This window comes from Aliiglaciecola sp., assembly GCF_039982535.1.
Taxonomy (GTDB): Bacteria; Pseudomonadota; Gammaproteobacteria; order Enterobacterales; family Alteromonadaceae; genus Aliiglaciecola.
In genome coordinates this window covers 230687-346029 of the sequence record NZ_JBDWYG010000039.1, presented here as the reverse complement: position 1 = coordinate 346029, position 115343 = coordinate 230687, and the positions used below count along the sequence as shown (strand labels likewise).

The window sequence follows — 115343 nt, the reverse complement described above, 5'->3', positions numbered from 1 at the left end:
GCAAAACAAAAACATGAAATTTTGTATTGCCGTTTTACGGCTATCCTAAAGTGCCTTTAGTACACTTAACCTAAATTATCTTAGTTCTCATAATGCAAATGCTTATAACTGATTGACAATATGCATCGCAATTTGCAAAACATTTTGAGTAAACTATCCAAGCAAAACAAATCGAATAATTTAACTCATATAAAACAATTGGTTACACGTATCTCTCAACACCCCCTTGTTGGCCTGTCATTTGCGTTAGTAACGTAAAATAAAATCAAACCCACTTTAACTGGAAACAAAAATGACTATCGATACCTGCGACAAAACTGTGGTAAATGCGCCCCAAGCCAGTTCTTCAACTAGGTTAGGAGATTTAACTCAGATCATTGACGATGCTATGAAAAATAGTTATTTTTCGATGGTTTACCAACCTTTACTTTCAATGCAAGGCTGCAAGTTAATTGGCTTTGAAGCTTTAATTCGCTGTCATTCTCCACAGTTTGGCTTTATTTCTCCAGACCAGTTCATTCCCCATGCCGAACAAAACGGGCAAATAATCGAACTAGGTAATTGGATCTTTAAAAGAGTATTACTGGATCTGAAAGGGTTTCTGCAGCATGGGTTAAAAGACATTGTTGTTTCTATCAATGTATCCGCGGTACAAATCGCAAATACCGATATATTTGAGGAAATTATGACATTAGTCGATCAATTAGAGATCCCTACTCGATGCATTAAACTCGAGCTAACTGAAACTGCCTTGATCAAAAACCCACAAACGATTGCCAAAGTGTTTAATGCGTTTCAACAAGAAGGCGTTCAGGTTTGGGTAGATGATTTTGGAACTGGGTTTGCTTCACTAAGCTTATTACGTGAATTCAAAATCAACGGCTTAAAAATAGATAGAAGCTTTGTAAACGGAATAGCAAGTTGTAATGAGGACTTTACTTTATGTAGTGCCATTATCGCCATGGCACAACGGCTTGGCATGCATATCGTTGCTGAGGGTATTGAAGATGAAACTCAGTTACAAATTCTAAGTCAATTAGGCTGTGACACCGCTCAAGGTTATTTATTAGGCCGTCCCGTTTCGTTTGAGGAGAACTTGCATCGTTGGGGAAATAGTTAAATTAACTTACCTTTTTTTAATTTAAGTTTAATCACGTAATTTATTAAATTATATAATAGTATTACAAGGTCGCTTTTAAATAGTAAAATTGGATTCATTCATGGTGGGCTTAATAGATCAAAGCGTTATCGAGCAAATGGCTGCCGATTTAGGTAACGAAACATGTGGCACATTAATTAACTTGTTTATTGACGAAATGACGACTCTAAACAACAAACTGAAAGTGGCTTTTGACCCTATCGACGACAAAACAATTGGTGATATTACTCACATTGTTAAAAACTCAGCTGCATTGTATGGCGCAATGTCTCTGGCAGAAAAGGCCAATGAAATAAATCACAAAATCACCATATTGAATCAGCCCATCACAACCTCTGATCATTTTATTTTGACGTTGATGGAAAACACTTTGTTGCAATATAAAGAAAAATATAATTAAAAATAACAGGAGTGGCCATGTCACAAAACGCCAACAAAAATTTGGTTTATATTGTAGAAGACAGTCTTTCGAGCGGCGCTCTATATAGCTCACAATTAGAAAGTGTCGGTTACGAAACGCGTCACTTTGTCGATGGTTATTCAGCTTTGGTGGCTATAAAAGAAAGAATGCCCAGTGTTATAATTCAGGATGTGTGTTTACCTGATATCAGTGGTCTAGAAGTACTCCAGTTTGTAAACAAACAAGAAAACCCTGCTCGAGTTATCATTATTACTTCCAATAGCTCCATCGAAGTTGCAGTTGATGCCATGCGTTTAGGTGGTTTTGACTTTATCGAAAAGCCGTTTACACGGGAACGCATGCTAACTTCGGTTAAAAACGCCATCAGCCAGGTTAAGTTAGAAAGTAACGTTGAAGAAGTCAAAAAGTCGTCGACGCAAACCGATAAACTAAACTTTATTGGTGAGTCTTTGGCTATGCAAACCGTTTTTCGTTTATTAGAAAGTGCTTCACGTAGTAAAGCATGCGTATTTGTTACTGGCGAAAGTGGCACAGGTAAAGAAGTATGCGCCCAATATTTACATCAAAGCAGCGCTCGTCAAAACGGACCAATTATCGCCATAAACTGTGCAGCTATTCCAAAAGACCTATTTGAATCTGAATTCTTTGGTCATGAAAAAGGCTCGTTTAGTGGCGCTCTATCTGATCGCAAAGGGGCTGTGGAAGTGGCCAATGGCGGCACCTTATTTCTCGATGAAATATGTGAAATGGACTTAAACTTACAAGCCAAGCTGTTGCGCTTTTTGCAAACTGGAACCTTTAATCGAGTTGGCAGCAGTCAAGTATTACAAAGTGATGTGCGGGTAGTTTGCGCAACCAATCGAAATCCTGCAGAGGAAGTGGGAGAGGGACGTTTCCGGGAAGATTTGTACTATCGCTTAAATGTTATTCCTGTGCAGTTACCAGCCCTTCGAGAGCGGGGTAACGATATAATGTTATTAGCAAATGCTATTCTAGTTGAAAAAAATCAAGCGAATAAAAAAGACTTTAAGCAGTTTTCACCCGAAGTACAAAACTTGTTTTTAAAATACGACTGGCCGGGCAATATCCGTGAATTGCAAAATGTTATTGAAAACATGGTAGTGGTTCAAACCGGTGAAAGTATTACCACCGAAATGTTGCCAGCTAGTTTTGGCAAAGTGGACAAAGTGCCAACTTTTTCAGCACAGACTCAGAACAATCTGCCAACCAATAACATTCAGGGTGATGCGACTAGTATAGTGCCCATGTGGTTGGTGGAGAAAAATACCATTGAACAGGCAATCAATATTTGTAACGGTAATATTCCGTTGGCAGCAGCCCATTTAGGAGTGAGTGCTTCAACCATTTATCGAAAAATGAAAAATTGGGATGGCGACAACCAATAGCAGTCATTGATAAGCCCCAGCTAAAGAACACGGCTCCATAATCACAGGTTCTAGCCGAATGAATTGGAGCGTGTTTAATTTACCGCGCAGGGTGAGCACTTTTCACCCTCACCCCCACTTAAAACATCTAATAATATAATGCCCAGCCCAAATACCCATTAACATACCTGCTACTGCACCAAAGCCAGAGGGAGAAAGAGTGGGTAATGCGAGCAATAGCTGAACACTATTCCCTCCCATGGCTATCGATGCGCCTACCCCCATTAATGTGCCAGCGAACAAATGTTCAGCCCAATGCTTGAAAGTTGAAGAAACAAAAATAAACCTTTTGCTACGCCATGCGGCCAAAAACATCCCCAGAAGCAAAGCGACAAAAAACAGGTATTGCTCTATGGAAGGCCAACTGTGTTGTTTGTCATCTATCAAGGCAAGACTTACCTGATGTAATAAAGCGCTTGCTGGCCATCGAGGCTGATACAAGTAAATAAAGCCAGAAAGAAGCCCTATTCCCATCATACCAAACCACAATTTCATTCTCTTTTTGTCGCCGATTAATGCCCAGCAAGCAATAACGAGCGTGACGACGATAAGCGGTAAATAACTAATTTTTCCTGGTAAAGAAGATTTGACTGCATCAGTATTCGCAGGCCAGTAAGCAAGAATAACCCACCCCAGTAACCAACCTAAAATGGTCGCAAACATTCTTGAGTCACCACGAGCCAACCGACTTAATGTGGAAATGCCACAGCTTTTATTTAGTGCCGCGCCTAGTCCAAATATAAGCCCACCTAGAACAAACCAGGCACTCAAGGAGTGTGTCCAAAAGTTAAATTTAACCGCAAAAAGATCAGAAAAATAAGCAGCAACCCAAGCCAGTACTCCACTAAAAAGGATAGCGAGTAAGAACTCTTTATTACCGGCCTTCCACTCATTCACTCCTCTAACCATACACAAGCCAGTTGTTTGAGCTAAATACCCTAGAAAACAAACACATATAAAAACGCCAACAAACAACATATATTGACCTATAGCATTATGCTGAATAACATTTAGTACCTATAAAACGCATAAAATGAGTGTTGATTCACTCATTTTTATACATGAATAACGCAAGCCAATAAGCTTAAAAAGAGATGATTAAGCGCTTTTTACTTATCGGCTTCAGGTAATCTTTCACAACCTACCAAGATGCAGCATTTGCTTGTGCCATATCATAACGCCAGTCTTCAGGTATATTACCTCCATCTAACAAACTGTTGGCTGTAATTGTAGGATAGAGCTGCTCATAGCTTTTAATGTTTACGCCTTCAACTCTACGATTTAGATGCTTAGGTTGAAGTTCATCGACACCATTTAAACCAGCAGCGCCCACCAGCTCAACCAAGTTTTTAATCGTTTCTCGTTGGAAGTTGGCAACACGTTGTGACTTATCGGTTACGTTAACCGCTCTATTTCGAGATGGATTTTGAGTGGCTATCCCTGTTGGACAGTTATCAGTATTACAAGTACGTGCATGGATACAACCCAATGAAAGCATCATGCCACGAGCCGAATTAACCGTATCAGCACCTAACGCCATCGCTCTTAAGATATGAAATGCCGAAAACATTTTACCAGAAGCAATAATGCGTATTTTATCTCTTACGCCAAAACCAATGAGCGCATTGTTAACAAAAATCAAACTATCTTTAATTGGTGTTCCCACAGAGTTTGTCATTTCAATTGGTGCCGCACCCGTTCCCCCTTCACCACCATCAACAGTGATAAAATCAGGGGTAATCCCCGTCTCTATCATCGCTTTACAAATACCTAAAAACTCATCATGGCGACCAATACAAAGTTTGAATCCTATAGGTTTACCATCGGATAATTCTCTTAACTTTTTAACAAACAACAATAACTCTGTTGGTGTTGAAAAAGCACTATGTGCTGGAGGTGAAACAACATCAGCTCCCATAGGAACATGACGAATAGCAGCTATTTCTTGCGTTAACTTAGCGGCAGGTAAAATACCACCGTGTCCGGGTTTAGCACCTTGTGATAGTTTAATTTCTATCATTTTCACAACATCATTGGCTGCGTTTTTCTTGAATGTTTCAGGATTAAAATTTCCTTCATCATTACGACACCCAAAATATCCCGTCCCTATTTGCCAGACAATGTCACCGCCGTGCTCTAAATGATAAGGGCTCATACTGCCCTCACCTGTGTTATGTGAAAAGCCCCCAAGTTTGGCGCCTCGATTAAGTGACATGATAGCGTTCTTGCTTAATGCGCCGTAACTCATCGCTGAAATATTCAGTAAAGCTGACATATAAGGTTTTTTACAATCAGGGCCACCAAATTTCACACGGGGAGCAAAATCAGTAAGATGTTTAGGTTGCATTGAATGGTTAACCCACTCATAACCGTCACGATTTACATCAAAAATAGTACCAAAAGGTCGAGTATCTCTGTCACCTTTAGCACGTTGATAAACTAAGGATCTGAATTCTCTTGGGATAGGAGTTCCACTCGTATCTGATTCAACAAAATATTGTTGAATTTCCGGTCGAACTGATTCTAATAAGTATCGAAAACGGCCAAACACTGGGTATAAACGACGAACAGAGTGTTTGGTTTGCAATATGTCATATAAGCCAATTAAGTTTATAGGGCCCAAGATAACAAAGGCCAGCAACCAGTTGGGGGATATCATGGATAGACCGAGAATGAATATAATCGAGGTAAACATGAATATGATAAAAATCTGACGTATAGTCATAAGGTAAGACTCCAATTTTTTATTTTTTTTATTTATTTCACGGCAACAAGACATGCCGTTAGATAATTAAATTTCATAATACAAAGAGTCTTTTTAGTTTCTATTCAATATTTAGTCACAACAGAAAGCGAATTCCACATACAAATCAGTAACATATAATTATAAATATTTTAGTCATTTAATTAGGCACTTTTTATATTTATCACTGCATATCTCAGTTCGGTTTAAGAGCCTAATCATTTTGCTTTTTCAGCTTGTCTAACTTTCTCGATTTAACTTTTAATAACTTAATTTTAGAACCGTACCAACTGGCAATAGGCGCAGCGGCAATACCGTGTATTAAAGTGCTCATCCATACTGCATTAATCGCAACTATTAATATTGAATGACCGTATTCACCTAAAATATCTTTAGAAATAATTAACGCAAAAAGTGCGGTTGCAAGCCCTCTTGGACCAAAAAACCCCATGAATACCTTGGTAAGTGTTCTTGTTTTTGTACCAAGCAATGAAAAATAAATAGCAAGAGGGCGAACAATAAATATGCTAACTAAAATGTAACCCGCGACCGGCAAGGTTAAATGGGTTAGTGCGGAAGGAAGAAGCCCGAGACCGATGATAACAAACGAGCTCCATATTAATATTTGCCCTTCACTTTCGGTAAACTGATAGATAAATCGGCAGTGGCCTTTTACAATATTTCCAAATGTTAGGCCAGCAACAAAGGCTGAAATAAATCCATTTCCACCGAGTAAAGTCGCCATCAAATAGGCTGTACCGGTAAGGGCTAAAACACCGATCCCTTCAAATACACTGGATGATACATTTTTCGATTCTGAATATAGAAATAAGCGCCCGCTCGACCAGCCCATAGCTACACCAACCAATATACCCACAACAATTTGACTGAAACCAAACAGTAGCCAAGATATTTCACTTTCTTCAGATCCGTTTTTCATTGCAACTAAGCTGGCAAAAAATAAAATGATAGGTAATGCGAGTCCATCATTTAAGCCACTTTCCACGGATAAGCTTTGTCGCTCGTTTGCAGGCACACTTTTATTGGTAACAACGGCTTGACCTAATGCAGCATCAGTGGGGGCTAAAATAGCGGCAATCAAAGCTAACATTGCCCAAGGCCACTGTGGGAAAAACAAATAAGCAAAGCCAGTACCAATCAAAATACTCAATGGCAGGCCTATCAATAACATTCGCAGTGGCCAAGAATTTTGTTTTTTTAGCCTACGTAAGTTTATTTGAGAGGCATCTAAAAAGAGTAAAACAACAAGTGATATTTCGGCGATTAAGTAAACGGTTTCATGGGCATCCCCGATGTGAATCAATCCAGATTGATACATCAGAAAGCCCATCCCCAAGAATACCATTGGTGCAGTGATAATAGTTGTAGATAGCTTTTTGGCTAACATAGCGTAAGCGCTAACTGAAAAAAGAAGAATGAGTAAACCTATTTCCATTGGAGGATCCTATTGGGCATGACAAGTAGTTTTGTAATAAATATCTAGATTGGCGCAGTTATTAATGAACAACATGCCTGATCCACACATTCGCTTGAATGTTTGCAGTTGGAGTATCTTCTATAACTTTTAGTTGGTTTTTAGTAGCGACTTCACTTGCACTTAAAAATGCTGCTGATGCGCCTAAGAATAAAGCGATAGTTGTTAATAAACAGATGAAATGGCCTCTACATTAACAATGTACTACAAGCAAAATCAGCGTCATCATTTAGTCAATAGACCCACACTAGTTATCAAAACTTTCAGATAGTTGGTTTAATCCAAAATTGCGTATAGATGTAAAACACCTCTAGCCCTGTTTTATAATAAAGGGTGACGTCCCTAAGCTTGAGGTAAGCAAGTTGATGGTAGATGACAGGTTATATTGGCAGGTGCAATGTTTTTCAAAGCTTGTCTTCGAAGCAGTTAATCGCCTTTTGCTTATAGTGATTTGTAGATAACAGACTTATTTCTCAATTAAATAATCAGAACCCAGTGACCAAAAGTTATTTTCGAGTCTTTTCAATGGTCGTTCTTTTGAACCCGGTTCGGCGTTGTATAAAATCAGGTTGATAAGGTCGGAACTCACTGCAGGATTACTATGAAAATAATCATGCCCAATAAAGCTACCCGACTTTGGTACTTTGATTAAGCTCACATTTCCCACTGAATTAAAGATATTACGCTCATTTATATTCACATCTTTGGTATTTAATCGACCAAAACTCAAGCTGTTGGTTAACCATTGGGAGATACCCAAGGCGCTATCTTCTTGGGATGTATAAATAGTAATTTTCCCAAAGGCTGGCCCAAATTGTTCAGCCATTAAGCGTTGTTTAATAATCCCAAAATCCAGATCGGGCGCGGCTAGTATGAGGTTTTCAATACGTAAATCTTTCCTAGGATTGCCACCGCTGGCTCTGTTTTCGATGATCAATTCCCGCAGAGTTGTGGTGACCACATCGGTGCCTCTACTGTGGGCAATAATATGAATATTTTCGATGTCAGGGTTTTTAAACAGTAATCGTAAGGTTTCTTTTAAATGGAAAATAGTAAATTGACCCGACTCTTTATCTGCAAAATAGGCAGTTACGCCTTTTGCTGCCGCTGGCCAAGAATACACAATAGGTACACCTTGTCGTTTCAGAAAATGCCAAATACCTGCAAGGGTAAATACAGACTCGTTAAAGGTATTATTAAACCCGTGAACAAACAAAATAACGTCTTTATTTTTACTTTGTTTTAAACGCTGGTTGATGTGGTTGTTAAGTTGGTTTTCATGAAAAGACTTTTGCTCTAGGATTTCCTCATCAATTTGAAGTCGATCGCCTACTCGTCTAAATTTATACGGTGATAAAGGAAAGCGCCCCTGTTCATCTACGTTTTCTAGCACATAAGTTAAATCAGCCGACCGCTTTTGTAGGTTACTTTGGACTAGTAATTCATCCCAGGGCAATAACTTATCTGCAAAATTTACTTTGGCAACACCATAGGCAATGGATGGCGAGCGACTCGCATCGTAAATAACCTCTTTATTGACAGAAGTACCACGGTCCGTGACATATATCAGCTCCATACTGGTTTCACGCAGAGCTTCGGGGACGTCACTTTCTGAATAAGGCGTATTGATAAACACATTCGGTGTGGGCATTAATTTTGGAGCGGAAGCACAGGCAGATATCAGCAGAACGAAAAAGGAAATAAAAACTGAGCGTTGAGCCCTGTGGTAAAACATAGTTATTCCTTTTTACACTTATTTCGGGAGTTTAGGAGGCCAATACAAAAAGTAATAACCAAGTGAGCAAAATATAACAGATTTCAAATCTGTGCCCCAACAGGTTTGTCGGAAATTTTTTGTTTGAGATTCAGGTCTTATATATCACTAAAAGATAAAGAGGCAGCGTGAACAATATGGAAATTAGAATTGGTTTACCTTGCGTGTATGAACAACTATGTTTCTGGTCTGGCGTGGGCATCGCAGTTTTATTTATCAGCATAATAGCAGCAATCATTATCTCGGTATGGCGAGACAAAATAAAACAACAGAAAAAACGCGAATTGCGGAAAAAGCAAAGACAAAAACGTCGACAAAAGAGTTCATAAAAATGCCTGTCTATCTTACTTTTCCCGCCTTCTTATACTATAGACTCGAGTTGGCCTATTAGTAACAGGTAATACATTACTGAATTACGCTATTTGTAAGCCTTATTAAGTTCTTTTCAAATTGCAAAACTTCTTTGCTTTTGCAGTCCATGGTTTTAATTGACTGCTCAAGACCAGCTAGGATATGCCCGCTCTTTTCCAGTGTGAAGAAGCTATCTAAAAAGTCGGCAAACTCACCACTGGCAGGGCCGCAGAACCTTTCACATAGTTCAACAAATTCAGGGTTTACACGATACACCTTGCCTATATTAATGCCGCCAGCACTACCCGCGTAGTTGCCCATTTGGTCTTGATAGTCGATCACACGAGTTGTGGTGCGGGTATCGACTACTTTGGTTCCTTCACGAAAACAAGCATCCTGACGATTGCCTGTGAGTTTAGCCTTACTTACCGCGAAGCGACTAAAGTCATAAATGTATTTGCTGATCAAAAGTGTTGGGAACTTCATCTTTACATCAACATTTTGGGCACCATTGAGTCCTGCCTCAGCGGCTAGGTTAAAAAATCGTTGAAGATCGGCAGTTCTCGCCTGTTTGGCATACTCAGTTTCCAATTGTTGATTTATTTGAGCAATCTTTTGAGTGTCGTAGCGATAGATAGCATCTAGATACACACCACCGAGCATTAAACAGTAAGGAGAGGAATCACAGGTTCCAAATACTCGCTGATTAATCTTCATGCGTGCATATGATTTAGCTTTTTTGCTCATATTATGTGACGTGATGGATAACGAGCCAACATAATTAAGACTAAACAGCATGGACTCCCACCGGTCAATTGAACCTCGTTCATAAAAATGTAGTTCTACAGCCATAAAACGTTTGCAGTGCTCCCGTACTCTTGGCAGCACCTCTTCACTAACAAATCCTTCAAATCCGATTTTATCATTCCCTTTATAATTGGCTTTAACCCATTCATCACGCTCATCTATGGTGCTATCGAACTCTGCATCAACGTGAGCTATAGAGCCGTAACAAAACGGATCATTGCGAGGATAGAGCAAGAAAGGACCGATTTGGCCAATGACTTTATCTACGCGGTCTAGCTGTTTTGGGGGTGTTAATGCGTTTATACCGTCCTCCCCGAGCGCGTTACGAGCTGCACTTGACGGGTAATACTGAGTGCGAGTGACGATGCCATCACGATAGCGAAATACAAAGCTATCAAAGTCGTAATATCCATAAGAATCTGACCAATCTTGCATAGACAGGCGAATGTTATAGTTCGTCCGAAAACCTTCCGCTCCAGAGCAGGTTTTTTCGATAGCAGGGATAACCTGTTGAAGCACAAATTGTTCGAGATTCGGTTTGAACAACTGTGTTCGTTGTTGGGGGCTGAGTTTATGCTCTACCCGCACAGGGATCGTTTTGGGAAAACTTCCTTTATATTCCAACTTACACCAACCAGACAACGAACCATTATCGTAAGGCATAAGTTTTAATTTATCAGTCTGGAGCAGAATGTGTTCAATAGCTTTGCTCTGGGCGGCAACGAATGAAGGAGATGACAGCAAAAAAAGTGAAATGACCGAGGCCATAATGAACTTTAGACTCCTGACAACGCTATGTCTTCCCAGAGCATACTTTTGTAGACTTTTTTGTGACCATGGCATGGTTAGCCTCCTTGAAGAATAAAGACTTCAGTTGGTATATAAGGAATAGCAGAAAACCCCTGATTGGTCTAGCCGCGTACGGTTCAAGCTTCAAATGACAATGAGTAAAACGCGATGGCAAATAAATATTGGATGCAATTATGCTTTGAGCAAGAAGAACACTTTGGTGGACTATTAATTCATATATGTTTGTTCGAAATTGCGAACCGACTTGCATGGACAGCCACAAACTAGGGGCAGGATATGTTTTAACGTTTGAAGCTAATTTTAGTGTGGCTACTGGACAAACAGATACTTTAAACGCTACAAGCGAAAACTTCGAAAAAAGAGTTCTTTAGGCTAACACCTTCTCTTAAATCACTTTTTCATTTCAATTGTTTCTTTACACAAGAGGCAAGCCAGCCCTCGCGCTAAATAATTCTCAATGACGATAATTCATCACAAATAGATGATTATCAGATGTATTTACTAATAATAGAAGAGCACTAAAACCTTTGTTTAACCACCAATAGAAACTATAAGCCTCAATTTTCACTACCTTAAGGGATGCCTGTCCATGTTACTTTTGTGGCTTTCCATGTTATTCGATAAAATAGCCGCTTAGGAGATCACCTTAAGATAGTTTTTGCATATCATTGCTAAATGGTTAAAATCTAATCCTTATCAATGTCTAATAAAGCGATTTTAGAGTAAATCAAACTGGCTTTAGCTGAAGCACCTCGTAATCAGTATACGGCTGAGTTACACCTGCAAATGATCAAGTTTGCTGATGAGTTAAAGCACATAACAGCTAAAGAGTTTTGTGAAGAATTGGGGTTAAAGCAAAGTCTGGGCACAGAATTCAGTAAAATGCGAAATTTAACCGCAAGACTTAAGGGCGCAGGCCTAGATACTCGGCTTATTTAGGGATGAAAAATTCAGGGAGTGATAATGAGTAATAGCCTTCCAAAAAATGTAGCTTTAACAACTGCCTTAGCCTTTCATTACCAAGTACTGATTGGCTTAGATAAGTGCTTTGCTTTAGAAGAAGGTCAATCCGTGTGGTTCGAAAAAGATGGTGATGTGAGCCTCATGTCGCCTGATGCTTTAACTTCGACCCAAACGGAAGTGAAAGACTATTCCACGCCACTTACCGACCACCATGAAAACCTCTGGAAAACGATCAAGAACTGGTTAGCGCCAGAGTTTTGTCATGCTCAATATGGCGCTTTGGTGCTACATACAACCCAGACTTTTGGCACTACCACACGATTACACAACTGGAACTCACAAACTGCCGAGCAACGTTTGGCTGTGCTAAGAAGTATATTCGCCGAACGCACTGATAAGCAGCTTAACGCTAAAAAGCCATCTGAAATAATCAAGTTGCAAAAAGCTGTAATGGCTAATGATGATGATTTGTTAAAAAGTGTACTGAGTAAAGTGACTTTATTTACCAAGGCTGATAAAGCAAAAGATTTAGAAAAGAATATTACTGCTAAACCTGTTGGCATTCCCAAGAGTAACTTAAGTAGTTATCTTCATGGCTTAGTTGGCTTTGTATATGCACAGGCTTCTCAGCAATCATGGAGCATTACTCAACAGGATTTTTCAGCGAAATGTGAAGAATTAACAGCTCTTCTTTGTAAGAAGGAATTCACTTTTCCGTTATTTTCAGGATATGGAGCATCAGATGTTGAAATTGAAAAACATCAAGAACGACTATTCGTCCAAAAAATAACTGAAATAGAACATCATGAAGTGATCCCTGATGCCGTAGGTAACTGGCTGGAACTGCAAAATTCCCTTCTAGAACAGTTAGATGAATATCCTTTATATAAAGACAAAACGGTAACCTATCAGAACCAATTGGTGAAAAAATACAAGTTGGCACATTCAAGTGCTCAACTTGAAGCAACTGATGAAATTAAAAGCTCAAAGTTGCTGTACAACAAGATCATGCAAGAACAGCCACTAAATATGGGCAACGATATTCCACCGATTGAGTATAAAAATGGCCTTCTGCATGATGCTATGGATGATGAGGAGAGAGACTTGAAATGGAAGGTTGAGCCATGAGTAGCATTGTCGATGCCTTATACGAATTAAAGTACAACCCATTTGATTATGGTCCATTTATGGCCTCGTTTTACAAACATTTGGATGAGTCAGAAAATAATTTATTGCTTGCTCAGTTAGTGATCCCGTTGTGTAGTCATCCTGTTTTTAGTAAGAAAATTTCTGGAGCCGTGTTTGGCAATAAAAAGCGAAGTTCAATTTGGTCTGTGTTTGATGATCGGACAAAACTTTATGACCTTCAAGAACGAATTGATGGGTTTCAAACTTTAACAGAGCAATGTATTCAATATTGCTTAATAAACGACTGGCTATCAGTCGATGAAAATAATTTGTCTTTAAGTAAAATTGACAGTTCTGATTCAGTATTTACCCAACAAAAATGTGCAGAAAAACTAGGTCAATTATTTAGCGGTCACTCAGTGGTCGAGATTTATGCGTTTTTAGGAGTGAAACCGCGATGAAAACCCTTATTCATGAAATCGGCGTGATTGATAAGCAAGGAGTCAAACATCCTGTTAATTTTCAAGCAGGGCTAAATGTTGTTACCGGAAAGTCATCGACTGGTAAAAGTGCCTTGATTGAAATATTTGATTACTGCTTTGGCAGTGGTGAAAACACCATACCTAAAGGAGTGATCACTGATAGTGCTACCATTTATTACGTAGCACTTGCTGTTAATGACAAAAGCATGGTGATTGCGCGCGATCCTAAGACTCCAACTAAAGCTTTTTTTCGTAGAATAGAGCCATTCAATACAGAAGAAATTCAACTACACTATTTTAGCGCTAACTACTTTAGACCATTGGAAGACTTTAAACATTATATAAGAGACGAATTTTTCTTAGATATTGATGATGTCGATGAATCTTTAGCAGCTAGAGCAAATAGGCGATTTAATCAAAAAGCACCTCGACCATCTATTCGTAGCTTTTCATCATTCATGCTTCAGCATCAAAACTTGGTTGCCAATAAGCATGCGTTATTTTATCGGTTCGACGAGAAGAAAAAGCGAGATCAGGCGATTGAGCATACCAAAATATTTCTAGGGCTAGTCGATCAAAAGTTCTTTCATCTATCACAAGAGAAAGAGCGTTTAACGGCAGAAGTTAGACGTTTAGAGCGAAGTAAAGAAACAAACAAACGTGCAGTAGATAGCTACAAACAAAAAGTAGGCCCGGAGTTGAGTCAACTATATGCTTTGATGGGGTTTGAAGAAGAGCCGCTTTCATTGGAAAAAGTGCTTCGCCACCCGCAAAATGCTAAAGATGAACTTGATGAAATAATAGTGCCTGAGAAGATCAACCACAACTCCGATGCTATTACTCAACGGTATAATCAATTAAAACTAGAGCGCACCCAGAAGACGTCTGAGTTGAGAAGATTACAACGTCAAACAGCGTCAATTAACAAACATATCGGGGAAGAAGAACGTTTCACTAATAACGTAAAGCAGTTTAGTACACCTACACACGTTCATATTTCAGCATCTGTGTGTCCATTTTGCAAAACTGAAAAAGACACGCTACAACTAAGTGCTGAAAAGCTACAGCAAGCTATCACAAAGGTTTCTGGCAACCTTGCTCAAGCTCGCCCTATGAAAGCAAAGTTCGAATCCTCACTAGTGACTATTCAGCGCGATACCGAGCATTTAAACAACGAATTGATGGTCTTAAGTAAACAAATTGAAGATGTTGAAGCCACAGAAGAAAAAATAGCTAAAAACAAAAGCCTTTATGAAAATATCATTATGCATAAAGCGAAACTTTTCGCTCTTTTAGACTCGCTAAACATGGCTGACGATTCTAATATAGAAAAGAGCTTGAAAGAACTACGAAAACAATTAAAACAAATCAACGAAAGTCTTAAAGAATATGATGTAGAAAATGAATTAAAAAATGCTTCGATAAAGGTAAACAAATATATGACTGATATAGGCAGTCATTTTGAGTTTGAAACAAGCTACAAGCCAATTAACCTACATTTCTCATTTGAGACTTTTGACCTTTATCATTTAACGCCTGAAGGCGAAAAGATTTACCTGCGTTCAATGGGCAGTGGTGCAAACTGGCTTTACTGCCATGTAACGTTATTTTTAGCATTACATAAATATTTTGCTGAATTAGGAAGCAAGTGTGCGATCCCTTCTTTATTATTCCTAGATCAGCCAACCCAAGTTTATTTTCCTAATTTCACACGTGATAACGCTGATACCTTTGATGAGCAAAAAAGCACGGAAGCCAAGCAAAGAACAGAGAAGGAGCGTCCCGTTGATGAAGATATTAAGGCGGTTGAGAACCTTTTTAGTCAGCTATCTATCTATTGTAATGAACTTGAATCAAGCAATGGCTTTAGCCCGCAAATTATTGTTACCGATCATGCGGACAATTTAGAGCTATCAAATGGAGTTAAATTTGAATCCTTAGTCAATGGAAACCGTTGGCGTAAGAGAGGCTTAATTGATCCTGTCAGTTAACTGTTTCATTACTTTAGATCGGAAATATAGTTCATATGCTTGATAGAAAAAGTGAACACTCGTTCGATGTTCTTGATGAAGCTCAGCTAACTCGAATTGAGGCAGTACATAGAGGTTTCTTGTATCAACATTTATATACTGTTGGTTGTTTGTTATTAGCTCAAGAAGCAAACATAGAGTCAACAATAGTTGAATTAGATGAAGACATAGAGCTTTTAAGTAAAAAGAAACAAATATACATACAAGTGAAAACTCGTTCTAAACCGATAATTCCTAGCGATGTCTCTGGGGCTATAGAACGCTTTGACATACTAGGTAAGGAGCATACTGACGGAAATAGAAAAGGAGAAGCTTTATTTGTATTGATAGCTAATCAAGAGCCTAGTCCGCAACTTCAGAAAAACATCAATAACAAACTATTTCCTGGTGATATTAAATTTATCTCACCAAAAGCGTCTTCTGGTTGCGATCCTGCACTTCCCCCAGCGTGGAAGTCACTCTCTGAAGCTGCAAAGTGGTGCACTACGCAAGCCCAAAAATTGAAGTTTTCATTGTTGTCACCTGACTCACTTATCTGGAAATTGGCAGGACTTGTGCAGCTAGCAGCCACAGGCGATTCACAGGACATGTCACATGTATTTCAAACTAGGAACTTACCTAAGTTATTTGAGCAATTACTGATTCAATTACAAGACTTTCCTGAGCCACCAGAAAACTACGTGCCCCAAATGTGTGAGCCGGCTCTCATATCCAATGAAAGAATACGTATTATTTGTGGCTTATCCGGTTCCGGAAAAACTGCGTGGGCAGCACAAGCAGTTCTCCATAGCTCACAGCTTTGTGCTTACTATGACACTGGCGATATTCCTGCACCTGCACTCGCTAGTACTTTGGTACGTGAACTTGCTGCTAAATTCGCGGGCTCAGACAATGATGGATTTAGAAAAATACTTCTTCCTGGCGTGAGTGGCTATGATGCTTTAAGAACCTTTGACACATATATTACGCAGCAGGGAACCAATATCCTTCTCGTTTTAGATAACTCACACCGTATCCCAGCTGAAACTATCAGAAACTTATTAAACTCAACTAAATCGATTCAATTTGTACTCCTATGTCAGCCGAACGAGAGCGTTAGAGAATTAGAATCTCTTATAGGTATACATAGAGAAACACTTAAGGGCTGGGATATTGATTCTATCGCAGCTGTAGTTAATATGCTGGGAGGATACGGAACTCCTCAAGGTTTTGAAAATTTAAAAAACTATACTGGAGGCCTTCCACTTTATGTTCAAAGCGCTGCAAATTTAGCTTCTACAGAATACGAAAACAACATTGATACGCTGTGTGCAGACTTAGCACAACAAAAATGCAGCACAGAAACGGCACAAGAAATTATTCTCTCACGGATTTATCAAGGCTTAGATAAAGTCATTCAAGATTCATTTGCAATATTTAGCTTGGCTGACGTCGGATTAAGCACGGATGAAATAGTTACATTGCTCAGTCACTCGCTAAATATACCAACAAATAAAGCTGTCATATATCTTAAGAAAATGAAAGCCACAGGAGCTGTAGAGGCTTTTGGGAATAAAACGCTGAAAGTGCATGACTCTCTGAGAGCTCTGGGATTAATTCACTTAAACCTGTTAGATGAGGAGGTGATACAAACCAGTTTAATCACTTTAAAAGATCTGATTATCTCAAGTTTACATAAAGATCGTGATACTTCTAGATTTGCATTGCTGACCCAAGTTTTTATTAAACTAAATGACGTTATGGCACTTATCTCAATTTCAGGTGAAGAGTTGTTTTATGAGATGGGTATCAATACAGATATTCTGGCGAGTATAGAATCGGCTCTGAACTCCGATGTTTTAGAGGCAGAACATAAGTTTTGGGCTCTGGATGGATTAGTGTTCTCTGCTTTTAGGGAAGGTCACTTTCAAGACGCTCCACCAAGACTTGAAGCGATGGAACATCTGATTGCACAAAATGAGTTTAGTTATCGTGAGCACGTAGCTTTTGGCATGAAAAAAATATTACTTGCAGCCGAAAATGGTAAGGCTCAAGAGGTTGAGCGACTGAAAGAAGAGTATTCAACGAAACTTCCTGATGCGGAGCACAAACGAATATTCAACTATAACTATGCTATTGCGTTGTGGAAGCTCAAAAAATACAGAAAAGCCAAGCAGATATGCCAACAAGTCGTTGGAGAGTATTATGATATTTTGGGCATTACCCCTAAAGACGTTCTTGGCAAAAATTCAGATGTATTATGGACGATTATCAATCGACCTGAAAATGTACAAGAGCATATCAAACACCTAGCAGATGCATTGGAGCTATACGCTCGGATTTTAGATGAGCTTGATGAAAATACCTCATTTACGCGCATTCATGCTATGAAATTCTACAATATGACAATGGCTCCAGACTCTATGGTTCGAGTCGGGCAAGATTTGACTGATGAATTTGTTGCGAGGAAAGATTATGAAGGAGCAAAAGAGTTAGTTGAGCAACATATTTTACCTGTTATAAATCAAGCGGGTTTGATAAACAGGATGGTGCAGGTGAGAAGTCAATATGCTGTCATTCTCGCTTATTGCGGATTACATAATGATGCAGCTTCAGAAATTAGAAATCTGAATCCATATATCCAAGGATTAAGCCTCGAACAGCGCACCGAAATCGAAAACCAGACTGACTTGATTTCACATCTAGCCCAAATCGCACAACTGGAAGAAAGCAAAAAGTCATTTGGTAAAGTTGGAAGAAACGAACAATGCCCTTGTGGCTCTGGCTTAAAATATAAAAAGTGTCATGGTGTAATTTAATACGAATGTTTGTGTCAACAAACTACAAAGAACTCATTCTGACTACTGAAATATTTTTAACACCTAAGTTTTTTAACTTACTGAAGTGTGTATTTCGATCACCTTCATCGTGAAATGTCACCGTCCAGTTTGCCGAGTGTTTAACCGATTTAGCTAAATGTTTAAAGTAAGGCATGTCAACATCTGCTAATGAATGGCCAATTACTATTACTTCGTCTATGCTTTTTAGGTTTCGAAAAAACTTAGCATTACTCGATATTATTGATTCCGTGCACTTAAAAGTTTCATTGAAGTATCGATTGATAGTTTCTTTACCAAGCTCATATGAATAATCAAACTGATCCGACATTTGTTCATACCAAGCTTCTAAATGCTCAGAGGATAAACCTTCGGACGGAGACTCTGGCTTTTCTATAAAACTATCAGGATTAACGCCATGTCCAAGCACCAATTTATCTACACTTCCATCAACTTTTCCATGTATATGCAATACATTATCATCTGAAATCGAATAGTATCTTGATAGGGTGTCTGTATAGTTAAATGTTAGGTATCTTGCTTTTTTAACTAGTTTTATTTCTTTCAGTTGATCAAGATTAGAGAATTCAACAGAAAGGATGAACTCTTTAAACGCGCTGAATAAAGTCACAGTTAACTTCTCAAGAACAAACTCCATTTCAATTTGAAATGCTCCCCAGTCTCGATCTCTAAAATCGCCGGAACTTGGATTAGCAAGATAATCATTATGTGCATCTAAAACTGTTTGTGTATCCAATAATGACAGACTATGTTCGAAATCAGACCAAAGAAGACCTCTAATAACTGATTGATTCTCTGAATTAATGTCCTCGAATCCATAATGCTCTAAGAGTAATTCATATACATCGGAATAATGCTTTTTTAGAAACAACCCAAACGAGATATACGAAGTATCGAGCCCGTGATGTAAGTCAAAGCCATTCCCAATTACATATAACTTCATACTCTCTTTTCCATAAGATACAGATAATGCAGACCAAGCTAAGTGTTCAGCCTGCAAAATTCACATCCACTTTCCAACTTTGTTTGTCACTTTCCATCTTTGTTTATAACTTTCCAACTTAGTTTTAACGCTTCAAAAACAACAACAAAATCAATAACTTACTCAACTGTAACACTTTTTGCCAAGTTTCGAGGTTGGTCAACATCTGTGCCTTTAATTACGGCTACGTAGTAGGAAAGTAATTGTAGGGGCAGTGTGTACACGATGGGGGCGATGGCGGGTTCACAATGAGGCACATTAATAACCCGCATGGTGTCGTCACTTGTAAATTTAGCTTGTCTATCGGCGAACACATACATAATGCCGCCACGGGCGCGTACTTCTTCGACGTTGGATTTTAATTTTTCTAGTAGTTCGTTGTTTGGTGCAACCACTATTACTGGCATTTCATCATCGATCAGTGCCAAAGGACCGTGTTTGAGTTCACCAGAAGCGTAGGCTTCGGCGTGAATATAAGAAATCTCTTTCAGTTTTAGCGCCCCTTCCATAGCTATGGGGTACTGGTCGCCGCGTCCTAGGAATAAGCTATGTTGCTTGTCGGCAAACTCTTCGGCTAAGTCTTCAATGCCAGCGGTTAAACTTAAGGTTTCTTCCAATTTGGCGGGAAGACTATGCAGGCCACTGATAATCGAACTTTTGTCTAACTCAGACATGCCATTGTATTTACCTAGAGCGAGGGTTAGCATCAAGAAGCCGGTAAGCTGAGTCGTGAAGGCCTTGGTAGAGGCAACACCAATTTCAGCACCTGCTAAGGTCATAAATGCCATGTCAGATTCACGCACTAACGATGAACCTGGTACGTTGCATATGGCTAGGCTCGACATATATCCCACATCTTTAGCTAATCTGAGGGCTGCTAAGGTATCCGCGGTTTCGCCAGACTGGGAAATAGTGACCAACAAGCTGTTGGGCAACACCACTGATTTGCGATAACGAAACTCAGAGGCAATTTCCACATTACAAGACACATTGGCATATTGCTCTAACCAATAACGGGCAGTCATGCCAGCGTGATAACTTGTACCACAGGCAATAATTTGCACATGTTTAATGTCTTTTAGTATGGCTTCAGAGCCTGCACCAAAAATACCTTCGACTAAATCTTTTTCGCCCAAACGGTTTTGCAGTGTATTACGCACAACCGTAGGCTGCTCATGGATTTCCTTGAGCATATAGTGACGATATCCGCCTTTGTCTCCGGCATCATGCTCTATGTCAGAGTCAAACACATCACGTTCAACGGGTTCGCCGTTGCCATCGTATATTTTCACCGTTGTGCGGGTAATCTCGGCTACGTCACCTTCTTCTAGGAACATAAAACGACGGGTAACTGGCAATAACGCCATTTGGTCTGATGCAATGAAGTTTTCACCAATCCCTAAACCGATAACTAATGGGCTACCTGAACGAGCGACAATCACCCGATCTGCATCCATTTTGTCCATAATCACAGTACCGTAAGCACCGTGAAATTGGCCCACTGAATCTTGTACCGCTTGTAGTAAATCTTTACCTTTTTTAAGCTCTTCGTGCACTGTGTGGGCAATGGTTTCAGTGTCGGTATCTGAACCGAAGGTATAACCTTTGTTTTGCAAGTCCACGCGCAATTCTTCGTAGTTTTCGATGATACCGTTATGTACCACCGCGATACGTTCGTTAGAAAAATGTGGGTGAGCGTTCTTTTGGGTGACACCGCCGTGTGTAGCCCAGCGAGTGTGAGCAATACCGGTAGACCCTTTCACAGGATTAGCTTTAATGGCATCACTTAACGCTTTGACTTTACCTATTTGACGCTCGCGGGTTAAATTTCCATTGCCGTCTAATAGCGCAACTCCAGCAGAATCATATCCGCGATATTCGAGTCGTCTAAGTCCTTCTAATAATATTTCTACCACGTTACGTTCGGCGATTGCGCCTACTATCCCACACATAATCTTCTCCTAATGTGTTTCAAGAGTTGCAGCGCAAATCACTTTTACGCCGTGTTGTTCAATTTGATGTTTGGCTTGTTCATCAATGCCATCATCGGTAACCAATATTGAAATTTTTGACCAAGGCAATTCCACATTGGGAATTTTGCGTTGTAATTTCTCAGACTCAGCCATCACAATCACCTCTTTAGAGACTTCAGCCATGGTGCGGCTCAATGAAGTTAACTCGTTAAACGTTGTGGAACCGCGCTGGGTATCTAAGCCTGCCGCCCCTAAAAACGCCTGATCGAAATTGTAGGCTTTGAGCATTTGTTCAGCCATTTGACCTTGGAAAGAATGGGATTGTTGATCCCAAGTACCACCCGTCATTAAAACTTGTGGTTCATTTTCACGCTCTAATAAGTCATTCGCCACATGCAGTGAATTGGTCATAATGACTAAGCCGCGCTTGGCTGGTAAATGGGGTATTAATGCGGCGGTAGTACTGCCACTATCAATAATAATTCGATTATGATCTTTAATTAGCGTTGCCGCTGTAATGGCAATGGCTTTCTTTCGATTCGAAAGTTTTTCATTGGTTAATTCAGAAGACTCTGAGGGCAATAATACTGCTCCACCAAACTTTCTGAGTAATAAACCGTTACTTTCGAGTTCAGATAAATCCTTTCGAATAGTGACTTCAGAGGTGGAAAAAAGCTTAGATAGGGCATCTACAGCCACTTCTCCATGCTCATTTAGTCGTTCGATGATGGCTCGACGACGTTGTTGGGTATTGCGTTTTTGCACGATTAATCCACTCATGAAAGCACTTTAGTTTCAAAACGAAAGAAATAATAGTTAATAATTTACGTTTTGCAAGTATAAACTTTCATACGTGGGTATTTTTTGTTCGATTTTGTGGTTTTCTGGCTAAATCCCTAGTTTTGTCAGCTAACTCTCTTCAGCTGTATCAATACCAAGATTGTGTTTGAGTAACTCTTTAGCTTGCTCGCTCATAATTGCATCTTTGAGCATTTCCTCCAGCGCCGCTTCATCAAAATTGCCCGCTTGGAAAGTAAGACTTATCTCGCTCATTAAGTTTGCTTCAAACAATGTTGCCGATAGAGGTGAGAGTTCTGAGATATTCGAAATGGAAATCGTTTGGTCTTTTACCACATCAATAATTAGTGAAGGCATTTTCCATATTTTCATTAACTCAACGCTGAGTAACATGGAGCGTTGACTCAAAAACTTCTTGAACACCAATGAGTCCTGTTTAAAGTCAGGGTGACTCTTTTGAAATGCTTCCACCATAAATTGGAAAATAACGATTTTGCCGAGATCATGCATTAGCCCAATAATATAGGCGGCATCGGCATTTAAATTTCGAGCTTTGGCTAGAGACTTTGCAAGGGTTGCCACCTCTTGACTGTGCAGCCACACTTTCTCTCCAAAGGCTTTAAAATAAATGGGCTTTTGGTGACATAGTTTTTTCACAAAGCCATTTAAGACAAATTCTTTTATATCTTTAGCCCCCATCAACATAAAGGCTTTTTGCAGATCTGTGATTTCATTCTCGCCACGTTTGTAAGCTGGGCTATTCGCCACTTTCATTAGTTCACTGGCAATACTTGGCTCCTGCTCAATCACTTTAATGAATTCGGTTAAGTTAAAATCAGGATCGTTTAATAAATTAGTCAGGGTCAGCACCGACTGCGGCAGAACGGGGAAATGGGTTAACACATCTTGTGGATTTTTAAGGGCATGGTTAACCCGAGTTAATATATATTGTTCTAACGGGTTTAGGGTTGTGCTGGTTTCAGAGGGCCCTAATAAATAGTCGTAAAACAAAAACTCCAAAGGATTAAACGAGGCAACACTTATGGTGATGCTTTTCGATGGAACCGGAATATCAGGTAAGTTAGATTCTGCAGGGGCGGCCTGTTTCGGGGTTTCTGTTAATTCACGTTTTGTTGAAGAAATAACAGGCGAACTCTTGGCTTGAGGTGCATTACCTGAAGACGCACTAGTTGTAACTTTAGGTTTAGTGCGCTTAAACAAGCGAGAGATTAATTTTTCAAACATTTCCGAATTGCTATCCAATAATTTGATTTACAGGCCTTCTTTAAGGCCTGTAAATACTTTGCATTAACCTAAGCTAACCTCTTTGTATTTTTAATTAGCAATTGGATAATTTTAAACTGCTATTAAAAACTTGGTGTTGAGTCGTTTAGGTTTTTTTAGTTGGCCGCTTCCAGCCCTGAATATTTCGCTGTTTACTTCTTGCAACAGCAAGTTCATGGTCGTCTACATTACTACTTACTGTAGAGCCTGCGCCCACTGTTGCCATCTTACCGATTGTTACAGGCGCTACTAGCGCACTATTTGAACCAATAAATGCGCCATCGCCAATAGTGGTTTTGGATTTGTTCACACCGTCATAATTACAAGTAATAGTGCCGGCACCAATATTCGCGCCCTCACCCACAAAGGTATCGCCTAAATAAGTTAAGTGATTGGCTTTTGAACCTTTACCTAATACGGTTTTTTTCATTTCTACGAAATTGCCAACCTTAGACTTGTCGTGCATCACCGCACCAGGTCTTAGTCGACCGTAGGGACCAACATTACAGCCATTATGCAATTCGGCTTGTTCAATTATTGAGTTCGCTTCAATTACCGTATCGTCGCCTATTTGGCAGTCAATCAAAATACAATTAGGGCCAACTTTTACATTGTTTCCTAATACAACCTTGCCTTTGATAATCACATTCACGTCAATGCTGCAATCTAGACCAAATGATAATTCGCCGCGTAAGTCAAAACGATGAGGATCTAAAAGATACAGACCTTCCATTAGCAGATTTTCGGCAGTTTCTAGTTGGTAAGCCCGTTCAATCATAGCAAGCTGTTTACGGTTATTAATGCCTTCCACTTCAACGGAGTTAGTAGGGTGAGAAGCTTTAATCACCTTGCCTTCATTGGCTGCCATTTCAATCACGTCAGTTAAATAAAACTCACCTTGGGCGTTATCGCTATTTAATGCTGACAACCAACGTTTTAGGTCAGCGCCACCCATGATCATCATGCCAGTATTAATTTCTTTTATTTGTCGTTGTTGCGCTGTTGCATCTTTATGCTCAACAATGGCTTTAACGTTTTCGCCATCACGGACTATGCGCCCCATACCTGTAGGATCGTCTAACTCTACAGTCAGCAGTGCAAGATCCGATTGCTGTTTAACATCAATGAGTTGTTGTAATGTCTGAGCTTTTATTAAAGGTGCATCACCTACTAAAATAAGTACATCTTCATCATCTTTGATATGAGGAGCCGCTTGCTGAACAGCATGTCCCGTGCCCAATTGCTCTGCCTGTAGGCACCAATTGAGTTGGTTATGTGCTAATGCGGATTGTAATTGTTCACCACCATGACCATAAATTAAATGAATGTTTTCAGCGCCCAGCGTGTTCACCGTATCAATAATATGTTGCACCATAGGTTTATCGGCTATGGGATGAAGCACTTTGGGTAACTTTGACTTCATGCGAGTGCCTTTGCCTGCAGCAAGCACAACTACTGAAAACGTCATAGAGTGTCCTTAATTCTTAAAATTCTATTTATTCTAACTAAGCTCACAAAAAGGTCTAGTAATATCATTCAAAGCAGATATTATTTGTCTGACTAAAGCGTGTTCTATTTTTATTCGTAGAAGTATAAGCTGCTTATAGTTAAGATAGCTCCTTGAGATTATTAAATGGAAAGTGGATTTCGTTGAACGCCTTTAGAACTTTACATCGTAGTATATTAATTTTATTTGCCGTAGTGGTTATCTCAATCGTGACCCTTGTTCACTTCACTGCGTCTAAAATTGTTGCCGAACAAAGCAGAGCCCAGCAGCAATCCATTTCCCCCGCTATCACTCTGATAATCGATCACTTATTAGAACCTCTGCATGTTTCACAAACTCTAGGCAAAGCCAAAGAGTTGCAAGATTTAATGAAAAACAAAGATATTGACGAAAGTGCAATGTTTTCGATGCTTAAAAGAATAGAAAAAGAGTTCAACATGGAATTCTTTATCGCTAGCGAAGGCAGCCGAACTCAATATAATTCTGACGGTACTAAACTGGCCCTAGTAGAAGGGGAAGTTGATTGGTATTTTCGCTATAAAGAAGCCCCTAAAGATGCAATAGCAGATATTGGCCAATGGCAAGACCCACACTTTTATATCGATTTGAAAATATATGATGATGACGGAGCGTTTCTAGGGTTCTTCGGGATCAGTAAAAGTCTTGATAGTTTTGTAGACATTTTTGACCAATATAAACGCCAATATGGTTATGATTTCATATTTGTTGATCAAGATAACAATATCGCTTTGTCTTCCGACCCTGATTTAATTGTTGAAAACGCAACCTTTAAAACCTTAGAGAGTTTAGATTGGTATCAAGACATAGATTTAGACCGTCTGCCCGAGGGTTCACTCAATAATTTATTAGTAAAGACCTCAGGAATGGACGCTCTGATTGCTGAAGTTAAAGTCGATCCGTTTGGATGGACTATGTATTTATTAACGCCTTTACAAGAAAGACAAACTGAAATCAGTCGCAGCTTTATCATCAGTATCGTGACTTTGTTGGTGATCATATTCGCATTATTCATGATCATTTATCATTTGTTGTATTACTTCAAGCAAGACATGCAGAAGAACTTCCAAACAGATCCGTTAACACGCTTACCTAATCGTAATAAAGTTGAGTTACGTTACGCGGAAATGCTGGATAAAGGTCAGCAAGTTGGGCTGATTTTAATAGACATTGATCACTTTAAAGCGGTTAACGACACTCACGGTCACAATGCCGGTGACAATGTACTTAGACAAATTTCAAACATGTTGAGTAACCATTTACGCCATGGCGATGTAGTAGGACGATGGGGCGGCGAAGAATTTGTGCTTTTATTGCCTGATACTAGCCCTGACCAGGCTTTTGACGTTGCTCAAAAGCTTCGTGAAACTATGTCGAGTATGACAGCTTCAACCGGCTCAGCATCTTTACAGGTAACGGCTAGCTTTGGGGTATCACACACAGATACTCCTCGCCCCTTAACGGAAGTAGTTGGATATGCTGACGATGCCTTATATCAAGCTAAACGCGACGGGCGTAATATAGTTAGGATGCAATTATCTAAGTCAGAGTAGTAAGTGTAAGTACTTACTACTTTTGAATTCATCATCTAAGCTAATTTCAGTTTGAATTTTATAACACCAGTTGTCAGGCTCACACCAAGTAGAATTAACCCGGCTCCCAACAACATACCTAGAGTGACGGCTTCTTGTAAGAATACCGCTCCCCACAGTACCCCAAATACCGGCACTAAATAGGCTACGGTAATGGCTTTAGATGCGCCTATATTGGCGATTAATCTAAAATACAAAATATAAGCAAAGCCGGTACAAGCCACACCTAACACTATTACTTGCAACCACGCATGGGTTGAAGGCATCTGTTGTGGCCAAAGTGCCACGGCAAAGGGAATTAAGGCGAGGGTGGCAAACACTTGGCTGCCAGTCGCAATAGCGAGGGTATTTATGCCAGTAAGATGTTTTTTGGTGTAACAAGCAGCGATTCCGTAAGCGAATGTTGAGCCTAACGCAGCAAATATGGGCAAAATAGACAAATGCAAATCAACGCCTGTGCGCACCAAACTGATAACCACAACACCACCAAAACCGATAAACAACCCAAACACGGCCAATTCGTTCAAACGTTCCTTTAACCATAAAAATGCCACAATGGCACCAAACATAGGCGCAGTTGCATTTAGAATAGAGGCCATGCCAGCGCCTAACAGCACTGTGCTATAACTAAACATCACAAACGGAATGGCGGTATTTACCAAACCAACAAATAAAATGGGACGCCAGTATTGCTTAACCACCGAGACTTTTTTACGCATAAAGAGTATTGGTAACAAACACAGAGCCGCAATGCCTGTGCGCACCGCCACAAGTGCAAACGCACCAAATTCAGGGGTTGCAGAGCGCATGTATAAAAAAGAAGATCCCCAAAGCGCTCCCAAAATCACGAGTTCAAGCATATCTTTTAATCGCATTACATCATTTACCTTACGTCCTAATTGTTTATTGCGTACCCTAATTGCCAGGGTTTACGTTTTTTACTCAGCACCCTGTTCAAAGTCTAATAACCATGACTTGCGGCCTAACCCACCAGCATAACCCGTTAAAGTACCATTTTTACCAATGACTCGATGACAAGGGATTACAATAGACAGTGGATTTTTCCCATTAGCCGCCCCAACTGCGCGAACCGCCTTAGGGTTTTGTAGTTGATTAGCGATGTCAGCATAACTGCATGTTGAACCATAAGGAATAGTAGCTAGCGCCTGCCAAACTTGATGTTGAAACGCTGTTCCTTGTGCTGCTAACGGTAATTCAAATCGAGTTAACTTTCTTGCAAAATATGCTTTGAGTTGAGCTAGCGCCTCTTTAGTGATGGCATTGCTTGGATATGTACCTTGCTGGGGATCAGAAAAATATATGGAAACAACCTCGCGACTATTGGCGCATATTTCCAGTTGTCCAATGGGTGTGTCTAGGTAACTGTAATTTAAATCACTGGTTTCATTCATGCCATATTCCATAATTGAAAAGTAAGATAACTCCTCCACGGAGCCGCTTCATCGGGTACTAGAAGGTGGTTTTGAATTTGCTTTTTTATTATCAAATCGGAATCTAGCCAGATGTCAGGATTTGATTGCCCACGCATAGCTGCGTAAGCCACCGTCCAAGGGCCAATTCCTTTGATACTTTGCATCTCGTCAAACACACCATTTTGGCAGTAAAATTGAGCTAGATCTCGCAAACATTGTCGGCGCTTTTCGGGAATTTTTAGAAAACTTAAATCCGATTCAGCTACGGCTTCTGGTGTAGGAAAAAGACGTTGTTGTTGGTAACGTCCCCCCAATTCTTGGGCTAATTGTGAAACCAAGTTTACCGCGGCTTTCACTGAGATTTGTTGCCCTAACACGGCTCGACAACTAGCCTCAAAAACGCTCCAAACACCAGGGATCCGTATACCTGAAGCAATAACGTCTTGGGGTAAGCCGGTGGCCTGTAAACAAGCATCAATCACCTGTGGATCGCAATCTAAGTCTAACAAGCGACGAATTTGTAGAACAACTCCCTGAAAATAGCTTAAATCGTTGATACTAAGTTCAATATCAAAACAGTGTTTAGTCGGGTTTAAGCTGGCAACAAAGTACCCTTTTGCATTGCCGTAAACAAAGCTTCTGCCATAACTATTTTCAGTTACAGTCTCAATGTCAGCTATAGCCCGAAGCGTTAAAAAGTCTATAAAGTGTGCCCAATTGTAAGGGGCTCGATAAGCTAGTTGAATTTGCAAGGAAGCAGAATCTTCTTGATTAACTGAAAGGGGTTTATTTGGTCCATTCTTGCGGATCTGAGAGGGTGTGAGCTGTAAGTTGGAATGTAAGTTCGCTTGTAATCGACGGGCGCTGGAAAATCCACTCGCGATAGCTACATCTTCAATGCTCAAATGGCTGTTGTGCAATAAGTTCTTAGCAATTAACAGCTGATCAAATAATCGAAACTTTTTGGGTGATATGCCTAATTTTTGTTGAAATAGCTCCCGTAGATAACGGTCGCTTACCCCTAATTTCTTACAAATATCGGTCACCGTCAGTTCAGGGTGAGCGCGTAGCAATTTTACGCCTCGCTCAAGAGTCGTCGTCGTGCCCTTCCATGCATAGGAACCGGGGGCACTATCAGGTCGACAGCGCAAACAAGGTCGAAAACCTGCTTGCATAGCCAAAGGGGCTAATTGGTAATACTCAACATTTTCTTCTTTTGGTGTTGGTGCGGGACAAATTGGCCGACAGAATATGCCTGTACTTTTCACCGCAACATAAAACTGCCCATCGAAACGAGGATCCCGTGATTTGCGCGCTTGTTGATATATTTGCAGTGTATTCATAACCGTTACTTTTAGCTTAATTGGGTTCAGTTTACCTGCAAAAAATGAATAAAACGCGCTGAAAACGGAACTGATAGATAATAACTTCATTCAAGCCATGAACTCATTTGTCAGTTGTGTCGTTTTCTTTCACCTAGTATCCTTAGAGGGATGAGATGTTTAACGTTAATTTTCCTTTTTTGCTTAACCGTTATTAGCTGCCCATCGGCTTTCGCCGAGGAAGACAAGTGGCTGTACGATTTTGCCTCAAAAACCCAAGCACAAGCTATGAAGCACAATGTGCCTGGCTATATTCTTGTTTTCGTGCGAAAAGGTGAGCCTGCCAAAATAATTAGCTATGGTTTAACTGAAAATTTTGGTGAAAAGATTGATGGCGATACGGTTTTTAGATTAGCCTCAGTGTCGAAAACCTTCGCAGGTGTTTTGATGGCTAAAAAAGTCGCTGAAAAACAATTCACTTGGCAAACTCCCTTACTTGAAATCGTACCTGAATATGGTTTTAACCGTTTAGATCCCAATCCTATCACCCTAGGCCATTTACTTAGTCAATCCAGTGGTTATATTCCCAATGCCTACGACAATTTAATTGAAGCTAACTACTCCCTAAAACGCGTGTTAGGTCAGCTGGCAAAGTTAGAACCCTTATGTTCTCCTGGCAAATGTTACACCTACCAAAACGCCTTGTTTGGTGTCCTTGAAGACTATTACATTAACCATAAAAGTAGTTATGGCAAAGAGTTGAGTAAGAGCATATTTAAGCCATTAAAGATGCCCAACGCCAGCACAGGCAGACAAGGGCTACAGAGTTCACCTAAGTGGGCAAAACCCCATGTTGCAATCACTCGTTCAAAATGGCGTGAAACCAAAGTCCAAGATGATTATTACCGTTTCGGCCCTGCGGCTGGTGTAAATGCAAGTATTGAAGACATGGCTATTTGGGTTCGTGCAATGTTAGGGGAATATCCACAAATTATTCCCCCTGAGATAGTACAAACCGTGACTTCAGAAAGAATTAAAACGAAAAGAGAATTACGCAGACGAGATTGGCGTCGATTTTTAAAAGATGCCCATTATGGGTTGGGTTGGCGGATCTACGACTTTAACGGCCACAAACTAAATTATCATGGTGGTTGGGTGAAAGGGTATCGCGCGGATGTGTCTTTCGCACCCGATCAGGAAGTCGGCTACGCCATGTTGATGAATGCCGAATCAAATTTAATCAATAGCTTTACTGCCAAATTTTGGCAAGCTTACTTTGAAACCTACGAAGAGCATCAAAAGCAGCAACTAGCAAAACAGACTGGTAAATAATCATTAGGCAGCGTCGAAACACTGCCTAATGAACCTCAACTAAGATGTTTTTAAATAGGTATAACCTTTCAAGCAATTTTCGTAAAAGTCAGTCCATTTCACGCCTTCACGGGGCTTAATTTCACCTTCAGAGATTTTTGCATCAATCAATTTTTTAACCGATGCCGCCATAAAGGTCGGATTATATTGCATGATCGATAACACGTTATCGACAGAGGAGCCGCTAACAACTTCCTCGATATAAAAATCAAGGGGATCGTCATCATGACTGAAAATATGCACTTCATTTAAACGACCAAACAAGTTGTGCATATCACCCATTACATCTTGATAAGCACCGGTGAGAAACATGCCTAGGTAATAATCTTCATCTTTGTTTAATTTATGCATCGGCAAAACATCTGAAATACCTTTACCTAACACAAATTTATCGATTTTACCGTCACTGTCACAGGTAATATCCACCAATGAACAATTAACATTGGGTCGCTCATTCATTCTCGAAAGAGGCACTATCGGCAAAACTTGGTCGATAGCCCAGGTATCAGCCGCTGATTGGAACACTGAAAAATTACACAAATACTGCGATGATAAGTTGTAGTCCAACTCTTGCATTTCTTCCGGTACAAAATCTGCGGTTTGCATACGTTCTTGCAAACTGACCATAATTTGCCAATACAGGGTTTCAATTTTGGCCAGTTCTTCAAAGCTAATGACTCTGAGTTGAAAAGCAGATATGGCTTGCTCTTTATACTGGGATGCATCGTTAAAAATTTCTTGCAGGTTTTCTTGGGTTTCCAACAAACGTATTTGATCGCGCATATTGGTCACTAAGATATGCTCGTGTTCTTCAAAGTCGGTTTCCATTTCCGCACTATTGGAACGGATCTCACCAACGATTTCAGCCACAACACAGCTATGGTGAGCGGTAATCGCTCTGCCACTTTCAGTTACAAGAGTAGGATGAGGTACACCTTCAAGATCACATACTTCCTTCATGCCAAACACAACATCAGCAACGTATTCGGCAATGGTATAATTGCGTGAGGAATCATTAGTCGATTTACTGCCGTCATAGTCGATTCCAAGACCACCACCTACATCAACATAATCAAGTTTGAAGCCCATGTGGTGCAATTCAGAGTAAATCATTGCCCCTTCGCTTATGGCGTCTTTAACTGCTCGTATATCGGTTAATTGGCTACCGATATGGAAGTGCAGAAGTTTAAAACACTGGCCCATGTCTTCTGCTTCAAGATAACGGGCAGCTTGAATAATTTCTGTATTGGTTAACCCAAATTTAGCTCTATCACCACCAGAACCTTCCCACTTTCCTTGACCTTTTACGGTCATTTTAGAGCGCAGTCCTATAATAGGTTCAATATCCAGTTCTTTGGCTAATTTGACTAACAACAACAGCTCGGAGTACTTTTCAATTACCACAATGATTTTGCGACCAAGTTTACGGGCCATTAATGACAGGCGCATAAACTCTTCATCTTTATAACCATTCAAAATAGTGAGTGAATCTAAATTGGTGTTGTAAGCTAATACCGTGAGCAACTCGGCTTTAGAACCAGCTTCTAAGCCATAGGCATATTTACTTCCGGCATCGACGATTTCTTCAACCACTTCGCGCATCTGATTCACTTTTACCGGATAGACACCACGATACTGTCCTTGGTAATCGGCATTTTTAATGGTTTTAATGAAGGTTTCATTTAACAATGCTACTTGTGAGCGCAGAATGTCATGGAAGCGAAGAACCACAGGAAACTGAATGCCTTCTTCCTTAATTTCTTCAATTACATCTTTGAAATCTATGCGCATTTCAGCATTTGTTACATCAGGGGTAACATGCAAATTTCCGTTAGGACCAATTTCAAAATAATCGCCACTCCAGCGTTTAACGCCATACAACTTTTCTGCGTCTTCAATTGTCCAATTGTCGGGTTTGCTCATTTATCTACTCCGAAGTTTGCCAGTATTTGAAAAAATGGGGCAATTCAAAAGGAATTGCCCCATTTCTAATATTGTTCAAACAACTTAAATTCATTGTTAATTGCCAGCATTATACTTTGCTGGAGTTCTAAAAGGGTACTAATTTATTTGGGTTGATATTGAAAAATATCATCAAGGTGGCATTCAAACACTTCGGCCATTTTAAAGGCAACTTCCAAAGAAGGAGAATACTTACCTTTTTCGATTGCCATTATAGTTTGTCGGGTGACGCCGACTTTATCCGCCAGAGCTTGTTGTGTCATTTCATCGGCAAAAAAACGCTTTTCACGAATGCGATTAGTAATGGGTAAATCAGCCACTTCTAATACCCTCTACGGTAATTAAATAAGGTGACAGCAAAGCGAGCGACTTCAGATAAAATAAAACTAAACATCAATATATGCGCCGTTAACAAGGGGATTTGCATAGAGCTATAGTGGTCTACAAATTCGGGATTATATTCAATGGTAATAATTCGTCCGAGGGTAATGACCACACCAACGACCAAAATCGTATAGCCCACTTGATTGCCCCGATATTCAAACAGTTTATCTCTTTCGTCGGCACCCATTTCAGCGGCTTTATGGTTAGTGGCGGCCAACATGCCGTGCAGCACTGCCTCGACTAAAATACTCAACACAATTGCCTGTAACAGTAGGCTTTTTGCAACGTCTTTTGCTTCCTCCGCAGGAACACCTTCAAGCATGACGATATTGTAAAAATAATAGCCAAATATACAAACTGTACTGAGCAATGAGATCCAGTGACTTTTTTCTTTAAATGACATATCCATACATTTCTCTCCAATAGTAATTGGACAAAATGTATACTCAAACAAACTCAATGTCAAAAATTATTAACATAGAGTTAATTTCAAATAACTTTAAGTTAGTATTATCAACTACTCAGTACCTATATCTTCGTTCCATAATTCGGGAGATTCGGTAATAAATTGCTCCATAAGTTGAATACACTTTGGTTCCTGCAGCACCTCTAATTCTACCCCTCGGCTTTTAAGCAATTGCTCTTCGCCCATAAAGGTTTGATTTTCGCCTATGATAATTTTGGGGATTTCGTATAACAGAATCGCTCCAGAGCACATTGAGCAGGGTGATAGTGTTGTATACAGGGTACATTGCCGATAAACGCTGGCGCTTTGCCGCCCAGCATTTTCAAAAGCATCCATTTCGCCATGTAAAATAGGGCTGCCTGATTGCACTCTGCGGTTATGCCCACGTCCAATAATTTTGTTTTGATAAACGATAACAGAGCCAATTGGAATACCACCTTCTTGTTTGCCTTTGATTGCTTCATCAATGGCTGCAGCCATGAATTTATCCATTTAGATCTCCGTGACGGTTATGTTCGTATTGAAATAACTTATGAACAGGTTTAACGTTTTTTTTCGCTTTCAGCGGGTAGATATACTGTACTGTGATTCACCAATTTAGCATAAATTGATATACTGCTTGTGTATAGTTTTACAACCTATTCCGAGCATTGAATACAGAACCTAGCAAACATACCCTGTCATGGACGCGCAACATCAATAGGTTATAAACTTGCTCTAAGCTATTGGCCAACAGGCCACTTAAATTTCTTTCTTACACCGCGAATCGGTTTCATTTAAGCTGTAATATTTCTAAGGAAAATAACCCAAATGAAAATACTTGTAGACACCCACTCTCACACCATCGCCAGCACTCATGCTTACAGCACAGTGAACGAATACTTTGTTGAGGCGAAAAGAAAAGGGATGCAAATGTTTTCATTAACCGATCATGGTCCGCAAATGCCTGACTCGCCCCACCCTTGGCATTTTGGTAACCGTAACGTTATTCCCAGACTAATTGATGGTGTGGCCTGTTTGAAAGGAATTGAAGCCAATATTTTGCCGCCAGATGGGGGCTTAGATGTGCCAGCAGGAATGAAACCTTACTTAGATTTTGTGATTGCCAGCTTTCATGAACCTGTCTTCCCGCCTAGTACCCAAGCGGTCAACACTCAGGCGCTAATTAACACCATAGCGACGGGAGATTGTCAGATTATAGGACATCCAGGGAATCCAAATTTTCCCATCGACTATGAAGCGGTGATCATCGCAGCTAAAGAGCATAATGTGGTGCCGGAGATAAATAACAGCTCATTTATTCAATCTCGACAAGGTAGCGAACCTAACTGTATCCGTATTTTGGAATTAGTGAACAAGCACGACTGGAAAGTGGTGTTTTCAAGTGATGCTCATATAGCCTTCAATTTAGGCAACTACGAACAATGTATTACTCATGCAGAATCCATTGGCTTTCCCATAGAGCGTATCGTTAATCGTGATGCTAAAACCTACTTAGCTTTTTTAGCCGAGCATAATAAGCCGGTGAGCGAAGAACTAGCCCAATGGTGTGAGTCACTGTAACTAGGCAGACCGGGAATTAGTTAGCATTCACTTACTTTGGTGATATGCCAACCCAGCGCATCGCCACATCGCATCGTTGATAACTTTTTCCATACTTTTCCATAATTTCACGATCATGCTGGAATCCATTCTTTTCATACAAATGAATGGCAGCTTCACATTTGCCATTGGTTAATAAAAATAAACAGTCCAATGGCAAAAATTGCGCTTGAGCAATCACATGCTGTAAGAGTTTCTCTCCTACCTTCAAACCACGAGCATTCTCTAACACTCCCATTTTGGTGAGTTCGAATGCGCCTTCCCCCTTATTTAATAATGCACAGGCCCCAACAACGCCAAGTTGTGAATGTTTAGCAAAATAAATTTTGCCGCCTTTGTCGATAATGTTTTCCTTAGGAGAGCCTAACACTTGTTTGTCGACGTCTTCGAGGACAAACATACTATTGATCCACTGGCTGTTTATTTGCTCAAAAAATGGCGCTAATTCAGGTTCGAAATCTAGAAAGGTGAGGTTATTTGCTAACATGTCAGTATCCACAATATGGGCAGTTTTTAAGGAATCTAATTGTTCGAAATGATCTTTGCTACGCTCAAGTAACGAACGTTTTTTTAAGGCTTGTTCGAATGTTTTTAAGGAATCGTAAAAATGATTTTCAAACTCATGGGATAAGTCTTTAGCGGCTTTGTCTACAGCAGTCCATACAGGTCGCATTTCAGTGACTTTTTGCCGTCCTAAAGCAGACAAGCTTAGTACCCTTTTTCTCGAGTCTTCGCTGCCTAACGTAATATTAATGAGTTTTTTAGCGGCCAATTGTCGACTAAATTGACTCAGTGCAGGTTGGGTTAAGCCTAATAAATTAGCTGCCTCGACAACACTAACCTGTTCTTTTTTATCGAGTAACGCCAGCAAGGTAAACCATTTAGGCTGAATATTCATATCGAAATGCTGATAAACCGCCGCAGCATCAGCCATCATTCGTTCGCTTACTCTTTTTAGGCGACTGCCTAATGCCAGTTCACCCAGTTCATTTAAAAAATCTTTGTTCATACACACCTCAATATAAGCATTTATATAACTGCTTATATATAAATGCAAGTAAATAGATGAGCAAAAATAGAGGAATTTAAATTAACTGGGAATTAAGCCTTGGTTTTTTGGCTTATCAGATCAAATAAGGACTCATTCAAGGCAACAAATATTTTCTAAGGCAATTTGTAATCAAACACATAAAAGTGCTGACCATCTTCAATTTCGATATCCATAGTGCCAACAATTCCTGACAAATCACCGCTACCGGAATCAGGAACCACAGTAATCTCTAAGGACTGTTCTGATTTGTTCATAACACCTTTATGCAATAGAACAAAACCACCGACTTTTCCATCAAGGGTACCAGTAAAAATTTCCATTGCTACATAACCCGCAGACCCTTTCACCTCAGTCATATGACTTAGCATTTGGCCTTTTGACTTGCCTTCAAGCTTGCCATGATAGCTTTTATCCAAGGTCATTCTGCCCATAGAAAAATCTACGTCTGTTTGTGGCTGCATGTTAACTTCAAACTCGCCTTTTACCTTTTCCATGTTCAATTTGGGATCTCCTGAATAAACTACTTGCGCGTAAGGGACCACAATCAACCCTAAAATACAGAAACTCGCGATTACTAAAATGGTTTTAAGATTGTGCATGTCCATGTCTCTATTAAAATCCTGTGAAGATTATAACACCAATCTTAAAACTGTATATAAAAACAGGTTTAAGGCTTTGGAAAAACTTTTTCAAAAAAAATGTCAGGAAATTTTGATTTGTCTCGACTATCTAAGTAATTCACTAAAAAGAGAGACTTGATATGCACTCTGCAACATTAAAACTAAATGAAAAAACAACTTCTTTGCAAAGCCTTAGTTGGATAAAACAAGGACTGAATTTATGCTTAAGAGCCCCCTTTAAACTGTTTTTTTTGCTCTTAGCAAGCATCATTATTGAAGGTGTAATTCAATTAGCCCCAGCGCCTGTAGGAATGATCTTATCGAAGTTAGTAATGGTTATGCTTATTGCATCTTTATGGCCAGTGTTAGATCTGATTTCTCAACATAAATCATGTTCATTACAAAGTATCCGCAGCTATAATGGCTGGGCGAAACTGCCTCTATTAAGTCTACTGTTATTGCTTCCTACTGTAATGCAAGTGCTCACAGCCATAGCCATACTGGGAGACAGCGGAATTGATTTATTGGTATATGGGCAAATGGTCGATGTTACCCCTGTGCAGTTATCGATTATATTTGCCTCAGCAACCCCATTTAGCATATTGTTTATGTTTATACCCGCCTACCTTTTGTTAGAAAATGAAAGTATAGGGACGTCAGTAAAAAAGGGACTTAGCTTAGCCCTTCGAGCATGGCAACCCTTAACGGTTGTATTCATTATCAACTTATTAGCAATTATGGCTGTCCCCTTCACACTATTACTTAGTGCAATATTGCTAGGCCCTTGGCTGCTATGCATCAACTATGTGGCATTTAAAAATCTCACCGACAATCAATAGGACGAAGCGTGACGCAAGCAACAGGAATTGACGAGATATTACAACAATACGCGCCCTTGTTGGCGCGTATTGCTGCCACCTACGAAGCAGACTTAGGGTTAAGAGAAGACTTAATCCAAGATATTAGTTTGGCCGTATGGCGGGCTTTGGAGACATTCAGAGGGGACAGTAGTGTAAAAACCTTTATTGCGCGAGTGGCACACAATCGCGCGGTTGATCACGTATTACGGGAAAGCCGACACAATAAAAACCTTTCAAATGAAGATATTGATGATGTGCAAATTATCTCTCCAAATGTCTCTAATCAAGACAAACAACTGGACCTAATGTCAGCCTTACGTCACTTAAACCTGAAGTATCGGCAGATTATTACCATGCAATTAGAAGGTTTTACGCAATTAGAAATCGCCAGTGTTTTAGGTTTATCAGAAGCTGCCGTAGCTAAACGCGCCAGCAGAGCCAGACAGCAACTCGAACAATTGTTATAAGGAAAGAAAATGGATCCGCAATTTGAACAATGGCAACAATCGTTTCAACAAAGTACACCTCAAGTGGATGCACAAAAGCTGGTGTCTCAAGTATCCAAAATGCATAAACGGGAAACCTTAAAAGCACTAATCGATTTAGTTGCAGGGGTGATGGTCAGTGTATTTTGTGTGTACGTGATTATCTATCACATTGACACCACCATAGGACAGTTATTTGTAGCTATATTGGCTCCAATTCCTTTGGCTTTTAGTATTTGGGCATACAGGTTACGTAAATCTGCGTCAGTAGAGTATAGCCTCGACATTCATCAACTGCTGCAATTTAAACGGCAAAAACTTATCAAACAAGTTCAATATTGGCGAGTAAGTGCATGGGTGGTGATTGGCTTATGGTTAGGTTTATTCGTGGTTGCCAGTATTAATTATATGTTCAACGGTTATGAGGGATTTTGGTCAATTCAAGTAATTATTCAGACAGGAGTGGTCATGTTAACTTGGGCTCGCTATCGCTTTGTAAAACAACAACTCCCCAAGCAGTTGGCAAAAATAGAAATGCTGGATTAACTCAAATTCGAGGGAGTTGGTTAGGCTGATTGTTTTCTAACGACAATTAAACTAGCTGATTTCCCTCGTTGTTTTTTGCCCGACGAATGTTACCGCCTTGTTTTCCCCTCTCGCTGCTTTTTACTCTAGGTTAATTTTGCTTTTATTGTTATGCCGAAAGTTTCCGCTTTTTATAAATTAACATTGACTAAAATATGACCTCATGGTCAACTAATTTACCAAACGCCATTAATATACCCTTAGTGCACTGCATTGTTTTGCAGTCAAACAACACTGTTTTAGCTTACCAATCAGGCGAAGAGGCAGAACAATGAAAAAACTCAGTATTTTATTATTTAGTGCATGGCTAGTTCCACAGTTGGTTTACGCCAATGTAGACAATGGAGCTTTTGAGGATTGGTCCAATGGCTCTGCAGATAGTTGGACTACTGTTGATAGTGGTATTGCAGTAAGTGAATCTACCAGCGTGGTTAAAAGTGGTATTAGTTCCGCCGCAATTAACGTCACCACAGGCACTCAAGGATCTACCGATTTTCGTCAATCCATTGCTGTAACCTCGGGACAATCCATTGAATTTAGCACTTGGGTTTACCACACCGAAGGTGGAATGCGCGCGCGACTTTATGTGGATGGCTATCGCGGATATTCAGATGCTAGTGTCACCAACCAATGGCAACAAATTAGCTATAACTTTACCCCAAGCTCTAGCGGCAATATTGAAGTGGGTTTGAGATTCTACGATGTTTCCGGTTTTGATGGCTCTGAAGTTGTTTACGTAGATGATTTTGAACCCCATGACGGTGTTGGCAATGGCGGCGGTTCTGGTGGAGGCTCAGGAGGTGGAGAAGGATGTGTAACAACATCAGGTAGCTTTAACCTTACAACGGACAACTATGCCTCAGAAACCAGCTGGCAAATTGAAAACGCTCAGTCGGGAGTTGAGGCCTCGGGTTCTGGGTTATCGAACAACACCAGTTACTCTGAGGATTTATGTTTAGACGATGGTGACTATACATTTACCATTAATGATGCATATGGTGATGGCATTTGCTGTAGTTACGGCAGCGGTTCTTACGAGCTCGTTATCGACGGCACCAGCCTGACTAGCGGTGGTAACTTTGGTTCAATAGAGACCTTTAGTTTCAGCATCGGCAGTGGCGGTGGAACAGGTGGAGGTGGTACTCCTCCAGATTTAACTGGATATTACGCCAATGCCTCTGGACTTAGCGGCTATAACTTAAAGTCAGCGCTGTACGATATTATTAAAAATCATTCATCCCAGGGTTACAGTGGTTTGTGGACGTTCTACAGCAGCTATTCGTTAGATCAATATTATGAAAATGATGGCAGCATTTTAGATATATATGCGGAACGACCAACAAGTAACGACCCTTACACTTATTCTGCCGGTAGTGACCAATGTGGTAATTATTCAGGGGAAGGGAGTTGTTATAACAGAGAGCATTCATTCCCCCGTAGTTGGTTTGGTGGCGCCATAGAACCCATGAATTCAGACGTACATCATATTTTCGCCACCGATGGTTACGTCAATTCTAAGCGCGGTAGTTACCCCTATGGCGAAGTGGGTAGTGCGAGTTTTACCTCTCAAAATGGCTCACTGTTAGGCTCCGCACGCTCGGGGTTAGGCTATTCAGGAACGGTATTCGAACCCATTGACGAATTTAAAGGTGACTTAGCCCGAGCTTATTTCTATATGGCAACCCGTTATGAAAACGTGATTGCCGGTTGGGACTCTAACAGCAGTTCCGTTGACGCGGTGTTAAACGGTACCGCCAATCAAGTTTTTGAGTCGTGGTTTGTGGATTTAATGAAAACTTGGCATAACCAAGATCCAGTGAGTCAACTTGAAATAGATCGCAATGACGCAGCCCATTCTTATCAAGGCAACCGTAATCCATTTGTCGATCACCCAGAATTCGTTGCAGAGATTTGGGGAAACTGACAGCTAAGCATAGACTAAAACGATAACGGCTCCTTGTGAGCCGTTTTTTTGTTTGCAATACTGTCGTTAGATTCCACTTCACTTTAACCCTAACGTATCCATCATAAGGAATAAATTTTGGACAACCACACGCCAAGCGCCCTTCAGCAAGAATGGACAACATTACAATATCAGTACGATAGCTATGAGAAGTTTTCTTTGTTGATTAAGGTAGCGAGTGGGATCTTATGCAGTTTATTGCTCTTTCATGTTCAACTTGATTTTATCGTGCCGCTTCTTTGTATGGTGTTTTGGATGTTGGATGGCATTTGGAAAACTTTTCAGGGCAGAATAAGCGATCGTCTTTTAATTGTTGAAAAAGCATTGTTGAATCCAATGCAAGACAATGGCATGCAATACAATAGTCAGTGGGAATTTAGTCGTCCTAGCAGCATGAAGTTAGTGATTAGTTATCTAAAAAATGCGTTAACACCGACAGTTTTCGCTCCACATTTATTGATAATTGTTATCGCGCTAATAGGTGCTTATATATCTTAGTTTGAAAGCTGGATTCACTTACAGTAAGTGAATCCAGTCATATATAGAAACTTAAGCGGCTTTGCTTAAGTAGATTGAACGATAAGAAATGTACATGGATGTAAATAGTAAAGGAATAACAACCAACAATCCTAAAGCAAAAGGGATTGCTCCTAAAATGTAGAGAACTAACATCACAATGCCGTAAACTAAAAATGGCACCACATTCTTAAATGATCCGATAAAGCTTTGTTTCATCGCTTCAAAAACCGGCATGTCTTGTAAAACAATTAATGCTGGTGCAAACCACACCGCCATGACCATAGGTAACATTAACGCCATAGCCACTAGAAATGATAACCAAAATTGCGCGCCCATCATTTCCGGCGTACTTTCGCCTGCGAGTAGATCCATATAGACCGACCCCATCGCAATAAACATCACCACAATACTAATAAGCGCCCCAATAGCCGAAAGCCCAACTAACCTGCCTGCATGATTTGAGAAACCAGCAAACAGATATTTAATATCAAAGGGCTTGCCTTCTGCAGCGGCCTGACAACCTAACATTAGTCCACCAACCCAAATATAGGTTAAGAACATACTAATAAGGGAACCAACAAAAGGAATGATATTGATAACGATTGCGACAATGAAGCCAACAATCATAGTTACAATCCACATACCTATATCTTGTTTAAATAAACTAAAACCTTCAGATATCCATGTCATTCCATCGCCGACGGCTTTATTTGATGGCCCTGTATAAATCCACTCTCCAGAAGGTGCTTCCGTCGAAGTGAGATCCGACTCCGGTGCTTGATAAGGGCTATTTTCATTATTATCCATTTTTTTATTCCTATGTAGATTCCCAACACCACTAGAACAACCAATTTTCTAGTGATTTTTATAACAGCAACGAAATTAGCATTAGACCCCTTATAAACACAAGTTTTATGCAGGCAAAACACCCCATTTCACACATACAGACTTATGAAATTGCATCCCTATTGTAGGCGGGGGCTTTAGCCCCGCGAGGGTTTGGCTACCGTTTCCACGGGCTAAAGCCCGTGCTACAGAAAAAAGATTAACCTGTGCATCGCCTGTTGGCGGGTGCTTTAGCCCCGCGAGGGTTTGGCTATCGTTTTCACGGGCTGAAGCCCGTGCTACAGAAAAAAAGATTAACCTGTGCATCGCCTGTAGGCGGGTGCTTTAGCCCCGCGAAGAGTTTGGCCATCGTTTTCACGGGCTAAAGCCCGTGCTACAAACTTGTGGAGGTTTGATTTATTTCCATGGCCTAAAGGCCATGCTATAAAACGAAGGTTATGCTGGCGAACAAGGTTCTAGGTAAACCAACAAAATAGCGGTAGTTACCAAATGAAATATCAGCCCGTTCTGCATAATCGCGATTAGTTAAATTATTGAGTTTCAATGACAAGGTTAGGTTATCGTTCATTTGCCAACTTGAGTGCAGGTTAAATAAATCGTGTCCCGCGTAAGTGGCAGTATTTTCTGGATCTAAATAATATTCATCCATGTGAGTCCATTCAAGACGGAAGTTTAAAGCGTTAACGGGTTGCCAATGCAATCGAGCGCCAGCCAACACTTTAGGGGCCGTATCAATATAATTCCCTTCAATATTTATAGCCGACAAAGTTAAGTCAGATTTATACGTATGTCGCCCCCAACCAACGTTGGCATCAAGCTGTACATTGTCAGCCAGTGCTGCGCGGAAGTTAAACTCCAGTCCCGCATGCATGGTTTTGCCTTCACTGATATTTTGTTTTTCGGTGTCTTGGAAAATCACATTTTCTTTTTCCATCTGATAAGCAACGGCTTCTGCCTTAAACCCTTCCCACGATGCTTTCCACCCTAACTCAACTGAAAGCACTTCCTCCGCTTCTAAGTTCGCAATTTGCTGACCACTTTGTAATCGAAATAGTTCGCCGGCTTGCGGAGCTCTAAACCCACTGCTTAAATTAGAAAAAATGATTTGATTAGGTGTAATTGAATGTAAAACACCTACACGCCAAGACCACTGTTCAAAGTCTACATTTTGATCAGAGGGACGAGTAAAACGACAATTTTCGCCCCCCTCCTCACATACATCACCATCGCTTAGGTGATTATCGTAGTCATACTTCGTCATATCGAAGCGCGCACCAACACTTAATTGGGTATTTTCTGTAATACTCCACCTTGTATGCACAAAAGGCGAAATAAGTGTCGCGTCCACATCATAATCATAGTGAACACCTTTGGGAATTGTCGCCGAAAAGTCTTCTGCTTGAGACTCTGTTAACTCACCATTGGTAAGATCAATGTCAATTCCTGAAATGAATTCCACATCGTTAAAGTGTTTTTCATATTGCCCCTGAACACCAACACTTTGTTGACTGTTCTCTTCAAGTGCTTGCCAAGGTAAATAATGTTGTAAAAAACGCATATCAGTCCAACGAACGTAAGGGGTTAGTTTGAAAACGCCTTGTTCTAGTTCTGTTTGCCACTGACTATGAGCTCGAAAACTCTTAGACTCTCGAAAGGCTTCTGGATTTAGATTCATACGTCGCATAGCATCGTCTTTGTAACTCAACTCACCCTCAATGAAACCCGCCGTCTCTTGATTTAAGTTGGCATAACTAAGGACATTTTTAACCTCCCACCGACCTACAGATTGCTGATGAATCAGATCAATTTTTTGCTGATTGAAGCCACTGTCGTTTTGATAGCCATTATCGTCAGTGATATTCCCTAGCAAGGCAAAACCAGCCTCTTCAGTACCTTGACTAAAGGTGCCTTTGAGTCGATGAAAACCATATCCGCCTACGTCAGCAGAAACTGTATTTTGTACATCTTCAACATCAGCACTAATAACGTTAATCAACCCATGAACTGCATTCGAGCCGTAAAAAACACTGTTAGGGCCTCTAACCACTTCCACTCTGCTAGCTTGTTCAGAGTTCACATCGAACAATTGATTAGCGTTACAAAATCCGGGAGCCCTCAAGGAAATACCGTCTTGAGCAAATAAAAATGCTCCACAACCACCAGCACCGGTAAAAACAGGGGAACGAATAGCAGTTAAGTGCTCTTGACCATTTCCTCGGCTTATCCAGCCTCCAGGTACAGTATTAAATAACTGATTGATATGCTGATGACCAACTTCTTCAATCTCAATTGAATCAATAATACTTACGCTACTATCGGCTTGCATAATCGCAAGGGGTTGACGAGTTGAGGTTACCGTAATTCTTTCATCTATAGCTAATGAATCAGCTAAACTGACAGCAGATACTCCACTCCCAGCCATAGTGAAAATACTGCACCAAATAATCTTAAACTTCTGACAATTCATTTTTTCACCTTGTTTTGTTTGTGCATAAATGTCTTTAGTGGACCAAATTTCTAACCACTGTGGAAACCAAAACCCTATCTGAAACGCAGGTTATTGGTGCTCAAATGTTGAATGTTTTTACAGCCCATCAAACGCATATCTCTTTCAATTTCAGTGCGCATTAAACTAAGGGCTCGTTCAACACCAGGCTGTCCCGCTGCTGCCAACCCATACAGATACATCCGTCCGATACCAACGGCTTTAGCACCAAGAGAAAGGGCCTTCAATACATGGGTTCCTCTTTGAACTCCACTATCAAACAGCACATCAATTTTATCTCCCACTGCGTCAACAATTTCCGCTAGGTGATCAAAAGAACTTCTAGAACCGTCAAGCTGCCTACCACCATGATTCGATACCACTATGCCAGTACAACCAATATCTACTGCCTTGCGAGCATCTTCTACATTCATAATTCCTTTAAGGCAAAACTCGCCCCCCCAAAACGCCACCATTTGCTCGACATCTTGCCAATTCATTGAAGGATCAAGCATTTCAGTAAAGTAACCACCTATGGAACTGGCACCACCTTTCATATCGATATGCGCCTCTAATTGCGGTAACGAAAATTTTTCATGGGTAACATAGTTGATTCCCCACATAGGCTTGGATGCAAACTCCCAAAGTCCTTTTAAATTCAATCTAAAGGGAATGGAAAAGCCAGTACGCAAATCTCTTTCACGATTTCCACCAGTGATAGAATCAACCGTCAACATCATGATTTTGATATTGGCCTGTTTCGCACGCTCCATCATCGCCTGGTTTAAGCCTCGATCTCTGTGAAAGTAGAATTGATAAACTTGCGGTGCGCTGAATTTTTCAGCGATCTCTTCCATACTGACCGTACCAAGAGAAGAAACACCGAAAAGAGTTCCAAATTTATCAGCGGCGGCGGCAACGGCGCGTTCACCTTGATGATGAAACAGGCGTTGCAACGCCGTTGGCGAGCAATAGACAGGCATAGGTAATTTGGTGCCCATCACCTCAACAGACATGTCGATTTCTTGAACCCCTGATAAGACACTCGGAATAAGGTCACATTGATTAAACGCTTGAGTATTACGTTGCATAGTTACCTCATCATCAGCACCACCATCGATGTAATCAAAAATGGGGCTAGGTAAACGTTTTTTTGCAAGTTTTCTAAAGTCGTGAAAATTATGACACTGACTTAATCTCATTCACTTTTTTCCTATATTGAAGCTAAGGTTTAAATAACAAATTTTTGAGTTTTGTAATGATTTACTCACTGATGTCATCTACATTTTTTAACGATACTGTCATTGCTCTAAGAGCTGAGTCACTGATGTCACCTTCAGGCTCTTCGGTTTGCTTAATGGTATAAAACTGATTAATCGAAATATTACGATGAATACTTTCAAACTGCTCAGCCCCAGGCCAAACAATACGAATCTCATTAACAATATCAGCACCGGCTAAACCAAAATGTAATTCAGATGGGGAGCTAGAGATAAAGCTTCCGCCAGAACGAACTTCTTGTAGTTGGGTAATACCATTTGCAGTGACATAAACTTTTGCACCTATGGCTTGAGTATTTTTAGCCAACCCTTGCAGGGTCAAATGAATGAAACCTTTGTCTGCAGATGAAGATGCATTGTTTTTATATAACAGCAACCTGTCTTGATGATTGCTAACAAGAATATCCACATCACCATCTCGGTCATAATCGAAGCAAACAACACCTCTCCCAGAGAGCCTATCGGTAATGCCCAGCTCGGCACTTTGTTCGCTAAAACTACCGTCTTGGTTAGACATAAATAGACGGCTTGGGGTGTTTTCAAATTCCCGCATCGAGCGTTTTAACTTCATATAGGCATAGGGGCTACCCAAGTGTTTGCGTAACTCACTATCCAAATCGAAACCATTTACGTGAAAGATATCGAGCCATTGGTCATTGTTGAAATCGGCAAAGCAAGCTCCCCAAGCCCACAAGCCTTCGGCAACCCCAGCTTCGTCCGTCACATCAATAAATTGTCCATCAATATTGTTGTACAGACGGTTTCCTTCTACTCCCCAGTTTCCTTCAGCTTTACCGTTAGGATCAGATACACTGCTGACAAACCAATCCAGATCGCCATCATTATCATAATCAGCTACAGCACTACCCATACCGTTTTTATCGGTAATCTGTGATAAATGAGTGATATTTTCAAAGTGACCATTACCAGTATTTTTATACACCTGACTAGTTTCAAAATCAGCTGCCAACAACAGATCTGGATAACCATCTTCATCAATGTCAGAAAAGGTACCTGTAAAGGTAAAGTCAGTGCTGCCAATCATTTCCATTAAATGCGCTTTTTTATCCGCAGCAACAAATTCCAAAGTAGTGTCAGAGCTAACATTTTCCCACAAATGATTGGGCTGCTTACCCCCCACCCCAGGCCCTCGCCAGTGGGTCGTTAGTGCATCTAAATCACCATCCAAATCATAATCGGCAAACGCAAATGACCAACTGGTTAACTGCGCTGCAATACCTGAGTTTTTAATCGGTATAAATTTTTGGTTGTTATGATTAATGTATAACGTGGGATTCTGACTATGTTGATTACCTTTTAACTCACCTGATATAGAAGACAAATTAGGGTGAACCAAATTCGAGGTAATAATATCTAAATCGTTATCCCCATCAATATCGACCATGGCGACGCCATTCGATAATTCTTTAGAAGTAATTCCCCACTGTTTGGATATGTCAGTAAAACTGCCATCTCGGTTGTTTCGGTATAAAACGTCTGCCGAACCATCTCCGGTAGGTTGAAAAATATCTGGCCAACAATCCCCGTCAACATCGCCTGCGGCAACACCGCCGCTAAAAATTAGGCGTTGCGCAGATTGTAAATTATAAAGTGGCCAAGTAATGTGGTGTCGCTTGGTTAACCCTGATCTTAAAGCCACTTCTTGGAATTTATGTGGTTTATTTTTAATCTCGTCTACCTTTGCGATTTCGCAACCAAATAAATTGGATTTAAGCACGATGGCTTTTATGCGACCTGAAGCTTTGACCTTACTACGGGTATCAGTGATTAAGGTTTTGCTCAGACTAGCCAAAGGTTTAGGAGGAGGAGCAAACTCGCCAATTTTTGCATTTAAACGCAATGAGTCAGGTGCTACTTCATTTTCATTTGGCACCCAAACCGCTAGGCATTCTTGATTATTTAAACACGGGTCAGTCAACGCACTGAGGAAAGCAGCAATGGCATCCCTTTGATGGCCATTAATATTCACATCACTAGGCAGTTTACTCAGCCCTTGCTGTTGTTGTTCTAATAAAAATTGAAGGGGCTTTTGGGAATGCGCTTCGGCCTGCGGATTTAATTCACTGACATACTGCATTTGAGGATTATTGGCAAAACTAAAATCATAACTTTTTATGGATTTAACAGGATCGATATGATGAGCAATAACGTCCTGCAATTGGGTAAATGCCCCCGAGTGTGTATAAGGAGCAGTAGCTGTCACGTTCAGTAAAGTGGGTGTCCGAAACGCGAATCTATCCTGGTCTTTTTGAGTGACCCCTCTACGCCCAAAGTCTTCTCCATTGGGCTGCTTGCCCCTACCAAATTGCGGAACAGCGATATTATGGAATTGTTCATCAGAAAAAATTGGCGGAGTGTGACAAGCAACACAATCAGCACCGCCTTGTTGCGACTGGTTGAAGAATAGTAACGCACCTTCAACTTGCAAATCTGTTAGTGCATCTTCATCGCCTTTGATATAGGCATACCAATCATTATCAATTAACACTTGGGTCGATTGGTAATAAGAAATGGCTTTTTCAATATTGCTAAAATTTATCAATGTTTCAGCATTCGCATCAGGTTCACCAAATGCGGCACGAAACAATTTTAACCATGACTGATTTTTATCATGTTGTTTCATTCTTGCTACAAGTGCGTCACGTATGCCTTCATGAGTTTGTGCAGTGGCGAAACTATAGCCGCGCATTTCGTCATTTGAGACGACAGGAAAACGGGTCTGACTGGCCAGCAAATCATTGCCTGCAGCAATATCTCCTAACCATAAATTACTATCAGGTGTGCGATGGTTTTGGCCCTTACCGCCATTCTTAGAATCTTCATCTAAAACAAAAACACGACCATCGTAAAACATTGCACGATTGTATAATGAAGAATTAAAAGTGCTTTGTGCGTGACGCGGAACATTTGGTGCACCATCAGCATTAGGATCAGCAGAAGACTGCCAATCATGCCAACGACCGGGACCGAGCAACTCGGGTTCATAAGCTGATTCGCCAACTGGCAAGCTAAGTTTATCTCCGCCCGCTAAGTACGGATGATGACAACTAGCACAGGCAACATCTTTATTGCCACTTAACGAGCGACTAAAAAATAATTCTTTGCCCAACCTAAAAAGCGGGGATGATATTGGTTTTTCATCGACGCTGGGTAAAAGAGGATAAGTTTGTTCTAGCTTATCAAGCACTGCTCTGAGCATCACTCGGTCAGCGTCTATTGTTGCGTGAGTCGGACTTTTAGTGCCACTACAGCTGATTAAAAACAAAAAAGCAGTGGCAAAGCAGAATAACTGCTTAACCACTGCAACGTGCCCTAAAGCGCGTGCTAACACTTTATTTTCCTGCACTAACTGACGCACAGGTCTCACCGCGCAGGTAAGTGTTATTAACAAAACGAATTTCGAGTTTTCCGTCCTTTGCGTCAATCTTATTTATCTTTTCTTTACCTTGATAAATATGTGACGACAAACCTTTTTCACTGCCAATGTTCATGCAATTTGGACTATAGGTCGCATTATATTGTTGTTCACCATCAATTTGCTTTTCAAAAACCGTCACTACACCTGTACCACATTGTGCCATGGCATAAATGTCATCACTTTTATCGTAAACCTGAACATGTTCTTCGGTTTCTTCATCAATCCAATGAATGTGTTTGTCAGGTGTTCTTACGAAAAAACCACCATTACAATTCACTCCGGTGATGGGCTTCGCTGCGGCTGACACAGTTGTTGATGCAGTAAGTCCCAAAAGCATTTGCGAAATAACAATTAAACTAATACTGACTTTTTTCATAATTCACTCTCTTTGGTTATCGATTAAGTAGTATTTGACTCACTACCAATTAATTTGAATTAACGTGTTTACCGACGTGGCTTACCAAATCCAATCCAACTATTAAACTCTGCGGCAACTACGAGTTCATCGTTTTCAGCGGTTAATGCCAAGGCAGGTAATTTTCTTGGGGCAGGACCAGACACTACTCCACCGCCTTCTTTGGGATTAAAAACTGACTGATGGCAAGGGCACATATAGTTTTCTTCCTCTTTTACCCAACCAGTCACTGGGCAGCCTGCGTGAGTACATATGGCGGAGTAAGCAACTATGCCGTCGGCAGACATTTGCTGTGTTTCTGTGGATAGCGACTCTTTAGAAAGTTTTTGAATCAGAATTTGGTTGTAACGAGAGCCATCCCGAACTTCCCCGGTTTTTGGATCGACAGGCACCACTAGCACTTGCTTATCCGATTTGGCGAGATCTGATATTTTAATTAAAGGTCCCTGTAAACGCTTACTAAAATAAGTAAAACGATCACCCACTTGTGGCGGCAATTTACTTTCTGGCGATTTTTTCTTGATTGCAGCTAATGCTGTATTGCCAGTAAAACAGTTCACTGCCGGTATCGCTAAAGCAAGATATTTCAGCAAATTGCGTCTCTTGCTATCTGTAATGTTATTTTGATTGGTTTGGGCACAACCGCAGCATGCTTCTTGCTCGATATCATCATGCTTATTATTTATTTTTTGTTTCATTGCTACACCTCGAACTTCAGCAGGCTAAATAGACTTTTTATTTTATTGGTTTATGAAAGTCAGGGGAGACACTCGCCTCCCCTTATAGCTTTTTAAGCGTCAGGTAAAGCGAATACCCAAATAACGCCACCTTCAGGCACATCTGATATCCACTCACCACTTTCGTCTTTTGCTGCCAAAACACCATTGGTCCAATGAGGATCAACACCGTAGCCAGCGGTTATAGCTATGTATTGCTTACCGTCTACTTCATAAGCAACAGGCGGTGCAATAGCGGTTGAGTTCAGAGGGAATTCCCAAAGTACTTCGCCAGTTTTGGCATCGAATGCTCGCAATATGCGATCATTGGTACCGGCACTAAATACAATGTTGCCAGCTGTAGATAGAACAGGACCCCAGTTCATGGTTTTGCCGTAATCGTGCTGCCATACTTTTTCGCGCTTGTTCACGTCCCAAGCTTGCATCTGGCCAACACCTTTGTTTTGATCAGCTAAATACACATCTAAATCAGGAATATCGATACCAGCCCAGAATTGACCTGAAGCAGGTTCAACATCATCTTGGAATTTACCTTCGAAGGAATTACAAATGTTGTCGTTTGCGGGGACATACATCATCCCAGTATCTGGGTTGTATGATTCGTAAGGCCAGTTTTTTCCACCCCAAAGACTTGGGCAGTAAGAAACTCGTTTGCCAGTAACTGGCACGTGGTCGTAGTCATAGGTTGGACGACCCGTTTTAGGATCCAAAGATTTAAACGCATTGTTCGCTACGAAAGGTTTACCTTCGAGATATTCAATCTTGCCTTTACCATCTCTTTCTAACCAATACATGTAACCGTTACGTTGTGGAGAAACTAAACCTTTAACCTTTTTGCGACCGTCTTTAAGACCGTCAATTAGCATAGGTGCGTTCATCGCAGCCCAGTCCCAAGAGTCATTATAGTGGTACTGATAATGCCCTTTAATTTTGCCAGTATCGGGATCCATCGCGATAGAAGATGCAACATACAAGTTGTCACCTGGACGTTGGTCACCCAACCAAGGCGAACCGTTACCTACACCCCAATAAAGAATATCTTCATCAGAGTCATAGTTACCAGGCATCCACATACTGCCGCCACCATATTTCCATGCATCAGGGCGTTTACCTTCTTTCTTCCAGGTTTCATGACCAGCCTCACCGGGGCCAGGTACGCTATAAGTTTTCCAAGCAGTTTCGCAGGTTTCTGCATCCATAGCTTCAAGGAAGCCACGTACACCATATTCGCCGCCTGAAGGACCAACTAAAATTTTACCTTTCACTGGAGTAGGAGCTGACGTGATGTATGCACCTATGCTCCAATCGCCAATTTGGCTTTGACACAAACGCTCTCCAGTTGCTGCATCCAACGCGTTTAAAGTTCCATCTAAGCCAGCAACATAAACTTTGTCACCCCACAACGCTACACCACGGCTAGTATTGTGCATAACACTTAAATCATACGGATTATCATGCTTATAACGCCAATACAGTTGTCCTGTTTTGGCGTTTAACGCAAGTACGTTGTTGTAAGGCGTAGATACAAACATAACGCCATTGTTAACTTGTGCAGGTGCTTCATGACCAGAATCCAAGTTCGTAGAATAAGTCCAAACCGGTTTAAGCTTACTGACGTTTTTAGAGTTTATTTCTTTTAGCTTACTGTACATCCAGCCTTCGTAATTACCTTTAGGCAACAACCAGTCTTGGGGTGCTGCTTCAACTAATCGTTTGTGGGTAACCGTTTTGTAGTTTTCAATTTTTTTGTTAAGCGTTGTCAAATTCGCTGCTGATACTGAATAAGCGGATATCAGTCCGACAGCGCCAATGCAACAACTAAGATATTTCATTTTAAATACTAAAGATTTCATTATTATCCGTGCCCCTGTTTGATTTTTTGATTGGCGAACTTACAAATCAATTAACATGCCAATAACATATCGAACCGGTAACTTTCCTAAACTACTGAATAGTAATGATTTTTTATTTTTCACTTTTAACGTTTTAAAAACACTATTTTTAAATAGTACACAGGTGTTGCAGCACAAATGCGAAAATGAGACACCTAAACTCTGCATATAATAAACTTCTCAAACATTTGTCAAAAAGTTGTTAAAAATTTAAAAGTTCGGTGTTATGGTGAAAAGACTGGTGAAAAAACAGGCTCAAATAACTAGGGCAAAAAGAGTATCGTTTTACTTTTTATTCTGGGAATTTAATAGTGTTGGAGAATGGATAAAATGAGACAAACACCTCAGCTCAGAACAACTAATGATGTCATCGCTTTTATGACCGGAAATTTCCAAAACCGAGATATCAGTCCAAGCGAAAAAATCGTAAATTCCTGGCAGAGAAGTATCCTTAAATATGGCCTGGACCCATATAAACAAAAGGAAGTGGAGATTCTTTCTAGTACTGAAATGCAACAACAATTGCAACGACAAGAAGACTTTTTGGATATCGCAAAACATGGTGTTACGGGTCTCTCAAAACGGATTTCCAATGCGGGATTTTCTGTAGTTTTAACAGATGAAACAGGCCTCACTTTGGACGCGAAAATTCCCAGTAGTATGCGAGAGAAATGTCAGAAATCTGGACTGCGAATCGGAGCTGGATGGTCAGAAAAACAAGTGGGAACGAATGGAATTGGCACTTGTTTAGCCGAAAAAGAATCAATTATTGTTCATCAACACGAACATTTTTTCGCCGAACAAAGCCAATTAAGTTGCTCTGTGACACCTATTTTTGATCCAATGGGTGAATTGAGGGGGTGTTTAAATGCCTCTTGTTTAGGTGCCTCGAAAAACAAAGAAAACCAATTTCTTACCTTACAAATGGTAATGATGTACGGAAGAATGATTGAAAATAGTTATTTTCGACAGGCTTATCGAAATCAAATCACCATGAGTATAAGGCCAACAGAGAGCTTTGCAGATCTCATTCAGGAGCAGTTGTTAGCAGTTAATGAACGAGGGATTATTGTTGGCGCTAATCGCTCAGCTTTTACTGAATATGATGCTCTACTGCAAGCTGACCAACAACTGCCTGGTAGTCAAATAGAGGATATCGTTGGACAATCCATAGATGAACTCCTGAGCAAAAGTAAAGGTGGAGGAGTAGTCGTCCGCTCCTTTTCTCCTAAAATGCTCGAAGAAATAGAAATCGGCTTACGAGTTCCATCAAATAAATTGAACAGTGTACACGCTGTTGCAGAACGTAAACCTGCGGAAAGCATAGCCATGAACGCTCACCCTAGCTTGCAACAACTAGCAGGTGAAGATGCCGTGGCTCAGTCGCAAATCAAACAAATAATGCGGGTTATCAATAAAGATATTCCATTTCTAATTACCGGTGAAACAGGTACTGGTAAAGAAGCATTTGCACGGGCAATTCATCGAGCCAGCGACCGTGCTGACGGTCCTTTCATTGCGCTAAATTGTGCAGCCATTCCTGAATCTCTAATTGAAAGTGAATTGTTCGGTTATCGCAGTGGCACTTTTACCGGTGCGAACAAGAAAGGTATGAAAGGTAAATTGGAATTAGCCCACGGAGGTACAATTTTCTTAGACGAAATTGGGGATATGCCGATTCAACTGCAAACTCGCTTACTACGAGTTTTAGCTGAACGAGAAACTATCCCACTCGGTGCATCAGAACCCACTCACATTGATATTCAGGTCATATCGGCTACCCATCAAAATTTACAGGAACTAATTAGTCAAAAACTGTTTCGAGAAGATTTTTATTATCGATTGAATGGTATGTCTATCGAATTACCAAACTTAAGAGACAGAAAAGACAAGGATTTTATAATTAATTACCTGTTGAACAATCTAAACTCTGAGCAAGAAATCCAAGTTTCAGAGCAAGCACGGAATGTTTTGCACAGTTATCATTGGCCAGGAAATATCCGTCAATTAGTCAGCGCTCTAAAGTTCGCTGAAGCCTTATCTGAAGATAACAAAATCGATTTAGATTGCCTGCCAAAAGATATAGTAAGTACCAACGTACAAATTGAAAAGAAAGAGCCGGTTGAAGAGTCAGCGGAACAAAATAAAACGCTTTCAAATTATGTTGGAAATCAAGAAGGACTCCACTTATTGGAAACACTTAAAAAGTATCGCTGGAATATCACCCAAGTGTCTGAAGAACTGAATATTTGCCGCTCCACTGTATATCGAAAAATGCGCAAATATAACATCGTTCAACCTAACGAAATTTACTAGCAAACGAACTATAAAATACTGTCTTATTGCACGGCTTAATTGACCTAATTTAACCCCTTTCAAAAAAGCTAACGCGTCTTGCGTTGGCTTTTTTTTGCTCCCTCAAATCCGCTCTTAGTATGTTTATCACAGGTATCATTCAGTTGTCGCATCGCTAAAGCAACATTGCGACATAAGCATCACTTTTAATTTTTATAGAAAACACAACCCATTGTTTTAATTGTATTTATTTTGTTACTGAAATGTAAAAAGCATGGCATGCGAATTGCGAAATAGTCGATGGCTAACCATTCACAGGCCACAATACAATGGGAAAATAATCATGAAAATTAAATTTAAAAAATTAAAAGTCGCATCAGCGATTCTGACCTCTTTATTAGCTAGCCAAGCCTTCGCTGCTGATACAAGTAAAATTCAATTTAGCGGTGCCGTTATGCAGTCTTGGCAGACAGGAATGGAAGTTGATGGAGCCGCGGTAAATCCAGCAGATGCGGAATCTGACTCTGGCTTCCATCGTTTGCGCTTTGCATTGAACGTTAATGCGCAGGTTTCCGAAAAAGTGTCGATATTTGCCGAGCTTGCAGAAGAACCAAATGATTGGAATAACGGCAGTGCGGCTATCTCGCAAGATTTGGCTTGGATTCAATTTGATATGAGCGATACCATGGGCTTGCGTTTAGGTAATCTCATTTCCACAACTCAGACATTCTTACGATATTCAGATGGTGCCGCGGTACAAGCTAACCCATTTGTAGGAAATGGGTTAGTTGACATGATCACCGCTGAAGAAGGTGTTTGGATTTACGGTGTTCATGATGTCTCAAATGACACAAACGTGACTTGGGATGCAGTTGTTTCTACACCTGACTTCTTTGCTGACTTTAGTGACGGTCGTGGTTATAACTATGGTTTAAGAGGAACGTTGAATTTCAAGAGTGGACTTTCTTTCGGTGCGGGTACCTTCAAGACCAATCATGATATGGATGCGGTAACAGGTAAAGCATTTGGTTCCGCAATAGGTTTAGGTGATGGCGATAACTATCAGTTCGCCAACACGCCAGTAAGTGCTAGAGGTACTCACACATTAATAATACCCGGTGTCGATGCCTTTATCTGGCAAGCTGATATTCAATACAAAACGGATAACTTCATGATCCATGGGTTATACGGTAAAGCCACCGACGATTTCAGTTGGGCAAACGGTCAAGGCAGCTTGCAGACCAATTATATCGAACAAGAATCGGAAATGGCATTTTGGTCAATTGAAGGTAAATATGATCTAACCGCTAGTGCCTACTTAGCGGTGCGCTATCAAGAATCTACAAACGATAGTGAAGGAATTGAAACGGAAAATGATGCAACAAGGTTGCAGGTTGGTGCCGGTTGGTGGATGAATGACTCAACCTTATTTAAAATTGAATATGTGAAACAAGAAGAAGAGCAATTCTCTGGTGGTGGAGCTACCGAGTTTGGTGCTGCTGGCGGCGCTGAGTGGGACGGTATAATTGCTGAAGCTTCAGTAACATTCTAAATGGTGTTGGCTATAGCCGAAGAATAATTAAATAATCAATTGCAAGGGCATACTTAATATGCCCTTTTTATTAAGCAAAAAGCCAAATTCAAAGTTAATTTTTTATTATATAAACACGATACAAATTAGATAGTTCTGCGGGATTAATATTGCGTAGCGGTAACTGGTTTTTAGGAATGCTATTTTGTATAAAAAATGAAGCTATTTCGATACTTTCAAAAATATTATTTTCATAAATGGATATAGTCGTGGGATGTCCTTCTGATAATAAAGCTAAATCATTGAAGGTTTTTCTATCAAGGTAAAACATTGCACTTTCATCAACAGCTAAGATAGCACTAAAGCTCGCAAACTCATCGTTACTATTAAAGCCTGTTGTTCTTTCTAATGCTGCGCTCTTATTCTGGTAAGTTTCCTTGCTGCATTCAACAACATGAACACCTCGATTCTTAAGTTTTCGTTTTAGTCTTTCCATGAAATTCCATACCACTTTGACCTTAATTTAGTGAGCCTCGTCAAACGAGACCCACTTAATAAGATTAAGACTGAATATAGGCCACTTGAGTGCGCATATACTCATATAATCCATGTTTACCGTCGGCTCCTCCAACACCTGATTTACGTGCTCCAGCATGAAACCCTTGCATCGCTTCAAAGTTTTCACGGTTAATATAGGTTTCTCCGTAATCTAAACCTCTGACTGCATTCATAGCGAGACTTAGATTTTGTGTATATACAGAGGATGTTAGTCCATATTCAGAAGCATTTGCATAACCAATGGCCTCATCTAAATCGGCAACGATTTGAACCGGTAACACAGCACCAAAAATCTCTTTTTGCATGATTTCCATGTCACTATTACAGCCAGTTAAAACCGTCGGTTGATAATGAAAACCTTGACCTAAATCAGCAACTTGGCCTCCAGTCACCACTTCAGCTCCTTGCTTCTTGGCAAACTCAACCATTTTTGCAACCTTATCCAAACCTACTTTATTTACCAATGGTCCCATATCAATATCAGATTGGGCCATAGGGTCACCGTATCGTGTGGCGGACATAGCTTGGCTTAGTTTTGCGATAAACTCTTCAGCCACAGAAGCCTGAACATAGACGCGTTCAGCGCAATTACAAACTTGTCCTGAGTTAATCACTCTGGAGTCTTTAATCGCTTGCGCTGCAAGGTCTAAATCAGCATCAGCCAAAACAATTGCTGGAGCTTTTCCACCTAACTCCAAATTAAGCTTGGTTACATTAGGCGCTGCGGCTGACATAATTCTAGAGCCCGTTTCGACACTCCCAGTAAAGCTGATCATATCAATTTTAGGGCTTGTAGAAAGAGCATTCCCCACTTCATGTCCTGTGCCACAAACAACATTAAATACACCTGGAGGTAAATCTGTTTCGGCAACAAGCTTAGCGAATTCAAAGCAATTGTTAGGTGTCTCTTCACTAGGTTTAACGACAATTGTATTACCGGTTATTAGTGCTGGCGCCATTTTTCGAGCAATTAGGAAAAAAGGAAAATTCCAAGGTAGAATACCGGCCACAACACCCAATGGTTTTCTAAAAACAAAGATGTTTTCTCCGGGTCTATCACTAGTGACCACCTCACCTTCAATTCGACGTGCCCACTCAGCCATATAATCAATATAGTCAGCAGTAAAATTAACTTCTACGTTTGCTAACTCTTTTGTTTTTCCCTGCTCTTTTACGATGACAGTAGCCAGCCTTTCAGCATTCTGCCTTACCTTATCGGCGATTTTCTTTAAAAAACCTGCGCGTTCTATAGCCGGCTTTTGAGCCCATGAAGACTGGGCTTTTCGCGCAGCATGAATAGCTTGTTCAACTTCCTCAGCTGAAGAATTAGGAACCTTAGACAACAAACGGCCATTTGCAGGGTTGAACACCTCAATGGTGGATGTTGGCTCAGCGCTAAACTCACCATTAATATAATTACGATAAACTGGTATATCAGACATGCTTGAATTACTCCCACGTTTTAATTTCAAGTCGTTTATAAATCATTGCGCCGTGTCTTCATGAGACTCCTTTCAAGGACTGTATCGGCTCGGAATACTCTAATCCGTTTAAACAGAATGATTGTTGATTACCAGGCAACCTTTTAGCTTTGTAATATAACCAGGTAAAAAAACATCACTTAAGACTTAGTGCAAGCGTCACACCAGCTGTTATAACTATCGCCACTTTATTGTTAAGCCAATGTTATAAAAGTGTTTTTTTATTTTAATGGGATAAAAATGACAAAAGCTATGCAGATTTGAGCGAACTTAATAAAGGAGAAAAAGCATCAAGTGTTGCATGTCCAAGTGTCGCAGATGATACAGTTTGGTGATTTTTAAGACAGTTGTAACATGGCTGATCTTATTAAGATGACCACACGCTCAAGCATGGTTAGACTCAATACTATCAACACATCCAGATTAACCTTAATTCTTCTAAGGAATATAAAGCTCTGTAATTAGGGCTATGGTATGTATATTGCTGTATCTAAGGCTACTAATAAAACAACTAAACATGACTGGCAGCTAATGATTATGAGCAACTTACAATGTTTTACAGCAATTCTAATGTTATTCGGATACACATCCAGTCTGCATGGCTTCGAAAAAACAATTTGGCAGCATAAGCTCGATTATATCGCCATTCAAGAAGTTGAAAATTTACCAACAAAAAAACAACCTGCAGCACAGATTTCACAATCCCAATTAGCCTCTGCTTTATCTGAAATTAACATCGAGCCTAAATCTTCAGACAGCCTGTTATCTTCTTGGGTAAGCAGTGATGAGGTCAAATCAGTTTTTACAGAACGAGAGGTAAAGGTTTTATCTGAGGGTTTATTTAACACCTTACAATCCCTTTCTAGTAATCAACTATTGATATTTTCAGTGTCTGATAGGCACACTTCGTTTCTTGGTATAGGCGCAGATACATTGTATTCCAGTGGTTCTGTGTATGTTAGCGGAAATGATCTGTATTTGCTGTTGGCAGAAGCTCAGGTCGATATTCAAAAAAAGTACATTAGAGCTGGAAATAGTGTCAATAATTCACGCTTTGCCACCAATTCAGAATTAAAGGGGTTTAAATTATCAAATGGCGACTACAGCTCAGAAACTGTTCACTCATGGCAACTCCAGTTGTCCGATGGTGTGACTCAGGTTAACCAACGAAAAGACTGGATAAAAATTGCATTAGATACGCCTTTACAGCAAACAAATTCTATCGCAAACACATCCCAACAAACTCCTACAACAACAAATCAAACTAATGTTAATCAAAGTAACTTAACCTTCAAAGCTGCAGAAAAAAAAGCAAGTTCAAGTCAACCTGACCAAGAAAGGCAAACAGACATCGAAGTACGTTTAGAAAAGCTCAAACAGTTGTATCTAAATGGAAAGATTCCTGAACAAATTTATTTGCAGAAAGTGAGCGCTATAATTGATGAAATTTAACGTACCAACCTGTAGGCAGGGCTTTAGCCCCGCGGAGGGTTTGGCAACCGTTTCCACGGGCTGAAGCCCGCGCTACAGAAAAAAAAGATTAACCTGTGCACAGCCTGTAGGCGGGTGCTTTAGCCCCGCGAGGGTTTGGCTATCGTTTTCACGGGCTGAAGCCCGTGCTACAGAAAAAAAGATTAACCTGTGCATCGCCTGTAGGCGGGTGCTTTAGCCCCGCGAAGAATTTGGCAACCGTTTTCACGGGCTGAAGCCCGTGCTACGACCTTTTGGGGGTTTGTTTTATTTCCATGGCCTAAAGGCCATGCTACAAGAGATGGCGGGTGGTCTTAAATGTAGGCGGGAGCTTTAGCCCCGTGGAGGATTTGGCAACCGTTTCCACGGGCTGAAGCCCGTGCTACAACCATGTGGGTTTGGTTTATTTTCATGGCCTAAAGGCCATGCTACAAGAGATGACGGCACGCCTTAATTGTAGGCGGGTGCTTTAGCCCCGCGAGGGTTTGGTTATCGTTTTCACGGGCTGAAGCCCGTGCTACAGCGGGGAATTTACCGGTTTTCTAACCTGTTGTAGTCTAACCAACCGGCTTCGATGGGATTATCTTGCATGAATATTTGGTTGAGCTTGTCACTAAATTGCCAAAAGTCTTTGGAGGTGCGGCGCACAGCAAAAGCGTCAAGAAAACTAGCGTAATCTTGTTCTGTTTTGATTTGTTGAGCCAAAGCAACCATGCGTGCTAACTCAGTTTCTTTGACCTGCCAAAATGCGTCTGGATAACTTCCCAACAACCCATGCACTAACGTCACGTTGTCATTTTTTGGATCACGGTTGGCATTTTCGGAAAATAAACTATTCACGTTAAAATGCGCACTGTTGCGTACTAGGGTGAATATTTCCTCTTTCTTACCATCTTTAGGTTCAACCATAATCATGGTTAACTCAGGTAAGATAGAAGCGCTAGTCCCTTTAATCTTGCCTAGTTGAGCCAGCAACGCCTTAGAATTAGTCGTTAATTGACTATCCTTAACCTGGTAGCGCTCGGGCAAAACCTTATCAACGTGTTGAGTGAAGATATCAAATAGCTCTTGTTTGTGATTTTTGGTTTTAAATTCCATGCCACTTGGTTGATCAAAAATACTCACTTTGCCTTCGAAAAAAGAGGTGAGCTCAGGACTAGATTTTTGGTACCAAGAAGCTAGTTCTTTACGGCGGCTATCTGGCGGTAGGAATGCCAAGAAGTTGCTTTCACCTTCCATACGCAAAAAGTCCATATACAAGCGGGTCATCAACTGATGGCCATAGTTACCATAAACATCAAAGCCTGCCACCAACAAGTAGTGAATACGTTCTAACAACGCATAATCAATGACCCAAGCGGTTTTCGGCTGTTCACCCACTAACCCTTTAATCACAGTGGCATTATCAAAATGGCGAAACACCGTTAAGGTGGCGTTTTGATTTTCGCCATCACCATCCCAAATATCGTCAGGGCTGAAGTGATGTTCTTTGTCTATTTCAGCACTCATGAAGTTGTGCCTAGCCCGCATGTAATCGCCTTGGCGTGAGGCATACTCAATCCAAGTTACCGCAAAGGCAGTGCTTTCTTTTTCTGCGGGTAGACGCAGATTGTTTTTTTGGGTTTCATAAAATGTATTGATCTCAGTTGAGGCAGCCACTTCGGGTTTAACAAAAAACACCCAGAACCTATCATTGATCACATTCAGCGCCACTTGGCCACGACACACTGGCCCTTTGATATATCCCATAATGGTATTTTGCGCTCGCTCCAACATAAATCGATAGCGCGCATTCACCGGAAGTTGAGTAAAAGCTGTTAACGGGTTTGCAGCCACTTCAGGCTGGTAACTAGGCATTTCTGTCACTTGGTAATCCGCATCCACAAACCACTGCTGCCATTTGTCGGTCAATTCTTTGTTAATGGCATAGGGCTGATGGGTTTTATTCACAATGGTTGAGGTAACGGGGTATAAACGGTAATAGACCCTAGACACCTTTGGATCGTCAAATGGGCGACGACTGGCTATTATTTCGATGGGCTGGCCTGTGGGTGTGCGAGAACGCACTAGATTATAAAATTGCGGTTGTACGTCAGCTTCATTTAGCTCACTAAAAAATAGGTGAGAGCTAAATAGATGTTCGTAGATATAGCGGGCACTCAATTGCACTTTTAAACTGTCGGCATTCAAAAACTGTTCTAACTGATCAACGGCCTTTTGTTGTGCTGCAGAAATCGGTGCCGGAGATGGCATATAAGCACCGCCCTGAATCCAGTTGATCAAGGTATTATGCTCATCATCACTTAATTCCGGTAACGCATAAGGCATTCCCCCAAATGCTTGGCTTTGGGCATAACCTTCAAATTCTTCGATTGTGGGACATTGTTGGCTGCGGTCAATACTCACATCAAAGCGCTCATCCAAAATTTTGTCATCGGGTAAAGGATTGGCCTTTTTTAAGGCTAGCATTTTAGCTAGAACCGACGCCTGGGTGTTAGCCGTTGCGGTTTGTTCACGCTCGTTTAATACTGGGTAAAAGCCCCTTTCTCGCCATTCGCTTGAGCTTTGTGCATCAATCATCAAACGATTAGGTGTCGCGGCAATAATTCGCGAACCGTGATACACCTTTTCTTTGTTTGCGCCGCGCTCAATGCCATCTGGATGAGTCATTTTCAACTGGCAAGGGGCATCATAACAGGCATGACAAACGACACAGCGGGCATTGATAACTGGGGCAACTTCATTCTCATAGAAAAGAGTCGCTGTGCTTTCTGGAGTGGCAAGAGCAGCTATTGCATGGGCCCGGTTATTGGTGTCTTCTTCACCGTAAAGTCGATTTAAATCTAAGCTTGCTATAGTTGCGCAGCCTGAACATATAAGGATGACGCCGATGAACAACTTGATCCATCTTTTCTGTTTGTATTGCATATTAGTCCAACCGGGCTAATAGACACGCCCTAGATAAAGGTGAAAAAGAAGTGAAATTTTAAACTAACTTAGTTTTGTTAGCTAAGGATAATTACTTGTTACCACTGAAATCTACTGTAACTTGATAAAAGCCTGTTGTGCTGGTTTTTTCATAAAGCCATTCATGATGGCTGACAATCTTCTCACTTAACTGCAAGCCTAATCCATAGCCGTATCCAAAGGCGACTTTGTCATCTTGTGAGTCAACCACTGAAGCATTGCTATCCGTTGCGGTATTACTATTAATAATAATTACCCGACTCCCTTGTTGTTTAATATGCACTTCACCTTGTTGCGTATGCTGGTATGCATTTCGAATCAAGTTATTAATAACAATGTGACAAGCTACCGCAACAACTTTCACCTCGCTGTCATCGGTATCCACTTTTAGGTCTACTTCTTTACCACTAAGCAAATAATTTAGATCACAACAGGCTTGATTAATTTTCTCCCCTAAATTGACCGATTCCGGTGATAACTTTATTTCCTCATTTCGACTCAACCAGAGAAAGGTATCGGTTAAATTGGTCATTGTAAGACCCGCGCGCTGTATGCGTTCCAGAACTTGTTTTTGCTTTTCACTGGCAGGCATTTTTTCATTTATTCGTTGTAATAAATCCACATTACTTCGAATGACCGCAATGGGGGTTCGCAACTCATGACTTGCATAACTCAAAAAGCGCTGCTCTCGTTCTAAGCTTTGATTGGCTGAGGCTAGGCTGTTTTGCACCAAAAAAGCCAATTCATTAAGCTCACTAAAGGTGAAGTCCGGTGGCGGGTTTTGTAGGTTATGCTGACCTAAAGACTTTGCCCAATTTTTTAATGATTTAATTGGCTTAGTAACTTTTAGCATTATCATAATCAAAAGCAATGCAAATAATAGTATGGCCACAATTGCCATTATTAGTGTCCAAACTAACCGATTAGTTGGATGAATATTTGAATAATGTGGAACAAAATCTTTTTCGAGTAAAACCTTAGATATGTAACGATCTTCCCCTTTAAGGTCATGATATAGCACCACGAAATAGAGGTTTTTAGGCATGGATAAAAAAGTACTTTGGTCTTTTATTTTTTGTAGTTGGCCAACTTCTGTTGGGGGGGTTGGGAATTTTTGCTGAATTAATTCAGGGGTGTCCTGCCAGCGACTGGCAACATGAATACCGGCTATGATTTTAGGCTGCTGATCTTCAACATCAGTGGATTGAGCGATTTCTGACATAACCCCATTTAAACTTCGGTCGAGTCCGTCTACAAAGTAGTTAACACTTAAAAACGAAAAACCGATTACCATGGAAGAACCAAGCAATACAACACTCAGGAAAAAATGTAGTTTAAGGCTTGGCCTGATTATCATGCTTGTATTCCTTCATGATTCACTTTAATGGCAAAACCCACACCGGATACCGTCTCCAGTTTAACGTTGCTCTGCTCAACATCTAATTGCTTTCTAACGTGATGAATATGTACCTTAAGACTGTTGCTGTCAGGTTGTTCATCGCCCCACACTTGCTGGATAAGTTGTTGCCGACTCACGGTTTTTGGACACGCGCGCACCAACACCTCTAATAACTTAAATGCAATTGGCGATAGCTTCAAGGTCGTTTGTTTTAAACTAGCTTTATGTTGGGCTAAATCCAAACTTAAATCACCGGCAGATAATTTTTTAACTTCACCGCTCCGACGTTTTGCCAGTACCTGTACTCTAGCCACCAGCTCTTTCATGGCAAAGGGTTTGACTAGATAGTCATCACTACCAGCCTCAAATCCCTGTAATTTATTTTCTAAACTATCACGGGCGGTTAACATTAAAATAGGAATATCCATGCCTTTTTCGCGCAGGGTACTGCATAGGGTTAAACCGTCCATCTTGGGCATGTTTATATCGAGAATAATCATTTGGTAAGGGTTACTTTCGATTAGATTCAACCCCATCAACCCATTACTGGCGTGATCACACTCAATAGACTCAATTTCAAGATAGTCAACAATGGTTGTTGCAAGGTCGATATCATCTTCAACTAACAATACGTTCATGATTGTTTAACTCTTCCTACTTTTTCCTAATAACCACTTGCAGATATCCCTAAAGACACAACTAACATTTAGATATTTTTACGAAGCTTTCTCTTCTGCTAGGCCACCACCTAACACCCGATACAAGGTGATCCGGTTTTGCAAATCAGCCTGTTTGGTTGAAATAAGAGATTGATTAGCCTGATACATAGTGCGCTGGGCCTCTAAAACACTTTGGAAATTATCAATGCCACCTTTATAACGAGCAAGGGATAACACATAACTGCGAGTAGCGGCTAATACTAAGGACTTTTCACTGTTTAGCTGATCTTGAATTGTTGCTCGACGCGCTAGCGCATCAGCCACCTCAGAAAAGGCACTTTGAATAGTATATTCATAAGCCGCTAAGTATTTTTGTTGCTGAGCTTCATTGTAGGCCAAGGTGGCATCATTCGCCCCTCCATCAAATATAGGCAGAGTAATACTTGGCGCTAACGTCCAAATTGAGCTTGCACCGCCACTAAAAATATCGGCCAGCACCGAGCTGGCAAGACCACCAGTTGCAGTTAAAGAAAGGCTAGGGAAAAAAGCGGCTCTGGCAACACCAATATTGGCATTCGCCGACTTTAACGTATGCTCAGCGGCTAATACATCCGGACGCTCTAATAGCAGCAATGATGACAAACCAGCAGGCACATCAGCCACTAAACTTTCACTGGTTGGCAATAAATCAGGCAGTAAACTCTCGTCAACTTGCTCGCCCACAAGCAATCGTAAGGCATTTATATCTTGCTCTACTTGGGTTGTGTAACTGGCAATATCAGAGCGGGCGTTATAATAGATGGTTTCAGCACTGGCCACATCGATTCTTGAATCAATACCCATTTCCAAGCGTTTATTGGTTATTTCCATGGCTTGTTCAGCATTGCTAGCAGTTTCTTTAGCCAACTTAAGTTGGTTTTTATCTGCCGCTAAGGTTAACCAAGCATTGGAAATCTCGCCTATTAACGAAATTTTTGCTGCCTTTGCCGTTTCTTGACTCGACAAATAGGCTTGCATTTGCACTTCGCTTAAACTGCGATTTTTACCAAATAGATCGATTTCGTAACCACTTAACCCTGCTTCAGCTTGGTAAGTCGTGCTAATAGTACCTGACGAGGCCTTAGTTCGATTACCACTTAAGCCTGCATTGATAGTTGGATATAAGTCAGCGTCCTGGATTCGATAAGTCGCGCGCGCAGCTTCGACATCGGCCAAGGTTTGACGCAAACTTCGGTTACTGTTTAAAGCAAGTTCAACCACTTGGCTTAAGCGCTGATCTTTAATAAAACTTTTCCATGGCACCTCGGCGGCCTGTTGTTCTGACAAACCTTGAGTTTGCCCTTGGGGTGTATTGTCCCAAGTCTCAGCAACAGGTAAATCTGTACGAGAATACTCAGGCGCTAAGGTACTGCACCCTGCCAACACCAATGCACCGGCAATGGGTAGCAGCCGAGCTGCCCCCGTTTTAGGTAGAGAGAAATTAAACATCGGCTTTCTCCAATTTAGTTTGCTCATCGTTAGCTAGGCCATTGGCATCGTCATAGACCGGGCGTCTTTTTGGAAAAATGCCACGGATAATCACAAAGAATAAGGGCACAAAGAAAATCCCCAACACAGTAGCGGTGAAGGTTCCACCCACGATACCGGTACCAATGGATATGCGACTATTCGCCCCGGCTCCCGTTGAGATAGCCAAAGGTATGGTGCCAAAAATAAACGCCAATGAAGTCATAATAATAGGTCGTAATCTCAACTTAGCTGCATGCACTGCTGAATCAATTAGTGACATACCTTTTTGATAAGAGGCCTCAGCAAACTCCACAATCAGAATGGCATTTTTTGAAGCCAAACCAATGGTTGTCACCAGCGCTACTTGGAAATAAATATCATTTTCCAAGCCTCGTAGTGTTGCCGCTAATGCAGCTCCTACTACCCCAAGCGGGATCACCATAATTACCGAGAAAGGCACAGACCAACTTTCATATAAGGCAGCTAGGGCTAAGAAAACCACTAAAATTGAAATCGCGTATAAAGTAGAAGACTGTCCACTGGAGAGTTTCTCTTGATAAGACAATCCACTCCAAGAGTAAGCTAACTTACCTTGTCCCACTTCTTCGGTTAAGCGCTCCATCTCAGCCATCGCTTGACCGGAGCTCACACCACTGGCGGCAGCACCCTGAATTTGATACGACGCTATACCATTAAAGCGAGATAAACTTTGCGGTGCATCCGACCATGATGTGGTACTAAACGCAGAGAATGGCGTCATGCTGGTTTCACCATCAACATTGGTACCACGCACATGCCATTCACCCAAGTCTTCGGGCTTGGAACGAAATTGCGCATCACTCTCAATATACACTTTTTTGACTCGGCCATTATCAATGAAATCATTGACATAAGAACCCGCCCAAGCTGACGTTAAGGTGCTAGCCACGTCCGATAACGACAACCCAAGGGCGGTAGCTTTGCCATTATCAATATCCACTTTCAATTGTGGAGTATTACTTAACGCTCCTTCACGAACGCCAACCAACAAACCACTTTGACGCGCTTTTTCGAGTAACTCATTTTTCAACTCGGTTAGCTCTTCACGACTTGTTCCTGCTGCGGCTTGTAATTCAAAGGTAAAGCCATTGCTTTGACCTAATCCTTGAATCACTGGTTGCGACATAGAGTAAACACTCGCATCGCGAATACTAGACAGGTTTTTATTCATGCGGTCGATGAGGGCATCAGCACTTTGATCTTCATTAGGACGTTCATCCCAAGGGGTCAGTGCCACAAATCCCATACCGGCATTTTGTCCACTACCGGCAAAGTTAAACCCGGAAATAGAAAACGAGCGAATAACAATGTCAGATTCATTTTCCATTAGGTATTGATCTACCTGCTCTGCCACCGCTCTTGTGCGTTTGATTGAAGCGCCAGGGGGCAAGTTAATTTGGAACATGGTACTACCCTGATCTTCTTGAGGTAAGAAACCAGTTGGCAAGCGCACAATTAGCAAACCAAGGACCACAACAATTCCGCCGTATACCAACATCCAGCGCACCTTACGGGTAATAATGCTTTGCACATGCCCAGTGTAAGATTCAGTTAAACTGTCGAATTTACGGTTAAAGCTAGCAAAAAAACCTTTCCCTTCACTACTGTGATTGCTTTTCTTAAGCATGCTCGCACAAAGAGTAGGACTAAGTGTTAACGCCACAACGACTGATAAGGTCATGGAAGAAACAATAGCGATGGAAAACTGTTTGTAGATAACCCCGGTTGAACCGCCAAAAAAGGCCATGGGCAAGAATACCGCGGAAAGCACAACGGCAATCCCCACCAATGCCGTACTAATTTCTGACATAGACTCGATGGTGGCATCTCTAGGCGATAGATTCTTTTCACGCATCAAGCGTTCGACGTTCTCAACCACCACAATGGCATCATCCACGAGTAGCCCTATGGATAACACAATACCAAACATGGTGAGGGTATTAATTGAGAAGCCAAATGCTGACAACACCCCAAAGGTACCCAACAGCACAACAGGTACAGCAATGGCTGGAATTAGAGTAGCTCGCCAATTTTGCAAAAACAGCCACATAACCAATACAACTAAAATTACCGCTTCAATGAGGGTTTGAACCACTTCACTAATGGAAATTTTAATAAATGCGGTGCTATCACGGGGGAAAGTCACTTCGTAACCATCGGGCAAGTTAACTGACAACTCCGCCACTTTATCTTTCACTCGGGTAGCAGTATCAAGGGCGTTAGCACCTGGTGATAACATAATGGCGATACCCGATGCAGGGTGACCATTCAAACGAGGGATAGCGCTATAACTTTCACTACCAATTTCCACACGCGCAACATCGCCTAAGCGTACATTGGCACCCGTTGAATTATATTTGATGATGATGTCACGAAACTGTTCAGGAGTAGACATCATTGATTGCGCAGTAACTGTAGCGTTTAGCTCTTGATTAGCAAGAGCAGGTACAGCACCAATTTTGCCCGCCGGAACCTGCACGTTTTGCGCACTTAGTGCACTGCTGATATCCGAAGGCATAAGCTCATAAGCCGCCAGTTTATTCGGATCTAACCAGATGCGCATGGCATATTGAGAGCCGAAAACTCGCACGTCACCCACCCCTTCAACACGGGCTAAAGAGTCCTGTAAATTTGAAGATATGTAGTCGGCAATATCAAAGGCAGTCGCCTGATCGGTTTTATCATATAAAGCGGTAACCAATAGAAAATCAGAGTTTGATTTGGTGACGGTTACGCCTTGGTCTTGTACCGACTCTGGAAAGCGGGAATTAACCTGTTCAACTTTGTTTTGCACCTGTACTTGGGCGTAATCTGGATCGGTTCCTTCTTCAAAGGTGATTTTTACCGAGGCCGAACCATCAGAAGTACTCGAAGATGAAAAATACAATAAGCCATCTAAACCCGTTAACTGCTGCTCTAGAATCTGGGTAACGCTATTCTCGACGGTGGCGGCATCTGCCCCTGTGTAGCTAGTACTTACACTAATTACAGGCGGTGCTACACTTGGGTACTGAGCCACAGGTAAAGACAAGATCGAGGCAATACCTGTGAGCATGATAATGATCGAGATAACCCAAGCAAAAACAGGGCGATCAATAAAAAAGCGAGCTAACATTTACTAACCTCCCACTTGGATAGAAGAGGTATTTTGGTTTTGTTTAACCACGGTAATCATGGTTCCTTGCTCGTTCATTTCCACCAAAATAGGTTTCACTTCGCTACCAGGGCGGATTTTACCCGCGCCTTCCACCAAGAGTTTATCGTTTTCTGATAAGCCGCTTGAAATTAACCATTTATTGTCAACGGCATTAACGGTTTCTACTACGCGCTTTTCCACTACATTATCTTCACCAATCACATAGGCATAAGCCTCGCCTGAAGCAGAGTGAAAAATACCTTGTTGAGGCACTAGTATTGCGTTTTCATTTACCGCTTCATTTACCTGAGTACGAACGAACATACCCGGCAGCAGTAATCCATTTGGATTGGGGAACTCAGCACGTAACGTTACTGTACCTGTAGATGAATCCACGGATACTTCCTGCATTTTTAGTCGCCCTTTATGGTCATACTCAGAGCCATCTTCCAAGGTTAAGGAAACTTCTGTTGAACCCTGAGTAATACCGTTAGAACCTAACATTTGACGCAGTTTAAGCATCTCTTTACTGCTTTTTGTCATGTCCACATAAATTGGGTCTAGTTTACGAATGGTCGCTAACTCGTCAGTTTGTAAAGCCGTTACCAGCGCGCCTTGCGTAACGTTAGAAATACCAATATGGCCAGATATAGGAGCTGTCACCTTAGTAAATTCAAGGTTGATAGCAGCAGTGGCAAGTGCAGCTTCATATTTTTCGATATTAGCTTTGGCTTCTAGATAAGTGGCATGGGCATCATCAGCGTCTTGTTGAGACACACCTTCAAACTTTAATAAATTTGCATAACGTTCATCTTTTAACTTTGCTGTTTCAAGGGCCGCCTTAGCACTATTCAAACTTGCTTTTGCTTCGTTATAAGCCGCTTGATAAGTAGCAGGATCAATTTGATACAACAACTCTCCTTGCTCAACCGTATTGCCTTCATTAAATAAACGTTTTTGCACAATACCGCCAACCTGAGGGCGTACTTCGGCAATGGAGGAAGCCACAACACGGCCTTGCATTTTAGTATCAATTTTATGCTCGCCTGTAGTTACGGCTACATAAGAGACGGCAGGAACAGAAACTGTTTGGGTGGGCGCACTTTCTTGCTGGCAAGCACTTATTAGCAAAGTTAGTACCGCGACTAGTCCCACTGTGCTGATTGAAGATTTCATAATTAAGCATTCCTAATTAAATACATAAAACAAGATGAAGCTAAAGCCACTTTATGATTGCCTAATGCTCTATGCATAAAGTGTATTTGCCGATAATTGAGTAAAGCTTAACAAGGTGATGGTTAAGGCAGGGTTAACGTATAAACGCAACTGATAAAAATGTTTAGGAATGTTTACAATTCACGGGGGAAACTGGCGAAATTTGGTCTAACACGGCAAAATCCTCGAAAACCCGAAACTCGAAATCCCGAAACCCAAGTGGGGGGTCCTCGGGCAGATTCTTTTAATCAGTAAAGTAACCTCCATAATATCTGCACATTTATTCTGTAAACTGTGATTTATGTCAGTAAAGACGTTTAGTCGAGTTAAAATCACAGAGGTCAAATTATGAGAGTAGTCAATCACAGATCCTTCATAATGATTGCCATCTCAGCGGCAATTACATTAGTAGGATGCAACGATGGGTCCGTTGATAACCCTAAACAGCCGACAAGCAGTAGCGAGAAAACTACTGTTACTAAAGGCATCGATCTTTCAATGTTTGCAGAAGGGGCCTTCCTGGAAACGCCGACAATCGTCGATTGTGAGACAGCCCAAGGTACAAAAACCAGCTGTTATAAATTTGTCACCTCTGGTGCACCAGCGGGACGAGAACCCGGCCCTTTTTGCCCCAGAAACATTAGCGACGGTGCGGAGGAAGGTGGCACTTGGTTTAGTAAAGAAGGAACCGGTGATCTAGTCGATATCACTGGAGAATTCATCTTAAAGTTAGGCGAGTATTATGGTGACGAAAAGTGGATGGTGTATGATGCCGACACGGGTAAAGTGCGTTATACCGCAACCAAAGAAGCCTGTTTAGGGGCGGCACGTCCTGACGTTGATCCACAATATATGCAAAATTGTATTGAGTGCGAACTGGCTTATCTTGATGACGATTTTTCACTCACCTATTTGATCCCCACCCAGCCAATTCCGGCAGCAGAAACAGGTCGTGTTCACACCGTGGGAATTGCATTAGACGGCACAGAGTTATCCGGCCCAGCGCCTATTGATGCCATTTTAGGTGCTTACACCATAGCCGCATTTGATGATTGTGGTGGGCACATTAACGTGCATCAAGGTTATCACTATCATTCGACCACCGGTTGTACTGATACCCTCGAAGACACCAATGATGGTCATGCTCCATTAATTGGCTACGCATCCGATGGATACGGTATTTATGCAATGAAAGATGCTCAAGGCAGGGAATCGGAAGGACTGGACGAATGTCGAGGCAGTACCGATGAAATACGAGGTTATCACTACCACGCTGCCAGCCCCAGTGAAAATATGTTCATAGGTTGCCTGCATGGGGAATCTGTTCGCCCTGCTGGCGGTCCTCCGGGCGGGCCTGATGGCGCAGGTGGCCCGCCAAATGGCCATCCACCTCCCCGTGGAGAATAATGGTAGCTTGACGCTGCTGATAAAAAAGACAAGGGCACTAGGAAGCTCTGAGTGAGTAACTAACCTTTGTCTTTAAAGTGACGCAACCCCCAAATTGCGTCACTTTAATGTAAAGCAATGGTTGACTATCATCGCCCCTGAAAATCATAAAACTGCAATATTGCCATCATAGCTTTGTCATATTTTTTAATTAGATTCCCAGCCCATCGTCATAAATGTATCGGTTTAGGAATAAAATAAAAAATGAAGTTTATTAAAAAAACATTACCCGTCATTGCGGTTCTCGCTTTGGCTGCATGCGAAGATGGTTCTCAAGGTGAACAAGGAACTCCAGGCTTAAACAGCCTAATTTCACAACAAACATTGGCTCTGGGTGATGCCGAATGTTTCTTTGGCGGCTTAAAAGTAGAGTCAGGCTTGGACACCAATGCAAACAATGTTTTAGACGCAGATGAAGTTAGCGCCACTAGCACAAATTGCAACGCAAACTCGGTAAATACTTCAGGTTCGTCATTGCCCTATTCCGTTCTGCGCGCTGATGTGGAAAATGGCGCTAAACCCGGTACTTTGATGGAAATCAGAAACGGTGGCTATGGTTCTGATATGGTCGCCCATCCAACTCAACCCACCCGCTTCTATGCACTGACTGACCGTGGCCCAAACGCTGCGTATACTGGCGATCAAGGTGTGGGGAAAAAGTTTCCTACACCTGATTACACGCCGCGTATTGGTTTGTTTGAATTACAAGCCAATGGAGATGTGCAAAAAATAGAGGACATTTTACTTAAGCGTCCTGATGGAACACCTATTTCAGGTTTACCCAATACCGCCGCTTTAGGCGGAACCGGCGAAACACCATACGATGTAGAAGGTAATGTCATTGTTGAAAACATGGACTTACCCTATGACGAAACAAGCAATCCCATTAAACTTGATGATTACGGTTTAGATGGTGAAGGCTTAGTCGCAGTATCTGATGGCACATTTTGGGTAAGTGATGAGTATGGTCCGCATATTGTTCACTATGATGCCGAAGGGGTTGAAATTGGCCGTATTAATGCCTTTGCTGATGATGCCCGCAATACCTTCACTTTACCCGCCGAGTTTGCCAACCGCCGCGCTAATCGCGGAATGGAAGGCCTTGCCATCACACCTGATGAACAAACCTTAGTGGGGATAATGCAATCTACAATGTATAACCCAAGTAGTGCAGTTAAAGTGAACAATATGGTTCGCATTGTCACTATCAGCTTGGTAGACGGTAGCATTAGCCAATACTTGTACCAACAACAAAAAACCCAAAATTCTCAATCCGGTATTGTCGCCTTAAGCAGCACAGAATTTGTGGTCATAGAGCGTGACGGTAATTTCTATAATGAAGATGTTTCAGCAATGAAGCACTTGTATAAAATCGATATCAGCAACGCAACGGATATCGAAACAATCACAGCAACCTCGTCTATCACCCAAGACGCTTCTTTGGGACTGTTAATTGATGGCAAAACCTTAGAAGAAGTTACCCTAGAATCAGAGGGATGGGCGACACTTGCGAACGTTGGAATAGAGCCTGTTAGTAAAACCTTTTTAGTGGATTTAGTGGCTGAAACGGGTTATCCACACGACAAATTGGAAGGTATTTGGTTGATCAACGAAAACACCCTTGGTGTGATTAACGATGATGATTTTGCAACTTGGTCTTCTGAAGGGGTGTTGGAACAAAAATACCTTGATGCCGGGCAAACAATTATTGATGCAAATCGTTTATACATAATCGAAGATCTCGACTTAGCCCAGTAAAGTCAAAACAGGTTTATAAAAAGACAATTCACAATTAAGCATTACCGTATCGTTAGCATAGAATCAAAATATTGCGCCACGATACGGTAATGTATGCAAACTACCAACTGCTATTCAGCATCAGCAAGTTAGTTATCTAGCCCATTTTCAGCCAAATCCTTTAAATCTTTAACAGCTTGAGCGGCGTCCTTGGTACTGACAAAAATATGATCGTGGTAATAACCTGCCACTACGTTAGCGCTGATATTGGATTGGGTCAGCTTTTGAGAAATGGCGGCAGTTAAACCAACGGCAACCAAACTCGAATGTACATTCAAAGTGATACAGTTGAAGACACCGGAATAGGGGATCTCAGCCTCATCAGCGGTGTCTTTTTGAATAATCGCAGTCATGCCTTCTTTTTCTAAAAAGGTACCAACGGGATTCAATCGCCCTAAGCTTGGGTAATCGTAGCTTGTAAAGGTGGTAAACACATACTCGTGTTGCGATAAAACAGGCTCCATAGAAGCTATCAGTGTTGCTAAGTCTTTTTCTCCAGACATAAATCTCCCCTTGTTGATGTTTGTATTTCCGCAAACCCTTAACTGGCTATTTTTAACCCTATCACCCCTAAAGCGATGATGATAAGGCAAAACAATTGTGCAATTGAAAGGCTTTGCTGGAAAAAGTAATGATTAATAATTGCAATGCTAGACGCGCCTACAGCCAACCAAACAAGGTATGCATGAGTAATGGGGATGTCTTTTATAGCAATGGCAAACAACACTAAACTTAGTGTCATAGATAATATGGCAAGTAAAACGTAAGGGATATGCGTAAATGACTCAGATTTTTGAATACCAACTAACCAGCCAGCTTCCAAAAACCCTGCAATGATAAGAATTAACCAAGACATAAATACACTCTTATTATGTTGGGGTCGTCCCCATTAATAAAAAAGAGCGGTGAGGTCGTCCTCACATCATGTTTGCTGCTTGCATCCTAGCAACAGCCAATTTAGAAAGCAATTCCTCTTCCTTTAAAAATAAAATTATTAATATAAATCAACACCATACCTTATTAATGTCACCCATTTTTTTATTTTCCCAATTTTTTTGATGGTTTTTTAAGCTGCTTTACGCTTCTTAGTTTAAGGCACTAATAAAACAACATATTCGATAAAGGTGAATAAAATGAACTTGCCCAATAAGAAACGGATGACCTATTTAAATCACTGCTGCCGATACGCCAGCGTCCCTGTAGTAGCAATCGCCCTATCGGCTTGTGGTGGTGGAGGCGGTGGAAGTAGCAGCGGAGGCTCAGGGCAAAGTACAGGAAGTCCACCTACAGTGTCGGTTGACTCTCGTATGTTAGTCAGCGCCGGTGATGTAGTCATCATTACTGCCACTGCTAGCGACCCAGATGCTGACAGCATTAGCTATTCTTGGCAGCAACTTAACGGTGATCCCGTAGCCAATACCCAAGGCTTCAGTAGTGAAAGTGCGACCTTTAATGCGCCTGATGATGTGAACACGATTCAATTCAGAGTGACCGCGACCGCAGGCGGGCAAAGTGCCACAGATACTATTTCTGTTATCGTAGTTGAAGATACTGATACTGCGGTCTTTGTAGACGCAGATTTCAGCGGTACCTCTACCGGCGGCATAGATGCTCCCTTTGTTGATTTTACGAATGCAATACTACAATCACCAGATACTGCTGATTTCTATCTACAAACTCCCGATCAACAAGTTGTTTATGCCCTATGGGAAGGTCTTGATTATGCTCAACGTCAAAATTTAACTGGAGGAAACAGTATCTATGGAGGCTATGACGACGACTGGAATTACCAACCTCAAAGTAATCCTACACCAATAATAATGGAACGCGTTGGACTAGTTTTTCAAGATGTCGACCTGCCCTCCAAAGTGGCAGGGATTAATTTGCAGGTCACTGAAAAAGCCGATTCAAATCTCAACACACTAGGAGTATATGTCTCAAATGGCGCAAGTACTTTCACTCTCGAAAACTCCATAATTACCGTTGACGGCTTCGGATCCACCGATTTACAAAGTACACCTGGTTACACAGTCGGAGCTTATTTCGACAACATGGATACGACTTATGTAAAGAACAATCAAATAAGCGCTGGTGATGGAAAATCCAGTGCCGACAGGACAACCCAGCCTTCTACTAAAGGCTCCGATGGTAACGATGGCGAAGATGGTCGAGTTGGCTTTAATACAGTAGGAGGTGAAGGAGGTTCTGGTACAACGGGGTGGGATGGCGGTGCTGGCGGTAATGCAGGTAATAATTCGTTTGAAACAGGAGAAGACGGCGTGTCAGGTAAAGGTCGAACGACGTCTCCATTTATATCCGGTGGTAGCGGAGGTACTAAAGGATTTTCGACTTACAATGATGGAAAAGGTTCCTCTGGTTCAGACGGAGAAGAAGGTGTTAGAGGTACCTCTGGCGACGGAGCCTTGGGTTGGGGCGCTTTACATAGCACTGGAGCATATAGCGTCAGTAAGGGTGATGCGGGCAGTACAGGCTACTCAGGTGCCGGCGGCGGCGGTGGTGGCGGCGGCGCTGGCGGTTCGTTTGGCCAAAACGGTGGCGCTGGCGGCGGTGGCGGCGAAGGCGGCGGTGGGGGTGAAGGTGGTTTTGGCGGATACTCAGGCGGCGCGTCCATCGCCATTCACATAGTCGGAGGAACCTTAAATGAAGTCGTCGACAACATCCTTATTTCTGGCAATGGTGGAAACGGCGGCCAGGGCGGGCTGGGCTCTGATGGTGGTGAAGGTGGCAGTGGTGGCGAAGGCGACCCAGGCAACCTCAGTGGTGGCGAAGGCGGAGACGGTGGTGATGGCGGTAACGGTGGTCAAGGGGGAGTCGGTGGTTCAGGTGCTGGTGGTCCATCATTTGGCATCTTCATAGGTGGTAATACACCGGCAACCATCAGCAATAACCAAGTTACCACGGGAATGGGTGGAGAGGGTGCTGCTGCGAAAATTAGTTCAGAAGATGACACTGCCGCTGGTTATGGAGGCTGGAGTTTCGGCGTATTCGACGCAGTGCCAACAGATAATTATACAGTGATACTGAGTGACAACACTTTTGTTATTGGCGAGCCAGGTGAAAATGGCGGCACTAAAGAAGGTACTGGTCAATCCGGAAATGCCAATATCGAATAGAGAACTCTCTGAGTTGAATCACAATTGACCTATTGCTAGCAGCACTTTTCGCTGCTAGCTGTTTAATTAAACTTTTAAGTACCGTGCCATCAAAACAAGGGAGTTAATCATGTTTAGCAATTTAAAAATAAGCGCACTCATCGCCATAAGTATTCTATGGATCGCGCCATCTCAAGCACAAGTTAATCAAATACCAGAGATAGGTGCGTTTTTGCCCTCTATCACCGATGTAAAGCCCAAAGAAGTTTCCCCTATCGATGGATTATGGACAATTTCTAGCCTTGATAAGGTAGTCCGCATAGACCGCGGCCGAATCTATGCCATCGAAGGCTGGACTCACTTATTTGTGTTAAAAATACAGCCAGGCATGGTGGTGATCCACCCATTTAAACAACAATCTCCAGGTGTATTTGTGGGTGATGATTTACCATTGCAGGGCCCCCTAAAAGCTATATTAACCGGTGACCGTATCTTAGATATTAACGTAGATGGCGCTCTTGGTGAGGTTAATTATCAGATGATCCCTCAGCAGTTAGACGATACTGATGCATTCAATCAACTGATTAAACAGATACGTAATTCTGGCGGCTAGGAATAACCGAAACATAGTGCCTGCGGTGCTGTTAAGAAGTGATTTAGCTGAAGATTTTTGTTTGCTTTTCTGCGCTCATTTTTTGTGCAAAAATAAAATAACATTAAGGCTCGCACCTCGGCTGTACCCTTCAGGGAGAACAATGTTATGCCGTCTTTTGCTAATAAAATCGAATCTTTACCCCCGGACATGCAATCTCTGATGCTGGCTGAGTTACACCGTATTGCCTCACGCTTTATGGGCGCGGAACAACAAGGTCACACGCTACAAGCTACAGCTTTGGTGAATGAAGCATACGTAAAGCTCGCCGACAAGAGCATGAATATTACTGACAAACAACACTTCATTGCCATTGCAGCGCAACAAATGCGTAGAATTTTAGTTGACCACGCCCGTGAAAAACATGCGACTAAACGAGGTGGCAAACAAATTAAAGTGACGCTGGCAGACCAACAAGGGGATGAAGCACTATTCTCAAATCAAGACCAAGTAGAGCTGATGTATATTGATAAATTACTTAGTCAGCTTGCTAGCTTTGACCAGCGTGCTTCACAAATTTTTGAACTCAAACTTTTTTCCATGTTAACTCACGCTGAAATAGCGGATTTGCTAGAACTTTCAGTGCCCACTGTCGAGCGAGACATACAAGCCGCGAAAGCCTGGTTTAAAGTCCAAATGAACGAGCCAAGAGCGGGACTAGTATGAGCCCAGAGCGGATTAATATGAGCCCAGAGCGAGACTAAATATGGATCAACAAAAATGGCCTCTTATTAAGCGGCTGTTCAGCGAAGCACAATCACTACCAACACCTGAACAGCAAGCGTTCGTAGACCTTCACAGTCAAGGGGATAGTGAGGTTTATGAAAACGTAATGCAAATGCTCGGCGCTGAAAACGAAACTAAAAGTGATCCCAATTTAACTGACATCATTGCCGCTTCCGCGTCGGAATTGTTAATTGACGATCAGGTGTTACACACGGGTGATATTGTCGAGCACTTTAAAGTTGTTGAACCCATTGGTGATGGTGGCATGGGCAGCGTGTTTTTAGCCGAGCGTATCGATGAAGACTTTGAACAGTTAGTTGCTATTAAAGTTATTCACCGTAAACATATTACCGCTCAAAGCCTACAACGCTTCAGACGAGAACGGCAAATTCTCGCGTCGTTAAATCATAAAAACATCGCCAGTTTTATTGGTGGCGGAGAGACCCACCAAGGGCAGCCTTATATTATTCTAGAGTATGTAAATGGAAGCACCATTACCCAATACTGCCAACAACATAATTTAGATATAGCTCAACGCCTAGACTTATTTAAGCAAGTGTTAGAAGCGGTGATTTACGCCCATCAAAACCTTATTGTGCATCGTGATATTAAACCCAACAACGTGCTGGTAAATGCACAAGGGGAAGTCAAATTACTGGACTTTGGTATCGCTAAGTTAGTGCAAGAAAGTAGCTTAAACTCACCTCTTTCGGGAGACTTAACCCAAGAGTTCACCCGAGTGTTAACTCCCGCGAATGCCTCGCCAGAACAAGTGCTTGGTAGCAATATAACCACTCGCTCTGATGTATACGGATTAGGAGCCTTGTTAATGCATTTGCTAACCGATGAGCCCGTATTCGATACATCTTCCACTACCCAGTCCAGCTTAGAGTCCATGATAGTCGACATATTGCCGGTACGTCCTAGCCTCAAGTGTTTAGAATCCTCTGTTGAACATATTCGGCAACGCGCCAAACTCCTAAAAGGCGATTTAGATACGATTGTAATGAAAGCCTTGCAAAAAGATCCTGAACGACGCTATTCAAGTACTGAGCACTTTTTAGAAGACATTGTAAGACATCAACGCAACTATCCCATATCTGCCAAGCCAGACAGCCTTGTTTATAGAGTCACAAAGTTTGTGCAACGTAATACCTTAAGTACGATGCTAGTATCCCTGTTTTTGGTGAGTTTAATAAGCACTAGTATCGTCATAATGCAGCAATCTATTACGATTCAAAATGAACGTGATGCGGCGTTAAAACAAGCTTTTATCGCGCAAGAAACAGCTAAATTCATGACTGATATGTTCGATGCCGCAGATCCCAATACCCATGCAGGCGAATCCATTAGCGTTAAATCATTAGTCGACCAAGCAGCCGTCGATTTAGACAAGCTTAACAGTGATCCATTGATCATGGCACAACTCAGCGGCACTTTATCCAGCGTTTATAACCAACTCGGGGAATACGATTTATCCTCTTCTATGATGGAAAAAGCCGAACAATATCTATTCGCCTCCAAACAAGATTCAGAAAATGCGAGCTATATTGCCCTAAAATTTTTATTGGGAAATGAGAAGGCCAACCTACTCGTAAATACCGGTCAATATGATCAGGCACTCAGCTTAACTGCGTCACTTATCCAAGATCTGGAAAATACCGATACTTCCAGCTTAAGTGCAGAGCAAATAGATAACTTTTACATCTGGCTTGAATACGGATTGGGTTCCGCCTACTCATATAGTGGACGAGACACCTTGGCAATCGAGCATTATCAGAATGCCTTAACACGATCTGAGCAAGTGGTAGCGGCGGGAGGAGTGTATGCCGAAGAGATATTGATAAAACATTTATCAAGTCGTTATTTTGGATTGGGTCATTCACTTCGCAGGGTAGGTGACTACGCCCAGTCTAAAATAGTGCTGCTCCGTGGTATTGAAATTGAAAAATCGTTAGATAAAGCGCCAAGCTTAGATCTTGCCCATGGCCTCAACCAACTTGCAGACACGTATTTGCAACTTGGTGAGCTAGAACTAGCCGAAAAATATGCCCAAGAAGGACTTACTATTAGGCGCAATATTCATGATTATGGACATATCGAAATCATTGCCAGTACAGGAGTGCTTAGCAACATTTACGCGAAACAAAAGCACTATGATCGCAGTATCGAAATGCGTGAAGAAATGTTGAACATGGTGGAGCAAGCTGTGGGCAAAGAACACCCGTTTTACGCAAGTGTTTTAGAAGCTTTAGGCAATTTACATGTACTCAGTAAAGACTACTTACAAGCGCGCATCTATTTAGATGAGTCATATCGTCGTTTTGCAGTTAGTTTTCCCGAAGGTCACAAATATGTGGCTAAAGTGTTAGTTAGCCTTGGGGATCTCGCATTACATGAGAACCAAAACCAGTCCGCCATAGACAACTTTGAGCAAGCTTTACAAATATTAGCATCTAAAGCACCAGAACCCTCAGGTTTGATAGCAAAGGCTAACGCTTTGTATGCCGTTGCCCTGTATAAAAATGCTCAGCCAGAAGCTGCAATTGAATACGAAGAATCTGCATTGAACATTTTACAAACTACATTTGGTCTCGACTCTTCTGAGTACAAAACCTTGTTTCAACGCCTACAAGATGTCAAAAACTAGCATGTATATGGCTGCGGGAAATTCCCATAAAGGTATGCGTAGAGCAACGAATCAAGACGCGATTTTTATGGATGATAAAATTGGAATTTGGATAGTCGCAGATGGAATGGGTGGGCACAATGCAGGAGAAGTAGCGTCCGATATAGTTTGTAAGTATTTACCGACTGAACTTAAGACGCCATATCAAACAGTTACTCAAGGGATCTACAACGTTCACAAGCAAATACAAACAGCCAGTCGACAACATGCTTTATATGCGGGTATGGGTTGCACCATAATTATGGCAATCCAGCAGCAGCAAAAGTTGCATATTTACTGGAGCGGTGATTGTCGTGCATATGTATTGTGTGATGCAGGACTACGGCTACTTAGCAAAGATCATTCTTTGGTACAAAACCTAAAAGACAGCAATTTGATTGATGAGCATGCAGCGGCCAAACACCCTCAGCGGCACCTAGTAACCTCATGTTTAGGTGGCAGATTGCCTCAACCTATTATTGATAACCTAACAATCACGTTAGGCACTGATGACCTATTGTTGTTATGTTCAGATGGTCTTTATAACGAGCTTAGCTTACAAGACATGCAAGCCATCATTAAAAATACGAAGGACCTTAACGCTTCAGTGAATAAATTGATAAAACAAGCCAATGAGCAAGGTGGCAAAGACAATATATCGGCAGTTTTGATTGCAAAGAATTAAACCAGAGCTCTTAACTCAGCTTCGCTATTCCCCTCTATTTACTCGCCATTCATCGCGTTTAATAGAACCCAAGTCGCAACTTGTGTAATCATATAGATACACTTCTGAAGTAATTAGCCATACAACCATTATGTTATAACATTCCAATTTGGAATTCATTATTGTAAGCTTAAACTAAGAATGATCTGATCTCATTTTTGGGTTTCAAATCTGCGTTGTAAACAACTTATTTTAGAAATGTTTCGGCTTATCTTGTAACATAAGTACTGCCCATGTTGTTCCCCATATGGGTTACTCATAATTCGTTATGAGAAGAAACCGAAGAAATGTTTCTAAAATAATAATAATAACTGCATGTCGATGAAGGTTTCGATTAAGACTCTGCTCACATTGCAAATTTTTTATACAACAATCAGGTAACACAATGTTTAAACCATTCTCTATGGTAGCCCTGCTATCATGTTTTGCCATTGGCTTTGCAAATGCAGCAATTAATCAAACAAAAGGCGATTTTGAAGATAAATTTCGTCAGCTAGATGAATCGCTTCCTACTCCCAATGTGTATCGCAACGCCGCAGGTGAACCCGGTCATGAATATTGGCAGCAGCAAGTTGATTATCAAATCAAGGCTAAATTAGATGAAGAAAAGCGTCGAATTGAAGCCAGTGAAAAAATCACTTACCACAACAATTCACCGGATACGTTAAAGTATTTGTGGATGCAATTAGAGCAGAACAAATTTCGCAACGACTCAATGTCGGCCATGACCACAACCTTTGGTGGTATTGGTAACCGCGGTCCAGCAACGGCATCTGCATCATCTGATAAACCCGCACAACTTAGTATAGGTGCACTACGTCGCCAGCAATTTACCGATGATCATGAATTAGGTTTCGACATTCAGTCAGTAACTGACAGCAGCGGTAATAAGCTTAAATTCACCATAGTGGGTACCAATATGCGTATCGACTTGCCTCGCCACCTCAAGCCTGGCAAAAAGACCGTATTCAATATCGACTATGCATTTAACATTGTTGAAGAAGATGCTGTAACAGCGCGTTCCGGTTATGAACACTTCCCTGATGATGAACGTGAAGGTGGCAACGATATTTTCTTATTAGCCCAATGGTTTCCTCGCTTACATGCCTATACAGATTATGAAGCATGGACTAACCGAGAGTTCATTGGCCGTGGTGAATTTACTTTAGAGTTTGGTAACTATGAGGTTGAATTGACCGTACCTGCAGATCATATAGTCAGCGCTACCGGTGAATTACAAAACCCGAAAAAAGTACTAACTTCCACCCAACGCAAACGTTTAGAACAAGCTGAAGATGCAGAACGCATCGTCTTCGTAGTGACAGCTGAAGAAGCACTAGAAAACGAAAAAGAAGGCACTGACAAAACTAAAACGTGGGAATTCAAAGCCAACAATGTACGTGACTTTGCTTGGGCTTCATCACGTAAATTTATGTGGGATGCTCGCGGCCACCAACAAGGTGGAGATGATCAACCTTTAGTCATGGCCATGTCGTTTTACCCTAAAGAAGGCGGCAAGTTATGGGAAAAGTATTCCACTGAATCAATCATCCAAACCTTAGAAGTATATTCTCGTTTTTCCTTTGATTATCCCTATCCTGTTGCACAATCAGTGAATGGTCCTGTGGGCGGAATGGAATATCCGATGATCACCTTTAACGGTCCTCGTACTGAATTGCAAAAAGATGGCAGCCGCACTTACTCACAAGCTGAAAAGCGCTTTTTAATCGGCGTAGTTATCCATGAAATTGGTCACATTTATTTCCCAATGGTAGTCAATTCAGACGAACGTCAGTGGACTTGGATGGACGAAGGTTTAAATAGCTTTTTAGACGGTGTAGCCGGTCGTGAATGGGATCCTAGTATTCCTTGGGGTGTTGAACCAAGAGATGTTGTGGATTACATGAAGTCATCAAACCAAGTACCCATTATGACTCAATCAGACAGCGTATTACGATTAGGTCCTAATGCTTATACAAAGCCTGCCGCAGCCCTCAATATTCTGCGCGAAACTATCCTAGGCCGTGAATTATTCGACTTTGCATTTAAAGAGTATGCGCAACGTTGGAAGTATAAGCGCCCTACACCATCAGACTTTTTCCGCACTATGGAAGAAGCCTCTGGGGTTGATCTAGATTGGTTCTGGCGTGGTTGGTTCTACAGTACTGACCATGTTGATATCTCCTTAGATAAAATCTATAAACTACGTTTAGACACCCATGATCCAGATATCGATTTTGCTCGTCAGCGCCAAGAAGAGTTGGATAAACCTAAGTCGTTAACAGACATCCGTAACAAAGCGGAAGGACGCAAACTTTGGATTGAGCGTTTCCCAGATATTACTGATTTTTATGACGAGAATGATCGTTTCACGGTAACCAACAAAGAACGCAATGCTTATCAGAAGTTCTTAAGCAAACTCAAACCATGGGAAAAAACAGCCTTAGAGCGCGCTGTGAAAGAAGACAAAAACTACTACGTATTGGACTTTTCCAATAAAGGTGGTCTAGTCATGCCAATTATTCTGGAGCTAACCTTTGCCGATGGCAGTGTTGAAAACCAGTATATTCCAGCAGAAATCTGGCGTCGTACCCCTAAAGCGGTTAGCAAACTGATTATCACTGACAAAGACAAAGAGCTAGTTAGTGTGACGGTTGACCCCCATTGGGAAACGGCTGACGTGGATGTAAGCAACAACCATTATCCACCTAAAATTATTCCTTCTCGGATTGAAGCTTATAAATCCAAAAAGAGTAGCAGCAAGGTTAGTCGGGACATTATGCAAGATATAAAAACCGAACTAAAAACCTATGATGAAGACAATATTGAAGAAGACGACAATAATTGATCATGAATAATTTCATCAAACTAGCTTTAGGGGCGCTGTTATTAACAGCGTTTTCCTTAAGCGCACATCAACAAAAAACCTCCATAAGCACAGTGTTGTTTAATCCGCGCACTGAGAACATTGAAATCATGCACCGCTTTAGGGTTCATGATGCCGAACATGCAGTAAAAGAAATATTCGGTAAGGACGCGGATATACTCGATTCAGAAAAGACGCAAAATGAGTTTAGCGACTATGTAAGCAAACGCTTTTACTTGTTTGATAGTCAGCAAAAAGCCTTGCCTTTAAAAGTGGTTGGCCATGAAATAGAAGGAAAGTTTTTCTGGGTTTATCAGGAAACCACTCAGCCTGCTAAGTTAGAGAATCTAAGTATACGATATGATGCCCTACGCGATTTATGGCCACAACAAGTCAACACTATTAATGTTGAAGGTAAAGGTGAGTTACAAACCCTTACTTTTTCAGACTCGGTGGAATTATTACAAGTCAGATTCCACTAGCTCTTTCTTTGCACTGCAATATATAGAGTTTGCTTGGATTTAGAATTTTTTAGTCCACCTGAAATTTCAATCTAAACTTGCTCTGTCGAAAAGCCCGTAAATATCTATTTTACGGGCTTTTTTATTTACTTCGTCTAGACCAATCACCTTGCATGTTGACTGTGAATATTTTGCAAAGCTATTGAATCAAGTTCACATAATTAAACTCAAAAAATAGAATTTCACTTTAAATTCATTAGGTTACAAGTTGGTAAAGGTTTTGCACCTATAGCTTCGTTGAATTAAAAAGAGGAAGTATCATGTCGAACACAGTAAAAACAATTAATCCCTTTACTGAGCAAGTACTAGACGAGTTTCAACTTTTGAGCTTAGAAGAAGCCAATGCAGCCGTAGATAAAAGTCATGAGGCATTTTTATCTTGGCGAAAAACGCGCGGAACTGGTATTAAGCTTGGCCAACACAATTCGCGAAAATAAAAGTGAATTGCTCAGATTAATGACCGCAGAAATGGGCAAAGTACGAGCCCAAGGTGAACAAGAAATTGAACTTTGTGCAGGCATTTGTGAATACACTGCCACTGAAGCGATAAAAGCTCTAGAAGACGAAGAGCGCGAAATTGAAGGTGGCAAGGCGATAATCAGCTACCAACCTATAGGGGTTATCTTGGGTATTCAGCCATGGAACTTTCCTCTATATCAAGTAATTAGATATAGCATCACCAACATTATGGCCGGCAACACCACAGTGATGAAACATGCTTCCAACGTATTTGGCATGGCTGTAGAAATTCAGAAGATGTACGAAAAAGCAGGCTTTCCAAAAAACGTTTATCAATCACTAATCATTAAAGGGTCGATGGCAACCCAGCTTATTGAACACAGCAAAGTGCGTGGTGTTACGTTTACAGGCAGTGACGGTGTAGGTAAAAAAGTAGCTGAAACAGCAGGCAAACATTCAAAGAAAACCGTCTTGGAATTAGGCAGTAACGATGCATATGTGATACTTGATGATGCCGATATTGAAACCGCGGTACAAGCCTGTGTTCAGGGGCGAATGATTAACAATGGGGAAACCTGTGTGGCCGCCAAACGTTTCGTCGTTACTGAAGCGAAATACGACGAATTCAAACAAGCCTTCGTTGACCAACTTAAAAATATGAAAATGGGTGATCCTAACGATAAAGAAACAGACTTAGGCCCTATGGCACGAGAAGATTTACGAGACGAATTACATGAGCAAGTTAAAACGTCCATTGATAAAGGTGCGAAAGTTTTGATTGGTTGCGAAATCCCAGATACGACAGGGTATTTTTACCCACCGTCAGTTCTTGAGAACGTAACATCAGGTATGCCTGCTTATGACGATGAATTGTTTGGTCCAGTCGCAGCGCTAATCAAAGTCAAAGATAATAAAGAAGCAATGGAAGTTGCCAATGACTCCAGATATGGCTTAGGCGGCGGTATCTTCTCAGCAGATGAAGACAAAGCGGTAAAACTAGCCGTTGAAGAATTTGATACCGGTATGGTTAATATCAACGGTTATGGATTAGCACAGCCCAATTTACCTTTTGGTGGCGTGAAATCCAGTGGTTATGGCAGAGAACATGGTGGGTTTGGCATAACCGAATTCGTTAATATTAAATCAGTGATGATCAATCAATGATTAGGTTGAGATATATAATATAAAGAGCAGTTTAATAGGTTTTGAAAGTTTAAAGAGTCGATATTGTATCGGCTCTTTTTTATTGTGGGTAGCGCTAGTTCCGGAGTTGCCTTAATCAATGCTTTGAATTTTTAAACCCAGTAGTGGTTAGCAAGATTATTGTTGAAGGGGGAATAAAGCAATATTAGTGAAACGAAAAAGTAAATATATGGACGGTCGGCAATGGTAGATAACTGCTGCAAATTGGCTTTAGTAAAAACACCGATTGCCGACCTAAACTAACAATTTAATTTTAGGTTAGTTTTGATGAGTACCACGTACTGGGTAGTCTTTATCGAACGCAAATTCAATCCCATTAACTAGCTGTTCTAAATCAGGACGAATGAAAGGTGCATTGGCAATTTCAATCATTACCGTATCTCCCGCAGGATTGACTAAGAACAATCCTGGCTCAGGGAAAGCATGGTCGGTTTCAGAATCACTCATCGGGTCTGAGATGTATAATCCCAGTGCGTTCATTTGCGTTAAGGTTAAACCGGTTAGCACAGGGAAATTAACCTCTAAGCCTTTATCGACCATTTTATTCAGCTGTTCAGGCGTATCTGCCGAAATCGCCACAACGTCGATTTTCAAGTTATTAAGCTTTTCAGTGTACTGAGCTAGCTTATTTAAATACTTCAGACAGATTGGACAATGATAGCCTCGGTAAACTGTGACAAGCGACCATCTGTCAGAGGCTTTATCATCGCGACCTGCCTCGCAAAGATTTGCCAGATTGCCGTTAGTATCGGTGATTTGAATGTTTGGAAATTTTTCTCCTGCTAAAAGCTTGGTGTTTTTCATTAATGATCTCCATTTAATTTACGGCGTTTTAATAATTACGCCCAATTAACTCAAGTTTTTTGCATACATTGTGGATTCCGCCATATATGCAAATTAAACTTATTCAAAGAGATAGGAGCAAGATACTTACCAGAACACTAAACTACTGTTTTTAAAGTGGTTTAACAAATACAGTCTGATGGATTTGGTAGTTTACAAGGTGAAATGTGAAAGAATTGCAATGGAGATTGAATGTAATGCAATTTACTTCTGGAAAAGCCAGCAAGCAGCACCACTTACACTTGGAATATCTTTTTAAGCTTTAGTTGGTGCCGACTCTAATAATTGTAAATATTCAATGTAATCTTGTACGTTATGGTTCGGTGTATGTGACTGCATTAAGTTTATTAGTAAACGAATATTTTGTCTCAATTCGGGGTAGCTTTGGTCAGGATAGCCTTGGGTCACATCTATCGCTTGTTTTAATGATTTAATTGCATCTAAAGGTCGATTATTAGAGAGCTCGAAGTCTGACAACTGCTCGTGCAAAAAGTACAACGAGGTGCTTTTTGCATTTACATCAAAGGGTGTTTTGGCATCTAAACGTTGCCATTTTTCCAATACAGCGCGATACACTTCATTGGCCTTATCTTTTTCATCGGCGGCAATATAACGCAAGGCTAGGTGATGGTATTCAAACAAGGTATTTGGACTAAGTTCGCCGTATTTATCCGCCATACCATCAATAGCCTCTTGGGCCATTAAAATAGCTTTTTGATGCATTGATAATTTAGATAAGGTTTCGGCTTTGAAGGATTTAGTATTAATAATATCCACGTGATTAGCGCCGACAATCCCAGGCAAAGCCTGTAACGAATTATTCAAAATATTAAGTGTTTGTTGAAAGTCTCCCTCAAAACTGAGAATTTTTGCGTACAAAAATTGTGCTCTATGGGTATCTTGGTGGTCTGGTCCTAAAAGTTCTGTAGTAAGGGCAAGCAACTCTTCGGTATAGGGTTTACTCAAATCAAACTGCGCTTTCTCATTGTAATGATAACTGAGTCTTTCCAAGACATATATGACAAGAGTATGTTTGCTGCCTAAGCTCTCTTTTGCTAAAGACAAGGCTTGCTTAAAATAGTCAATTGAAGCTTCGTTATCACCATAGCGCAAATAGTTGTTGCCCAAACTTGCTAAGGCCAGCATCACTATAATGTGCTTTTCCCCCAAATATTGCTTTGCATCTGCAAGCACTTGTAAGTGCATATCTATTGCTTTTTTGACTTCGCCGGTATCACTGTAATAACCACCTAAATTAAGAATATAACCGATTGTGTGACGGTGGTGTTCGCCATAAAGTAGTCGAGATTGAGTCACAATGGATTCGAGTATCGCGGCTCGCTTTTGGGGTAAATCTGCACGACTATAGGCCGAGTTCAAAGCGTTCAGCGTTGAAATATGCAGAGCAATATCTTGCTCAGGATATTGAGTATAAATTGCATCTGCCATTTCCAATTGTTCTATTGCTGCTTGTATCTTACCTATTTGCCAATACATTTCTCCAATTACGTAGCGCAATTGAGCAAGCACCAATGGCTGATCGGCAAGTTTAGATTGCTCAGGATTAGTCAGTTTGAGTTGTGCCAATTCCACCATTTCAAGCACAGTCACTTCATTTCCTTGTGCCTTATCCGGATCAATGCCTTTAAACATTTCGGTTATAAAATCCGTTACCGCTTGGGCTTTTTGTTGTTCAGTTTGCGCGCTGTCCCGTTGTTGTTGTGCAATGTCGCGTTGTTGCTTCACTTGCTCAGACTGATACCAAATCGCCGCACTTGCACTTATTAGAGAAATTGTGAGCCCGAGCCCCATTGCTGACGCTACCGCATTACGTTTTAAAAATAGCGAGGCTCTGTGCGCCCAACTGATGGTGTGGGCTTGAACTGGATATTGGTTTAAATAACGTTCTATATCTTCAGCAAAATCAGCTGCAGAACTATATCTATCCTGACTTTTTCCTTGTAGGGATTTTTTAACTATCTGGTCTAAGTCAGTACTGATTGCTTTGGCTGAGCTCTGGTAAAAAGCATTATCACTGTTTTTAGCACACACACTTGGACTGGTGAGCTCCTGAGATTGAATAGAGGCAATTATCTCTGCCTTGCTAAGGTCTTGTTGCTGATACCGAAGACTTCCCGTTAGCATTTTGTATAACACTGCGCCTAAGGAATAGATATCTGAAGAAACACTGATGCTTTCCCCTAATATTTGTTCAGGGCTTGCATATTGGATAGTTAACAAACGAGGTCCCGAAGAAATCATCTCCCTTTGCGTGAGAAGGTGGGAGATACCAAAATCCATCACTTTGGGTTCGCCATCCCGATTAACTAAGATGTTTTCAGGTTTGATATCACAATGCACCACCAAGTTTTGATGGGCATATTGGATGGCTCTGCACACCTTGCCAAAAAGTTTGAGTCGCTGTTTCACACTCAATTGCTGCCGTTCGCAATATTGGTCAATAGGTAAACCTTCCACATATTCCATCACCAGAAACGGGATACCCGCTGATGTCGTGCCGCCATCAAGTAGGTGGGTTATATTATTGTGTTCCAGATTAGCGAGTATTTGGCGTTCTTCCATAAAACGAGTTAACAAGTACTCACTGGTCGTTAATGACTTGATAAGTTTAACGGCGACTTTTTTCTCATACAGATTATCCGCTCGCTCACCTATATAAACTGCTCCCATACCACCGGTTTTTAACCTTTTGGTAAGCTTGTATACACCTGCCATAGAGCCGCTTAAGTCTTGATCAGTATCTAATACATCATGTGTTGCAATCTCAACGATTTTATCAAGCCCTTTAGTTTCATCAGCATGCTCTAAAAGACTTATAATGGCCTGTTGAATATCAACTTGGTCTTCAAAGGTTTGGGTTATGAATTCACGTCTAGTATGAGCAGGTAACTCTAGTGCTTTGTGGAAGTATTCTTCAATAATAGGCAAGTCGTTATTGTTCATAAATTGTCTCTACTTAAATATGTTCTCACTCATTATGGCGAACATAAGCGGACCGGTTAGCCAACACCAAGTCGTTGAATTGGGCAAATGAACAAATGATAAAAACAATACCAATAAGGTTATAGAGGTTTATGCCATCTCTCTATAAATCCATGCTTTTGAAAACTTCAGTTCGCGCTCTACAGTTCGCACCGAAAGTGCATATAAGTCAGCAATCTGCTTAATGCTTAAACCGGCAAATGTTTCTAATTCAAGAATTTTGGCTTTTCGATTATCTAGCTTTATCAGCCCTTCAAAGGCTGTGTTTAGGGATAGAAACTGTGAGATATCCTGTTTGCCGCTCAAAAGCTCAGTATTGAGGGTAACTTTCATGCCGTTGGCACCACGTTTTACGCGACCAATGCTGCGCGCATGATCAACTAAAATGCGACGCATGGTTCTACTAGCCAAACTATAAAAATGTTGGCGGTCGGCAAAGCTGACATCCGCATCAAATAAGCTCAAGAATACTTCGTTAACAAGGGCGGATGTTTCAAGAGTGTGGCCAGGGCGTTCTTGACGCATATAAACTCTTGCACGCCTTTCTAATTCTGCGTACACAATACTACTGACCTCCGATAAGGCGCCTTCGTCGCCTTCTTGCCACCGGTATAAAAGTTCAGTTATGTTGTCTTTGCGAAGTGCCACTCGCATATCAGTTCACCCATGTGAAAAATCTATCCCTACAAAAGTGACGAAGCTCATTTTACGTACACTTTCCATCTAAAATTTGCACTAAACACAAACAAATAGATCATTTAATATACTCCCTTTGTTTTATATTTAGCAAATATATCTGTCCTACCTCCTTCAAAACGACGTTAATTTTGACCTTTCTTGTTTGTTTTTTTCTGGCTGCTATGTGCAAAAACAAACAATCAATTCATCCGATTAAAAATAATTTGTCGTTTTTGTACTTAATTCGCGCTTACCCATATAGGACGCCTAAATAGGTCACTAAACAAGCCTCAAACAGCTTGTTTTGAAACCCAAAGGCAATTCGGAGACATTGAGAAAAAGGAAAAGCGCGATGACACATGTTCGAGAGTATGACAACGGTGCTAAAGATAAGACCTTTTCATTAAACGCATTTCAAAAAATGCAGCGCTTAGCACTAAAATTTTGCTGCACAGCCTTACCACCAATAGGGCTGAAAGTAGCCCTCTACCATTTCACCAATACACGAAAACGCCGCCCTTATAATCTAATCGATCTGCCGCCTCAATTGCAGTCGCGCAAAATTGCCTATCGCAATGGACACATTGTGGCCCACAGTTGGGGTCATGGCGACAAAGTCGTTTATCTTGTGCATGGCTGGGAAAGTAACTCAAACTTGATGAAGGCATTTATCTCACCATTGCTCAAACAGGGTTACAAAGTCGTTGCTTTCGACATGCCTGCCCATGGACTTTCAAGCAATCAGGCAACTCATTTAGGCGATTTTTCTGCCACATTGCAGTTTGTAATTTCAATATATGGGAAACCATTTGGCATAGTGGCGCACTCATTTGGCGGTACGGCTAGTGTCTTGTTACTGTGCAAACATAAACATTTGTTGCCAACTAAGCTTTGCTTAATTTCTCCTATGAAGTCCTTAGATAGCCATTTGCAGGTGTTTAACACCATAACCGGATTGCCCGAAGCAATAATGGATAAGCTGTTAAAAAGACTGAAAAAACAATATGCATTGGAAGCAAAAAAGACCGACATAACTCGTTTAATTCAATCTGTACCCGTGTCCGGTTTACTTATTCACGACGAAGATGATCGACTCATTCCCATTGAAGTAGGTGACCAACTAGCTGATGCTTGGCATGGCGCGCAATACATCAAAACGCGAACCTTAGGCCACCGCAATATCCTCAAAGACGCATTTGTGATTCAACAGGTCACTGATTACATGTTAGACCACCGAAAGAATTAATTTATATACGACTAATTAAGCGCCCTTTACTCAAAAATTCAAAAAATTAGTAAAGCCGTGTCGTTTTTGAAGTTAATAAACGCTTACTTAAATAACTACAAAAAATACCACGCTGGGATAGGCACACTCATCAATCAGATTGATTAAGAGGCTAAGGTTATGACTATTAAAAATACTACAGATTCGTTTACTACTCGTTACTTCACTTGGGTCATCGCGAAGCCGAAACGGGTTATCTTAATCTCACTTGTATTTGTTCTGGCAATGGGTATTGGGATTACGAAAGTACATAAAGAATCCTCGGTGGATGCATTTGTGCCACAAGATCATCCTGCGGCTTACGCCAGAGATCGTGCTGCCAAAATTTTCGGCCTAGAAGATCCCATAGTGGTAGGCTTAGTCGCCCCTAAAAACACATCCGCCTTTACCCCTGAAAATATCGAAACTTTGCGCCGCATTGAGGATCTAGTCCGAACTTTGCCCAATGTTAAGAAGCATAATTTCATTAGTATCTTAAATGAAAGCGCCATTCGCAGTGACCAAGGTGACCTGCTAGTAGAAGCAATAGTCCCCAAAGGGCCAGTCACGTTAGATATAGCAAAACAAGCGTTTTCCCGTCTAAATACGATGAGCATGATGAAGGGGCTACTTGCCTCCCAAACTGGCGATATGTTAACCCTAATCATACCGGTAAATGATGCAAATCATGCCACTGACACATATCGCCAAGTGTTAGCCATTGCCGATAGTGAATCAAGTTCATCACTCACTGTGCATGTAACAGGCGTAGCGTCTATGAACGGACGCTTGGCACAAATGGTTACCATGGATACCCGCTTGTTTATTCCCGTTGCGGTAATAGTTGCACTGCTGATTGTGTGGTTAGCGCTGCGCAATCTCCGCGGTCTTATGGGCCCGTTTTTTGTGATTGCTGGCTCTGCTGCAACAACGATTGGATTCATGGGATGGATAGGTGCGCAATACTATTTAATTACAACCGCTTTGCCGGTCATTATCATGGCCATCGCCATTGCTGATAGCTTGCATATTTCAACTCTGTTCCTACATAAGTGCCGTACCGACTTGCACAAAAATCGCCAGCAAAATTTGCTTGAGGCCCTAAATCACACATATCTGCCAATTACCCTCACCACTATCACAACAGTAGCAGGTTTCTCCGGTTTAGCCTTGGGTTCAACCATGCAACCCATTGCTGAATTTGGCTGGTTAGCTGCCCTTGGGGCGATTGTAGCCTGGTTACTAAGTGTCAGCGCTTTACCTGCAATCATGGCGTTAACCAAACTAGAAGCAAAACCGCAGCAAATACAAAACCAATTTACGTTTGTTGATAGCTGTTTGAAAAGTGTCACTCAACAAGCAACCCAAAAGCCAGCAACCACAGCCAGTGTATTAGCGATTTTGACTATGGTTATGGGGTATTTTGCGCTACAGGCTAATTTTGATTACCAACGTCAGAATTACTTTCAAACAAATGAACAGGTACGTATTGCAGATATCACCTTAAACGAGCGTTTATCGGGTCTAAATTTTTTAGATGTCATGGTTTCAGGCAGCGCTGCAAACGACTTGATGACACCTGATGCGATGGAGGCCATTGGCCGTTTACAGGGTCAGTTAAACGAGCAAGCTTTTGTGGCAAAAACGACCTCAATTGCTGATTACATGACCCTGATGCATAGCGTCCTCACAGATGAACCAATTGGCAGTTTTCCCAGCAGGGAAAATGCACCTGCTCAATACATGTTTTTATATGAAGCCTCTGGCAATCCTGGCGATTTTAGTGAAGAGATAGACTTAACCTATCAACATGCTCTGATTCGTGCACAACTGACTACTGACCGTTTTAGCAGTGTGAAAAATACCGTGCAAGACTTCCAAGAGATTACCAAACGGTGGTCATTAGAAACCGGATTAGAGGCAAGCGTTAGTGGCAGGGTGGCGGTAAATGTAGGCTGGATGTCACTTTTAGCAGAGTCGCATTTTACTGGATTAGGATTAGCTATTTTGTTTGTATTTACCTCGGCTTTACTAATGTTTCGTAGCTTTTTCAAAGCACTGCTTAGTCTGGTTCCCGTTATCACTGGGGTGTTGTTTACCTACGCAGCAATGGGCGCTCTTAACATTGATATCGCCCCAGCCACATCTATGACAGCGGCAATTTCAACCGGATTAGGTGTGGATTTTGCCATTCATTTAATTTGGAGCGTAACGCGAGCCAGACAGCAAAATGCTTCAATTGAAGAGGCATTCTTAGGTAATTATTTAGTTGTTGCCAGAGCTTGTTTATTTTCCGCCTTTGCCCTTGCTGTTGCCTTAGCCGTGGTATGTCTAAGCTCAGCACCGCCGCTTCAATGGTTTGGTGCGCTTGTCGCCATGGCCGCATTAGGCAGTCTAGCAGGGGCGATTTTTGTTATCCCTGCACTTTATTCATTGTTTAGAAAGCACGCCTTATCACCCAAGCTTAAAGGAGCATACTAATGAACATCATACAAAAAGTCGTCACCATAAGCCTTGTAACCTTACTACTAATGTTCAGCCAAGGAGTAAAAGCCAATCCGCAAATGAGTGGCTTAGAGCTTGCCGAAAAAGTGGCTAATCGTTCGTCAAATAAAAGTAAGGTAGGATTTATGCATTTTACCATGCGTAATAATAGCGGTTCTGAGCGAAAAAGGTCTGCTTTGGTCGTTCATTCACAGATACCTGAAAGAACCAAAATTGGTATCTATTTTACCGAACCTGCAGGGTTACGTGACACTAGCTTTTTAAGTCACGATAACAGCAATAGTCAGGACCAAAATTGGCTTTATTTACCCGCCACAGATCGAGTCAGAAAGCTCCCCTCTTCAAGCCGTGGTGACTACTTCATGGGAACCGATCTTAGCTATGGCGACATTAAGGACAACTTTAAGTTTGCTTTGGAAGATTGGCATTTTAGCTTAGGTGAGTCGATTGTCGAAAATGGCAAAACTTATTATTTACTCAAAGGGGTGCCTCAAAATGAACAAATACGAGCAGAGATTGGCTACGGTAGTTTTACCGCCAAAATTGACTCAGATACCTGGTTTCCAGTCCATATACGCTACACAGATACCGACAATACACCACTAAAAGAGGTAAGTGTTGAGGGCCTAGATAGTATTGACGGTACCTGGACGGCAACACATTTCACCATTGACAATTCCCAGCTCCAGCATCAAACAGAGATTGTAATTAGTGATATGCGTGCAGTTAGCCAGATGCCATCCTATTTGCTGACTGCCGATGAGCTGGCCTATGGCGCACCACTTATGCTTCTAGAAGACAAAAGTTGAGTATCACCATGAATAGCATCTTATTGAAAATAAGCACTAGCCTTAGTAAGGCTGTGTTTATTTCCCTGAGCGTCTTTGTGTGTCAGATAAATTTTACTCTTGCACAAAACGCTGCGACCGTTATTCAAGTGGATTATCGCTTAGGTTTTAATTTGCATGACGCGCAACGACAACTCTCACGATTGAGTATCACTACAGACACAGATTACCGTATCAATCGAAACTGGAGTTTACAGCTTGACCTGCGGGCTGAAGTGGCTGACGACGAGGTTGGTTTAGGTACAGTTAATACCTATTCATCCGTTAACAAACCTATAATTGATAATCAACAAAGTCGTTTCGAAATAGACCGTGCCTATGTGCAATGGCGAGAACGAGCCCATTCATTCACTTTAGGAAAACAAGTGACTCCTTGGGGTGTGTTAGATGGTATTCAAATAACCGACCGCTTTGACCCAGTGCGGCGCCGCGACTTTGTGCTTACCGATGTTAGACCCGATCGCATAGCGCGGTGGGGGGCTCGCTGGCGCAATAAAGTAGGACAATTTAAACTCGATGGATCATTTGCTTTTGATGGCACCGTTTCCCAACAAGCGGAAGTAAACACTGTATTTTTTACCCGCTCGACTCGTTTCACTGGGGGTATGAATATAGCCACTACACCGATAACGGTTATGGGTGAAACCCGCAACGCTAGCCTTGAACAGTCTACGATTGGACTGCGGGTTTCTCGCTCTCTTGGCTCTGGCGAACTGTCGTTATTAAGTTTTCGAGGACCGGATACCGATCCCCTTTTATCTTTAACTCAGCAGCAATCAATTAACGAGCCAGGGGTTGTAGAGCTAAAATATTTGCGACGAACCCTTTACGGCGCGACTTATGACCTTAGTTTGGGAGAAACCGTGCTGCGTGGTGAAATTGCCTACATCCCCGATCAATCCATCAATATTATCAGCGAAGTTCCCCTACAATCGGCACGCACGAAACGCCTATTAGCAGGGGTGGGACTGGATTGGAACGCACCAAATCAGTGGTTTGTGAATGGCCAACTTGCCCTCGACTATATTAGTAGTGAAGGACACAGTTTAGTGCGTCCAGCGACCGATATCATTTTAACCTTGCGAGCGCAGCGTACTTTTATAAGTGGACGCTTACTATTTAAAGGAGAAATACTTGGCACCCTTAACGACAAAGACGGAGTGTTGCGTCCAGAGCTAGCCTTTGAATATTCCGACAGACTAAAACTGCGTTCGGGTATTGATTACTTATTTGGGGATGAAAACAGCCAATTTGGCCAGTTTAGAGACAACTCAAGACTTTGGTTGGCGGCAACTTATACTTTTTAATAAACCAGTCCATTGGCTGAATCACTTAACTTGCCAATTGGTGTCACTTTAGTCACCCGTCCATTTTGGCAGTACAAGGTCCAACCCTTTTTAACTTGCCCTAGGTCATAAGTTGTCTCAAGACTAACCGACCAAGGGTCTTGCTCAGCCATATCATTACTTTCAACCGCCTCTAAGACTAACTCACCTGTATAGTTGAGGAGCATGTTTAAGTCATCATACGTCCATTGATTATCAAAACTCTTTTCCGGTTCTTTACCGTTTAATTTTGGTGGTGGCACAGGTTTACCCTTACTAGCCACTGCTGGGATTAAATCCTCGGTTGTTTCCACCTCACTATCAATATCGGTAGTGGGGGCAACATTTGGATCTTGCTCAGCATTAGTGTCCGATTGTGAGTAATTGCGTGAGCTAATATGATGGGCATTATGGGTAGTGGTAAGGTAATTAACGAATAACTTTCCCTCGCGAACAACAAAATGGCCACTAAACCCCAACACATTATCGGTAGAAATATCATAGGAACCAATTCCATACTGATAAGGGGAAAACGGCACCGCTTCGACTAACCAATAGGATTCATTTCGAAACTCGATAGAAGAGTAAGTTTGATCAGTCATTATAAAATCCTTCATTTATCGCCCAATTATTCCACAACAAAAGCCAGAGACAAAGTTACGTTGAAGGATCTGCGGGGTCAGATACGTTGAAACCGTTTTATATAAATCTTCTTCTGCTAAAGGAGAAAGCCTATAGGTTGGCATTATCACCCTAACTTTCTGACTGTTTATTTACTGAAAGAGAGGCTTGTTCAAATATATCCATGACATTATGATTTAACGATTCGCCCGCAGCTAGCTGTTCAAAACCTTTAGCGACTTCTGCGCGTAATATTTCAAGCTGTTGATTTTGAATATTATCCTTTTCAAATAACAACCTCAAACCATCACGGATCACTTCACTCGCTGAGGTATATAAACCTTCAGAGACTTTTTCTGTAATTCTTCTTTCGAATTCTTTACCTAAAGAAATATTCATAATTAACACTTCAACCATCTCGTAATCACATTATGCGCATAACATGCAGCCCCTAAAAACGAAAAAACCCACAAACCTTTGGGTTTGTGGGTTTTTATGCAATGCTATGGAGCGTTACAAGATGCTATGCAATCTAATGCAATTACATCATGCCGCCCATTAACATTTTAAGTGATTGATATTTAGATAAAATATAAAACCACGCAAAGTGGGATACCCTGCATTATACCTCGATCAATCAAAGAACTTAGTTAAGAACACGAGAAATAATATATACAATGTTTGTTAAAAATTTCATTGTGGTTCATCCCTACCTCAAGATAGAGACTAAAACTGTTACGACTTATTGTTTTGATAACCACCTTTACGGTCGTTCAACCTTTAGGCTTTAAAGGCGGCTTATCCCATATTGCGGATATTTAATGAGTGGTCGTCTCTAAAGTGTCAAAACGGACATTTCATCGATTTTGTTTCCATTGATACACAGTTACCACAGTCGGGAGAAATTGATTTATTAATCATCGTCAACCATACTGATCACTCATTACTGAAAGGAATTGTTGATGAAATCATGTCATTTTTTTGCCTTGGCCGGTGTTTTTCTCTCCACATACGCCGCACAAACTCACTCAGATACAACTAAAAATCAACGCTTTTCATCCGACGTTCTGATAACTAATACTGCACCAAGGCATAGCCTATTAACTAAAAATGAAACACATGAATATATTATTGAGGTGGCTGATAACAATTTTATATTTGGTGAAGTAGACCAACAAAGTTTGAACGTGAAGCTACAGGTTTTCGATCCGACTGGAATAGAAATACAAAATATTGATAGAACTAAAAGTGGCAAAGAACATTTTACGTTTGACACTCAACAAGCGGGTAAATACCGTATCACTATCAGCCCAGCGAAGTACGAGACTGAAGAAGATAATACGGCAGACAGTAGCGGCAGTTACACTTTACAGCTTCATATTAATGAGCCTATTGCAAATCAGCCAGAGAGCCGGTTAAAGCAGCTATTTATTGCTTACGATAATAATTATACTCCGGGAGCTGTTGCGGGGATAATTGAAGACGGAAAACTCACACACAGCTTATCTGTGGGTATGGCCAACCTTGCCTTTAACATCCCTTTTCAGGCTAATATGCCAACCAATATAGGCTCAGTATCCAAACAATTTACGGCAATGGGTATTTTGCTTTTAGAACAACAAGGCAAACTTAACTTAGATGATGATATTCGTAAATATTTACCTGAGCTACCTGATTTTGGGGAAACCATTACCGTTAAAAATTTACTAAATCACACCAATGGATTACGGGAAATGTTCGGTCTTCTAGCAATGCGAGGATGGCATGGTGAAGATTACATCGACAAGCAGCAAGCGATAGAAATTGTCCAGAAGCAACCTAACTTGCAAGCTTCACCGGGCGAAAAAATGAATTACAACAATACTGCTTTTGTTTTGCTGACCCACGTTGTAGAACGTATTACAAAGCAGTCTTTCCCTGCTTGGATGAAAGACAATGTTTTTATCCCACTTGGTATGCACAGTACGTTCGTACGACGGGATCCGGGGAATATTATTAACAATGCTACACAAGGATACAGCGTAGACAAACACGGCTATCGCGAAACCGGGGATTTATATTCAGCCCCAGGCGCCGGAGGAATTTATACCACAGCAGCAGATATGGCCAAATGGTCCAATAACTTCAATGCCAAAACATTAGGGGGAGCTGATGTTATTGAAAAACTTACCACAGTTGGCACACTCAATAGCGGCGAAAAACTCACTTATGCGCTAGGGCTGGGTGTAGAGGAAGATAAAGGCTTGATTAGGTACTCACACAATGGTGGCGATATGGCACATTTAACCGCCTATATGTACTACCCTGAAATTAAAAAAGGTGTGTTTGTTAACAGCAATAACTCAACATTTAGTTTGAGCATTGCAGATAAAATTGCCGATTTATTTTTTAAACAATATTTTGTAGAAGAGTCTGAAGATAATGCGTCACAAGAAACAAAGCGAGACTCGGTGGCGCTTTCAACAAAGCAACTTAATTTATTAGCAGGTACATTCAAGTCAGAAATACTTGGCCTAAATATCGTCATGCAAGCTACAGATAAACAGTTAAAAATGGAGTTTAATGGGGGCGAGACTATTCCCCTTATCACACAGTCTAACACTGAGTTCACTACTAGCGATGGACGATTTAATATCTCTTACCATATCGAAAGTAAAAAGGTGTCAGGGCTAACAGTTCAGGCTTACGGCACCGACTATGAATTTGAAAAGTTAACATTGGTCGAGCCCTCTAAGGCTGAATTATTGGCGTATTCGGGGAAATACTTTTCTCAGGAACTTGAAGTACTTTATACCATTAGCGTGAACCAAGATGAGCAATTAATGCTTAAGCTGTATGGCTCTCCTGAATTAAAATTAACGCCAACTGAGAAGGATGTATTTAGCTCGCTGGGCTTTCTAGAGAGCGACTTGACGTTTATACGTGACGAAAGTGGCAAAGTAATAAAAGTAGAGGTAAGTGATGGTAGAACTCAGGGCGTGATGTTTGAGCGAATGCTATAGCTACTAAGTATGACTATCAGGCATAGAAAATTAATCGTATGCCCCAATATTCGCTAGTCACGCAGTAATTAGACAAAATCACTGGCAAAGAAAACTCATTAAAAAAGCCCGCAGACTATAAAATCTGCGGGCTTTTCTATTTTTAGCTTATGAGGCTACGAGTAGCTACATAGTCAAATTTGACTACATCATGCCGCCCACTCAACACTCAAACAACTGATATTTAGATAAAAAATAAAATTCACAAAGTGGGATACCCCATATTATACCCCAACTGTTCAAAAGACTTATTTAAGCCTTTGAAAAATAATAAAATACTTGTAAAAAAACGTCGTGCCTCAGTACGGTTCGTATCACAATGTTGTTTTATAGAGTTTGATGTTTTTCTGAATAGTTAATTACGTCACGATAAATCAGCCATTGCCCATCAGGTTGCTTTTGCCAAACGACTAAGTAATTACCCAATATTTTTTCATCAGATTTTTCACCTTTTATGGTGACTTCCCAAAGTCCGACCTCTGTTGCCGTTCTATCGTCACGCTTTAGTTCAACAGTTTCTAAAGTTATGGTCGCTGGCCCTGCTGACATTTCAAGTTTGAGTTGTTTGGCTATTTCTTTACGCCCCTGCATTATTGGAAAACCATCATTTAAATATAATGCATCTTCTGTAAACATTTGGGACAACTGCTCAGCCTTCCCACCATTGAACAGCTCTATGTATTTATCATTATTTGCTTGGATTGTGGCACTCAAGTCATTGCTCCAAGCAAATGATGACACACTCATTAGTGCAACTAGGCAGAAATAGGAAAGCTTTCTCATAAGAAGGTCTTATACTGTTAATTTATTAAAACATTACAGCAGGGCTACAAGTAATGCAAAGTAATATATGTTCACATTTCAAGCAAAACCCCAACGGTTCCATTGAGTATTTAGCTGGCAAAAACGAATCACTCTTGGCAGGCTCCTAAGTAAGCTGACAGTGGCTCTAAAATAACCAATAAAAAAGCCCGAATATTGCTATTCGGGCTTTCGTATAAATAAGGGATTAAGCTTATTTAGGCGTAGAGTAAATTGTTTAGTTCAAGGCGCTTTATAGTGACGTTTAGTGTTTCTTAAACGAACTATGAAGCAACGAAGAAATAGGCAATTTAATCAAGCATAAATTACATCATTCCGCCCATGCCGCCCATGCCGCCCATTCCACCCATATCAGGCATTGCAGGTGCTGCTGCGTCGTCAGCAGGAGCGTCAGCGATCATCGCTTCAGTCGTGATCATCAAGCTTGCGATTGATGCTGCGAATTGAAGAGCTGAACGAGTTACTTTAGTAGGATCTAGGATACCCATTTCAAGCATGTCGCCGTAAGTGTCATTACCAGCGTTATAACCGAAGTTAGCGTCACCATTTTTAACAGCGTTAGTTACTACTGATGCTTCAGCACCGGCGTTAGCTGCGATTTGGCGAAGTGGTGCTTCCATAGCACGTAGTGCTAGTTTGATACCGTGAGTTTGGTCTTCGTTTTCACCAGTAAGGTTGCTAACTTTAGACGCTGCACGTACTAGAGCAACACCACCACCGGCTACTACGCCTTCTTCTACTGCAGCACGTGTTGCGTGAAGTGCATCTTCAACACGGTCTTTTTTCTCTTTCATTTCAACTTCAGTTGCTGCGCCAACTTTGATAACTGCAACACCACCAGCTAATTTAGCTAGACGTTCTTGAAGTTTTTCTTTGTCGTAGTCAGAAGTAGATTCTTCGATTTGACCACGGATTTGGGCAACACGACCTTGAATTGCTTCTTCTTCACCAGCACCGTCAACAACAGTTGTGTTGTCTTTATTGATAACAACACGCTTTGCAGTACCTAGGTCTTCTAGTTGAACTTTCTCAAGCTCTAGACCAATTTCTTCAGAGATAACAGTACCACCAGTTAGTGTCGCGATGTCTTGAAGCATAGCTTTACGACGGTCACCGAAACCAGGTGCTTTAACTGCTGCAACTTTAACGATACCACGCATGTTGTTCACTACTAGTGTTGCTAGTGCTTCACCTTCAACGTCTTCAGCAATGATAAGCAAAGGCTTAGAGGCTTTTGCTACTGCTTCAAGAGTAGGTAGTAATTCACGGATGTTAGATACTTTTTTGTCAACCAAAAGGATGAATGGGCTGTCTAGTTCAACTGTGCCGTTTTCTTGGTTGTTCATGAAGTAAGGAGATAGGTAACCACGGTCGAATTGCATACCTTCTACAACGTCTAATTCGTTTTGTAGAGATTGGCCTTCTTCAACAGTGATAACACCTTCTTTACCTACTTTGTCCATTGCTTCAGCGATAAGGTCGCCTACTTCTGAATCAGAGTTAGCAGAGATAGTACCTACTTGTGCGATAGCTTTGCTGTCTGCACAAGGTACAGATAGTGCTTTTAGTTCTTCAACTGCAGCAACAACAGCTTTGTCGATACCACGTTTAAGATCCATTGGGTTCATACCAGCAGCAACTGATTTTAAGCCTTCAGTTACGATAGCTTGAGCAAGTACAGTTGCGGTAGTTGTTCCGTCACCAGCTTCATCATTAGCTTTAGACGCAACTTCTTTAACCATTTGTGCGCCCATGTTTTCGAATTTATCTTCTAATTCGATTTCTTTGGCTACTGATACACCATCTTTAGTGATGGTAGGAGCACCGAATGATTTGTCTAAAACTACGTTACGACCTTTAGGGCCTAAAGTCACTTTTACTGCGTTAGCTAGAACGTTAACGCCTGCAAGCATTTTGACGCGTGCGTCATCAGAAAAACGTACTTCTTTAGCTGCCATGTTTAATTTCCTCTTAATTCTGTCTTATTGATTATGCTGTTATTCAACAACCGCTAGGATGTCGCCTTCGCTCATGATAAGCACTTCTTCGCCATCTAGCTTTTCGGTTTTAACACCATATCCATCATTAAAAATCACGACGTCGCCAATTTTAACGTCAAGTGCTTTTACTTCACCATTATCTAAAACTCGACCATTACCAACTGCAACGATTTCGCCACGAGTTGATTTTTCGGCCGCAGAGCCAGTTAGCACGATGCCACCAGCAGATTTACTTTCTTGCTCTTGGCGTTTAACGATAACGCGATCGTGTAAAGGACGGATTGCCATTTTCAAATCTCCTGAAAATTCCAATATTAAAGTTAAAGTTCCCGAACATCGGGGGTTGAGTTGCGGCTTTCACCTCAACTCGAATGAGTGTCTGCGAGCAAAGATGGGGATAGCCTTACTGACTTCAAGGGTTTATGTTAAAAAAAATCTATTTTTAGGATGATTTTTGTGTTTTTTTTGCTGTTTTCGAAGGAAGCGGGAAAATTGTGGGGTTTATGAGCGATATAGGGTTTTAATGAGATGGAAACCAAATTGCGTTTTAACAGGGCCATGAATGGTTAAAACTGGCTTCTTAAACACCACATTATCGAACGCCTTTACCATTTGTCCGGGTTTCACTTCTCCCAAATCTCCGCCTTTTTTAGCCGATGGGCATTGAGAATGTTTTTTGGCGAGTTGCTGGAAATTTGCCCCTTTTGCAAGCTGACGTTTCAACTCTTCGGCTTGCTGTTTATCTTTAACTAATATGTGACATACACCTGCTTTCATTTTTTAATCCTTATGATCTCGCCAGTTGCTTGAAGCTCTGTCATTATAACCTGGATTTCGTTACTACATGAGTTGTTAATTAATGAAAAAGCTATTGTCTTTATCCTTTCAGGGGCTAGCCGCGATTTTACCCTTATCATTGACCCTGTATTTTATTTATTGGTTTATGTCAGGAGCAGAAGCGCTGCTGTTCCCATACGTTTCTCAGGCATTTTACTTTCCTGGCATGGGAATTATAACCGCCTGCGCGCTTATTCTTCTTACAGGTCTGTTAGTAAATGTATTTTTTGTCCGTTGGATTGTATCAACAGCAAATCGACAAGTTGAAAAAATTCCGCTGGTTAAATCGGTATATGGCGCAATAAGAGATACCTTAACCGTATTCAAAATCAGCGATAAAGAAAACTCTAAAGCCGTTGTATCTGTGGAAATTAAACCTGATATGCACTTGATTGGTTTCATCACTGCCGACCAAGTTGCCCTCGAAATTTTCCAAGACGAGGATAAAGTGGGAGTTTACATACCTCTGAGTTATCAAATAGGGGGTTACACCTTATATGTAAAACGTCAGCAAATTACTAAGTTAGACATTGGCGTAGAAGAGGCTATGCGAGTTGCTTTAACCGGTGGGGTTAAAGCAAAACAGGGTTAATCAATAACGTCTAAAGGTTAACGGTCTGATGGGGAGTCAATTTTAGGCCGTTTCTCAACCTCATCTTTATCAACATACTCTCCCTCAATAATGTCACCATCTTGCTGATTACCTCGTTGCGAGTATGTAGTTTCAGAGTAAGTGGTATGGGAATAAGTATGTTGTCCTTGCCCGGGTTGACCCGCTACAACGTTAACAGCGAGTTGCTTAAGTAGGCTTTTGGCGATAAAAGGGCGAGTAACGGGAAGCGATAGTAAAAAGCCTAATCCATCAGTAATAAAACCTGGTGTCACTAATAGCACTCCAGCTAACACCAACAAAAGACCTTCGGCCACCTCCTGTCCTGGCATTACACCTGATTGCATTTTTGATTGTGCTTGCATCAAGGTCGCAATCCCCTGCTGTCGCACAAAATAAGCTCCGATGATTGCCGTGACAATAACGATGCCGACGGTATTCCAACCACCAATTTGCTCGCCAACATTCACTAACAACGCAATCTCGGCTATGGGTAAGATAGCGAACAAAATAAACAATTTACCAAACACATTATGCTCCTCGGTCAAACAAGTGATCTGGGGACAATTTGTCATTTCACAAGATTATTTTGCAAAGGAGCAAGTATAAAATTCTATACAGTGCGAATAGATCCAATCTCTATCTTTTGAAAGATATCTTTTATTATTAAGGTCAATTATGGCCAGAGTACAAAAGGTATATTAATGAGTTCACAATTTTGTATAGTATTAACAACTTGTCCGACTAAGAAGCAAGCCGAAAAAATAGCAAGTGAGTTGGTAAACCTTAAGCTCGCTGCTTGTGTGCAGATATCTCAGCCGATATCATCGTTCTACCATTGGGAAGATGAGGTCGTCACCGACTCCGAAATGCACTTAATTATTAAAACCATGTCGAATAAGGTAGAGGACGCATTTAAGTTAACCTTAAGCATGCATCCTTATGATGTTCCTCAATGGGTAATTATTGATAGTGCTTCCGCCAGCGACGCATATTTAAATTGGATTAAAAGTAGCCTTACATGAATTTTAGACGTCTTATATCGTTAACTGTATTTGTATTATTCTCTTGGGCAAGTGTGGCTCAAAGCAATTTAGCTTTTGATGATTTGTTTGCAGATGAACCGGAATTTTTACCCGTTGAGCAGGCATTTCAATTTGATTTCGATCAGAGAGATGATCAGTTACTTTTGCGTTTCACCATCGCAGAGGGATACTACTTATACAAAAACCAATTTAAGACAGTCGTAAAAAATGGCGAGATTAGTCAACCCATTTACCCTGAAGCAATCATCAAAGAAGACGAGTTTTTTGATGAGCCTCAACCCGTTTTCTATGATCAAGTTGAAATTAACTACACCGTCCTAAGCTCAGAAAAAGACGCTGTAGTGAAACTGCAATACCAAGGCTGCGCTGACGCTGGTTTATGTTACCCACCAACGGTACAAGTGGTGTATTTAGACGAAGTACTCAATACACCCCCCCCTAAGCAAGTTACTGAAGCTAAGCAAACTAACGATGTAAACCAAGGTACCGATTCAACGCCGGTGTCACAACAGTTCGAACTTGCCAATTTACTTAAAGGTGAGCAATTACTAATCCTTAAATTAGCGGCCTTTCTATTATTAGGCATAGGTTTAGCCTTTACTCCCTGTGTTTTTCCTATGTACCCCATTTTGTCCAGCATAGTGATAGGTCAAGGTAAATCAATCAGTACCTCTAAGGCCTTTAGCTTATCTTTCATGTTTGTGCAGGGCATGGCAATTACCTATTCCATTTTAGGATTAGTCATTGCTTCAGCGGGAGCTCAATTTACGGCGTATTTGCAAAACCCTTATATTTTAGGGGTTTTAATTGTGATTTTTGTGTCCCTTGCATTAGTGATGTTCGGCGCATACGAGTTGCAATTGCCATCTAAATGGCAGGAAAAGTTAAACGGATTAAGTAATAAGCAAAAAAGTGGCAGTTTTATTGGTGCCTTTATTATGGGCATCATATCCGGATTAGTAGCATCTCCTTGTACTACAGCACCTTTAACTGGCATTTTGTTATACATTGCCGAACAAGGTGATCAACTTCTAGGTTTCTTTGCCTTATATGCATTGAGTATTGGCATGGGCATTCCACTCATCTTATTTGGTATTACAGGTGGTAAATTACTACCCAAAGCAGGCAACTGGATGAATGTGGTTAAGGTTGCATTCGGCTTTATGATGCTAGTGGTTGCACTAACGTTCTTGGAGCGTTTAGTGAGCAATATTTGGATTGAGTATATTTGGTCTGCGCTAGGCCTGATTGCTTTTACCTATTTCTACGTGATGAATCTGAATACCCCCACCACTTTGTGGAAAGGAATACGCAGTTTAATTATTTTTGCCGGATTAATAGGCTCAGTGTTATATGGTTATCATCAGTTTAATCAGTCACAGTCTCAAAGTCATTTAGCAGCTACATCATCGACAACGGCCGATGTCAGTGCTCACCCCACATTTTTATTGGTGAAGAACTTACAGGACTTTGAGGAAAAGCTCAGTGCAGCCAATGCACAAGGCAAAACCGTGATGGTGGATTTATACGCCGACTGGTGTGTGGCCTGTAAAGAGTTCGAAAAATATACCTTCCCTGATCCGCAAGTAATGGATGCACTTTCTGATACAGTATGGATGCAGATAGATCTTACTGACAACACCGCCACTAACATTGAATTTCAAGAAGCGTTCGACATATTAGGACTGCCTACTATTCTATTTTTTGACGAGCAGGGTAATGAATTGTCTTCTGCCAGGGTAACTGGATTTATGAAAGCTAGCCCCTTTGCTAACCATGTGAATCAGATATTTAATTAGGGAGCTATAACGCAGTGCTAAGTCAGCTTGGATTTAAATTGCTAGAACCTGAGGTTAATTCTTAACTACGTAATTCATTATAACTGCTCTTAAACAGGCAAATACGGAACTTTGCCTGTTGCATGTGTTGGAAACACTAAAACACAAGAATGAACAATTAACTCCCTTTACAGCAGCCAACTTTTCGCAATTAATGCTGCGGTTTGATCTTCTGGCACAGGCTTAGAATAAAAATAGCCTTGCAGGTGGTTGCAACCATGCTGTTTGAAGAAATCAATTTGCACTTGTTGCTCAATACCTTCAGCAACACAATACATTCCAAGGCTTTCAGCCATACGCAGAGTTGTTAACACTAAAGCTTCGTTACTCTTATTTTTACCAATATCATCAACAAAACTTTTATCAACTTTAAGCACTTGAATAGGGAACTCTTTTAGATATTTAAGTGATGAATAACCCGTACCAAAATCATCTAAAGCAATGGTAAACCCACGCTGGCGCATGGACTCCATATAATGGAGCGCGCGTTCATAATCTCGCATCAAGGCACTTTCAGTAATTTCAAACCTTAAGGCTGATACAGGTAGACCGTGTTGTTCTAACAGCAACACGATATGGTCAATTGAGATTTGACGTTCAAAATGTCGTGCTGAAAGGTTAACTGACAAATACACTTCCCGCTCTCTACTTTGCCATTCACTTAATACTGGCATGGCTCGCTCTAATGCATCCCACGTCATGTTTTCAATTAACCCCAACTCTTCGGCAACGGGAATAAATTGATCTGGTGGTACCATGCCATTGGTATCAGGCCAGCGCATTAGTAATTCAAAGCCGCCCACTAACCCTGTTTTAGTATTGACAATTGGTTGGTAGTAATTGATGAACGCTTTACTTTGATGGGCCTTCTTAAGGCGATTTTCCATTAACAAACGGTCTTGGGCTTTTTCATTCATGTGTTGAGTGAAATATTGAAAATCACTACGACCTTGTTCTTTGGCGTGATACATAGCCAAATCTGCGTTTCTCAACAACTCCTCTGGCGTATCAGCATCGCCAGGATAAATCGCAATACCCACACTTGAAGACACGCTGACGGTTTGGTTCCCTAGTTGGATAGGCGCTTCGAGGATCTCAATAAGTTGCTGAGCCAAGATACTTAAACGATCAGGGTGTTTAACCTCCTCTACCATTACAACAAATTCATCTCCGCCTAAGCGCGCAACAGTATCATCTTGTCTCAATAGGTTGGTCAGGCGCTGGGCGACGACTTTGAGTAATTCATCTCCCGCTTTATGTCCTAAGCTGTCATTAACTTGTTTAAAGCGATCTAAGTCGATAAAAAACACGCCCAATTTAGACTTGTGTCGAGAAGCGTGATCAATCCCGTGCTTAATCCTATCGAGTAGTAACGTCCGATTGGGGAGATCAGTCAGACCATCAAAGTTAGCCAGTCGACGCAGTTCGTTCTCTGCTTCTTTTTGTTCACTAATGTCCGACATAATCATTAGATAATAATCTATTTCCCCCTGTGCCCGCATACTGGCAATGGAGGTCATGTTAATGAGTACATTTAAGACTTTATCATTGTGAATATTTAGCTGCTCTTCCCCTTTCCAATGCCCTGTCACACTCAGTTCGGATAGTTTCTTCCAGAATCGAGGAGGATAATCAGCATTCAATTTAAATAAACGAGTTAATTGGCTTTTTAAATCACCATTCTCATTAATCCCAAATGCGTCACAACAAGCAGTATTTACCGCTACCGGCACCAGATCTGTGTTGAAAATGACAACCCAGTCTCGTGTATGTTTGAAAGCCTCACCAAATAACCTGACTTTTTCTCGATCTGCGACGGTTTCGGTCACATTGCTGTAGGTACCGGCAACAACACTTTCTAGCCCGGTTTCATCTACCACCTCATTACCCACATCACGGTACCAAAACCATTCCCCCATGCGAGAACGTAATCGATACGTTACGTCTAAACCGTGGCTATTCTTATCGATAAAAGCCTGCCAATTAGACTTAAATAAAGCTTTATCATCTTCATGGATGAGATCCATGTGTGCATCAAAACTGAGTAAGTTATCGTCAGACTGATAGTTTAATTCTTCGGAAACTCTAGGTGCGTAAAACTCGTTACTGTCCGAGCGCCACTCCCACACATTACTGTTACTCGCACTTAGCGCTAAGGTTAGTCGATTTTTACTCTGCAAAGCCTGAGCATGTGCCGACATTACCTGTTTATTTTGTAGATCTCGTCGATACCACCAAAACAGCACCAAAGACACAAATATAAAAATGTAAATAGTATAAGCCGCAGGCGATAACCAAGGTGAATATTTGACAAAAATATGGACTGAAGCAGGTGGACTTTTCACACCCGTCATAGGGTCAAATGAAATGGCTGAAAACACATACTCTCCCGGATCTAGTTTGGGGAAAGTAACCTGAGAGTCCGTTGTTGCCGGATAAATATAACTGTCGGTTCCATCAAGCCTGTATTGGTATTGAGTGGTATTTTGATGTTCAAAGGCAAGTGTCGAGAACTCGATAGTTAAACCGGCATCTTTGTGATCAAGTAACACCACTCTTTTGTTCAAATTGACCAACGGCATTTTGAGTGAACTGGAACTGAGTTTAATGGAGGTTATTTTTACTTGGGGTGGTACGCCATCATCAGTTTCAAAAGATGATGGATCGAATATGCTCAGCCCTTTTTGTGAGCCATAAACCAAACGTCCGTCCTGTAAAACGATATGCGATAAACCATTGAACTCTTTTCCGTCTAACCCCTGAGAAATCCCATATTGTTGTAAATAAGGGCCCGCTGGGTCGAACTTCAATAAACCTGCATGAGAGCTCATCCAGATAGAGCCATTGGCATCTTGGTTGATCCCATAAATCATATTACTCGGCAGCAAGTTCTGCTTGTCGAAACCATATTTAGGAGTATAAATGGTCGAATCGAGTCCAACTAAACCCGCTCCTGGATACGCAATCCATAGGGTCCCGTTATTATCTTCAACGACGCTCTCTGGGTAAACGGGTTGTCCCATGCTTGCACGCTCAAGACGATGGACACTTTGCAAACTATCGGTTTGTGTATTGTAAGCCCATAATTGCTCTCGTTCGGCTATCCATAATAGATCTTTGTATACACGGCTGCGGCCCAAAAAGCCGTATGACGCGCTGGCATCAATTTGTTTATTTAACGTTTCGACTTCAGTCACAACACCCGTTTGTGCGTCATATTTGTAGAAATTTTCCAAGTTACTGAACCAGTAAAGGCCGTTATTATCTTTGGCAAAACTGTCTAGCCTGCTACTCAGTAATTGGGCAACTTTTGCATCAACGCTCGGTGCAAGAGCATATGTATTAGTAGTAGTGTCAAAAGACCACAAGCCACCATCGGTATTTAACAATAAAGTGTTGTCACCGAACGTTTCTATATCGCGAATTCGAGCTCGTTTCGCCCCGACTGTGTCTTCAGTAAACCAATGGCCGCGTAACTCATGTTGTTTTAGGTCATAATAATTCAGGCCATTACTCGTGCCTATCCACAAACCATCATCATTAAACTGTGCAAAAGACTTCACACTGTTGCTACTTAACTGGATTTCATCGTCTTTATTTTGACGAACGTTTTCGAATTTTGTGCTTTGTGTTGACCAATACAACACACCATCAAACGCGGAACCCAACCACAGGTTACCTTTACTATCCACATCAATCGCAGTTACATCATCCGATGTTATATAAAGCCGACTATCGGAGGGGTTTAAATAGTCTTGAAGCTGTGCCGAAGTAGGGTCGAAACTAAACAGGCCTTGTTGCGAGCCTATATATAAACTGCCATAGCTTGTTTCGTAAATGTCTAAAATTGGAATACTCAACGCATGATCAACCAGATCAAATTGATTATCCTGATTAAGGGGAATGCAAAACAAACCGACCTTACTGCCAATCCAAATAACGTTATCGCTGGCTAAAAACAATTTGCTAATGGGTTCTTGTTTTTGCTGCCCTAGTAGCTCAATTTGACGTTCTTTGCCGCTTTCTAAATCAACCTCAAACAATCCATCGCCTCGGCCAATTAACAGTTTATCCCCTAGGAAAAGAGTCGCGTTGATTCTAAACTCAACCACTTGTTTTTGTTTAGGCAGTTGATATAGCAGTGAAGCTTTGCCCAAATCAGGACTAACGATATAAACACTGCGTTCCGTGCTTACGATAATTTGGTTATTAGGTAATTGACTGATGCTGGTGACGCTATCCGACCAAGTACTACCGCCGACAGCGAAATGTTCAATAAGGGTCGTTTCTCCGGTTTTGGTCTCAATCTTAAAAAGACCTGAACGACGTGTGCCCACCCAAATATTTTGATTGTTATCTTCAAAAATAACATCAATGGAAATATCAGCCAGTTGCATTTCATTACCATCAAAATGCTGCACGCGATAACCATCAAATCGATTCAGCCCCGCCTGAGTTGCCACCCATAAAAAGCCGCTGGAATCGATAAGTAAGTCATTAATTGTATCTTGTGACAATCCTTGCACAGTAGATAACTGCACAAACTTGGGTTCGCTAATTAGCGGCGCTGCAGAAACATGAAATCCCCACAGAATTGAAAAACAAGCAATAGAAATAGCGCTAAAAAACCGATAGGAATAACTCAATCCGTATAAAACAACGCTATTTTTAAAATTTTCAAGCAAAGTTGGTAACACTCCGAGGTTGTACCCGTTCTAGCCAAGCATGTTGAATAAATAAACTAATGTGCAAAATTTGATTATTACTCAATATAGCTCGCTTACCAACTCTTTTATATATTGCACTTAAAACGGCTAACAATACATCTAATTAAAATCGGTACAAAATAGCTAATATCAACGTGTGCCAAATATTTTATCTCCAGCATCACCTAGCCCTGGCAATATATAACCTCGATGATCAAGCTTGTCATCTATAGCTGCCACATATATGTCTACATCAGGATGTTTTTTAACTACCTCAGCAATTCCCTCTGGCGCGGCCACTAAAAAAAGACCGAGTATTTTTTTACATTGTTTCTGCTTTAACAGGTCAATGGTGGCAATTAACGTCCCACCAGTTGCCAACATAGGGTCTACAATCAGTGCAGTACGCAAATCAACATCTTTAACTACTTTGTCGAAATAAGCCACAGGCTCGAGGGTTTCTTCGTTGCGATAGAGCCCAACGACACTTATTTTAGCGTTTGGAATTAATTGCAACACACCATCTAACATGCCTAACCCGGCTCGTAAAATTGGCACCACCGTAATCTTCTTACCCTTGATTTTTGCCACTTCAATTGATTCTCCCGTCCAACCAGGAATAGTCACTTGTTCGGTTTGTAAATCTCGTGTCGCTTCGTAGGTCAGCAGATTACCAACTTCACTAGCCAGTTCACGGAAATCTTTACTGCTAATACCCTTAGCTCGCATCAAGCCAATTTTATGTAAAATCAATGGGTGTTTAATTTCATGGACTGCCATAATTGATCCTTTAATCTAGTTCAACTGTTTGCACATAATGTATGAGTTCGGGATAGAACGCCAAAAAATCTTGCTCTATCTGCGCATGATATGAATTCATGAATCGATATCCATCCAGTGCGAATTTAATTCGCATATTCAAACGCTTTTCAATTTGTTGATAAGCTCCTAAGCAGCTTTTCCGGTCTTCATAGTTTTGCAACCACTGATGCTTTAGCAAGCCAGCTCGCACGGATGCAAAATGTTGACTAATATTAGGTGGTTGTTGTTTCAATTGCTGGTAAAACTCAGACAATACTAGGGGTTGAGTTTGCGTTGTAAAATTTTGCCAGTGTATGGACAGCAAGTGATCAAAATAAATATCGATAATAACGCCAGAAATGCGCCGCAATTCTGGGGAAAACTGTTCTCTCAATGATTTAACAACAGGATGGTTATCAGTGTATGAATCAATTTTTCGATGTAAACGCACGCCGTTCTGTAACGAAATGGGAAGGTGTTCTAAATTGCTCCCTTTTACAAAGTCTCCCAAAAAGTTACCCAACAAGCTCGTTTGGGAAACATGAGCAAGGTGGATATGGGCTAAATAATTCAAAAACGTTACCTTTTGAGCTAAAACTAAAAAAAGATGCAGTAAACTTCGCTGATAAGACCAGTATTTTGCTGCTAATTGGACACTATTCTCTATAATTAGTCTAAACAACCTTTGATTGGTTAATTTTTATTCGGTTCTCATTTGACTTTGATTCGATTTACGTTAAGAGTATCGCAACAATGAAATTTAAAAGAAGATAGCGACAAATTCGTGAAATTTTTATTATTAAACGGTCCTAACCTTAATATGTTGGGAAAACGTGAACCAACAATATATGGGTCAAAGACGTTACAAGATATTGTAGATGAATTAACGATTCTAGCAAATCAAGAAAGCATTGAGCTGCTTCATTTGCAATCTAATGCTGAACATGAGCTGATAGAAAGAATTCATAATGCTATGGGGAACATTGATTTTATCATTATTAATCCCGGTGCATTTACCCATACAAGTGTTGCTATTAGAGATGCATTATTAAGTGTTAGCATCCCGTTTATTGAAGTGCACCTCTCAAATGTGCACGCCCGAGAAGAATTTAGAAAACACTCCTATTTATCAGATATTGCCAAAGGGGTAATTTGTGGTTTAGGGGATTACGGTTATAAAGCGGCAATTATTGCTGCCAAACGCCACTGCCAAATTAATTTAATGAGTAACTAAAGAGAGTTTAAATGGATATTCGTAAAATAAAGAAATTGATAGAACTAGTTGAAGAGTCTGGTATTTCGGAGCTTGAAATTACCGAAGGTGAAGAGTCAGTACGCATTCACAGAGCAAGTGCAAGTTCACAAGCTCCTGTGCAATATGCGGCTCCAGCTCCGGCACCTGCACCGGTAGCAGCTGCTCCAGCGGCTGCAGCTGCCCCAGCAGCAAGCCCAGAAATATCTGGACATGTTGTGAAATCACCTATGGTTGGTACTTTTTATCGTTCAGCTTCTCCTACTTCGCCTGCATTTGTTGAAGTTGGTCAGAAAGTAAATGTTGGTGATACATTGTGTATTGTTGAAGCAATGAAAATGATGAACCAAATAGAAGCCGATAAAACAGGTGTAATAAAACAAATTTTGGTAGAGAACCAAGAGCCTGTTGAATTTGATCAACCAATGTTCGTAATCGAATAAGCGAGCGAATTATCATGCTTGATAAAGTCTTAATTGCGAACCGGGGTGAAATAGCACTTCGAATTTTGCGTGCATGTAAAGAGATGGGGATCAAAACCGTCGCTGTACAT

The 115343-nt window shown here is 41.2% G+C and carries 88 protein-coding genes and 1 pseudogene (1 of these 89 cut by a window edge); 40 read left to right on the top strand and 49 right to left on the bottom strand.

All coding sequences use genetic code 11. The annotated features are described in order from the left end of the window. Positions 1 to 292 precede the first annotated feature (292 nt). From ABJV04_RS13170 to ABJV04_RS13160, 3 genes are all read left to right on the top strand, one after another. Entirely contained in the window at positions 293 to 1120 is an 828-nt protein-coding gene (locus tag ABJV04_RS13170; protein ID WP_348491984.1) for an EAL domain-containing protein, read from the top strand. A 100-nt stretch (positions 1121 to 1220) separates the two neighbouring features. After that, a complete protein-coding gene (locus tag ABJV04_RS13165) occupies positions 1221 to 1559 on the top strand; it encodes an Hpt domain-containing protein (protein WP_348491983.1) in 339 nt (112 codons plus the stop codon). Positions 1560 to 1576: 17 nt separating this feature from the next. Then, positions 1577 to 2986 (top strand): sigma-54 dependent transcriptional regulator, encoded by a 1410-nt coding sequence (locus ABJV04_RS13160; RefSeq protein ID WP_348491982.1) that lies wholly within the window; start codon positions 1577 to 1579, stop codon positions 2984 to 2986. Positions 2987 to 3094: 108 nt separating this feature from the next. Here ABJV04_RS13160 and ABJV04_RS13155 read toward each other — a convergent pair whose 3' ends face one another. The 4 genes from ABJV04_RS13155 to ABJV04_RS13140 all read right to left on the bottom strand — a co-directional run bounded on the left by ABJV04_RS13155 (position 3095) and on the right by ABJV04_RS13140 (position 8998). After that, positions 3095 to 3922, bottom strand: coding sequence for a YeeE/YedE thiosulfate transporter family protein (locus tag ABJV04_RS13155; protein ID WP_348491981.1), 828 nt, complete (start codon positions 3920 to 3922; stop codon positions 3095 to 3097). A 244-nt stretch (positions 3923 to 4166) separates the two neighbouring features. After that, positions 4167 to 5750 (bottom strand): FMN-binding glutamate synthase family protein, encoded by a 1584-nt coding sequence (locus ABJV04_RS13150; RefSeq protein WP_348491980.1) that lies wholly within the window; start codon positions 5748 to 5750, stop codon positions 4167 to 4169. 232 nt (positions 5751 to 5982) lie between these two features. After that, positions 5983 to 7224 (bottom strand): sodium:proton antiporter, encoded by a 1242-nt coding sequence (locus ABJV04_RS13145; RefSeq protein WP_348491979.1) that lies wholly within the window; start codon positions 7222 to 7224, stop codon positions 5983 to 5985. 505 nt (positions 7225 to 7729) lie between these two features. After that, on the bottom strand, positions 7730 to 8998 hold the full coding sequence (locus ABJV04_RS13140; protein WP_348491978.1) for an alpha/beta hydrolase: 1269 nt from the start codon (positions 8996 to 8998) through the stop codon (positions 7730 to 7732). A gap of 176 nt (positions 8999 to 9174) precedes the next feature. Between ABJV04_RS13140 and ABJV04_RS13135 the strand changes: the two genes are divergently transcribed. Next, on the top strand, positions 9175 to 9366 hold the full coding sequence (locus ABJV04_RS13135; protein ID WP_348491977.1) for a hypothetical protein: 192 nt from the start codon (positions 9175 to 9177) through the stop codon (positions 9364 to 9366). Between the two features lie 76 nt (positions 9367 to 9442). Here ABJV04_RS13135 and ABJV04_RS13130 read toward each other — a convergent pair whose 3' ends face one another. Continuing rightward, positions 9443 to 10963: a hypothetical protein gene (locus ABJV04_RS13130; RefSeq protein ID WP_348491976.1), complete on the bottom strand. Its 1521-nt coding sequence runs from the start codon at positions 10961 to 10963 to the stop codon at positions 9443 to 9445. Between the two features lie 1005 nt (positions 10964 to 11968). Between ABJV04_RS13130 and ABJV04_RS13125 the strand changes: the two genes are divergently transcribed. From ABJV04_RS13125 to ABJV04_RS13110, 4 genes are read left to right on the top strand one after another with little or no spacing between them, the layout of a single operon-like run. Further along, positions 11969 to 13096 (top strand): hypothetical protein, encoded by a 1128-nt coding sequence (locus ABJV04_RS13125; protein WP_348491975.1) that lies wholly within the window; start codon positions 11969 to 11971, stop codon positions 13094 to 13096. Then, complete coding sequence (locus ABJV04_RS13120) at positions 13093 to 13557, top strand: three component ABC system middle component (protein ID WP_348491974.1); 465 nt, start codon at positions 13093 to 13095, stop codon at positions 13555 to 13557. Before ABJV04_RS13125 ends, ABJV04_RS13120 begins: the two co-directional genes overlap by 4 nt. Then, on the top strand, positions 13554 to 15569 hold the full coding sequence (locus tag ABJV04_RS13115) for a DUF3732 domain-containing protein (protein ID WP_348491973.1): 2016 nt from the start codon (positions 13554 to 13556) through the stop codon (positions 15567 to 15569). The genes ABJV04_RS13120 and ABJV04_RS13115 overlap by 4 nt, the downstream gene beginning before the upstream one ends. A 35-nt stretch (positions 15570 to 15604) precedes the next feature. After that, entirely contained in the window at positions 15605 to 18406 is a 2802-nt protein-coding gene (locus ABJV04_RS13110; protein ID WP_348491972.1) for a dsDNA nuclease domain-containing protein, read from the top strand. A 22-nt stretch (positions 18407 to 18428) separates the two neighbouring features. Here the strand turns inward: ABJV04_RS13110 and ABJV04_RS13105 are convergent, their stop codons facing one another. The 5 genes from ABJV04_RS13105 to glmU form a co-directional block, all read right to left on the bottom strand. Then, positions 18429 to 19445, bottom strand: a complete 1017-nt coding sequence (locus tag ABJV04_RS13105) for a bacteriophage abortive infection AbiH family protein (protein ID WP_348491971.1) — start codon at positions 19443 to 19445, stop codon at positions 18429 to 18431. A gap of 101 nt (positions 19446 to 19546) precedes the next feature. Further along, positions 19547 to 21379, bottom strand: a complete 1833-nt coding sequence (gene glmS, locus ABJV04_RS13100) for a glutamine--fructose-6-phosphate transaminase (isomerizing) (protein WP_348491970.1) — start codon at positions 21377 to 21379, stop codon at positions 19547 to 19549. 9 nt (positions 21380 to 21388) lie between these two features. Next, positions 21389 to 22165, bottom strand: a complete 777-nt coding sequence (locus ABJV04_RS13095) for a DeoR/GlpR family DNA-binding transcription regulator (RefSeq protein ID WP_348491998.1) — start codon at positions 22163 to 22165, stop codon at positions 21389 to 21391. 144 nt (positions 22166 to 22309) lie between these two features. Next, positions 22310 to 23443 carry an HDOD domain-containing protein gene (locus tag ABJV04_RS13090; RefSeq protein ID WP_348491969.1) on the bottom strand — a complete coding sequence of 378 codons (1134 nt, stop codon included), beginning with the start codon at positions 23441 to 23443 and terminating at the stop codon, positions 22310 to 22312. A 145-nt stretch (positions 23444 to 23588) separates the two neighbouring features. Beyond that, positions 23589 to 24950 (bottom strand): bifunctional UDP-N-acetylglucosamine diphosphorylase/glucosamine-1-phosphate N-acetyltransferase GlmU, encoded by a 1362-nt coding sequence (gene glmU / locus ABJV04_RS13085; protein ID WP_348491968.1) that lies wholly within the window; start codon positions 24948 to 24950, stop codon positions 23589 to 23591. A gap of 182 nt (positions 24951 to 25132) precedes the next feature. Between glmU and ABJV04_RS13080 the strand changes: the two genes are divergently transcribed. Beyond that, positions 25133 to 26560 (top strand): sensor domain-containing diguanylate cyclase, encoded by a 1428-nt coding sequence (locus ABJV04_RS13080; protein ID WP_348491997.1) that lies wholly within the window; start codon positions 25133 to 25135, stop codon positions 26558 to 26560. A gap of 35 nt (positions 26561 to 26595) precedes the next feature. On the opposite strand, the gene ABJV04_RS13075 is transcribed toward ABJV04_RS13080, so the two are convergent. The 3 genes from ABJV04_RS13075 to ABJV04_RS13065 all read right to left on the bottom strand — a co-directional run bounded on the left by ABJV04_RS13075 (position 26596) and on the right by ABJV04_RS13065 (position 29375). After that, on the bottom strand, positions 26596 to 27474 hold the full coding sequence (locus ABJV04_RS13075) for a DMT family transporter (RefSeq protein WP_348491967.1): 879 nt from the start codon (positions 27472 to 27474) through the stop codon (positions 26596 to 26598). A 63-nt stretch (positions 27475 to 27537) separates the two neighbouring features. Then, positions 27538 to 28011 carry a methylated-DNA--[protein]-cysteine S-methyltransferase gene (locus tag ABJV04_RS13070; RefSeq protein WP_348491966.1) on the bottom strand — a complete coding sequence of 158 codons (474 nt, stop codon included), beginning with the start codon at positions 28009 to 28011 and terminating at the stop codon, positions 27538 to 27540. Then, positions 28008 to 29375 carry an AlkA N-terminal domain-containing protein gene (locus ABJV04_RS13065; protein WP_348491965.1) on the bottom strand — a complete coding sequence of 456 codons (1368 nt, stop codon included), beginning with the start codon at positions 29373 to 29375 and terminating at the stop codon, positions 28008 to 28010. Before ABJV04_RS13065 ends, ABJV04_RS13070 begins: the two co-directional genes overlap by 4 nt. Before the next feature lie 267 nt (positions 29376 to 29642). Here ABJV04_RS13065 and ABJV04_RS13060 point away from each other — a divergent pair, with 267 nt between their 5' ends. Next, on the top strand, positions 29643 to 30686 hold the full coding sequence (locus ABJV04_RS13060; RefSeq protein WP_348491964.1) for a serine hydrolase domain-containing protein: 1044 nt from the start codon (positions 29643 to 29645) through the stop codon (positions 30684 to 30686). A gap of 39 nt (positions 30687 to 30725) precedes the next feature. Here the strand turns inward: ABJV04_RS13060 and speA are convergent, their stop codons facing one another. From speA to ABJV04_RS13040, 4 genes are all read right to left on the bottom strand, one after another. Beyond that, positions 30726 to 32648, bottom strand: a complete 1923-nt coding sequence (gene speA, locus ABJV04_RS13055; RefSeq protein ID WP_348491963.1) for a biosynthetic arginine decarboxylase — start codon at positions 32646 to 32648, stop codon at positions 30726 to 30728. 143 nt (positions 32649 to 32791) lie between these two features. Next, complete coding sequence (locus ABJV04_RS13050) at positions 32792 to 33007, bottom strand: helix-turn-helix transcriptional regulator (protein ID WP_348491962.1); 216 nt, start codon at positions 33005 to 33007, stop codon at positions 32792 to 32794. A gap of 2 nt (positions 33008 to 33009) precedes the next feature. Next, the gene (locus ABJV04_RS13045; RefSeq protein WP_348491961.1) at positions 33010 to 33480 is read right to left on the bottom strand and encodes a hypothetical protein; all 471 of its coding nucleotides are present in this window, start codon (positions 33478 to 33480) and stop codon (positions 33010 to 33012) included. A 108-nt stretch (positions 33481 to 33588) separates the two neighbouring features. Continuing rightward, a complete protein-coding gene (locus tag ABJV04_RS13040; protein ID WP_348491960.1) occupies positions 33589 to 34029 on the bottom strand; it encodes a nucleoside deaminase in 441 nt (146 codons plus the stop codon). Positions 34030 to 34347: 318 nt separating this feature from the next. Here ABJV04_RS13040 and ABJV04_RS13035 point away from each other — a divergent pair, with 318 nt between their 5' ends. Continuing rightward, complete coding sequence (locus tag ABJV04_RS13035) at positions 34348 to 35100, top strand: phosphatase (protein WP_348491959.1); 753 nt, start codon at positions 34348 to 34350, stop codon at positions 35098 to 35100. A gap of 31 nt (positions 35101 to 35131) precedes the next feature. Here ABJV04_RS13035 and ABJV04_RS13030 read toward each other — a convergent pair whose 3' ends face one another. After that, the gene (locus ABJV04_RS13030; RefSeq protein WP_348491958.1) at positions 35132 to 36148 is read right to left on the bottom strand and encodes a GNAT family N-acetyltransferase; all 1017 of its coding nucleotides are present in this window, start codon (positions 36146 to 36148) and stop codon (positions 35132 to 35134) included. A gap of 155 nt (positions 36149 to 36303) precedes the next feature. Beyond that, complete coding sequence (locus ABJV04_RS13025) at positions 36304 to 36789, bottom strand: DUF3224 domain-containing protein (protein ID WP_348491957.1); 486 nt, start codon at positions 36787 to 36789, stop codon at positions 36304 to 36306. 161 nt (positions 36790 to 36950) lie between these two features. On the opposite strand from ABJV04_RS13025, the gene ABJV04_RS13020 reads away from it, so the two are divergent. The 5 genes from ABJV04_RS13020 (at position 36951) to ABJV04_RS13000 (ending at position 41201) form a co-directional block, all read left to right on the top strand. After that, on the top strand, positions 36951 to 37649 hold the full coding sequence (locus ABJV04_RS13020) for a hypothetical protein (protein WP_348491956.1): 699 nt from the start codon (positions 36951 to 36953) through the stop codon (positions 37647 to 37649). Positions 37650 to 37657: 8 nt separating this feature from the next. Continuing rightward, positions 37658 to 38137: a sigma-70 family RNA polymerase sigma factor gene (locus tag ABJV04_RS13015; RefSeq protein ID WP_348491955.1), complete on the top strand. Its 480-nt coding sequence runs from the start codon at positions 37658 to 37660 to the stop codon at positions 38135 to 38137. Between the two features lie 9 nt (positions 38138 to 38146). Beyond that, positions 38147 to 38701 (top strand): hypothetical protein, encoded by a 555-nt coding sequence (locus ABJV04_RS13010; RefSeq protein WP_348491954.1) that lies wholly within the window; start codon positions 38147 to 38149, stop codon positions 38699 to 38701. A 310-nt stretch (positions 38702 to 39011) separates the two neighbouring features. Beyond that, positions 39012 to 40664, top strand: a complete 1653-nt coding sequence (locus tag ABJV04_RS13005) for an endonuclease (RefSeq protein ID WP_348491953.1) — start codon at positions 39012 to 39014, stop codon at positions 40662 to 40664. Between the two features lie 117 nt (positions 40665 to 40781). Next, positions 40782 to 41201 (top strand): hypothetical protein, encoded by a 420-nt coding sequence (locus tag ABJV04_RS13000; RefSeq protein ID WP_348491952.1) that lies wholly within the window; start codon positions 40782 to 40784, stop codon positions 41199 to 41201. Positions 41202 to 41252: 51 nt separating this feature from the next. On the opposite strand, the gene ABJV04_RS12995 is transcribed toward ABJV04_RS13000, so the two are convergent. The 7 genes from ABJV04_RS12995 to ABJV04_RS12965 all read right to left on the bottom strand — a co-directional run bounded on the left by ABJV04_RS12995 (position 41253) and on the right by ABJV04_RS12965 (position 52277). Next, positions 41253 to 42029: a BPSS1780 family membrane protein gene (locus tag ABJV04_RS12995; RefSeq protein WP_348491951.1), complete on the bottom strand. Its 777-nt coding sequence runs from the start codon at positions 42027 to 42029 to the stop codon at positions 41253 to 41255. Between the two features lie 460 nt (positions 42030 to 42489). Then, positions 42490 to 44535 carry a TonB-dependent receptor gene (locus ABJV04_RS12990; RefSeq protein WP_348491950.1) on the bottom strand — a complete coding sequence of 682 codons (2046 nt, stop codon included), beginning with the start codon at positions 44533 to 44535 and terminating at the stop codon, positions 42490 to 42492. Between the two features lie 74 nt (positions 44536 to 44609). Further along, positions 44610 to 45755, bottom strand: a complete 1146-nt coding sequence (locus tag ABJV04_RS12985) for an alpha-hydroxy acid oxidase (RefSeq protein ID WP_348491949.1) — start codon at positions 45753 to 45755, stop codon at positions 44610 to 44612. 61 nt (positions 45756 to 45816) lie between these two features. Then, the gene (locus ABJV04_RS12980; protein WP_348491948.1) at positions 45817 to 49185 is read right to left on the bottom strand and encodes an FG-GAP-like repeat-containing protein; all 3369 of its coding nucleotides are present in this window, start codon (positions 49183 to 49185) and stop codon (positions 45817 to 45819) included. A 1-nt stretch (position 49186) separates the two neighbouring features. Beyond that, the gene (locus tag ABJV04_RS12975; protein ID WP_348491947.1) at positions 49187 to 49648 is read right to left on the bottom strand and encodes a hypothetical protein; all 462 of its coding nucleotides are present in this window, start codon (positions 49646 to 49648) and stop codon (positions 49187 to 49189) included. Between the two features lie 68 nt (positions 49649 to 49716). After that, a complete protein-coding gene (locus tag ABJV04_RS12970) occupies positions 49717 to 50385 on the bottom strand; it encodes a Rieske 2Fe-2S domain-containing protein (RefSeq protein WP_348491946.1) in 669 nt (222 codons plus the stop codon). A gap of 92 nt (positions 50386 to 50477) precedes the next feature. Further along, positions 50478 to 52277 carry a PQQ-dependent dehydrogenase, methanol/ethanol family gene (locus ABJV04_RS12965; RefSeq protein ID WP_348491945.1) on the bottom strand — a complete coding sequence of 600 codons (1800 nt, stop codon included), beginning with the start codon at positions 52275 to 52277 and terminating at the stop codon, positions 50478 to 50480. Positions 52278 to 52646: 369 nt separating this feature from the next. Here ABJV04_RS12965 and ABJV04_RS12960 point away from each other — a divergent pair, with 369 nt between their 5' ends. Together ABJV04_RS12960 and ABJV04_RS12955 are read left to right on the top strand one after the other, a co-directional pair. After that, on the top strand, positions 52647 to 54632 hold the full coding sequence (locus ABJV04_RS12960) for a sigma-54-dependent Fis family transcriptional regulator (protein ID WP_348491944.1): 1986 nt from the start codon (positions 52647 to 52649) through the stop codon (positions 54630 to 54632). Between the two features lie 322 nt (positions 54633 to 54954). Further along, positions 54955 to 56163 (top strand): hypothetical protein, encoded by a 1209-nt coding sequence (locus ABJV04_RS12955; RefSeq protein ID WP_348491943.1) that lies wholly within the window; start codon positions 54955 to 54957, stop codon positions 56161 to 56163. 94 nt (positions 56164 to 56257) lie between these two features. Here ABJV04_RS12955 and ABJV04_RS12950 read toward each other — a convergent pair whose 3' ends face one another. Both ABJV04_RS12950 and aldA read right to left on the bottom strand, forming a co-directional pair. Further along, entirely contained in the window at positions 56258 to 56638 is a 381-nt protein-coding gene (locus ABJV04_RS12950; protein ID WP_348491942.1) for a hypothetical protein, read from the bottom strand. Between the two features lie 64 nt (positions 56639 to 56702). Then, positions 56703 to 58142 carry an aldehyde dehydrogenase gene (gene aldA, locus ABJV04_RS12945; protein WP_348491941.1) on the bottom strand — a complete coding sequence of 480 codons (1440 nt, stop codon included), beginning with the start codon at positions 58140 to 58142 and terminating at the stop codon, positions 56703 to 56705. Between the two features lie 576 nt (positions 58143 to 58718). On the opposite strand from aldA, the gene ABJV04_RS12940 reads away from it, so the two are divergent. Beyond that, the gene (locus ABJV04_RS12940; RefSeq protein ID WP_348491940.1) at positions 58719 to 59633 is read left to right on the top strand and encodes a hypothetical protein; all 915 of its coding nucleotides are present in this window, start codon (positions 58719 to 58721) and stop codon (positions 59631 to 59633) included. Positions 59634 to 60182: 549 nt separating this feature from the next. Here the strand turns inward: ABJV04_RS12940 and ABJV04_RS12935 are convergent. The 6 genes from ABJV04_RS12935 to ABJV04_RS12910 all read right to left on the bottom strand — a co-directional run bounded on the left by ABJV04_RS12935 (position 60183) and on the right by ABJV04_RS12910 (position 70536). Continuing rightward, entirely contained in the window at positions 60183 to 62579 is a 2397-nt protein-coding gene (locus ABJV04_RS12935; protein WP_348491939.1) for a fatty acid cis/trans isomerase, read from the bottom strand. A gap of 91 nt (positions 62580 to 62670) precedes the next feature. Further along, positions 62671 to 63975, bottom strand: coding sequence for a HAMP domain-containing sensor histidine kinase (locus ABJV04_RS12930; protein WP_348491937.1), 1305 nt, complete (start codon positions 63973 to 63975; stop codon positions 62671 to 62673). Then, the gene (locus ABJV04_RS12925) at positions 63972 to 64658 is read right to left on the bottom strand and encodes a response regulator transcription factor (RefSeq protein ID WP_348491996.1); all 687 of its coding nucleotides are present in this window, start codon (positions 64656 to 64658) and stop codon (positions 63972 to 63974) included. The genes ABJV04_RS12930 and ABJV04_RS12925 overlap by 4 nt, the downstream gene beginning before the upstream one ends. 75 nt (positions 64659 to 64733) lie before the next feature. After that, entirely contained in the window at positions 64734 to 66164 is a 1431-nt protein-coding gene (locus tag ABJV04_RS12920) for an efflux transporter outer membrane subunit (protein WP_348491935.1), read from the bottom strand. Continuing rightward, entirely contained in the window at positions 66157 to 69339 is a 3183-nt protein-coding gene (locus tag ABJV04_RS12915) for an efflux RND transporter permease subunit (protein WP_348491934.1), read from the bottom strand. Before ABJV04_RS12915 ends, ABJV04_RS12920 begins: the two co-directional genes overlap by 8 nt. Before the next feature lie 3 nt (positions 69340 to 69342). Further along, complete coding sequence (locus tag ABJV04_RS12910) at positions 69343 to 70536, bottom strand: efflux RND transporter periplasmic adaptor subunit (RefSeq protein WP_348491933.1); 1194 nt, start codon at positions 70534 to 70536, stop codon at positions 69343 to 69345. A gap of 387 nt (positions 70537 to 70923) precedes the next feature. Here ABJV04_RS12910 and ABJV04_RS12905 point away from each other — a divergent pair, with 387 nt between their 5' ends. Then, the gene (locus ABJV04_RS12905) at positions 70924 to 71982 is read left to right on the top strand and encodes a YHYH protein (protein ID WP_348491932.1); all 1059 of its coding nucleotides are present in this window, start codon (positions 70924 to 70926) and stop codon (positions 71980 to 71982) included. Between the two features lie 243 nt (positions 71983 to 72225). Next, entirely contained in the window at positions 72226 to 73779 is a 1554-nt protein-coding gene (locus ABJV04_RS12900) for an esterase-like activity of phytase family protein (protein WP_348491931.1), read from the top strand. A gap of 128 nt (positions 73780 to 73907) precedes the next feature. Here ABJV04_RS12900 and ABJV04_RS12895 read toward each other — a convergent pair whose 3' ends face one another. Then, positions 73908 to 74321 carry an ACT domain-containing protein gene (locus ABJV04_RS12895; RefSeq protein WP_348491930.1) on the bottom strand — a complete coding sequence of 138 codons (414 nt, stop codon included), beginning with the start codon at positions 74319 to 74321 and terminating at the stop codon, positions 73908 to 73910. A 38-nt stretch (positions 74322 to 74359) separates the two neighbouring features. Next, the gene (locus tag ABJV04_RS12890) at positions 74360 to 74674 is read right to left on the bottom strand and encodes an SMR family transporter (protein WP_348491929.1); all 315 of its coding nucleotides are present in this window, start codon (positions 74672 to 74674) and stop codon (positions 74360 to 74362) included. A gap of 277 nt (positions 74675 to 74951) precedes the next feature. Between ABJV04_RS12890 and ABJV04_RS12885 the strand changes: the two genes are divergently transcribed. The 8 genes and pseudogenes from ABJV04_RS12885 (at position 74952) to ABJV04_RS12850 (ending at position 86711) form a co-directional block, all read left to right on the top strand. Then, the gene (locus ABJV04_RS12885) at positions 74952 to 76952 is read left to right on the top strand and encodes a hypothetical protein (RefSeq protein WP_348491928.1); all 2001 of its coding nucleotides are present in this window, start codon (positions 74952 to 74954) and stop codon (positions 76950 to 76952) included. Positions 76953 to 77061: 109 nt separating this feature from the next. Continuing rightward, a complete protein-coding gene (locus tag ABJV04_RS12880) occupies positions 77062 to 77544 on the top strand; it encodes a hypothetical protein (protein WP_348491927.1) in 483 nt (160 codons plus the stop codon). A 147-nt stretch (positions 77545 to 77691) separates the two neighbouring features. Then, positions 77692 to 78249, top strand: a complete 558-nt coding sequence (locus tag ABJV04_RS12875; RefSeq protein WP_348491926.1) for an ECF-type sigma factor — start codon at positions 77692 to 77694, stop codon at positions 78247 to 78249. Between the two features lie 40 nt (positions 78250 to 78289). Then, positions 78290 to 80959, top strand: coding sequence for a serine/threonine-protein kinase (locus ABJV04_RS12870; RefSeq protein ID WP_348491925.1), 2670 nt, complete (start codon positions 78290 to 78292; stop codon positions 80957 to 80959). After that, positions 80946 to 81662: a protein phosphatase 2C domain-containing protein gene (locus ABJV04_RS12865; RefSeq protein WP_348491924.1), complete on the top strand. Its 717-nt coding sequence runs from the start codon at positions 80946 to 80948 to the stop codon at positions 81660 to 81662. Before ABJV04_RS12870 ends, ABJV04_RS12865 begins: the two co-directional genes overlap by 14 nt. A 424-nt stretch (positions 81663 to 82086) precedes the next feature. Beyond that, on the top strand, positions 82087 to 84549 hold the full coding sequence (locus ABJV04_RS12860) for a M1 family metallopeptidase (protein ID WP_348491923.1): 2463 nt from the start codon (positions 82087 to 82089) through the stop codon (positions 84547 to 84549). Between the two features lie 2 nt (positions 84550 to 84551). Then, positions 84552 to 85049 (top strand): DUF6702 family protein, encoded by a 498-nt coding sequence (locus ABJV04_RS12855; RefSeq protein ID WP_348491922.1) that lies wholly within the window; start codon positions 84552 to 84554, stop codon positions 85047 to 85049. 299 nt (positions 85050 to 85348) lie between these two features. Beyond that, positions 85349 to 86711: pseudogene (locus ABJV04_RS12850) on the top strand (aldehyde dehydrogenase family protein). 297 nt (positions 86712 to 87008) lie between these two features. Here ABJV04_RS12850 and ABJV04_RS12845 read toward each other — a convergent pair. The 3 genes from ABJV04_RS12845 to ABJV04_RS12835 form a co-directional block, all read right to left on the bottom strand. Further along, a complete protein-coding gene (locus ABJV04_RS12845) occupies positions 87009 to 87554 on the bottom strand; it encodes a redoxin domain-containing protein (RefSeq protein ID WP_348491921.1) in 546 nt (181 codons plus the stop codon). Between the two features lie 294 nt (positions 87555 to 87848). Continuing rightward, the gene (locus tag ABJV04_RS12840) at positions 87849 to 90557 is read right to left on the bottom strand and encodes a protein kinase (RefSeq protein WP_348491920.1); all 2709 of its coding nucleotides are present in this window, start codon (positions 90555 to 90557) and stop codon (positions 87849 to 87851) included. A 129-nt stretch (positions 90558 to 90686) separates the two neighbouring features. Next, complete coding sequence (locus ABJV04_RS12835) at positions 90687 to 91250, bottom strand: ECF-type sigma factor (protein WP_348491919.1); 564 nt, start codon at positions 91248 to 91250, stop codon at positions 90687 to 90689. Between the two features lie 376 nt (positions 91251 to 91626). On the opposite strand from ABJV04_RS12835, the gene ABJV04_RS12830 reads away from it, so the two are divergent. The 4 genes from ABJV04_RS12830 to ABJV04_RS12815 all read left to right on the top strand — a co-directional run bounded on the left by ABJV04_RS12830 (position 91627) and on the right by ABJV04_RS12815 (position 97198). Then, positions 91627 to 92520 (top strand): alpha/beta hydrolase, encoded by an 894-nt coding sequence (locus tag ABJV04_RS12830; RefSeq protein ID WP_348491918.1) that lies wholly within the window; start codon positions 91627 to 91629, stop codon positions 92518 to 92520. Positions 92521 to 92679: 159 nt separating this feature from the next. Beyond that, positions 92680 to 95019, top strand: coding sequence for an MMPL family transporter (locus ABJV04_RS12825; protein WP_348491917.1), 2340 nt, complete (start codon positions 92680 to 92682; stop codon positions 95017 to 95019). Next, a complete protein-coding gene (locus ABJV04_RS12820; protein WP_348491916.1) occupies positions 95019 to 95852 on the top strand; it encodes an outer membrane lipoprotein-sorting protein in 834 nt (277 codons plus the stop codon). Before ABJV04_RS12825 ends, ABJV04_RS12820 begins: the two co-directional genes overlap by 1 nt. 8 nt (positions 95853 to 95860) lie before the next feature. Further along, complete coding sequence (locus tag ABJV04_RS12815; RefSeq protein ID WP_348491915.1) at positions 95861 to 97198, top strand: DUF1302 family protein; 1338 nt, start codon at positions 95861 to 95863, stop codon at positions 97196 to 97198. Here ABJV04_RS12815 and ABJV04_RS12810 read toward each other — a convergent pair. Together ABJV04_RS12810 and ABJV04_RS12805 are read right to left on the bottom strand one after the other, a co-directional pair. Then, positions 97195 to 97818: a hypothetical protein gene (locus ABJV04_RS12810; protein WP_348491914.1), complete on the bottom strand. Its 624-nt coding sequence runs from the start codon at positions 97816 to 97818 to the stop codon at positions 97195 to 97197. The genes ABJV04_RS12815 and ABJV04_RS12810 overlap by 4 nt on opposite strands. 151 nt (positions 97819 to 97969) lie before the next feature. Beyond that, on the bottom strand, positions 97970 to 98236 hold the full coding sequence (locus ABJV04_RS12805) for a type II toxin-antitoxin system ParD family antitoxin (protein ID WP_348491913.1): 267 nt from the start codon (positions 98234 to 98236) through the stop codon (positions 97970 to 97972). Between the two features lie 563 nt (positions 98237 to 98799). Between ABJV04_RS12805 and ABJV04_RS12800 the strand changes: the two genes are divergently transcribed. Continuing rightward, positions 98800 to 100839, top strand: a complete 2040-nt coding sequence (locus ABJV04_RS12800) for a serine hydrolase domain-containing protein (RefSeq protein WP_348491912.1) — start codon at positions 98800 to 98802, stop codon at positions 100837 to 100839. A gap of 366 nt (positions 100840 to 101205) precedes the next feature. Here ABJV04_RS12800 and ABJV04_RS12795 read toward each other — a convergent pair whose 3' ends face one another. From ABJV04_RS12795 to ABJV04_RS12780, 4 genes are all read right to left on the bottom strand, one after another. After that, positions 101206 to 101625 (bottom strand): DUF4440 domain-containing protein, encoded by a 420-nt coding sequence (locus ABJV04_RS12795; protein WP_348491911.1) that lies wholly within the window; start codon positions 101623 to 101625, stop codon positions 101206 to 101208. A gap of 380 nt (positions 101626 to 102005) precedes the next feature. After that, a complete protein-coding gene (gene groL, locus ABJV04_RS12790) occupies positions 102006 to 103658 on the bottom strand; it encodes a chaperonin GroEL (protein WP_348491910.1) in 1653 nt (550 codons plus the stop codon). 39 nt (positions 103659 to 103697) lie between these two features. Next, on the bottom strand, positions 103698 to 103988 hold the full coding sequence (locus ABJV04_RS12785; protein WP_143834662.1) for a co-chaperone GroES: 291 nt from the start codon (positions 103986 to 103988) through the stop codon (positions 103698 to 103700). A gap of 213 nt (positions 103989 to 104201) precedes the next feature. Beyond that, positions 104202 to 104477, bottom strand: a complete 276-nt coding sequence (locus ABJV04_RS12780; RefSeq protein WP_348491909.1) for a peptidylprolyl isomerase — start codon at positions 104475 to 104477, stop codon at positions 104202 to 104204. An 82-nt stretch (positions 104478 to 104559) separates the two neighbouring features. On the opposite strand from ABJV04_RS12780, the gene ABJV04_RS12775 reads away from it, so the two are divergent. Beyond that, on the top strand, positions 104560 to 105129 hold the full coding sequence (locus ABJV04_RS12775; RefSeq protein WP_348491908.1) for a DUF502 domain-containing protein: 570 nt from the start codon (positions 104560 to 104562) through the stop codon (positions 105127 to 105129). 17 nt (positions 105130 to 105146) lie between these two features. Here the strand turns inward: ABJV04_RS12775 and ABJV04_RS12770 are convergent, their stop codons facing one another. Next, positions 105147 to 105722 carry an FxsA family protein gene (locus ABJV04_RS12770; protein WP_348491907.1) on the bottom strand — a complete coding sequence of 192 codons (576 nt, stop codon included), beginning with the start codon at positions 105720 to 105722 and terminating at the stop codon, positions 105147 to 105149. A gap of 129 nt (positions 105723 to 105851) precedes the next feature. Here ABJV04_RS12770 and cutA point away from each other — a divergent pair, with 129 nt between their 5' ends. Together cutA and ABJV04_RS12760 are read left to right on the top strand one after the other, a co-directional pair. Beyond that, positions 105852 to 106172 (top strand): divalent-cation tolerance protein CutA, encoded by a 321-nt coding sequence (gene cutA / locus ABJV04_RS12765; protein WP_348491906.1) that lies wholly within the window; start codon positions 105852 to 105854, stop codon positions 106170 to 106172. Beyond that, on the top strand, positions 106169 to 107992 hold the full coding sequence (locus ABJV04_RS12760; protein ID WP_348491905.1) for a protein-disulfide reductase DsbD: 1824 nt from the start codon (positions 106169 to 106171) through the stop codon (positions 107990 to 107992). The genes cutA and ABJV04_RS12760 overlap by 4 nt, the downstream gene beginning before the upstream one ends. A gap of 167 nt (positions 107993 to 108159) precedes the next feature. On the opposite strand, the gene ABJV04_RS12755 is transcribed toward ABJV04_RS12760, so the two are convergent. The 3 genes from ABJV04_RS12755 to ABJV04_RS12745 all read right to left on the bottom strand — a co-directional run bounded on the left by ABJV04_RS12755 (position 108160) and on the right by ABJV04_RS12745 (position 114112). Continuing rightward, positions 108160 to 112716 carry an EAL domain-containing protein gene (locus tag ABJV04_RS12755; protein ID WP_348491904.1) on the bottom strand — a complete coding sequence of 1519 codons (4557 nt, stop codon included), beginning with the start codon at positions 112714 to 112716 and terminating at the stop codon, positions 108160 to 108162. A 171-nt stretch (positions 112717 to 112887) separates the two neighbouring features. Next, positions 112888 to 113517 carry a uracil phosphoribosyltransferase gene (gene upp / locus ABJV04_RS12750; protein ID WP_348491903.1) on the bottom strand — a complete coding sequence of 210 codons (630 nt, stop codon included), beginning with the start codon at positions 113515 to 113517 and terminating at the stop codon, positions 112888 to 112890. 10 nt (positions 113518 to 113527) lie between these two features. Beyond that, on the bottom strand, positions 113528 to 114112 hold the full coding sequence (locus ABJV04_RS12745; RefSeq protein ID WP_348491902.1) for an ACP phosphodiesterase: 585 nt from the start codon (positions 114110 to 114112) through the stop codon (positions 113528 to 113530). 210 nt (positions 114113 to 114322) lie between these two features. Here ABJV04_RS12745 and aroQ point away from each other — a divergent pair, with 210 nt between their 5' ends. The 3 genes in view from aroQ to accC are tightly spaced (at most 14 nt apart) and all read left to right on the top strand, a layout consistent with a single transcriptional unit that may run on beyond the window. Beyond that, positions 114323 to 114772, top strand: coding sequence for a type II 3-dehydroquinate dehydratase (gene aroQ, locus ABJV04_RS12740; RefSeq protein ID WP_348491901.1), 450 nt, complete (start codon positions 114323 to 114325; stop codon positions 114770 to 114772). 11 nt (positions 114773 to 114783) lie between these two features. After that, on the top strand, positions 114784 to 115233 hold the full coding sequence (accB, locus tag ABJV04_RS12735; protein ID WP_348491900.1) for an acetyl-CoA carboxylase biotin carboxyl carrier protein: 450 nt from the start codon (positions 114784 to 114786) through the stop codon (positions 115231 to 115233). 14 nt (positions 115234 to 115247) lie between these two features. Then, positions 115248 to 115343, top strand: the beginning of a protein-coding gene (gene accC, locus ABJV04_RS12730; protein WP_348491898.1) for an acetyl-CoA carboxylase biotin carboxylase subunit. 1245 nt of this gene lie beyond the right edge of the window; only the first 96 of its 1341 coding nucleotides appear in the window; it begins with the start codon at positions 115248 to 115250; the stop codon falls past the right edge of the window.

What these genes read in the sequence shown, in the direction of transcription:
- ABJV04_RS12795 (WP_348491911.1), bottom strand. Translation starts at nt 101,625, where the DNA reads ATGAGTGTGTCATCATTTGCTTGGAGCAATGACTTGAGTGCCACAATC.
- ABJV04_RS13135 (WP_348491977.1), top strand. Translation starts at nt 9,175, where the DNA reads ATGGAAATTAGAATTGGTTTACCTTGCGTGTATGAACAACTATGTTTC.
- ABJV04_RS12870 (WP_348491925.1), top strand. Translation starts at nt 78,290, where the DNA reads ATGGATCAACAAAAATGGCCTCTTATTAAGCGGCTGTTCAGCGAAGCA.
- ABJV04_RS12940 (WP_348491940.1), top strand. Translation starts at nt 58,719, where the DNA reads ATGAGCAACTTACAATGTTTTACAGCAATTCTAATGTTATTCGGATAC.
- ABJV04_RS13125 (WP_348491975.1), top strand. Translation starts at nt 11,969, where the DNA reads ATGAGTAATAGCCTTCCAAAAAATGTAGCTTTAACAACTGCCTTAGCC.
- ABJV04_RS13110 (WP_348491972.1), top strand. Translation starts at nt 15,605, where the DNA reads ATGCTTGATAGAAAAAGTGAACACTCGTTCGATGTTCTTGATGAAGCT.
- ABJV04_RS12960 (WP_348491944.1), top strand. Translation starts at nt 52,647, where the DNA reads ATGAGACAAACACCTCAGCTCAGAACAACTAATGATGTCATCGCTTTT.
- ABJV04_RS12965 (WP_348491945.1), bottom strand. Translation starts at nt 52,277, where the DNA reads ATGAAATCTTTAGTATTTAAAATGAAATATCTTAGTTGTTGCATTGGC.
- ABJV04_RS12865 (WP_348491924.1), top strand. Translation starts at nt 80,946, where the DNA reads ATGTCAAAAACTAGCATGTATATGGCTGCGGGAAATTCCCATAAAGGT.
- glmS (WP_348491970.1), bottom strand. Translation starts at nt 21,379, where the DNA reads ATGTGTGGGATAGTAGGCGCAATCGCCGAACGTAACGTGGTAGAAATA.
- ABJV04_RS12895 (WP_348491930.1), bottom strand. Translation starts at nt 74,321, where the DNA reads ATGTCTGGAGAAAAAGACTTAGCAACACTGATAGCTTCTATGGAGCCT.
- ABJV04_RS13130 (WP_348491976.1), bottom strand. Translation starts at nt 10,963, where the DNA reads ATGGCCTCGGTCATTTCACTTTTTTTGCTGTCATCTCCTTCATTCGTT.
- ABJV04_RS13065 (WP_348491965.1), bottom strand. Translation starts at nt 29,375, where the DNA reads ATGAATACACTGCAAATATATCAACAAGCGCGCAAATCACGGGATCCT.
- ABJV04_RS12855 (WP_348491922.1), top strand. Translation starts at nt 84,552, where the DNA reads ATGAATAATTTCATCAAACTAGCTTTAGGGGCGCTGTTATTAACAGCG.
- ABJV04_RS13120 (WP_348491974.1), top strand. Translation starts at nt 13,093, where the DNA reads ATGAGTAGCATTGTCGATGCCTTATACGAATTAAAGTACAACCCATTT.
- ABJV04_RS13010 (WP_348491954.1), top strand. Translation starts at nt 38,147, where the DNA reads ATGGATCCGCAATTTGAACAATGGCAACAATCGTTTCAACAAAGTACA.
- ABJV04_RS12760 (WP_348491905.1), top strand. Translation starts at nt 106,169, where the DNA reads ATGAATTTTAGACGTCTTATATCGTTAACTGTATTTGTATTATTCTCT.
- ABJV04_RS13165 (WP_348491983.1), top strand. Translation starts at nt 1,221, where the DNA reads ATGGTGGGCTTAATAGATCAAAGCGTTATCGAGCAAATGGCTGCCGAT.
- ABJV04_RS12955 (WP_348491943.1), top strand. Translation starts at nt 54,955, where the DNA reads ATGAAAATTAAATTTAAAAAATTAAAAGTCGCATCAGCGATTCTGACC.
- ABJV04_RS12910 (WP_348491933.1), bottom strand. Translation starts at nt 70,536, where the DNA reads ATGAAATCTTCAATCAGCACAGTGGGACTAGTCGCGGTACTAACTTTG.
- ABJV04_RS12775 (WP_348491908.1), top strand. Translation starts at nt 104,560, where the DNA reads ATGAAAAAGCTATTGTCTTTATCCTTTCAGGGGCTAGCCGCGATTTTA.
- groL (WP_348491910.1), bottom strand. Translation starts at nt 103,658, where the DNA reads ATGGCAGCTAAAGAAGTACGTTTTTCTGATGACGCACGCGTCAAAATG.
- ABJV04_RS12875 (WP_348491926.1), top strand. Translation starts at nt 77,692, where the DNA reads ATGCCGTCTTTTGCTAATAAAATCGAATCTTTACCCCCGGACATGCAA.
- ABJV04_RS13030 (WP_348491958.1), bottom strand. Translation starts at nt 36,148, where the DNA reads ATGAACAAAGATTTTTTAAATGAACTGGGTGAACTGGCATTAGGCAGT.
- ABJV04_RS13090 (WP_348491969.1), bottom strand. Translation starts at nt 23,443, where the DNA reads ATGTTTGAAAAATTAATCTCTCGCTTGTTTAAGCGCACTAAACCTAAA.
- ABJV04_RS13035 (WP_348491959.1), top strand. Translation starts at nt 34,348, where the DNA reads ATGAAAATACTTGTAGACACCCACTCTCACACCATCGCCAGCACTCAT.
- ABJV04_RS12890 (WP_348491929.1), bottom strand. Translation starts at nt 74,674, where the DNA reads ATGTCTTGGTTAATTCTTATCATTGCAGGGTTTTTGGAAGCTGGCTGG.
- ABJV04_RS12780 (WP_348491909.1), bottom strand. Translation starts at nt 104,477, where the DNA reads ATGAAAGCAGGTGTATGTCACATATTAGTTAAAGATAAACAGCAAGCC.
- ABJV04_RS12860 (WP_348491923.1), top strand. Translation starts at nt 82,087, where the DNA reads ATGTTTAAACCATTCTCTATGGTAGCCCTGCTATCATGTTTTGCCATT.
- ABJV04_RS12920 (WP_348491935.1), bottom strand. Translation starts at nt 66,164, where the DNA reads ATGTTTAATTTCTCTCTACCTAAAACGGGGGCAGCTCGGCTGCTACCC.
- glmU (WP_348491968.1), bottom strand. Translation starts at nt 24,950, where the DNA reads ATGACGTTTTCAGTAGTTGTGCTTGCTGCAGGCAAAGGCACTCGCATG.
- ABJV04_RS13170 (WP_348491984.1), top strand. Translation starts at nt 293, where the DNA reads ATGACTATCGATACCTGCGACAAAACTGTGGTAAATGCGCCCCAAGCC.
- speA (WP_348491963.1), bottom strand. Translation starts at nt 32,648, where the DNA reads ATGAGCAAACCCGACAATTGGACAATTGAAGACGCAGAAAAGTTGTAT.
- upp (WP_348491903.1), bottom strand. Translation starts at nt 113,517, where the DNA reads ATGGCAGTCCATGAAATTAAACACCCATTGATTTTACATAAAATTGGC.
- ABJV04_RS12990 (WP_348491950.1), bottom strand. Translation starts at nt 44,535, where the DNA reads ATGAATTGTCAGAAGTTTAAGATTATTTGGTGCAGTATTTTCACTATG.
- cutA (WP_348491906.1), top strand. Translation starts at nt 105,852, where the DNA reads ATGAGTTCACAATTTTGTATAGTATTAACAACTTGTCCGACTAAGAAG.
- ABJV04_RS12905 (WP_348491932.1), top strand. Translation starts at nt 70,924, where the DNA reads ATGAGAGTAGTCAATCACAGATCCTTCATAATGATTGCCATCTCAGCG.
- ABJV04_RS12900 (WP_348491931.1), top strand. Translation starts at nt 72,226, where the DNA reads ATGAAGTTTATTAAAAAAACATTACCCGTCATTGCGGTTCTCGCTTTG.
- ABJV04_RS13140 (WP_348491978.1), bottom strand. Translation starts at nt 8,998, where the DNA reads ATGTTTTACCACAGGGCTCAACGCTCAGTTTTTATTTCCTTTTTCGTT.
- ABJV04_RS12810 (WP_348491914.1), bottom strand. Translation starts at nt 97,818, where the DNA reads ATGACTGATCAAACTTACTCTTCTATCGAGTTTCGAAATGAATCCTAT.
- ABJV04_RS12985 (WP_348491949.1), bottom strand. Translation starts at nt 45,755, where the DNA reads ATGAGATTAAGTCAGTGTCATAATTTTCACGACTTTAGAAAACTTGCA.
- ABJV04_RS12995 (WP_348491951.1), bottom strand. Translation starts at nt 42,029, where the DNA reads ATGGATAATAATGAAAATAGCCCTTATCAAGCACCGGAGTCGGATCTC.
- ABJV04_RS12800 (WP_348491912.1), top strand. Translation starts at nt 98,800, where the DNA reads ATGAAATCATGTCATTTTTTTGCCTTGGCCGGTGTTTTTCTCTCCACA.
- ABJV04_RS12805 (WP_348491913.1), bottom strand. Translation starts at nt 98,236, where the DNA reads ATGAATATTTCTTTAGGTAAAGAATTCGAAAGAAGAATTACAGAAAAA.
- ABJV04_RS12840 (WP_348491920.1), bottom strand. Translation starts at nt 90,557, where the DNA reads ATGAACAATAACGACTTGCCTATTATTGAAGAATACTTCCACAAAGCA.
- ABJV04_RS13160 (WP_348491982.1), top strand. Translation starts at nt 1,577, where the DNA reads ATGTCACAAAACGCCAACAAAAATTTGGTTTATATTGTAGAAGACAGT.
- ABJV04_RS12880 (WP_348491927.1), top strand. Translation starts at nt 77,062, where the DNA reads ATGTTTAGCAATTTAAAAATAAGCGCACTCATCGCCATAAGTATTCTA.
- ABJV04_RS13070 (WP_348491966.1), bottom strand. Translation starts at nt 28,011, where the DNA reads ATGAATGAAACCAGTGATTTAAATTACAGTTACCTAGACACACCCATT.
- ABJV04_RS13075 (WP_348491967.1), bottom strand. Translation starts at nt 27,474, where the DNA reads ATGCGATTAAAAGATATGCTTGAACTCGTGATTTTGGGAGCGCTTTGG.
- ABJV04_RS12815 (WP_348491915.1), top strand. Translation starts at nt 95,861, where the DNA reads ATGAATAGCATCTTATTGAAAATAAGCACTAGCCTTAGTAAGGCTGTG.
- ABJV04_RS12770 (WP_348491907.1), bottom strand. Translation starts at nt 105,722, where the DNA reads ATGACAAATTGTCCCCAGATCACTTGTTTGACCGAGGAGCATAATGTG.
- accB (WP_348491900.1), top strand. Translation starts at nt 114,784, where the DNA reads ATGGATATTCGTAAAATAAAGAAATTGATAGAACTAGTTGAAGAGTCT.
- ABJV04_RS12975 (WP_348491947.1), bottom strand. Translation starts at nt 49,648, where the DNA reads ATGAAAAAAGTCAGTATTAGTTTAATTGTTATTTCGCAAATGCTTTTG.
- ABJV04_RS13060 (WP_348491964.1), top strand. Translation starts at nt 29,643, where the DNA reads ATGAAGCACAATGTGCCTGGCTATATTCTTGTTTTCGTGCGAAAAGGT.
- aldA (WP_348491941.1), bottom strand. Translation starts at nt 58,142, where the DNA reads ATGTCTGATATACCAGTTTATCGTAATTATATTAATGGTGAGTTTAGC.
- ABJV04_RS12845 (WP_348491921.1), bottom strand. Translation starts at nt 87,554, where the DNA reads ATGAAAAACACCAAGCTTTTAGCAGGAGAAAAATTTCCAAACATTCAA.
- ABJV04_RS13005 (WP_348491953.1), top strand. Translation starts at nt 39,012, where the DNA reads ATGAAAAAACTCAGTATTTTATTATTTAGTGCATGGCTAGTTCCACAG.
- ABJV04_RS12885 (WP_348491928.1), top strand. Translation starts at nt 74,952, where the DNA reads ATGAACTTGCCCAATAAGAAACGGATGACCTATTTAAATCACTGCTGC.
- ABJV04_RS12825 (WP_348491917.1), top strand. Translation starts at nt 92,680, where the DNA reads ATGACTATTAAAAATACTACAGATTCGTTTACTACTCGTTACTTCACT.
- ABJV04_RS12835 (WP_348491919.1), bottom strand. Translation starts at nt 91,250, where the DNA reads ATGCGAGTGGCACTTCGCAAAGACAACATAACTGAACTTTTATACCGG.
- ABJV04_RS12820 (WP_348491916.1), top strand. Translation starts at nt 95,019, where the DNA reads ATGAACATCATACAAAAAGTCGTCACCATAAGCCTTGTAACCTTACTA.
- ABJV04_RS12930 (WP_348491937.1), bottom strand. Translation starts at nt 63,975, where the DNA reads ATGATAATCAGGCCAAGCCTTAAACTACATTTTTTCCTGAGTGTTGTA.
- ABJV04_RS12785 (WP_143834662.1), bottom strand. Translation starts at nt 103,988, where the DNA reads ATGGCAATCCGTCCTTTACACGATCGCGTTATCGTTAAACGCCAAGAG.
- ABJV04_RS13045 (WP_348491961.1), bottom strand. Translation starts at nt 33,480, where the DNA reads ATGGATATGTCATTTAAAGAAAAAAGTCACTGGATCTCATTGCTCAGT.
- ABJV04_RS13020 (WP_348491956.1), top strand. Translation starts at nt 36,951, where the DNA reads ATGCACTCTGCAACATTAAAACTAAATGAAAAAACAACTTCTTTGCAA.
- ABJV04_RS12950 (WP_348491942.1), bottom strand. Translation starts at nt 56,638, where the DNA reads ATGGAAAGACTAAAACGAAAACTTAAGAATCGAGGTGTTCATGTTGTT.
- ABJV04_RS12970 (WP_348491946.1), bottom strand. Translation starts at nt 50,385, where the DNA reads ATGAAACAAAAAATAAATAATAAGCATGATGATATCGAGCAAGAAGCA.
- ABJV04_RS13025 (WP_348491957.1), bottom strand. Translation starts at nt 36,789, where the DNA reads ATGCACAATCTTAAAACCATTTTAGTAATCGCGAGTTTCTGTATTTTA.
- ABJV04_RS13145 (WP_348491979.1), bottom strand. Translation starts at nt 7,224, where the DNA reads ATGGAAATAGGTTTACTCATTCTTCTTTTTTCAGTTAGCGCTTACGCT.
- ABJV04_RS13115 (WP_348491973.1), top strand. Translation starts at nt 13,554, where the DNA reads ATGAAAACCCTTATTCATGAAATCGGCGTGATTGATAAGCAAGGAGTC.
- ABJV04_RS12915 (WP_348491934.1), bottom strand. Translation starts at nt 69,339, where the DNA reads ATGTTAGCTCGCTTTTTTATTGATCGCCCTGTTTTTGCTTGGGTTATC.
- ABJV04_RS13040 (WP_348491960.1), bottom strand. Translation starts at nt 34,029, where the DNA reads ATGGATAAATTCATGGCTGCAGCCATTGATGAAGCAATCAAAGGCAAA.
- ABJV04_RS12830 (WP_348491918.1), top strand. Translation starts at nt 91,627, where the DNA reads ATGACACATGTTCGAGAGTATGACAACGGTGCTAAAGATAAGACCTTT.
- ABJV04_RS13150 (WP_348491980.1), bottom strand. Translation starts at nt 5,750, where the DNA reads ATGACTATACGTCAGATTTTTATCATATTCATGTTTACCTCGATTATA.
- ABJV04_RS12935 (WP_348491939.1), bottom strand. Translation starts at nt 62,579, where the DNA reads ATGCAATACAAACAGAAAAGATGGATCAAGTTGTTCATCGGCGTCATC.